This is a genomic window from Enterobacter sp. RIT418 (assembly GCF_003057745.1).
In the GTDB taxonomy this organism is placed as follows: domain Bacteria; phylum Pseudomonadota; class Gammaproteobacteria; order Enterobacterales; family Enterobacteriaceae; genus Enterobacter.
Genome location: NZ_QBJD02000002.1, coordinates 228571 through 330449 on the forward strand (window position 1 = coordinate 228571; position 101879 = coordinate 330449).

Below are 101879 nucleotides of genomic sequence, written 5' to 3' on the forward strand. Positions count from 1 at the left end.
GCGGCGTCGCAAGCTGGATGTCCTTTGGCACGATCTGGCCGATCAGTGCGTTTAATGAATCCGCGCCAACCGTTTTCAGCATCTCCTGCTGTTGCTGAGCGTCCGGCCCGATGTGACGTTCAATGAAGGCGCCACGGTTTTCAAGCTGGCTTAAAGTCTGTGTCATGAGCGATGGTTCCTGAAACGTGCAGTGAATGTGTTTTCTCCCTCTCCCTAAGGGAGAGGGATAATGGCTTACTCGTTTTCTAACAGTGCTTCGTACGCGGTCGCATCCAGCAGCGCGGCAACCTGCGCCTCGTCGCTGGCTTTGATCTTAAAGATCCAGCCGCCTTCATACGGCTCGCTGTTCACCAGCTCCGGGGAGTCGCTCAGGGCGTCGTTGACGGCCACAATTTCACCGCTGACCGGCGCGTAGATATCGGAAGCCGCTTTTACGGACTCCGCAACCGCGCAGTCATCGCCCGCGCTCACGGTGGTGCCCACGTCAGGCAGGTCGACAAACACCATGTCGCCCAGCAGCTCCTGCGCGTGCTCGGTGATCCCAACGGTGTAAGTGCCGTCCGCCTCTTTGCGCAGCCACTCGTGTTCTTTGCTGTATTTCAGTTCTGCTGGCACATTGCTCATTGAAGTTCTCCTGATAAAAATGATTAGGCGACCGGCTTACCGGCGCGAACAAAAATCGGTTTGGTTACGTTGACCGGCATTTCACGGTTGCGGATCTGCACCACCGCCGTTTCGCCAATGCCCGCCGGGACGCGCGCCAGGGCGATACTGTAGCCGAGCGTCGGGGAGAAGGTGCCGCTGGTGATCACGCCTTCGCGGTGATTGCCGTCGGCATCGGTGAAGCGCACCGGCAGCTCGCCGCGCAGGACGCCTTTTTCCTTCATCACCAGGCCAACCAGCTGTTCGGTCCCTTTTTCACGCTGCATTTCCAGCGCTTCGCGCCCGATGAAGTCACGGTCGGCCGGTTCCCAGGCAATGGTCCAGCCCATGTTGGCGGCCAGCGGAGAGACGCCTTCGTCCATCTCCTGGCCGTAGAGGTTCATTCCCGCTTCGAGGCGCAGCGTATCGCGCGCGCCCAGGCCCGCCGGCTTCACGCCCGCTTCGACCAGCGCGCGCCAGAAATCGGCGGCCTTCTCGTTCGGCATCGCAATTTCATAGCCCGCTTCGCCGGTGTAGCCGGTGGTCGCAATAAACAGGTCGCCCGCCTGCACCCCGAAGAACGGCTTCATGCCTTCGGTGGCTTTGCGCTGCTCGTCGCTGAACAGAGAGGCGGCTTTCGCCTGCGCGTTTGGCCCCTGCACGGCGATCAGCGACAGATCGTCACGGACCGTGATGTCGATAGCATAAGGTTCGGCGTGTTGGGTGATCCAGGAGAGGTCTTTTTCGCGGGTGGCGGAGTTGACAACGAGGCGGAAGAAATCTTCAGTGAAGTAATAGACGATAAGGTCATCAATCACGCCGCCGGAGGCATTTAGCATACCGGTATAAAGCGCTTTACCCGGCGTCTTTAGCTTCGCAACGTCGTTTGCCAGCAGATAACGCAGAAACTCCCGGGTGCGGCTACCGCGCAGATCGACAATCGTCATGTGGGATACGTCGAACATACCGGCATCGGTGCGCACCGCGTGGTGCTCATCAATCTGCGAGCCGTAGTGCAGCGGCATCATCCAGCCGTGGAAGTCCACCATGCGGGCGCCGCATAACACGTGCTGTTCGTACAAAGGAGTCTGTTGAGCCATCTTTTCCTCGTTGAAAAATTCCACCGTGAAACCCGGTATCGGCCCCGTATATGGCGCCGACGCAAACGTTCTCTTTTACCTGAACTTACCACCGAAGCCGGCGGTAAACCATAAGCTAAAGAAGGTCATCACATTAGCTTATGACTAAAAAACGCTAAAAAGCCTACAGAGTTATTCACTGGAAAAATGCGATTAAGCCCGCACAAAATTAACATTGATCTAACAGTATTCAGCACAGGGTGATATTTCGTGCGGAAAAATGGGCCAGATTTTCGTCATGAAAAAAAGGCGAGATTAGATTATCTAATGCGAAAAAACGCGTGAAATTAGATTATTTCAAATGAGGTTATTTCCCCGGCGCGGAGGCCGGGAAAAGAAAGTGTGACGGGGGTCAATACTATTGGAGCCAGTCGGGAAGATCGTTAAGGCCCATTGCCTGACGGAGAAGCTGCGGCTTAACGCCGGGAAGGGTGTCGGCAAGCTTAAGGCCGATATCGCGCAGCAGTTTTTTCGCCGGATTGCCCCCGGCAAACAGCTCGCGGAAGCCCTGCATGCCGGCCAGCATCATCGCCGCGCTGTGCTTGCGGCTGCGCTCGTAGCGCCGCAGGTATAAATGCTGGCCGATGTCTTTCCCTTCGCGGTGCAGGCGACGCAGCTCTTCAACCAGCTCGGCCGCATCCATAAAGCCGAGATTCACGCCCTGCCCGGCCAGCGGATGAATGGTATGCGCCGCATCGCCGACCAGCGCCAGGCGGTGCGCCGCAAACTGGCGCGCGTAGCGGCCGGTCAGCGGGAAGACCAGACGCTCGCTCTCAAGCGTGCACAGGCCAAGGCGGTTATCAAACGCCACGCACACCGCCTGGTTAAAGGCTTCCGGCGTGGCGTCCTGCATCTGCTGCGCTTTTTCCGGCACCAGCGACCAGACGATCGAGCACAGGTGCGGATCGCTGAGCGGCAGGAAGGCCAGAATGCCGTCGTTGTGGAAAATCTGGCGCGCGACGCCGCCGTGCGGCTCTTCGGTGCGGATGGTCGCCACCATCGCGTGATGGCGGTAGTCCCAGAAGGTCAGCGGGATATCGGCCTTGTTACGCAGCCAGGAGTTGGCGCCGTCAGCGCCCACCACCAGACGCGCGGTGAGCATATCGCCGCTTTGCAGGGTAATAAACGCCTCGTTTTCGCCCCAGGCCACCTGCTGGATCTGCGCGGGTGCCATCAGCGTCACGTCGCTACAGGCCTGCGCTTTTTGCCACAGCGCGTGGTGAATCACCGCGTTTTCGATGATGTGCCCCAGGTGGCTGTACCCCATGCTTTCGTCATCAAACGCGATGTGGCCGAAGCTGTCTTTATCCCACACTTCCATACCGTGATAGCAGCTGGCGCGCTGGGCCACGATATCTGACCAGACGCCAAGCCGCGTCAGCAGCTTTTCGCTGGCCGCGTTAATCGCCGATACGCGAAGCGCCGGCGGCGCATCCGGCGCGACGGGCTGAGGCAGCTTTTGCTCCAGCACGGCCACGCGCAGGCCGCTGCCCTGTAATCCGCAGGCCAGCGCCAGCCCGACCATTCCGCCGCCTACAATGGCGACATCAACATTTTGCACGGTGATAACTCCTTAACGCGCGACCCAACCAAGGGTCCGCTGCGCCAGCACGTCACGTGCCGGAATGAATAATTCCATCGCCACCAGCCCGAGGTTGCGGCCTGCCACCAGCGGCGCCCAGCGGTTGGCAAACAGATGGACTAAACCATCGGTCACGCCGATCGTCGCCTCTTTGTCGGCCTGACGGCGCTTCTGATAATGACTCAGGACCGCATACTCGCCGCAGTCTTTTTGCTCGCGCCACGCCTGCGCCAGCGTTTCCGCAAGGCTCATGACGTCGCGCAGGCCAAGGTTGAAGCCCTGCCCGGCAATCGGATGCAGGGTCTGCGCCGCATTGCCGACCAGCGCCACGCGATGGGAGATAGACTGCGATGCGGTAGTCAGCGACAGCGGATAGACCGCGCGTTTGCCCGCATGGGTGATACGTCCGAGCCGCCAGCCGAAGGCCCGCTGCAGCTCGGCACAAAAACGTTCGTCGGACCAGGACTGCACCTCGTCGGCCTTATCCAGCGGATGGCACCAGACCAGCGAGCAGCGCCCGTCCGACATCGGCAGCATCGCCAGCGGGCCGTGCTGCGTGAAGCGCTCGAAGGCCCTGCCGCCATGGGCCTGGGACGTCGAAACGTTGGCAATGACGGCAACCTGCCCGTACGGCTGCTGCTGCCACGCTATGCCGCACCGCGTGCCGATGGCAGAACGCGAACCGTCCGCGGCAACCAAAAGCTGGCCCTCAAGAACGGTGCCATTTTCCAGCGTCACGCTGACCGCGCCTTCGCTGCGGCTAAAGCCGGCAACGCGCGTCGGGCAGTGCAGCGTAACGCCCGGGGCATCCTGCAGCAGTCGGAACAGGCGCAGACCGACGTCGTGCAGCTCAACAACCTGCCCCAGCGCGTCAATGCGGTAGTCATGGGCATTCAGCGTGACAAACCCCGCGTGCCCGCGGTCGCTGACGTGGACGGTATTAATCGCCGTTGCGCGATCCGCAATCGCCTGCCAGATGCCAATGCGCGCGAGGTGCTGGCAGGTTCCCTGCGCCAGGGCGATGGCGCGGGCGTCAAAGCCTGGGTGATCGGCGGCCTGAGGCGCAACGGCCTCCACCAGATGCACCGGAAGCTGGCCGTTCGTCAGCTGCGATATTGCCAGCGCCAGCGTGGCGCCGGTCATGCCGCCGCCAACAATGATCACGCTCATACGCGCGCCGCCGCCATCAGCGCCTCGATATCGTCCGCTTTCTTGACGACGCTCGCGGTCAGGTTTTCGTTACCCGATTCGGTGATCACAATGTCGTCTTCAATGCGAATGCCAATGCCGCGGTACTCCGGCGGGACGTCTGCATCCGGCGCAATGTACAGCCCCGGCTCGACGGTCAACACCATGCCCGGCTCCAGCACGCGCGAACGTTCGGGGCCATAGGCGCCCACGTCGTGCACGTCCAGCCCAAGCCAGTGGCTCAGGCCATGCATAAAGTACGGGCGGTGGGCATTCTCGGTAATCAGCGTATCCACGTCGCCCTTCAGGATGCCGAGCTTCACCAGGCCGGTAATCATGATGCGCACGACTTCACCGGTCACTTCCTGAATGGACGTACCCGGACGGTAAAGCGTCAGCGCCGTTTCCAGCGATTCGAGCACGATGTCATACACCGCGCGCTGTGCCGGGGTGAATTTGCCGTTCACCGGGAAGGTACGGGTAATGTCACCCGCGTAGCCCTGGAATTCGCAACCGGCGTCGATCAAGACCAGGTCGCCATCGCGCAGCGCGCTTTCGTTCTCGGTGTAATGCAGAATGCAGCCGTTTTCACCGCCGCCAACGATGGTGTTGTAGGAAGGGAAACGCGCGCCGTGGCGGTTAAACTCATGATGAATTTCGCCTTCGAGCTGATACTCGAACATGCCCGGGCGGCACTTTTCCATCGCGCGGGTATGCGCCAGGGCGCTGATTTCACCCGCCCGGCGTAGCACGTTGAGCTCTTCTTCGGATTTGAACAGGCGCATCTCATGCACCATCGGACGCCAGTCCGTCAGCGTGGCCGGGGCGGATAGATTCTGCCGCGAGCCTTTACGCAGCTTGTCGAGCGCGTTGAAGACGATCTCATCGGCGTAGGCGTACTCGCCCTGAGCGTGGTAAAGCACGTCCAGACCGTTAAGCAGCTGATAGAGCTGCTGATTGATTTCGCTGAACGCCAGCGCGCGGTCCACGCCAAGCTTCGCTGGCGCCGCCTCTTGCCCGAGGCGGCGGCCAAACCAGATTTCAGCCGTCAGGTCGCGCACGCGGTTGAAGATAACGCTGTGGTTGTGGGTGTCGTTGCTCTTAATCAGGACCAGTACCGCTTCCGGCTCGTTGAAGCCGGTGAAATACCAGAAATCGCTGCTCTGGCGATAGGGGTATTCGCTGTCGGCGCTGCGCGTGACTTCCGGCGCGGCAAAAATCAGCGCGGCGCTGCCCGGCTGCATTTGCGCCAGCAGCGCCTGACGACGGCGCGAATACTCGTGATTTGAGATAACCATGACACCCTCCTGTGCGTTCTTGTTCTTAATGTAAGGTCGGCTTGCGGACTTCAGGCGCGGTTGGCTGCGCGCGCGTAAAGTTGTCGTGGCACAGCAGAGAGGCCACGCGAACGTACTCGATGATCTCTTCGAGCGACATCTCCAGCTCTTCCTGATCTTCGTCTTCGTCGTAGCCAAGCTGCGCGATGTTGCGCAGGTCGTCGATCGCCTCGCCCGCTTCGCCGGTTACCTTATCAAGCTTAGGCTGAGTAACGCCCAGGCCAAGCAGATAGTGGTTTACCCAGCCCGCGAGCGCATCGGCGCGATCGAAGACGCTCACGTCGTCTCCATCAGGCAGATAAAGCTGAAAAAGGAAGCCATCGTCTTCCAGTGAATCGCTGATTGCCGCGTGCATTTTTCTCAGTGCTTCCGCCAGCTCGTGACCAAACGCCAGCCCCTCGTTGGTGAGGTCGTGGATCAGCGGCTGCCAGGAGCTATCGCCGTTTCCACCGCACAGCATGCCACTGATCAGACCGTGCATTTCAGCGGGGGTTAAACCGACTCCCTGCTGGTTCAGTAACTGGTTTAAATCCTTGTAACCAGGCATTTCGTTCTGTATAGACATGAGCATTCGTCATCAAAGGGGGAAGATTCATGATATGCTACCACTTTGGACCCTGGTGATACCAGAAAAGGGCTTGTATCTTCACATCAGGGTAGCTATAGTGTCGCCCCTTCGCAGCCCCCGGGGCAGTAAGCGAAGGCCGCGCAGTCAATCAGCAGGAAGGTGGCATGTCTGCACAACCCGTCGATCTCCAGATTTTTGGCCGTTCACTGCGAGTGAATTGTCCGCCTGAACAAAGGGATGCCCTGAATCAGGCTGCGGACGATTTGAATCAGCGGTTGCAAGATCTAAAAGAACGCACTAGAGTCACAAATACTGAGCAGCTGGTTTTCATCGCCGCGTTGAACATCAGCTATGAACTGACTCAGGAAAAAACGAAGACCCGCGACTACGCGGCAAGCATGGAGCAGCGCATTAAAATGCTCCAGCAGACCATTGAACAGGCGTTGCTTGATCAAGGTCGCAATCCCGAAAGACCGGGACCAAAGTTTGAATAACACTTCGCAGTTGTCTATGGTAGAGTAACTGTGAAGACAAAATTTCTCTGAGATGTTTGCAAGCGGGCCAGTCCCCTGAGCCGATATTTCATACCACAAGAATGTGGCGCTCCATGGTTGGTGAGCATGCTCGGTTCGTCCGAGAAGCCTTAAAACTATGACGACACATTCACCTTGAACCAAGGGTTCAAGGGTTACAGCCTGCGGCGGCATCTCGGAGATTCCCCTCTTTCTTCTCTACCAACGACCATGACTCAACTCCCGGAAGTTTCTCCCTCACGCCAGGAAATTCGCCAGCTTATTCGTCAGCGCCGTCGCGCGTTAACCGCGGAACAGCAAACCCAATTTGCCCAACAGGCCGCCGCCCGCATGATGGCGTATCCGCCCGTTGTGATGGCCCATACGGTTGCCCTCTTTCTCTCCTTTGACGGCGAACTGGACACCCAGCCGCTTATCGAGCAGCTGTGGCGGGCGGGGAAAAAAGTCTGTCTTCCCGTATTGCATCCGTTTAGCGCGGGGAATTTGCTGTTTCTGCACTACCACCCGCACAGCGAGCTGGTGGTGAATCGTCTTAAAATCACCGAGCCGAAGCTCGACGTGCGCGACGTACTGCCGCTTTGCGAACTGGACGTGCTGATTACGCCGCTGGTGGCGTTTGACGAGCAGGGCCAGCGCCTGGGAATGGGCGGGGGTTTCTATGACCGAACGCTGCAAAACTGGCAGCAGTATGGGTTACATCCGGTAGGTTACGCGCACGATTGTCAGGGCGTGGAGGCGTTACCGGTTGAGGAGTGGGATGTGCCGCTGCCTGCGGTAGTGACGCCATCGACGTTGTGGGAGTGGTGAAACAGGCGTGCAGCCTGATGCCCTCACCCTGCCCTCTCGCATAGGAAAAGGGAGAAACATACAAAACGGTAACTATTGTTACCGTTTTGCATTTACCTCGCACTATCAGTAAAGCAGACGCGCGCGGATCGTTCCCGGAATCGCCTTCATGCTCTGCAGCGCCTTCTCGGCGACATCCTCATCCGCTTCGATATCGATCACCACGTAGCCCATCTGGGCGTTGGTTTGCAGATACTGCGCGGCAATGTTCACGCTCTGCTCGGCAAAGATCTGGTTGATGGCGGTCAGCACGCCCGGGCGGTTTTCGTGGATGTGCAGCAGACGACGCCCGCCGTGCAGCGGCAGCGAAACCTCCGGGAAGTTCACCGCGGAGAGCGTAGACCCGTTATCCGAGTATTTGCTCAGCTTGCCCGCCACTTCCAGCCCGATGTTCTCCTGCGCTTCCTGCGTCGAGCCGCCGATGTGCGGCGTCAGGATCACGTTATCAAACTCGCACAGCGGAGAGGTAAACGGATCGCTGTTGGTTGCGGGCTCCGTCGGGAAGACGTCGATAGCCGCGCCGGCCAGATGCTTGCGCTTCAGCGCGTCGCACAGGGCAGGAATATCGACAACCGTCCCGCGCGCGGCGTTGATTAGCAGCGATCCCGGCTTCATAAGGGCAAGCTCTTCGGCCCCCATCATGTTTTTGGTGGACACGTTCTCCGGCACGTGCAGGCTCACCACGTCGCTCATGTTCAGGAGATCGGAAAGATGCTGAACCTGCGTGGCGTTCCCCAGCGGCAGCTTGCTTTCAATATCGTAGAAGAAGACGTGCATTCCCAGCGATTCAGCCAGAATGCCCAGCTGCGTGCCGATATGGCCGTAGCCGATGATCCCAAGCTTCTTGCCGCGCGCTTCGAATGAACCGGACGCCAGCTTGTTCCACACGCCGCGGTGCGCTTTGGCGTTGGCTTCAGGAATGCCGCGCAGCAGCAGCAGCAGTTCACCAATCACCAATTCCGCCACGGAACGGGTGTTTGAGAACGGGGCGTTGAAGACGGGAATACCGCGTTTGGCGGCAGCATTCAGGTCAACCTGGTTGGTGCCGATGCAGAAACAGCCGATAGCCACCAGCTTTTCCGCCGCGGCAATGACCTCTTCAGTCAGATGAGTACGGGATCGCAGTCCGATAAAATGGGCATCACGGATGGACGCTTTCAGCTCTTCGGTATCCAGCGCCCCTTTGTGAAATTCGATGTTGGTGTAACCTGCCGCGCGAAGGCTATCAATCGCTTTCTGATGCACGCCTTCTACTAGCAGGAATTTAATCTTGTCTTTCTCCAGTGATACCTTTGCCATTTACCCGACCCTGTTTTTTTATCTGAACTGATGTTGTGCTGGATTGAAATCCGCTCTAGCCAACATATCAAAAAAAACTATTGCAGCAATATGAACGTTTGCGTCGGCACTCTGAAGAAAAGTCATACAGGGCAAAATGACAGAGGAAAATGCTGTGGAAATTTACGAAAGCGGCAGGATCGGCAAAGCAGGCGTAAAAACGTGACACAAGTCACCGAATTTGGCGGTTCAAAATTTTTTTAGCGGGAGGAGGGCTCCCCCCGTCAGATCATTTTACGATGGTTTTAACGCCGTCGGCCGTGCCGATCAGCGCCACGTCCGCGCCGCGGTTGGCGAATAACCCCACGGTCACGACGCCTGGAATGCCGTTGATCGCATTTTCCAGCGCGACCGCGTCCAGAATCTCAAGGCCGTGAACGTCGAGGATCACGTTACCGTTGTCCGTCACTACGCCCTGGCGGTATTCCGGACGTCCGCCCAGCTTCACCAGCTGGCGGGCAACCGCGCTGCGCGCCATGGGGATCACTTCGACCGGCAGCGGGAAGTTCCCCAGAATGTCGACCTGCTTGGAGGCGTCAGCGATGCAGATAAATTTGTCTGCAACGGAAGCGATGATCTTTTCACGCGTCAGCGCCGCGCCGCCGCCCTTGATCATCTGCATGTGGCCGTTGATCTCGTCCGCGCCATCAACGTAAATGCCAAGACGGTCAACTTCGTTCAGATCGAAAACGGTAATACCAAGGCTTTTCAGCTTTTCCGTGGAAGCATCAGAGCTGGAAACCGCACCCTCAATTTGCCCCTTCATCGTGCCCAGGGCATCGATAAAGTGCGCCGCCGTCGACCCGGTGCCAACACCGACAATCGTTCCCGGCTGCACGTACTGGAGAGCGGCCCATCCTACTGCTTTTTTCAGTTCATCCTGCGTCATGATCGTTCTGCCTGTGGTGTGAAAACTCAGGGCGCATTATAGAACACCGGGGGTGGATTTCGTCTGTCACGAAGGGAAAATTGTGTCATAGTGCAGAATAAGTAAATTTCAGGAGTATTGACCCGCAATGAAACGTCCGGATTACAGAACATTACAGGCCCTTGATGCCGTTATTCGCGAACGCGGTTTTGAACGCGCGGCGCAGAAGCTGTGCATCACCCAATCCGCCGTATCACAGCGTATTAAGCAACTGGAAAACATGTTTGGGCAGCCGCTTCTGGTTCGCACCGTTCCGCCTCGCCCAACGGAGCAGGGCCAAAAGCTTCTCGCTCTGCTGCGCCAGGTTGAACTGCTTGAAGATGAATGGCTCGGCGATGAGCAAACCGGCTCCACGCCGCTGCTGCTGTCGCTGGCGGTGAACGCCGACAGCCTGGCAACCTGGCTGCTGCCCGCGCTTGCGCCGGTGCTGGTCGACTCCCCTATTCGCCTGAACCTGCAGGTTGAAGACGAAACCCGCACCCAGGAGCGCCTGCGCCGGGGGGAAGTGGTTGGAGCGGTGAGTATTCAGCCGCAGGCGCTGCCAAGCTGCCTGGTGGATCAGCTGGGCGCGCTGGACTATCTCTTCGTCGGCTCAAAGGCCTTTGCCGAACGCTACTTCCCGAACGGCGTAACCCGCGCCGCGCTGCTGAAAGCCCCTGCCGTGGCGTTTGACCATCTTGACGATATGCATCAGGCTTTCCTGCAGCAAAACTTCGACCTGCCGCCGGGCAGCGTGCCGTGCCACATCGTTAACTCCTCAGAAGCATTCGTGCAGCTTGCGCGCCAGGGCACTACCTGCTGCATGATCCCGCATCTGCAGATTGAGAAAGAGTTGAAAAGCGGCGAGCTGATTGACTTAACGCCTGGGCTTTACCAGCGCCGGATGCTGTACTGGCACCGCTTTGCGCCGGAAAGCCGCATGATGCGCAACGTTACCGACGCGCTGCTGGCATTTGGTCACAAGGTGTTGAGGCAGGATTAATCGCTTGAATTCCCTCTCCCTGTGGGAGAGGGTTAGTGTGAGGGCAAATTACTGCGCCTTAGCCGCCTCAGTTTGCTGAGTTTGAGTTGGCTCCAGCTGGAACACCACGTCAACCTGGTCGTCGAACTGAATGGTTGGCTGCTCGTAAGTTTCCTGAGCGGATACCGGCGCCGCGTCGGCCTTCATCATGCGAACCATCGGGCTTGGCTGGTAGTTAGAGACGTGGTAACGCACGCTGTAAACCGGGCCGAGCTTGCTCTTAAAGCCGGATGCCAGCTGTTCTGCCTGGTGAATAGCGTCGTTAATCGCCGCTTTACGCGCTTCGTCTTTGTATTTCTCCGGTTGCGCAACGCCCAGCGAGACGGAACGAATTTCGTTCAGCCCTGCCTTCAGCGCCGCGTCCAGCAGCGAGTTCAGCTTATCGAGCTGGCGCAAGGTCACTTCAACGGTACGCACCGCGCGATAGCCTTTCAGAATGCTTTTACCGTTCTGGTAATCGTAATCCGGCTGGGTGCGCAGGTTCGCAGAGTTAATGTCTTTTTTCGCTACGCCGTTCTGCTCCAGGAAAGAGAGATATTGCGCAACGCGATCGTCAGCCTGCTTCTTCGCTGAGGCAGCATCTTTCGCGGCAACGTTAACTTCAATTGCCAGGGTTGCCACGTCCGGAACCGCATCCACGCTCGCCGTGCCTGAAGTGACAATGTGCGGGCCGTCAGGCAGTTCGCTCGCCTGAACCGACATTGCACCAAAACCGACTAATGCCGCCAGGGCCATCACTTTAAACTTCACTGTCATTCCTCCATGTTGCGAAGAGTGCCCACAAACAGGGCGCATGCCAGCAAGATTAGCGCGTCCTGCGCGGTTGTCCATCGGATAACGCTTAGTTGAACAATCCCTGAACATGCTGGACCCCGTCTTTGGCCAGCTGAAAAGCAATGAACCACATCACCAGCCCCACCAGCGTATTGATGATCCGCTGCGCTTTCGCGGTGCGCAGCCGCGGGGCCAGCCAGGCCGCCAGAATCGCCAGACCGAAAAACCACAGGAACGACGCGCTGACGGTGCCTAACGCAAACCAGCGTTTCGGCTCAACGTCCAGCTGCCCGCCCAGGCTCCCCAGCACCACAAACGTATCAAGATAAACGTGCGGATTAAGCCACGTGACCGCGAGCATAGTGACGATGATTTTCCAGCGCCCCTGCTTCATCACCTCGGCGTTTGCCAGCTCGAGGTTATTGCTCATCGCCGTTTTCAGCGCGCCGAAGCCGTACCAAAGCAGAAACGCGACGCCGCCCCAGGTGACGATCGCCAGCAGCCACGGAGACTGCATCAGCAGCGCGCTGCCGCCGAAAATGCCGGCGCAAATCAGCAGCAGATCGCTTACCGCGCACAGCAGCGCAATCATCAGGTGATACTGGCGGCGAATGCCCTGGTTCATCACGAACGCATTTTGCGGGCCAAGGGGAAGGATCATGGCTGCCCCTAAGGCAAGCCCTTGAAAGTAATAAGAGAACATGACGTAAGTCTCGCAGAATTGTCTTTGGAGCAGACTATACGTGGAGAATTACATTAGAGGAAATGGATAATATTAATCGGGGATTAGCAGGGCTTATGAAGAAAAAGCCCGGCGGCGCTGAGGCTTACCGGGCCTGTGCGAAAGCGAATTATTCGGCTACTTTCTCGCGCTTGAGATTAACGTCCATCTGCGGGTACGGGAAGCTGATGCCGTTGGCGTCAAAATCACGCTTGATGCGTTCCAGCACGTCCCAGTAAACGTTTTGCAAATCACTGCTTTTGCTCCAGATACGCACCACAAAGTTAATGGACGACGCGCCCAGTTCGTTAAGACGCACGGTCTGCTCGCGATCTTTCAGAATACGATCGTCAGAGGCAATGATATTGGCAATCAGGGATTTCACCTGATCGATGTCCGAATCATACGCCACGCTAATAATCAGCTCGTTACGACGCACCGGCTCGCGGGAGAAGTTAATGATGTTTCCGGCGATAATTTTGCCGTTAGGGATCACAACGATACGGCCGTCAACGGTGCGCATGGTGGTGGAGAAAATCTGCACCTGAAGCACGGTCCCGGCGATGCCGCCGAGGTCAACGTATTCACCGGAGCGGAACGGACGGAAGGTCACCAGCAGTACGCCAGCGGCGAGGTTCGAAAGTGAGCCCTGCAGCGCCAGGCCAATAGCCAGACCTGCCGCACCGAGTACCGCAATGACGGATGCCGTTTGCACGCCGACGCGACCAAGCGCCGCAATCAGGGTAAAGGCGATGATACCGTAGCGCACCAGCGCGGAGAGGAAGTCCGCGACCGTCGCGTCGATGTGTCGCGCGACCATAACCCGGTTAACGGTATTCGAGACGATGCGCGCCACGATCATACCGACGATGATAATCGCGATTGCCGCGACGATATTTACCGCATAACTCAGCAGCAGCGCCTGGTTGCGCACCAGCCAGGTCCCCGCATTGTTGATGCCATCTACTACACCGAGATCGTCCATTCATTTATCCTTATGCTAAATCAAACCACAAAAATCTATCCCTCATGGAGACGGGCAGGTTAGTAAAGGGTAAACAAAAAGAGCAAGTATTGCCAAACAGATCACAAAATCAGATGTTGCAGCATGTTGAAAAACCATAAAAAAAGGCCCGCATATGCGGGCCTTCTGATGCTGTCAGCAGCGCAAATTACAGAACGTCAACCGCGTTCAGCTCTTTGAATGCCTGCTCCAGACGAGTAATCATGGAAGACTGGGCAGCACGCAGCCATACGCGTGGATCGTAGTATTTCTTGTTCGGCTGGTCTTCGCCTTTCGGGTTGCCCAGCTGGCCCTGCAGGTAAGCTTCGTTGGTTTTGTAGTATTGCAGGATACCGTCCCAGGTTGCCCACTGGGTGTCGGTATCGATGTTCATTTTCACTACGCCGTAGCTTACGGAATCTTTGATTTCCTGAGCAGAAGAACCGGAACCGCCGTGGAAGACGAAGTTCAGGCTGTTGTGCGGCAGGTTGTGTTTCTTAGAAACGTATTCCTGAGAATCACGCAGGATGGTTGGGGTCAGAACCACGTTACCTGGCTTGTACACGCCGTGCACGTTACCGAAGGACGCCGCGATGGTGAAGCGTGGGCTGATTTTGCTCAGCTCGGTGTACGCGTAATCAACGTCTTCTGGCTGGGTGTACAGGGCAGAAGCGTCCATGTGGCTGTTGTCCACGCCGTCTTCTTCACCGCCGGTGCAGCCCAGTTCGATTTCCAGGGTCATGCCGATTTTGGCCATGCGCGCCAGGTACTTAGAGCAGATTTCGATGTTTTCGTGCAGTGACTCTTCAGACAGGTCGATCATGTGAGAAGAGAACAGTGGCTTACCGGTTGCCGCGAAGTGTTTTTCACCCGCGTCCAGCAGACCGTCGATCCACGGCAGCAGTTTCTTCGCGCAGTGGTCGGTGTGCAGGATAACTGGGACACCGTAGTGCTCTGCCATCTGGTGTACGTGGTGCGCACCAGAGATCGCGCCCAGGATTGCCGCGCCCTGTGGAACGTCAGTTTTCACGCCTTTACCCGCGATGAACGCCGCGCCGCCGTTAGAGAACTGAACGATAACCGGTGCTTTTACTTTTGCAGCGGTTTCCAGTACGGCGTTGATGGAGTCGGTACCCACGCAGTTAACTGCTGGCAGAGCGAAGTTGTTTTCTTTAGCTACCTGGAACACTTTCTGTACGTCATCACCAGTGATCACGCCAGGTTTTACGAAATCAAAAATTTTAGACATGTTGCTTAGTCCTGTATCTTCGGCCGTTAGAAAAGGTGCGAGCTCTTAAAAGCGCGCTGAAAATTGGGCAGGTTTCCCTGCCCTTGAATGGCTTACTTCTTAGCGCGCTCTTCGAGCATTGCTACTGCTGGCAGAACTTTGCCTTCCACGAATTCGAGGAATGCGCCGCCACCAGTGGAGATGTAGGAGATCTTGTCAGCAATACCGAACAGGTCGATAGCTGCCAGGGTGTCACCACCGCCTGCGATAGAGAACGCTTCGCTGTCTGCGATTGCGTTAGCAACGATTTCGGTGCCTTTACGGAAGTTAGGGAATTCAAACACGCCAACCGGGCCGTTCCACAGAATCGTTTTCGCGTTTTTCAGGATTTCAGCCAGTTTCTCTGCAGAAACGTCGCCCAGGTCCAGAATCTGCTCTTCATCTTTAATGTCGTTAACAGATTTCAGGGTCGCGGTTGCGGTTTCGGAGAACTCGGTCGCTACGCGAACGTCAGTCGGAACAGGAATATCGCAGGTGCTCAGCAGGCGTTTCGCTTCGTCAACCAGGTCTGCTTCGTACAGGGATTTACCGACGTTGTGGCCTTGAGCAGCAACGAAGGTGTTCGCGATACCACCGCCAACGATCAGCTGGTCAGCGATTTTAGACAGGGAATCCAGAACGGTCAGTTTGGTAGACACTTTAGAACCACCAACGATAGCGACCATTGGACGAGCAGGTTCTTTCAGGGCTTTGCCCAGCGCTTCCAGTTCGTCAGCCAGCAGTGGACCTGCACAGGCTACGTCGGCAAATTTACCGATACCGTGGGTGGAAGCCTGCGCGCGGTGTGCAGTACCGAAAGCATCCATTACGAACACATCGCACAGTGCCGCGTATTTTTTGGACAGAGTTTCGTCGTCTTTCTTCTCGCCTTTGTTGAAGCGAACGTTTTCCAGAACAACCAGCTCACCGGCAGCCACTTCAACGCCGTCCAGGTAATCTTTAACCAGACGAACCGGGTTAGACAGTTTGTCTTTCAGGTAATTAACAACCGGCAGCAGGGAGAACTCTTCGTTGTACTCACCTTCGGTTGGACGGCCCAGGTGGGAGGTTACCATCACTTTAGCACCCTGCTTCAGCGCCAGTTCAATGGTTGGCAGAGAAGCACGAATACGCGCGTCGCTGGTCACTTTGCCATCTTTAACCGGTACGTTCAGATCGGCACGGATGAAAACGCGTTTACCTGCCAGATCCAGATCGGTCATCTTAATTACAGACATGGTGAATCCTCTCGTTGATTCTTGATAAAGTCTTGAAGACGCACGCTGCGTCTTACCTGAAACCTTTCGCGGCCATTGCTAACGTAGTGTCAAGCATTCGGTTAGCAAAGCCCCATTCGTTATCACACCAGACCAGCGTCTTGATAAGGTGTGCACCACTCACGCGCGTTTGCGTGCCATCAACAATGGCGCTGTGCGGGTCGTGGTTAAAATCTACTGAGACCAACGGTAATTCCGTATAGTCAACTATACCATGAAATGCTCCCTGTGCCGCTTTTTGCAGCAACAGGTTGACTTCACAGGCTTTTACCGGTTTTTTCACGGTCACGCTCAGGTCGATTGCGGTGACGTTAATCGTGGGAACGCGCACGGCAATCGCTTCAAAGCGGTCGTTAAACTGCGGGAAAATACGGGTGATCCCCGCAGCGAGTTTGGTATCAACCGGAATGATGGACTGGCTCGCTGCGCGAGTGCGTCGCAGGTCCGGGTGATAGGCGTCGATCACCTGCTGATCGTGCATGGCGGAGTGGATCGTGGTTACGGTGCCGGACTCTATGCCATACGCATCGTCTAACAGTTTAATGACCGGAATAATGCAGTTGGTGGTGCAGGAAGCGTTAGAGACGATGCGGTGGTCAGCCTGAAGCTCAAGGTGGTTTACGCCGTAAACGACGGTGGCGTCGAGGTCGTTACTGCCGGGATGGGAGAACAGCACTTTTTTCGCCCCCGCGGTCAGATGCGCTTCACCGTGTTCGCGGGTGCCGTACACGCCGGTACAGTCAAGCACTACGTCTACGCCCAGCTCTCGCCACGGCAGCCCTTCTATGCTGGGCTCATGCAGCACGCGAATGACATCATCACCGACGAAAAGCAGGTCTCTTTCCTGGCGAACGTCCCAGGCAAAGCGCCCATGGCTGGTGTCATATTTCAACAAATGCGCCATGCCCGTAGCATCCGCCAGTTCATTGATTGCCACCACGGTGATTTCCGCACGACGCCCGGATTCATACAAAGCACGAACCACGTTGCGCCCGATGCGGCCGAAGCCATTAATCGCTACGCGTACGGTCATAGATCTCCTGCAACGCTTTCCCTGAGTGTGAGGTGGCTGAAAGAGTAATCCAGCGACGCCCGAAGGGGAATGCTGCCTGTCACAAACTGCGATTGATTGGTCATTTGTCGAACACATCATCGACTGAAACGCTTCAGCAAGAATAAGCGAATCGGTGAATAAAAGGAATGTCTGTCCAGACCAATAAGCCAGCTATATGACTTGCGTCACATTTTGGGTGGAATAAATTACAGTGCCGTTACAGGAACCAGGAATAGCAGATACAAAAAAGCCGGGTGGCGCTGACGCTTACCCGGCCTGCATTTTATGCCATTTGTAGGCCCGGTAGCGTCAGCGCCACCGGGCAAAACCGCAATTACAGCAGTTCTTTCGCCTTAGCGACAACGTTCTCTACGGTGAAGCCGAACTCTTCGAACAGCTGCTCTGCCGGAGCCGATTCACCGAAGGTGGTCATACCGACGATAGCGCCGTTCAGGCCCACGTATTTGAACCAGTAGTCAGCGATACCCGCTTCAACCGCCACGCGAGCGGAAACCGCTTTAGGCAGAACGGATTCACGGTAGGCTGCATCCTGCTTGTCGAACGCATCGGTAGACGGCATGGAGACCACGCGCGCCTTCACGCCTTCGGCAGTCAGTTTTTCCCATGCAGCCACGGCCAGCTCAACTTCAGAACCGGTAGCGATGAAGATCAGCTCTGGCTGACCTGCGCAGTCTTTCAGCACGTAGCCGCCGCGAGCGATGTTCGCCAGCTGCTCTGGAGTACGCTCCTGCTGCGCCAGGTTCTGGCGGGAGAGGATCAGCGCGGTTGGACCGTCGTGACGCTCAACGCCATATTTCCACGCTACCGCGGATTCCACCTGGTCACATGGACGCCAGGTAGACATGTTCGGGGTTACGCGCAGAGAAGCCACCTGCTCTACCGGCTGGTGGGTTGGACCATCTTCGCCCAGACCGATGGAGTCGTGGGTGTAGACCATCACCTGACGCTGCTTCATCAGCGCAGCCATACGCACGGCGTTACGCGCGTATTCAACGAACATCAGGAAGGTAGAGGTGTACGGCAGGAAACCGCCGTGCAGGGAGATACCGTTAGCAATGGCGGTCATACCAAATTCACGCACGCCGTAGTGGATATAGTTACCCGCGGTGTCTTCGTTGATTGGCTTAGAACCGGACCACAGGGTCAGGTTAGACGGCGCCAGGTCAGCTGAGCCGCCGAGGAATTCAGGCAGCAGAGGACCGAACGCTTCAATCGCATTCTGCGACGCTTTACGGCTGGCGATCTTAGACGGATTTGCCTGCAGTTTAGCGATGAACTCGTTCGCTTTCGCGTCGAAATCAGACGGCATTTCGCCCTTCATACGACGAGTAAATTCTGCCGCTTCCTGAGGGAACGCCTTCGCGTAGGCAGCGAACTTCTCGTTCCACGCAGACTCTTTCGCCTGGCCCACTTCTTTCGCATCCCACTGGGCGTAGATTTCAGAAGGGATTTCGAAAGCAGGATATTTCCAGCCCAGCGCTTCACGGGTCAGCGCAATTTCAGCGTCGCCCAGCGGCGCGCCGTGGGAGTCGTGCGTACCCGCTTTGTTCGGGGAACCGAAGCCAATGATGGTTTTGCACATCAGCAGGGACGGTTTGTCAGTGACTGCACGTGCTTCTTCTACCGCACGTTTAATCGAGTCAGCATCGTGGCCGTCAACGCCGCGCACAACGTGCCAGCCGTAGGCTTCAAAGCGAGCCGCGGTGTCGTCCGTAAACCAGCCTTCAACGTGGCCGTCGATGGAGATACCGTTGTCGTCGTAGAACGCGACCAGCTTGCCGAGCTTCAGGGTACCGGCCAGGGAGCACACTTCGTGAGAAATGCCTTCCATCATGCAGCCGTCGCCCATGAACGCGTAGGTGAAGTGGTCAACGATGTCGTGACCAGGACGGTTGAACTGTGCCGCAAGGGTCTTCTCGGCAATCGCCATACCGACTGCGTTAGCAATACCCTGACCCAGCGGGCCGGTGGTGGTTTCAACGCCCGCGGTGTAACCCACTTCCGGGTGACCTGGAGTTTTGGAGTGCAGCTGACGGAAGTTTTTCAGCTCGTCGATAGGCAGATCGTAGCCGGTGAGGTGCAGCAGGCTATAGATGAGCATAGAGCCGTGGCCGTTGGACAGCACGAAGCGGTCGCGGTCAGCCCATGCCGGGTTCTGCGGGTTGTGGTTCATGAAATCACGCCACAGGACTTCGGCGATATCAGCCATGCCCATAGGGGCGCCCGGGTGACCGGATTTGGCTTTTTGTACTGCGTCCATGCTCAGCGCACGAATAGCATTTGCAAGCTCTTTACGTGAGGACATTTTAACTCCAGATCGGACTGTTAAAGGCCATGCCCTTGACGACAGCGCGTTTTGGGCTACGCCGGAAAAAAGTGCCAACAATGTAACCCAAGCCGCAGGGCATGTACATGGACCATTCTTTTGCCGCTTAAGAAATCTCTGGATCATGCTCGCATGTTGCGCAATCTGCTCGCCCGCCCGTGTCGATATTCTTTATACTTAGCGCAGCACCGGCTTCGCTTACGGTGATTTTCGGATTTTTTTTAGTTTAACGGGTACGGAAGCAACTACATGAAAATGCGTGCAATTGTGCTGGCTCTGGGAACCACTCTCCTGCTGAGCGGCTGCCAGAATATGGATTCTAACGGCCTGATGTCCTCAGGCGCGGAAGCTTTTCAGGCCTACTCCCTGAGCGACGCACAGGTCATCGCGCTGAGCGATCAGGCCTGTAAAGATATGGACGCGAAAGCCACACTCGCGCCGGCTAACAGTACCTACACGCAGCGTCTGAATAAGATTGCTTCCGCACTCGGGGACAACATCAACGGCCAGCCGGTGAACTACAAGGTTTACGTCGCCAAAGACGTGAACGCCTTTGCGATGGCGAACGGCTGCATCCGCGTTTACAGCGGGCTCATGGACATGATGACCGACAACGAAGTCGAAGCGGTGATCGGCCATGAGATGGGCCACGTCGCCCTGGGCCACGTGAAGAAAGGCATGCAGGTTGCACTGGGCACCAACGCCGTTCGCGCGGCGGCGGCCTCTGCGGGCGGCATCGTCGGAAGCCTGTCTCAATCACAGATTGGCGACATGGGCGAGAAGCTGGTCAATTCCCAGTTCTCTCAGCGCCAGGAATCCGAGGCCGATGACTACTCCTACGATCTGTTGCGCAAACGCGGCATTAATCCATCCGGTTTAGCCACCAGCTTTGAAAAGCTGGCGAAGCTGGAAGAAGGCCGCCAAAGCTCCATGTTTGACGATCACCCGGCCTCCGTTGAGCGCGCGCAGCATATTCGCGACCGCATGGCCGCAGACGGAATTAAATAATGTTGGAAGGAGGCATATTTGCCTCCTTTTTATTTCGCATGATTTGTTAATTAAACCGCACGTATCGGTAATTATCACCGAGATATTAATTCGTCCGCTTGAGAGCGCGTGCAGCAAGGGTTCGCGCACAGAAACGTCTGATTACATAATTATTGCATTCATTACCCTTTCAGGTAATTATCGCGATGCAGCAACCCACTTTAATATAATCCAGACAGAGACGTTCCCTCCGTGAAAAAAGAATTATCGTTAATTGCATTAGGCTTATTTTCCGCATTACCCGCCGTTGCCAGCCAGCAGTCAGACAGCCAGGGTTTTATTGGCGACAGCCATTTAGATCTGTTTTTACGCAATGCGTATATCAGCCGTGATTACCATCAGGGCCAGCAGGATAAAGCCGAATGGGGCCAGGGTATCGTCGCGACCTTTGAATCCGGCTATACCGAAGGGCTAATCGGTTTTGGCGTGGACGGCATTGCCCAGTACGGCGTGCGCCTTGACGGGGGCCGCGGCAAAAGCGGCGCGGGCGGCATCGACTTCTTTAAGCAGGAAGACGACGGACGCGCAAAATCGGACCTCGCAAAGTTAGGCGCAACGGCCAAAATGCGTATCTCCAACACCGTGCTGAGCTACGGCAACCAGCGCCCCGCGCTGCCGATTGTGACGGCCGACAGCTCGCGCCTGCTGTATGAAAGCTACACCGGCACGCTGCTGACGTCGAAAGAGATCGACGGCCTGGAGGTTAACGCCGGCTACTTTACGGACGAGCAGCGAAAAAGCGACGACCGCCACGACAGCGGGCTAAAAAGCCTGACCTTCGGCGGGGCGAGCTACCAGTTCAACGACCAGTTCAGCGGCGCGCTGTATGCCTCTCACAACGAAGAGGTCATGAACAAGCAGTACCTGGGCCTGAACTTCAAACAGCCGTTTAGCACCGGTCAGCAGCTGATCCTTGACTTCAACGGCTATAACTCCCGCCTGGATCAGGGCTACGCAGACAGCCTCGATACCGGGCGCAGCAACACTATCTGGAGCCTGGCCGCCAGCTACATCTGGGACATTCACACCTTTAAGGTGGCGTATCAGCAGAGCAGCGGCAGCACCGGCTACAGCTACGGCGGCTATCGCGATCGCGGCGGCGTCGGTGACGGCGGCAACACCATCTGGCTGGCGAACTCCTACTGGTCAGATTTTAACGCGGAAGACGAACGCTCATGGCAGGCGTCCTACGGCCTCGACTTCGGTGGCCTCGGCCTGCCGGGCCTGAGCTGGACCACCGCCTACGTGCGCGGCGACAACATCAAGACCGCTGAAACCAGCAACGGCAAAGAGCACGAGTGGTTTAACCAGATCCAGTACAAGGTGCAGAACGGCCCGGCGAAAGACCTGACGCTGCGCCTGCGCTACTCGGTGCTGCGCGTCTCCAGCAACGCCAGCGATTACAACGTGGGTGGGGATGAGATCCGCGCCTACGTGGAATACCCGTTTAACGTGTTCTGAGTTTGTCCCCTCACCCCAGCCCTCTCCCCAAAGGGGAGAGGGTGTTTTAAGTCCCCTCGCCCCTTTGGGGAGAGGGTTAGGGTGAGGGGAACAATCCGCACCTCAGTAAAGCGATTTCTGCGGCGGCCCGGCGAACTTCAGCGCGCCAATCTGCCCCATCCGCACTTCTACCACCGACGGCCCCGGCATCGCCAGCGCTTCGGTCATCACGGCGTCAAAATCCTCCGCCCGCTCAACGCTCCAGGCCTGCAGGCCTATCGCCTGCGCCAGCAGCGTAAAGTCCGGCGTGTGAAGTTCGTTAAAATACTGGCGACCGCCGAAATACTTATCCTGAATACCGCGCATCACGCCGTAGCCCCCGTCGTTCATGACCAGTAGCGTCACGTTGGCTTTCTCCTGGGCAAGCGTTGCCAGCTCGCCCAGGTTCAGGCTCAGGCCGCCGTCGCCCACCAGCCCCACCACCTTACGCTGCGGGTTAGCAATCGCGGTGCCGATTGCCATCGGCAGCCCCATGCCAATCGCTCCCGCCAGGGAATGGATATTCATCAGCGGGCCGTTGGCGCGGAACAGGCGGCTGCCCCACAGGCTGCCGGACACGGTGATATCGCGCACCAGCAGGCCATCCTTCGGCAGCGCCTTTTCAATCGCATCGTTGAGCTTCGCATACGCTCCGCACTGTTCGCGCAGCCCCTGCTCGGCTTGCTCAACCGCCTGCTGAACCTGCGCGTCCCACCGGGCGCTGCCCCACTCGCGCCCCTGAGCTTTTTCTGCCAGCGCGGTCAGCAGCGCGGAACAGTCGGCAATGAGCGTATCGTCCATCAAATAGTTACGGCTTGCCGCCGCCGGATCGATATCAATCTGCACGCGCGGGTGCGGCAGTTCGAGCGTCCAGGAGCGGGTTTCGTTGCTGCGCAGGCGCGAGCCCGCGACCAGCGTGAAGTCGCATTTTGCGATAAGCGCTTCGACGGACGGCGAGTTGTGGAACGCCCGCAGGCTGGCGCGATGGGCGTCCGGCAGCACGCCGCGCGCGTGGGTGCTGGAAATCACCGTTACGCCCGCGTCCGCCAGCCGTTTCACCGCGTCAGCGCTTCCCAGCGCCCCGCCGCCGAGCCACAGCAGCGGCTGTTTCGCCTGCTTCAGCTGCGCCCACAGCGCGTCGACGGCGCCAGCATCAGCGGGTGAAGCCGCGGGCGCTTTCACCGCCGCCGTCACCAGCGATGCAGGGATTTTTGCCCCCTGAATATCAATCGGGATCTCCACCGACACCGGGCCACACGGCGGCGTCTGCGCCTCCTGTATCGCCTTGTGCAGGATCGCGATCGCCTGATTCGCGCTGCTGATGCGGTACGCCCGCTTTGAGCTGGCCTTGAGGAAGGTCAGCTGATCGCGGGTTTCATGAATAAACCCGGTGTCGGCGTCCAGCCACGCCTTTTCAACCTGGCCGGTCAGGTGCAGCAGCGGCGTGCAGGCGTTCATTGCCTCAACCAGCGCGCCGACGGCGTTACCCGCGCCCGCGCCGGTGCTGGTCAGCGCCACGCCGAGGCCCGAAAACCGCCCGTGCGCGTCGGCCATGGTGACGGAACCCGCTTCGCCGCGCGCGGGCACAAAGCGAATGTTGCCGCGCTGTCCTACCGCATCCGCGATCGGCAAATTGTGAATGGAGATGACGCCGTAGATGGCCTCAACCTGGTACTGCTCCAGCGTTCTGGCGATGGCGTCGCCGACGGTTATCATTTCGCTCATTGCTTACCCTTTCTCAGTCGCACCAGTGGTTGACGCTATTACCCGTCGCCAGATAAATGCTCTTTTGCTGCATCCAGGCTTTTAATCCCTGAATGCCCTTTTCGCGGCCCAGACCGCTCTCTTTAAAGCCCCCGAACGGGGTCGAAATCGCAAACACTTTGTAGGTGTTGATCCACACCGTGCCCGCTTCCAGCTGCTCGCTCAGGCGCAGCGCGCGCCCGGTATCGCGCGTCCAGATGCCCGCCGCCAGCCCGTATACCGAGTCGTTGGCCTCGCGGATAAGCGTGGCTTCATCGCTAAACGGCATCGCCACCAGCACCGGGCCGAAGATCTCCTCCCGGCAGGCGCGGGCGGCGTTGGTCAGCCCATCGATAATCGTCGGCTGGAAGAAGCTGCCGTTCGCCAGAGACGGGTCGGCCGGGATCTCCCCGCCGCACAGCACGCGGCCCCCTTCGCGTTTTGCCAGCGCAACGTACTCCATGACGCTCTGGCGGTGCTTCTCGTTAATCAGCGGCCCGACGTGAACGCCATCGGTAAACGGATGCCCAACGCGCAGGCCGCGGGTGAGTTCCAGCAGGCGCGCCATCAGCGGCGCGTAAAGGCTCTGGTGGATGAACAGGCGCGATCCGGCGATGCACGCCTGCCCCGCCGAGCTGAAAATGCCATAGCAAATGCCCCGCGCGGCCTGCTCGACGTCCGCATCCTCCAGCACGATGGTCGGGGATTTCCCGCCCAGCTCGAGCGATGCCGGGATCAGCTTTTCCGCCGCCACGTGCGCCAGATGGCGACCGGTGGTCGTGCCGCCGGTAAAGGAAATTTTCCGCACGCGAGGGTGGCGCGCCAGCGCGTCGCCAATCACCGAGCCTTTGCCCGGCAGCACGCTCAGCAGCCCGGCGGGCAGGCCCGCCTGCTCAAAAATACGCGCCAGCTCCAGCGCCATCAGCGGCGTGGCCTCTGCGGGCTTGAGGATCACCGCGTTACCCGCGGCAATCGCCGGGGCGACCTTCTGCATTTCGCTGGCGATCGGCGAGTTCCACGGCGTGATGGCCGCCACCACGCCGAGCGGCTCGTAGCGGCTCAGCGTCAGCAGGTCGGGCTGGCGCGGCGTGGGCAGTTCGCCTTCCAGCAGCTCGCAGGCGGCGGCGAAGTAGCGGGCCGTGCCCGCCGCGCTCATCACCAGCCCGCGCGCTTCCGCCAGCGGCTTGCCGTTATCGCGGCTCTGCATCTGCGCCAGCGCGTCAACGCGGGATTCAATCAGATCGGCAACCTTATGCAGGATCTTCGCGCGCACGTGCGGCAGCGCGTTGCGCCAGGCCGGATCGCGCCACGCGCGTTCGCCGGCTTCAATGGCGTCTTCCAGATCGTCCAGGCCAGCCGCGTTCAGCGTCGCGTTGAGCGATCCGTCGGCGGGGAAATGGCTCTGCATCGCGCTGCCGCTGCCGCGTCGCCACTGCCCGCCGATAAAAATCTGTTGCTCGTCCATATCAGGTCCTCAGCGCAGGGCCAGCTCGCGGCAGGCGCGTACCGCGCTCAGTGCCGCAAGGGTGGAGGTTTTAGGGTTAGACGCCAGCGGCAGCCCGCTCAGCTCAAGGTGAAATTCGCCAAACAGCCCCTCGACGTGCAGCGTGTGGGTATTTCGCTTTGTGGCCGGATCGACCATCAGCTGCACGCGGGTGTCGTCCATTCCGACGCCGCCGAGCGCCACGGTCGCCGCCACGTTGGCGTTGGCCGGAAAGAGTCGCGCCGCCTCGCGGGCGCTGCCCTCGAAGAAGACCTTCGCTTCCGACACCGCATTGAGGTCGATAAGCTGCTCGGCGTAGCTGCCGCGCCAGCTGGCCGGGCTTTTGCGTGACCGGTAGGTGACGCGCTCAAGGCCGCCCTCCTTTGCCGCCGCCAGCCCGTCGATGCCCGCCACCGCGCCGGAGAGCAGCGTCAGCTTTCCGCCCGCCTTCAGCAGGCGCGCTTCCAGTTCGCTGTCGGCCAGCGCCCCGGTTGAGATTACCGCAAGGTGCCAGCCGCGGCGGAGAATCGCTTCGCCATACTCGACGACCGCCTGCTGGCTGGCGCATTCCAGCACCAGATCCGGCGACTCGGCGCAGTCCATCGGCGAGGCCAGGGCCGCCACCGCACCGCCGAGCTGCGCGTGAATCGCCGCATGGTGAGGCTCGCGTGCCACAATCCAGCCGATAGCCACCCCCGCGGGCAGGCGCTCAATTACCGCCTGCGCCATCGCGCCAAAACCAATTAACATGACTTTTTTCATGATGCGTCCTTACAGATGGCGGCAGAAGCCGCCGGAAACGTCCAGCGCCGCGCCGGTGGTGAACGACGCCAGCGGCGAGGCGAGGAACAGCAGCGCCCGCGCGGGCTCCTGCGGCTTGCCGAGGCGCGCCATCGGAATGCCCCGCCGGCGCGCGATATCGCCGGTCCATTCCGGCCAGCTCTGGCTTTTATCGCTGCGGCTTTCAAAGCGGCGCTGCCACTGGCCGGACTCCACCATGCCGAGCAGGATCGAGTTCACGCGAATGCCTTTGCCCACCAGCTCTTTTGAGAGCGTCAGCGTCATGTTGAGCAGCGCCGCGCGGGCGGCGGAGGTGGCAATCATGTGCTCCTCCGGCTGGAGCGCCAGCAGGGAGTTTACGCAGGTGATCGAGGCAATATCGGACTGCTCCAGCAGCGGCTGAAACGCCTGCACCGGGTTGATGACGCCAAACAGCTTAAGCTCGGCCTCGTGCAGCCACGCCTCGCGCGGGGTGTCGCTGAAGTGGGCCACGTAGCCCTGCCCGGCGTTGTTGATCAGCATGTCCGCCGCGCCAAAGCGGGATTTCACCGCCTGCGCGAAGGCGTGCACCTCTTCGGCCTTCAGCACGTCGCAGCGGTAAGAGAAAATGTCCCCGTCGGGATATTCGTTTTGCAGCGCCGCGTGGGCGCTGGCGAGGCGGTCCGGATCGCGGCCGCAGAAGGCGACCTTTGCCCCTTCGCCGAGCAGCAGGCGCAGCGTTTCGAAACCAATGCCCGAAGACCCGCCGGTAACGACCGCCACGCGCCCGTCAATGTGTGCATTCATCGCGCACCTCTTCTTTAATGCGTAAAAGCCGTTGGTTAAAAAACGCGTCGTTATCGAGATAGCTGGCGTGCCCGGCCTGGGGAATCGCGGTAAACGGCATGCCGTAGCGCAGCGCCAGCCCCTGCACCAGCTCCGGCTGGGTAATGGCGTCCTGCTCGCCGCACCAGACCTCAAACGTGCCGGAATAACGCTTCAGCCAGCCGTGAATATCGTCGTGCGCCAGCATCCACGCGGCGGCCAGGTAGCCCTCCGCCCGCAGGCTGCGCATACCAGACGCGACGGTGGCGATATCTTCCCCACGCGCGCCGGGGCGCAGCAGCTTCGCCGCGCGGGTCTGGGCAAGAATTTCACCGCCCAGCGCCATCTGCTGCTCGCGGTTGCGCCAGACCTGCTCGCGCTGCTCCGGCGCGGCCTGGCCGTAGCCCTGCGCGGCATCCGCCAGCACCAGGTGCAGCACGCGCGCCGGGAACTTCGCCGCAAACGCCGAGGCCACCAGCGCCCCCAGCGAATGGCCCACCAGCACCGCCTGCCAGACGCCCGCGCGGTCGAGCATCGCTGCCAGCGCGTCGGCATAGTCGCCCGCGCTGGCGCGCTCCACCGCCAGCATCGGGCTGTCGCCGTAACCGGGCATGTCCCACGCCAGCACGCGAAAGCCGCTCAGCGCCATCTGCTTATGCCAGGAAGCCGCGCCGGAGCTGATGCCGTGAAGCAGCATCAGCGGGATGCCGCTTCCCTGTTCACGAAAGCCCGTCATCACGCCCCCTGGTTCCGCTTCACTTTTGACAGCGGATGATCGGCCGGATAGGTCGGGATTTCCGGCCTGTTGGTGCCCAGCATCACGCACATCAGCGCCTCTTCTTCGCCGTGGTTAAACAGACCGCGATAGATGCCCGCCGGAACGGAGATCAGGTCGCGCTCGCGCAGCACGGTTTCGGTGTAGCTGTCGCCGTCCTGGATCATCAGCGTGATCTGCCCCTTCAGCATGAAGAACACCTCTTCCACGTCGTCGTGCAGGTGCAGCGGCCCTTCGCACTTCGATGGCAGCACCATGGTAGAGAAGGTAAAATGTTCCGCCTGGACGGTGTTGGTGTCGCTCGCCACGCCCGTCGCGCCGGTGCCGATGTAGCGCATCTGCGCCCGGCGGTATTTCGGGTCGAAGTCGGCCTGAAACTTCAGCGCGTTCCAGTCGTACTTGCGGCCTTCAAAGCGCGCAATCCGCGACTCGACCCACTCTTCCATGGTCAGGTTTTCAGGTTTGATGCCGGTTTTACGGGTTACGGTTGAATCACTCATGACGCTCTCCTCAGTAACGTTTCAGCAGCGGCAGTAACAGGACGCAGCCTACTGCCGCCATTACCGCCAGAAAAATCAGCCCGGAATCCATGCTGTGGGTGAAGGCGATTAGCGCGCCCATCACCGCAGGCGACAGCGCGCCCGCAAAGTTTCCCAGACCGTTGAAAATGCCGCCCGCGGTGGCGCTCACCCGCGGGTGGGTGGCCTTCGCCAGCAGGGCGAAAATGTTCGGCGCGCCGGTGCCCCACATAAAGGTGCTGAAGCTCATCGCCGCGATGATGGCGAGCGGGGTGTCGAGGTGCATGACCGCCGCCAGCCCGACGGCCGCACCGGCCATGGAGATAAAGCAGGCCGCCGCGCGCTTATCGACGCGGTCAGAGAGCCACGCGCCAATCACTTCCCCCGCCAGCATGGCGATGAACGGCATCGACGACAGCCAGCCCGCGTGCTCCAGATGAATGCCCTTGCCTTTGATCAGGTAGCCCGGCAGCCAGCCGTTGATGCCCCACAGGTAGGTGAGAAAGGCGATGTTGAAAACGCAGATGATCCAGAAGTGCGGGCTGACAAACAGTTCACGGCGGGCGGCGCGCCGCTCTTCCTGCGACGTTTGCGTGCTGGTCGGTTTCGCCTCCAGGCGAATACCGCGCAGGCCAATGCGCACGAAGATCAGCACCGGAACGGTCAGCATCGCCATCACAAAGAAGGTGCTCTGCCAGCCGAAGGTGTTCAGCAGCCAGAGGGAGAGCGGGAAGCCGATTGCCGCGCCCACCGGCGTGCCGAGCAGCCACAGCATGGTGGCCCGCGCCTGCAGGTGCTGCGGGAAGTTGTGCCGCACGATGGCGAAGGCCAGCGGGAACAGCGGCCCTTCCGCCACGCCGAGCAGGATGCGCAGAACGATCATTAGCGTGTAGTTATGGGTAAAGCCCATCGCCACCATCAGCACGCACCACACCGCCATCATGCCGGTGAGCAGGCGCAGCGGGGGGATTTTGTCTCCCAGGCCGCTTAAAAAGACCGACGAAAAGCCGTAGCTCAGCAGGAACGCGCTCATCAGAATGCCGAGGCGCGTGGTGTCAAAATCGATGCCCATAGCCTGCTGGAAATGGCCGTCGGAAAACAGCGCCGCAATGCTGATTTTGTCGAAAAACGCCAGCAGCACGCAGGCCAGCAGCGACAGCGGGATCGCCCAGCGAACCGCCTTTTCGGGCGTACGGATGCCCTCGCCGCTCGCCTGTTCCGGCGCGGCGTTGGTGTCTAATGTGGTCATCTCTCCCCCTACGGGTGCGCGTTTGCTATCGCAGTGACATCAGTGAAAAGGCCGGGTCGGCGAGCGGCACGTCGGACAGATCTCGTCCAGCCGCCATCCACCGCTTTGCCAGCTTGACGGTGCGCGGGTCGTTAAACGCCACCAGCTGCGTCAGGCGTCCGTTCTCGTCCAGCGAGAAAAAGAGCGCGCCGTCGCGAACGAGCGTTTTGCTTCCCGCCTGCGGAATGCCGAGGATCTGAATATTGTGCTGGTATTGATCCGACCACAGCCACGGCGCCTCGTCGTAGCCGGGCGCGTCCGCGCTGAGCATCGCTTTCGCCGTCGCCACCGCCTGGTTCTGGGCAAAGGCCCAGGACTGAATGCACAGGCCGTAGCGGTGGTGCTGCGCCACGTCGCCCGCGGCGAAGATCGCCGGATCGGACGTGCGGCCCTGCGCGTCCACCACGATCCCGCGGTCGGTTTTCAGCCCGGCGTCGCGCGCCAGCTCCAGGTTGAGATCGACGCCGATCCCGACGACAACCGCATCGAACGTTTCCCGCCTGCCGTCGCAGTGAATGACCGGCAGACCGTCACTATCCTCCAGCTCCAGCGCGCCGCAGCCGGTGCGGATATCGACGCCCTGCTCGCGGTGGATCGCCGCCAGCCGCTGCGATACGTCGGCGCTCACCGACCGCATGCACAGCGCGGGCTGCTGTTCGAACAGGGTGACCGCCACGCCGCTTTTGCGCGCGGAGGCGGCAATCTCCAGCCCGATCCAGCCGCCGCCGACAATTGCCAGAGTTTTACTTTCCGCCAGACGCCCCTTCAGGCGCTGCGCGTCCTGCCAGTGGCGCAGGGTGTACACCTGAGGATGATTCATCCACGCCTCGCCCGGCAGGCGCGCCCGCCCTCCGGTCGCGATTAAAAGTATGTTGTAACTAAGGCGTTCGCCGCTGCTTAAAAGCACCGTTTTGGCGACGCGGTCGATCTGCTCCGCGCGCAGCGGGCGATACCACGTCAGGTTCAGCGCCCGCTGAGCGTCTTCCGAAAACAGGCGCGGCAGGGCGGCATTGGCGTCCAGCAGAGAGGCTTTCGACAGCGGCGGACGTTCGTAGAAATCCCACTCCTCTTCCGCTACCACGCAAATCTCGCCGTCAAAGCCCTCGTCGCGCAGGGTTTTCGCCGCCCAGCCGCCCGCCTGGCCGCCGCCGATAATGACAATGCGCGACGTCATACCGCCTCCGGCTTTTTCTGCTGGCGGCGGGTGTCGTGATCAATCCCGCCTTCCACCGCCCATTCGGTAAAGGAGACCAGGGAGTGCTCCAGCTCGCGCGGCTGCCAGTTTTCGGTCAGGTAGTCGTCGTTGGTGTAATACTCAAACGCGCCGCCGGTCGGGCTGTTGACGTACCAAAAGTACGCCGACGACACCGGATGGCGGCCCGGCCCGATAAAGGTGCTCCAGTCGTTTTTGTTCATCGCGATCCCGCCGCCGATCACCTCGTGGATGTCGCGCACGGTAAAGGCGACGTGGTTCAGGCCGCGCTTGCGGTTCGGCAGCTGTAACAGGAACAGGTTGTGGTGGCCGCCGCGCGGGCCGCAGCGCAGGAATACGGCGCGGTTGATGTAGCGGTCAGAAACCTGGAAGCCGAGCACCTCGCGGTAGAATGTCTCCACCGCGGCCAGCTCCTCAACGAAAAACACCACGTGGCCGACGTTGATCGGCTGGGCGCGGTCGTACACCGGGCTTGGCGTGTCGATGCGGCGCATGTCGCCCCACTGGTTAATTGGCTCGACGTTCAGCTCGACGTCGGTCTGCTGGCTGACCTGTACCCGCAGGGTCATGCCGTTCGGATCGCGGCATTCCAGCGCGTCGCCCACTTCGCGAAAGCCCGGCTGCTGCGCGAGCCTCGGGCGCAGCGCGTCCAGCTCCTGCGCTGTGCCTACGCCCCAGGTCATGCGGCGCAGGGTGTTGCCTGCTTCAAACGCGGGCGGCAGGTTCGGGCTATCAATAGGATTCAGCTCGACGCGCGCGCCGCTCAGGGTGGTAAAACGCTGCCCGCTGGCATCGCCCGTCAGGCCAAAGTCCTGCATAAATTTGGCGCAGTGCGTCAGATCATCGACGCCAAATTCCAGCTTTTCAATTCCGATTACGCTCATCGTTGTTGCCTCATGTTGCCCGAACTGGGCGTAAAACATGCCCGACGCAGTCAAGCGCCTGACGCTAACTCACTGATTTAACTGGCCTGTGATAAATACCCTAAGAAGCCAGAAATTTTATCCGCCGCGAGGCTGACCTCGCTTTGCAGGCGCTCGCGGTCGGATTGCGGGATCTCTTCCGACGGCACCAGAATGCTGACCACCGCCGCCACGCGCCCGCTTCGGTCATACACCGGATAGACGATGGAGGAGATGCCGTGGCGGAAGAAGGATTCACCGATGACAAACCCGCGGGCTTTATCCTGCTGCACCATCTGCCACAGGGCTTCACGCTCGTGAAGCTGCCCCGGCGTGTTGCCCGGCAGCCGCTCGTGCGGGAACAGCTGTTCAAACTCCGCGCGGGAAATATCGGTCAGCAGCATGCGGCCAAGCGAGGTGCAGTGCACCGGCAGGCGGGTGCCAATGCTGACCTGGTTGATGCGCGAGCCGGCGGCGCTGACGCGGGCGATGTAAATGATGTCGCGCCCGTCGCGGATCGCCAGGTGGCTGCTGCACTGGCTGACGTCGCGCAGCTGCTCGATAACCGGCTGCCCGACCTGCGCCACGTCCAGCGAGGCGATGTACTCAAAGCCCAGGCGCAGCACGTTCATGCCGAGCGAAAAGGTGTTGGTGCGCGCGTTGCGCTCGAGAAAGCCCATGTATTCCAGGGTCTGCACCACGCGGTAGGCGGTGGCTTTCGGCATATCCACCAGCCGGTGCAGCTCGGCAAAGGTCAGATCGCGATGCTGCTCGCCGAAGGCCAGCAGCAGCTGCAGGCCGCGTTCAAGCCCCGGCACCAGATACTTCACTTCCTGATCGTTTGCCATTTCGTTTACCCGTTAGTTGAAAACAAAGCCGCCGTTCACCGGGATCAGCTGGCCGGTAATAAAGCGCGACAGATCGCTGAGCAGCCACACCACGCTGCCGGTGACATCGTCCGGCTGCTGCGCGCCCGCCAGCGCGCGCCCGTTTTCGTACAGCTGATGACGCTCGGCGGGCACATATTCGGTTGCCTCGACGCGGGTCAGGCCCGGCGCAATCGCGTTGATGCGAATACGTTTTTCGCCCAGCTCGCGCGCCATCGAGCGCGTCATGGCGATCACTGCGCCTTTGCTTGCCACGTAGGCCATCAGGCGCGGTGCGCCCCACAGCGCGGTGTCGGACGCCACGTTGACAATCCCCGCCCCGTCGCGCAGCAGCGGGACGGCCGCGCGCGTCACCAGCCAGGTGCCTTTAACGTTGACGTTCATCACCCGATCCCAGAGATCCGGATCGTAATCAAGCATGTTTTTACCGCCGACGCCGGTGGCCATCGCCGCGTTGTTGACCAGCCCGTCAATCTGCCCCTGCTCGCCGACGGCGCTGAACGCATGTTCTATGGAATGCGGATCGGCCAGATCGATAGCGTGGGATTCGATCGCATATCCCTGCTCGCGCAGCCCGTGCGCGCTCTCGGCCAGTTCGCCTTCGAGGATGTCGCACATCACCACCGCCGCGCCCTGCTCCGCGCAGGCTTTGGCAAAGTGGTAGCCCAGGCCGCGCGCGGCGCCGGTGACCACGATGCGTTTTCCGCTCAGCAGGCCGTTCATCAGGCGGCACCCTGCTGTGCTTCACGCGCGGCAAGCTGCTCTTTCGCCGCCTTTTGCATCATGCGGCGCAGGCGGGAGAGGCCGACGTCGTGCTGGTAAAGGTACTCGTGCTCGCGCGCGTTCGGCGCCAGGCTTTCCAGCACCACGCGATCCTGCTCCAGCACCTCCCAGTGCAGTTTTTCCAGGCGGTTGCGGTACATAAAGCGCCACATGTCGCGCTGCCAGCCCTGCACGCGGCGGATGCGCCAGAAGAAGACGCGGCAGTTGTCGTTATCCTCCGGCACCACCATGCCGACGATGAAGAAGTGGCCGCCCGGCCCGAAGCGCTTCTTATAGGGAATGGAGAGACGCATCCAGCAGGTGCCGCTGTTGCCCAGCTCGACCCAGTCGAAGTTGACGCCGCTCTGCCCCTTCTTCTCGAAGATGAAGCCGGTTTGGGTCGGCTGCAGGACCATGTCCGCCTTGCGATCCCCTTCCGCCATCGAGTGGGACGACGAATGGAGATAGGTGCCGTGCATCGGATCCATCACGTTTTCCAGCGCGTACTGGTAGTTGCATTTCCACGCGGCGGTGCAGAGGAAGTTGCTGAAATTTTCCGTGTCGGCGAGTTCGTCCGGGAAGCTCAGTTCCTCCGGCTGCTGTTCAGCGGTGACGCCAAACCACAGGAAAATCGCGCCGTGCGCCTCCTGCACGTTATAGCTGCGCACGCACTGCTGGCCCACCAGCGGGCATTTGTCCACGGCGGGCACGTCTTTTACCTCGCCGTTGCCCGCCACTTCCACGCCGTGGTACCAGCAGGCGATGCGGTCGCCGAGGTTCCAGCCCATCGACAGGCGCGCGCCGCGGTGCGGACAGCGGTCCTCCAGCGCCTGCACCTGACCGTCTTTGTTGCGCCAGACCACGATCTGCTCGCCGAGGCGGGTAATGCCCACCGGCGCGGACTGCACTTCCCAGCTCGCCAGTACCGGATACCACAGGCCGCGCAGGCCTTTATCGAGATAGTTTTGTACGGTAGTCGTCATCGCCTTGCCCTCAGTAGCCGTTAACCTGTAAGAATGCCTGGAAGCTGGCGGTGCTCCACGGCTCCCCCTGCTGGTCGTGCATGTGCACCGCGTTTAGCCCGTTCACCAGCTCCGGCAGCGTTTCAACGCCCTGCTCAAAGAGTTCTTCCAGCGTGGCAATCAGGTTTACTTCCCAGCTTTCCGGCTCGCGGCTGCGGGTTTGCCAGATCAGGTTCGTGTATTCACCCGGCTTGTGGATCGCGCCGTTGCCGCCCTCGGCGGGAGGGGCAAACTGGCGGCTTTCCGGCAGCGCCGGGTTGAAGTTCAGGGTGTCGCTCATGCCACGGTCTCCTCGACGAAGGTAATCTGGATTTGATTTTCAAAGACCCGAACCGGGTAGCGGTTGAGGTTGCGGCCGCCGGGGCCGTGCAGGCACTGGCCGGTTTTGACGTCGAAGACCGCCTCGTGCAGCGGGCACTCCACTTTGCCATCTTCCACAAAGCCCTGGCTCAGCAGCGCATAGGCATGAGGGCATACGTCCTCCAGCGCGTAATAGTCGCCGTCAATCAGGTAAACGCCGATCTCTTTACCCTCGACGTTGCCGCTAAAAGGGAAATCTTCCTGTACTTGTTCTGCGTCACATACGCCTATCCAGCTCATCACGATCCTCCAGGCTTTTGTTTCATATATGAAACTCTGTTTCTTATTTAATACGGTCAATATAAAAGCGATGAATGTTTCGTCAAGCGTCAATGTGACGAATTTGTTAAATGAATGGTATTTAATGAGCTAAGTGTGCAAACGATCACGAAAAAATACAGCGATATGAAATTTTCATTATTCAGGCGTGAATGAATACCTTTTTATGATGACCGATAATTTTCATAAAAGCCTATTGACTTCTTTTCTTTTTATTCTTTAAAAATTAATAACCCGTGCCTTAACGCAGTTTCACAGGTGAAACTCATTTTATTTTTAACCTTAATAATCAATGAGTTTCACCTGTGAACCATTTTAGGTGCGTGACAATCACATTCCTGAAAAATAAAACAACACAATACGGTTAAGGCAAATTCGATGACGGCAAAATGGCAAGGCACGATTGCACTTCTGTTACTTATTATTATTTCCTACGTCGACCGGGTAAATATCTCGGTAATGATTTTAAACCCGGAGTTTGCCGAACATTTTCAGCTAAATGAAAACAGAATGTTACAAGGAATGCTAATGACCTGCTTTCTTCTGGGTTATGGCTTTTCCGCACTGCTCCTGACGCCGGTTATCGAAAGCAAGTTCCACTACCGCCACGGATTGTTAAGCAGCATTGTCGTTTGGGCCGCGGTTTGTGCCGTGTCCCCACTGCTGGGCTCGCTGATGGGAATGCTGATAGCACGCGTCATTCTGGGCGTTGCCGAAGGCCCGCTGTTTTCGCTTAAGACGCGCTATATCAGCGATAACTTTTCTCCCGCAGAGATCGGCAAACCTAACGCCGTTACCGCGCTGGGCGTCTCGCTGGGGCTTGCCGTCGGCTTTCCCTTCGTGACGTGGCTGATGTCACATCTGGGCTGGGCGGGCTCCTTTTACGCGCTGGCGCTGATCAATCTCGTGCTCGGCGGCGGCTTAGTCTGTCGCTTTCTGCCCGCGCCCCGCAGCGTGGAAAAAACGCGAAAACCGGGATTCATGCAGACGTTTTCGCTTGCGTGGCAAACGCCCCTGCTCGGCTGGATCTTGCTGGTTGAGATCGCCACCCTCAGCTACCTGTGGGGCAGCAGCGCCTGGCTCCCGGCATGGCTGCGCGATGAGCACCATTTCTCGCTGCACGCCACCGGCCTGCTTGCCGCCGTGCCGTTCCTCCTCAGCCTGGGGTCGAAGTTTCTCGGCGGGGTGCTGCTGGATAAAATGCGCCCGGAGCAAGCGCCCGTGCTGTTTGTGGTGGGCGGCCTGCTGACGGCGCTCTCGGTGATTGCGCTGATGCTGAGCCACCAGCCCGTCTGGCTGGCGCTGTTTATGCTGAGCGCCAACGTGTTCTGGGGGCTTCAGGGCGCGGCCATTCCGGCGGTCATCCAGCATCACGCCGCGCGCGAGGCGGTGGGCAGCGCGTATGGGATCGTTAACGGGATAGGGAATCTCTGCGCGGCCTTTATTCCGCTGCTGATGGGGATGGTGATGAAGTCGGTCGGGTCGGTCAGTTCGGGATTTTCGGTGCTGGTTGCCTCGCAGGCTATCACGCTGGTGGCGGGCGGAATGCTGCTGCTGCGCATGCGTCGCGCAGCAGCAGTGAGCGCGTAAGGCTTACTCGCCTTTTTTCGCGGCCTGTATATAGAGCATCTCGAGCGCCAGGGTCGCCGCGGCCAGCGCGGTGATCTCGGACTGGTCGTAGGCTGGAGCGACTTCAACAACGTCCATACCGACAATATTCAGGTCTTTGAGGCCGCGCACCAGCTTGATCGCGCGATCGGAGGTCAGGCCGCCGATGACCGGGGTGCCGGTCCCTGGCGCAAAGGCCGGGTCCAGGCAGTCGATATCGAAGGTCAGGTAAACCGGCATATCGCCCACGATCTGCTTCACCTGCGCAATGATGTCGTCCACGCCGCGATCGTTCACCTGGCAGGCGTCCAGCACGGTGAAGCCATTGTCTTTGTCGAACTCGGTGCGGATGCCGATCTGTACGGAGTGGTTAGGGTCGATCAGGCCTTCTTTCGGCGCCGTGAAGAACATGGTGCCGTGGTCAAACTCGCAGCCGTTCGCGTAGGTATCGGTGTGCGCATCAAAGTGCACCAGCGCCATCTTGCCGAAATGCTTCGCGTGGGCGCGCAGCAGCGGCAGGGTCACGAAGTGGTCGCCCCCGAAGGAGAGCATACGCTTACCGGCAGCCAGCAGCTTCTCGGCGTGGGCCTGCAGCTTTTCGCTCATTTCGCGCGCGTCGCCAAACGCGTACACCAGGTCACCGCAGTCGACCACGTTCAGACGCTCGCGCATGTCGAAGTTCCACGGGAAGCGGTTGTGCTCCCACGCCAGGTTAGTCGAGACCTGGCGGATGGCCGCGGGCCCGTGGCGGCCACCGGCACGACCTGAGGTCGCCATATCAAACGGCACGCCGGTGATCACCCAGTCGGCATCGCTGTCGTACGGCTGGAAGTTCATTGGCAGGCGTAAAAACCCAAACGCGTTAGAAACCAGTGAGTTATCGTATTGATGGCCTAAAGTGCTCATGTCCTGACCTCATGTAGAGTCGATACGGTATAAAAGATGAAAAAAAATCCCCTCCGCGTCGTTAAACCCGACGAGGAAGGGATTGATGTGCTTACTGCTTTGGGTCTAATGCTAGCGCCTGAGGCCCTAAGATTCAAGTTAACAGTCAATATGATAAATCAACTCCGTATTCTGACTAATTTGCAGATGCGCATTCATACCCATAATATTATTTATACAAAATATTCTTTTATAAAAATACCATACAATTAGCAGGCTATATATCGAAATCAACCCGCGATTAAGAAAGCAACCCATAAAATAATTATATACATCACTTTAAAATTAAGAATTTATTTAGGGCTATCTGATAGCCGTGCCGCTGTTGAAATCTATACAATCCCTCCCCCGAAATATTATATGGATATTGTTATGAATAAGTTTTCTAAATTTGCATTACTGGTCGTTCTCTCGACGGGAGGCAGTGCAGCAGCGGCTGAAGATGGCGTCATCACGTTTGATGGCACTATTAGCGATGCAACCTGTACGATTACCGGCGGCGATGCGACCGGTGAATCCGCATCCCCGGACTTTACCGTTCGCCTGCCATCCGTGAGCGTCTCTGCGCTGTCTGCTAACGGCGAGCGCGCCGGGGATACGCCTTTCCACATTACGCTGAGCGGCGCTAACTGCGCGAACGGCAAAGTTGGAAGCGTTTTCTTCGAGCTGGCACAAAGCAAAAATATCAACGCAACCACCGGTAACCTGGTCAACTCCGTCAGCAAAGCCGACGGCGGTTCTGACAAGGTTGAAATCGGTTTGCTGGATGCTAACAAAGCTATCCTGAACCTGAATACCGCGAACAATACCGCAATTACAAAAACCGTTACCGGCAATACCGCCCGCTTCGATTACTGGGCGCAATATGTCGCTACCGGTGGCGCAGCAACGGCGGGTAAAGTGACCACGGATGTTGTTTATTCAATTAAGTATCAGTAAGTAAACTCAGCGGGTATTAAAGAGTGGAAGACTCTGTCTGTAAAAAGATGGAGGGTTTTTTGACGCTTAAATACCCGCTTCTTCATGCTCTTTATTTTCGTTTCAGGCGCTGCTCCATGTTAAGCAAATTTATTCAATCTTTATGCGTATTAACGTTGTTCGTATGCTCGCAGTCTGACGCCACAATTCAGATACTGGCCACTCGCGTTGTGCTCAATGCTGCAGAAAAAGAGCAAACGGTTCGTATCAATAACGTCGGCAATGAGCCCCAGCTCGTTCAGGTCTGGCTTTCCAGCACCGACAAAACGGATGGCGTGAAAAAAGAGGATCTTCCCTTCTTTATTAATCCGCCGGCAGCCCGTATTAATGCCCAAAAAGGGAAAGTTTTTCGTATTTTCCAGATGGAAGACGCGGCAGCGAAATATCCAAAAGATCGCGAAAGCGTGCTTTGGCTGAATGTGCTGGATATTCCACCGGAAACTGCAGCGGATGCGGATAAAAACCAGGTAAAAATGGCGTTTCGCACGCTGATAAAAATGTTCTATCGCCCTGCCGGATTAAAAGGAACCCCTATGGAAGCGGGCGATAGTTTGACCTGGCAGCTGCGTAAGGCGGCGGTCGGCTACGACGTCGTAGGCACCAACAATTCACCGTTCCACGTCAGCATGACGAGCGTCTGGTTGACCAACGCTCAGGGCAAAGAGGTGGAAGTCACCGGAGAGATGATTGCCCCATACAGCACGATCACCTACCACTTCCCGAAAGTGGCGGCGGTGAGTGGAAACGGTACGTTCAAATATAACTACATCACCGATCTCGGTGCCTACATCAAACGTACTTACAGTTTTTAATTTGCTGATGGATATTAGTCCAGGATGGTAGCATGATTTTTCGGACGCATAAGCACCTCAGGCCAGGTGTAAAAAAACGATTACTCAGTCATCTTATCGCCTTTGCGATATTTTCTCCGCTTATGGCGCAGGCCGCCAGCGAAAAAAAAACCGTGTCGTTTTCGCGCGGTTTTATGAATTTCTATAACAGCGGTATCGACCTTAACCAGTTCGATGGCACCGAGAAGGTGTTGCCCGGGGAATATAAGCTCGAAGTTTACGGTAATAATAAAAAAATCGACTCCTGGCCCGTCAAATTTATTGCAGCGAATAATGAGCAAGGTGTAAACGCGTGCATTACGCCTGAAATGATCATTCGCATGGACGTTGACACTCATAAACTGCCGGAGAACTGGAAAGCCACATCTTGCCTTATTCTGCCAGAGCTGATTTCTGGTGCGACAGTCACTTATGTTCAGGACGAAGAGGTTCTGAACGTCACCATTCCGCAGGCCATGCTGCTGAATACGCCGGATGGCTACATCAGCCCTGAGCTGTGGGACACGGGCGAACCGGCCCTGATGACGGCCTATACTCTGAGCGCCTCGAATATTCATAACCGTACCCTACAGGACTCCACCGATTACGTTTACGGCAATCTCCAAAGCGCCCTGACGATGGGGGCGTGGCGCTTCGTTACCTACGACACTGCGAATATGGGCAGCGGTAATAATAACGAAGGCTTTAAGCACCTGCAGGCTTACGCTGCGCGCGCCATCGGGTCTATCGCGTCTGAAGTCACCATGGGCGATCTCAGCACCAGCGGTGAGTTTTTCGATACCGCTTCGCTGCGCGGCGTGCGCCTGGCAACCGATGACCGCATGCTGCCAGACTCGGTACGCAGCTATGCGCCCGTCGTGCGCGGTGTAGCAAACAGCAATGCCACCGTCACCATCAGGCAGGCGGGCAATACCATCTATGAAAAGGTCGTTCCGCCGGGCGAATTTATCATTAACGACCTCTACGCCACCGGCTATAACGGCGATCTCGACGTCACCGTGAAAGAGACCAACGGCAAGGAAACGACATTTACCGTCCCGTACTCCAGCGTTCCGCAGCTCCTGCGTGAAGGCTTCTCTCGCTATTCGCTGGCCTCCGGAGAGATCCGCGACACCTGGCTTCATGAAGATCCGTGGATGATGGAAGGGACCTTGCAGTACGGCCTGCTCAATAATCTGACGGCCTATGCGGGTGCACAAAGCGCGTTCGAGGGCGATTTTAATGCGCTGATGGCGGGCTTTGCGGTTAATACCTCGCTTGGGGCGCTGGGGATCGACGTCACACGCTCCTTCACCCATTTCGAAAATCAGCCTTCAGTACAGGATTGCGGCACATTCTGCGATATGAGCCTGCGCATTAGCCTTGCGAAGAATCTGCCGAACACGGGCACCAACTTCAGCCTGATTGGCTACCGCTATTCGAGCAAAAACTATTACTCGCTGTCCGATGCCGTTGCCCTGAAACAAGCCTTAGAGGCTGGCGAATCCCGCTATTTCCCTGAACGCTACCGCGAGCGCGTTGAAGCCAACATCAACCAGATGCTCCCTTCCGGCTGGGGAAGCTTCTACGTCAGCGGTTTTGTCGGCAACGTCTGGAACGACGAGCTGGGACGCACGGAAAAATCTAACTTCGTCGTGGGGTACAACAACCAGCTGGGCTCTGCGACGTGGGGCGTATCGTTTGGGCGTACCAACGACGCGGATGGCGGTTATGAAGATACCGTCTACCTGAACGTCTCCATGCCGCTGGGCCCGCGCTATAAGAAGCGCCCTCGCATGGGCGCAAACTTCAGCTATAACAGCGATGAAGCCACGTTCAGAACGTCGCTGAACGGATCGGCCGGTGAACGCTCGCAGTTCGGCTTTGGCGGTTACTTTAGCCAGTCCAGCGCGCCGGAAAGCAATTTTGGTATGAACCTCTCCTACACCGGCGATAGCGCGTCCGGCGGCGTGGCCTATAGCCAAACGCGCGACAGCTTTATGGGAGGCGTGAACCTCAGCGGGGGAATGGTCGCTCACCGGGGCGGGCTCAATTTTGTTCCGATGCTGAGCGACACCATAGGTATCGTCGAAGCCAGGGGTGCGGAAGGCTCTCGCGTCTATCCCGACTCCAACACCGTCATCAAAGACAACGGCTACGGCATCATCAGCTATTTGAACCCGTACAAATACAACGAGGTTTACATCGACCCGAAAGGGACCGCGATGAGCGTAGATGTGGAAGACACGCGCAAAAAAATCGTCCCAACCGCGGGTTCCGCCGTTCTGATCAAAATGGATACCCAGCAAAACAAGCTGACGTTTGTTCAGTTCCTCCAGCGTTCGGCGGAAACCATTCCATTCGGAGCTTCCGTTACCGACGAGAAAGGCAACGATTTGGGCATGGTGGGCCAGAACGGCCTGGCGATGGTTGCGCTAAAAAATGGCGTCAACAGCCTCACGCTCGCCTGGAAACAGCAAAAGGAAACGAAGCGCTGCGTCGCCACCGTCCAGCATGACGCCAGCGTTAACGCCGGCACGTCTAAAGCGGGCAAAGACGCCTTCTCTGCACAAAAAATCATCTGCACAACTCCAGGAGGGAAGCAGTGAGAAAAATAATTATCCCGGCAATGCTGCTGGCGTGTGGGTCTTTACTGTGTCTGGTGAGTACGGGCCTTTACGCAGCCACCTGTAAACTGGATTCCGCACCGTCCGTTTTATCCATCAACGATAGCATTACCCTGAACCCGGCCTCGAGCGGCACCGCGGGTACCGTGCTGTGGTCGAAAACCTATTCAGTTCCAAGCCTTAAATATTCCTGTGATGCCAGCGCGGGCTCACAGTGGTTTTCAGAATACAGCCGCGCCTATCTCACCACCGCCATTGACGATGTTTATGCCACGGAAATCAGCGGAATCGGTATCCGCGTAAAATGGCCTTCAAACGCCAGCGGTGCCTGGCTTCCCGGTGATTCAGGCACGCCCACCTCCTGCGCCAACGGCTGCTCCATCAACAACTCCACCGTGCTGGTGGAGTTCGTGCAAACGGGCAGACTTAGCCAGGGTGAAAACTATATTCCGGCCGGGGAGCTGGCGGCTGCTAACGTCGTCCCCACGACGGATGCCGGTGAAAGGCTGCGTATCATGACCATTAATCTGGGAACGGCAATTAAGGTCGTGACGCGTTCCTGCGCAATCTACCCTTCCAGCAACACTATTGACCTGGGGACATTTAGCCTCGCCTCGTTCACGCTAGACAACGCCTTCCAGGGAGATAAAAAGCCGTTCTCTATTACCATTAACTGCCCGACAACGGAAGATATTGGCATTACCTTTTCTTCGGTAAGTAAAGTTCCTTTTGGCGCGGTATCTGGGGTCATTGGAGCAGAAGAAGGTGAAGGCTATGCAAGTAATTTTAGTATTCGCCTGTTTGAGAAACAGAGACAAATTTCGAACGCCCTCAAGATTAACACGGAATACCCTTATACCGTGACCGGTACAGTCGTTAATAACTACGAGGCGCAAATTTATGTTCCCGCCAGCATCAATCGTGCAAACCAATTAACCGCCGGCAAGGTCGTTGGCGCAGTGCAATACACAATGGTAATTAAATAATATCAAGGAGCGATATATGCATTTCCGTTATTCAAAAATAGCGCTGCTCGTGGTGCCGTTTATTTCTGCTGCACATGCTTCAGGTGTATTGCCCTCACAGCAAAACAAGCAAGAGCTGGATCGCCTGGAAAGGCAAAATAACCAGTACCTGATTGAAGAAGCAAAGCGCACCGAGAAATTCCTGCAGCAGCAGCGCACCCAGCGCGAATCGGAGCCTGGCGTAGGGGTCGGCGCGAGCTCATCGGTCACATTCAAAATCGATAAAATTGAGATTATGAATGACGACCTGTTTGCGTCATCCCCCGAGCGCGAAGCCATTATTGAACGCTACCAGGGCAGAGAGCTCGGTAAAGCAGAGATTTTTATGGTGGTAAAAGAGCTCACCGACTTTTACATCTCACGCGGCTACGTCACAACGCTGCTTGGCATTGAGCCGGGCAATATCAAAAACGGCGTACTGAAGCTGCGCGTGCTGTGGGGAAAAATCAACGATTTCAGAGTCAACGGCCAGGCGCCGACCTTCCGCGAGCGCACTCGCCTGTTTAGCGCCTACCCGTTTGCCCAGAGCAAGATTTTAAATATGCAGGATATCGACCAGGCCGTCGAAAACCTGCTGCGCGTGTCGCATAGCGACAATATTCAGGTTGAACCTTCCGTTTTAGACGGGGCATCCGATCTAAACCTGCTCACGCAACCGCTGTTTCCTTTTGCCGTCAGCGCAGGCGTTAATAACTCGGGCACAGAAGCAGAGGGCTGGCAGCAATATTACGGCAGTATCACGACCAAAAATATTGCCGGCCTCAACGATATTTTCAATGCTTACTATTCAGAGAATAACCTCAAGAATAATAACGACAATCAGCGTGCCTGGTCACTGAGCTATAGCCTGCCGCTGGGGTACTGGGGGTTCGATACCTCCTATTATAAATCAACCTACGATAAAACGATTGGCGGTGATTTCGGTCAGTACGCGTCGGACGGCTCCTCAGAGCGTTCATCCGTGCGCATCAGCCGGATGTTCTCCCGTAACGCCTCCGGCAAAACCAGCGGATGGGTGAAAGTTGAAAAGCGGGATAACGACAACCGTTTTGAAAATACGCAGATCGATGTGAGCTCCAAGCGCTACACCACGCTTTCTTCCGGCCTGACCTACGTTGGCGGACTGATGAACGGCTGGTTCTACGGCGATCTGAGTGCGACCGCGGCGATGCCCTGGTTCGGCGCCGCGTGGAAAGGCGATCGGGATCTCGAGGGCTTCGATCTCAACTACGTAAAATATAACGGCATCGCCAGCTGGACTCGCCCGCTTTTCCAGTCTGGTCGGCTGGGTGGCGTATATGAATTAAGCACGGGGTTCCAGTACACGCCCGATACGCTTGTCAGCGAGGCGAAAATGACGCTCGGCGATGAATTTACGGTTCGCGGCTTCAAAGATAGCTATTTGATGGTCGACAGCGGAGCCTGGATCGCCAATACGCTGCAACTTCCTTTTGATATTAACCTGGCAGGCATAAGCCAGTTCACGCCTTATTTAGGGTATGACTTCGGTTTCTCCAAAGATAACTGTCCGAAAGGCGTTAATACCTGCGACAGCCAGTTCATGATGGGTGCAGCCGTGGGTGCAAAGCTCACGGGAAATTATTTCTCATCAAATTTAACCGCCGGCTGGCCTGTCAAAAAACCGGATTCTATGGATGGAAACACCGTCGATAACACGGTCGTTTATTACAAGCTGGAAGTGAACTTTTAATTAAGGATTGATAATGAAAAATAACAGCGCATCAAAAGGAAAAATAACGGCGGGGACCTTGCATAAGCATTTATGCCCGCTGTATTTGTCATTAGCAGGAATATTATCAGGGACCGCTGAAGCGGCCATCACCCCGGATGCCAGCCAGAAAAACGGTCCATCCATGGGGCAGACGGCAAACGGCACGCCGATGGTTAACATCGCCAACCCGAACGCTAAGGGCGCGTCGCTCAACAAATTTACGCAGTTCGACGTTGATAAACAGGGCATGGTGTTTAACAACAGCAAGAACGACGGCGTGACCAGGATTGGCGGCTATGCCATTAAAAACGCCCAGCTGCAGCAGGAAGCCAGCGCGATTATCAGTGAAGTGACGGGGGCGCGCGCGTCCTATATCAACGGCACCATGGAAGTCTTTGGCAAAAAAGCCGACGTCATTATTGCCAACCAAAACGGGATTTCCGTTAACGGGGCAACCACCGTCAACGCCAACAGCCTGACGCTGAGCACCGGTAAGGTACAAGAAAACAAAGACGGCAGCTACAGGCTGGCCGTTGAAAAGGGCAATGTGACCGTCACTGGCCAGGGCATCTCTACCGAAGGCCTGAGCTACTTCGATATTGTTAGCCGTAGCGCCGTGCTGGAAGGAGAAATTGCAGGCGCAGCTGACCTGAAAGTGGTGGCAGGTAAGAACGACTATAATCTTTCGGATCGTAGCCATACCGTTCGCAGCAAGGGCGACGGCACAGCCCCTGCGGTGGCGATCGACGGCAGCGCGCTCGGCTCAATGTACGGTGGCAAAATTCAGCTGATCAGCACCGAAAGCGGCGCTGGCGTGCGCCATGCAGGCAGTATTATTGCCAGCAGCGACATTGACATCAGCGCTGAAGGCGACGTCAGCCTTACCGCGCTGAAAAGCGGTAATGACCTTAACCTGTCCGGTAAAAACGTCACCCTCGCAAAAGCCGCTGCCAGCGGTACCGAAGCAAAAAATAATATTGTGATTCGCGCGCTGTCGGGCGTTAACATCAGCAACGATGTGATTTCCCGCAACGGCACTATTCGTATTGATGCCAGCAGCTTGTTGCAGAATGCCGCGGCGCTGATCGCTGAAAATAGCAAAACTACCAGCATCCCGGCGATTCAGATTAACGTTGAAGGCAGCTATACCCTCTCTGGAAAATTAAAAGCGCTGGACGCCAGCGGCAACGCGATCAAAAACGGTGTCGTTACGCTGAAAAAAGGCGATTTCGTCGTGCTGGTTGACGGTAAGGAAGTCGCTTTCAGCACGATTATTTCAGACACCGAGCTGGTCAGCCACGGTGGGGATATCCAGATCGCCGCGGGCAGCGTAAACAACAGCGAAGGCGTCATTCTGGCGAAAAAAGGCACGCTTCAGGTAAACCTCAAAGACGGCTTTGAAAATACCGGCTCGGTTAGCGCAACGGGGAATATAGTTATTGCCTCCGGCTCGCTCAAAAATAACGGCATCCTGTATGCGACTGAACAGCAGACGCTGACGGTCGGTAGCCTCGATAATAGCGGCCGTATTTTTGCCGATAAACAGCTGGTAATGCGTGCAAGCGCGCTGAACAACAAGGGCAATATTGGCGTCTCTAACGGTTCTCTGCAGATCGCAACCTCCGGCGACGTGACCAACAGCGGTACCATCAGCAGCGAAGATGGGCTTATCGAACTGGACGCCGACGGCGCAATCAATAACAGCGGTACTCTCGTCAGCAATCAGAACGACGTTGCCGTCACCAGCAGGGGCGCTCTCGTAAAAAATGACGGTCAAATTCAGGCGCGCAATGTTGATGTGACCGTAGCAAAAGGCAAGCTCGACAACCGCGGCGCGGTGAAGGCCAAACAAAACGTTAAGGTTAAATCGTCAGAGCTGAACAATGCCGGTATGCTGAGCGCCCCTGGCGACATGACGCTGGATGTGAGCAAAACGCTCGTCAATACCCAGGGCGGGAACATCCTCTCTGACGGCAGCCTGACGGTGAAGGGCAGCGGCAAGCTGGATGTAGTGAATGAAGGCGCAGGCTGGATCCAGGGCAAATCCCTTGTTGCTGAAGGGCTGGCATCGCTTGCCAACACGGGTGATGCCGTACTGCTGACCACCGGGGATTTGAGTCTTTCTGGCTTAACGTCGCTCACCAACGATAATGCAACCATTCAGGCTGCAAACCTGTCGCTGGGCGACATCGGTACGTTGACCAACACCAACGGCGGCACGCTGTACTCCAGCGAGAATATGCTGCTGTCCAACATCGACACGCTGAACAACAGCAACGGTGCGCTGATCAACGCCGCTGGCGCGTTAACCCTGTCCGTTATCGATAAGCTCAATAACAGCAACGCAGCGACCCTCGTCAGCAAAAATGACGCCTCGCTGTCCCGCATGGGTACGCTGAACAACACCGCCTCCTCGGTTATCCAGGCGGGCGGCACGCTGAGCGTCTCCGATGTCAACACCCTGAACAACACGTCCGAGTCGGCAATTCTTGCCAGCGGTGATATGACGCTGGACGGCGTAAATACGCTGAACAACCAGTCCGCGATTGTGGGTAACAAAACCGTTACCCTTAGCCACGGGGATACGCTGAAAAACGAGGGCGTGATCCAGAGCGGTACGGACCTGATCGTTCGCAACATTCGCAACCTGATCAACCAGGGCAGCGATCACGTGCTGAGCGCCATGCGCAGCCTGACGATTAACGATATCGAAACGCTGCGCAACGCCGACCAGGCCGTTATCTCTGCCGGTATGAACACCGTGCTGAACGCGATTGGCATCGTGGTTAACACCGCAGGCGGCGTGATTCAGGCCGTTGACGGCGCGCTGAGCATTACGGCCGATACGCTGAATAACAGCGGAAGCGCAGCTACCAGCGCTGGCAGAGTCGATTATTCGACCCTCGTCGCCGCGGGCGATGTCTCGATTAACGCCCAAAACGTGACCAACGCAGAAAAGGCCAACATCGTTTCAACCGACAGCAACCTGACGCTGAACGTGGCCAACAGGCTGGACAACCTCGATGGCTCCGTGCTTTTTGGCAGCAACGGCACTACCGTCAACCTGCAAGACGGCACGCTGCGCAACCTCGACGGCTCCCTGATTGCGGGTTACAACGTCAACCTTAGCGCCAAGCATCTGGAAAACACCACCGATGCCAGCGTTATCGCAGACAATAAGCTGACGTTGGATGTAGGAAGCCTGAACAACATTGAAGGCCACCTCGAGGCAGGCCATACCCTGGCGCTGGACGTGGACGACGATCTGACCCTGGATGGGAAAAACAGCAGTATTCACGCGGGTAATCAGCTGAACCTGACCACGCACGGGAACTTCACCAACAACACGCAGGTGGAAGCGATTGGTACGCTTAACGTTAACGCGGATAAAGCGTTCGTTAACAACCAGTCCATAGTGACCGGGGGGGATTTAAACGTCTCTGCGAACAGCATCACCAACAACCGCAGCTCCCTGATGTGGGCGCTGGGTAAAATGGACCTGCAAGCGCGCAACAACATGTTCTATAACAGCATCGGCGGCAACGTGCTGAGCATGGGCGATATGTCGATTATTGCCAAAACCATCTGGAACTACGCGGGCCTTATTCGTTCAGAAAAAAATATCAATCTCGATGCTGAGCTGATTAAAAACCAGAGCACCTACACCGGCGGCGGCATTTCCGACACGCTCACCCAGGACTCGGTAGGCCACTGGAAAACGATTGAAAACGTCACGACCAAGGTCGATATTTCCACCGTGATGCACATGGTTGGCCAAACGTCCGATATCGCGCTGGATAAGCTTGCGGAAATTAGCGCCGGCGGCGACATCAACATTAACCAGCGTAATATTTACGATCAAAAGTCGCTGCAAAACCTCGGCGGCCTGATTCAGGCAGGAAACGATATCAACATTAAGGGGGACGTGCTCAACACCCCGAAATACGTCTCTGAATCGCTTTACGACTACCTGACGATCCCGCTCGATGAACCGATCACCATCACCTACTACTGGCGCGTGGCGATTGATCACTACACCACATGGAAATTTGACTCACTTTACCAGTACCTGGACTTTATGTTCGGCTTTGGTACCGCCGCATCCGTTACGGGTAAAGAGCCTGCGGATAAAGGCTATTTCTTCAATTCGCTGCTGAATACCGCCAATGAATCCCCGCTGCTGAACAGCACGATGATCAAGATTTTCGGCGAAACCTGGAACACCAGCACGCGGGGTGACCTGGTCAAAACCTGGAGCAATCTCTCGAAGGAAGACTATGCCCCGCTGAAAAGCAACATGATTTACTTTGTTCCTCTGGAAAAAGGCGAAATCACCGCGGGCCGCAACTTCAACCATTCAGACGGGCTTCTGGATAACGGTATTGCACGCGCGGGCATCGTGAACACCCGTGCCGACGTGAAAGATATCGACGTGGGCGATTACAGCGTAGACTCCGTGGTGGCAGGCTATGACATTAACGTCAATACCAAAACCATCGATGAGCTGTCCATGGGGATTAGCCCGCTGCCGTCCATCAAGGATATGACCAGCCTGCCGGGCATGTTTGAAGTCTCTGAGGATTTCAAAAAAGCGCAGGATGCGAAAAAGAACGGAACCGAATACGCCCTCCCGTCAAACAACCTCATTCCGGTGTTCGAAACCCGTCCGGAAATGATCGACCAAAGCCAGTATACCGGCGCGGATGACTTCTTCGACGAGGTTGATTACACGCCAGAAGCGCCGATCAACGTTATCGGTGATAACTACTTTATCTCTGAGCTGATCCGCCGCGAGATCAGCAATTCCGTCGGCAGCTTCTTTGCCATCCGTGACGGCCTGGAGGGGGATGCGCTGGTCAAACGCCTGATGGAGAACGCGGGTGAAGCAGCAAAAGACAGCGGGCTGGGCCTCACCGTGGGCGAGGCATTAACCGCCGAGCAGCGTGAAAATCTCGATCGGGACATCGTCTGGTTTGTGACGCAAAACCTGAACGGCGTGGACGTGATGGTTCCGGTGGTTTACCTGAGCCAGCAAACGCAGGCCCAGATAAAATCGGGCGATGTTAACGGCGGCACCGCGACCCTGCACGCGGGTAACGACATGAACATTGACGCGGGCTTCGTCAACAACGTGAACGGGTCCATGTCGGCGAAAGGCGATATTTCCGTAACGTCGGTGGAAGGTCTCAACAACGTCAGCAACGGGATGAACGCGGGTATCAAGGCGGGCGGCGATGTTTCTATCACTGCGACCTATGCCGATATTAATAACAACGGCGCGCAGATCGCTGCGGGTAAAGATGTGAATCTTTCTGCGGCCAATGGCGACATCGTCATGACCGCCAGCGTGGGCCGTGAAGAGAGCGGCAAGCAAACTTATCACGCCTTCAACGACGGCGTGGTCGCGAGCCAGAACGTCACGATGGAAGCGAAAAATATCACCTCCAACGCTTCCGATATTAATGCAGGCTAGGACATCACCCTGAAGGCAACCGAGGGTAACGTCACCTTCAACGACCTCCATGAGATTGACGCCTCTCACTCCATTGATACCACGCTGACCGGCGCCGGGAGCTATATCTCCGTCGATAAGCAAACCGAGAGTGCTGAAGCCGTTGGCGCTAACGTCAGGGCCGCAGGCAATCTGACCATTAACGCCAGCAACGACGTCACCCTGGAAGGCGGCACCTATAACGCAAACACCGGTGAGATCAAAGCGGGCAACAACGTGACGCTGAAGACCTCCGAAGACGTGGCGTTCACCGAAGAGACCACCACCTCCCGCCAGTTTGTTGCCGATGCAAGCGCCAGCGGCGGCGGTAAGACCGTGACGGCCGAATACGGCAAAAATAAAAACACGTTTACCAAAGTGGATTCCGGCGAATACGTCAGCCCGGGCTCTCAGTCCGCAACCTCTGCGATTGGCGCTAAGCCTGGCAAAGCCCCAACCGGCGACACGGCGTCGTTCCGTTTCGGTATGGAAACCATCACCGATACCAAAACCACGAACGAAAAGACCAATACCAACGCAGCGCTTAACTTTGGCGATTCCGGCAAGATTGAAGCAGGTAAAACGGTGGATATTGGCGGTGCCGACCTGAAGGCGGGTAATGATCTCAGCCTGACCGCTGAAGACGTTGCCAGCACAAAATACGTTGATGAATCCAAAACGGAAAGCAGCCGTAAGGAAACCTTCATTGGCGTCTCCGGCGAAGCGCACAGCACGCTGGTCGACAGTGCGGATAAGGTTGGCAACCTGATCGAAAAATCCAAAGAAGGCCAAAGCGTCAACGGCGGAATGACAACCCTGGAAGTGATGGGTGATGCCTCCAACATCCTGCTCAATGACCTGGCCGGCGGCTCCGTCACCATCGGCGGCAAAACGCAGAAAACCACGGAAACGAAAACCGCCACGGCGGAAAACATCACCAACGTCAACGCGGGTAATCTTTCCATCAACACCAGGAAAGACACCACGCTTAACGGCGTTGAGATCAATGCGAACAGCGTTGACATCAACGCGGGCGGCGACGTGTCAATGAACGCCGCAAAAGCGACAACCGCCACCGCCTCTTCAACCGAAACGCACAGCGCGGGGATTACTGCAGGCGTCGGTATGGATCTGACGGGCGTGAGCGGCGGCGTGTCTGTGGATTACAGCGGCAGCATCGACCACGCGAAAGCGGATACCGTTAGCCATACCAACAGCGCAATGAACGCCTCCACCGTGAAGATTAACAGCGGCGGCGACCTGAACATGACCGGCGCAAACATCACGGCTGACACCGCAAAGGTAGACGTGGCGGGAGACATGAACGTTAAGTCCGTTCAGGACATTGACTACTCCGAGGCCGATCGCGCCAACTGGGGCGCTTCCGTTGGCGTGGGGATCTCCTCCGCTGGGGTGACGCCAAGCTTCGCCGCAAACGGCGGCGGCGGTTCGGAAAGCCATGACGGCGCCCAGACGGCGAAACAGTCCGGCATCAATATCACGAACAGCCTTGACGTCACCACGGGCGGCGACCTGAACATGACGGGTGCGCACCTCGTGTCTGAAAACGGCACCGGTTCTGTGAACGTCGGCGGCGATATCAACGCGAAAACGCTCGACGATCGCATCGAGCAGGACGGCGTATACGGCGGTGGCGGCATCGGTATTGGCGGCACGCCGGGCAAATCGGGCGGCACGCCTTCCGCGAACATCTATGTTGATACCGTGGACGAGATCCACTTTAACGAAACCCAGAAGTCGACGATTGCCGTGGGTGAAACCACCAGCAAGTCGGTTAACGGGAACGTGAATACCGACAAAGAGGCGCAGTCAGCCGTAACGCGGGATGAGAAAGAAGCGGGCAACAACATCTCCTTCACGCTGGCCGATCCTGGTCTGCGTAAGAAATCGAGTGATGCCGATGTTGATACCCCGTCAACGCCAGACGTCGATACCCCGGACGATCACCATTCGGGCAACGGCGGCTGCAAGAAGGGCTGTGGTGCAACGCAGATCCAGACCGAATCGGCGAGAACGCTGAAGGTTGACACCGTCAGCACTGAGACCGCGAGAAGCGTTGATGTGCCGAAAGTGACGCCATCTCAGGCGCAAACCCTGAAGCCTAAAGCAGAAGCGGCCAGCACGGTGAAGACAGAAACTGTCAGTACTGAAACCGCGAAAAGCGTTGAGGTACCGAAGGTTACGCCGTCTCAGTCTCAGACTCTGACGCCGAAATCAACCACTACCCTGGTGACTAAACCTGATACGAAGCCAGTGAAAAAGTGGGCGGTACCGGATACCAACTACCCAACGCTGTCGCCAGGTTCCGCGACCGGCAAAACCGGGATGGATGCACCGAAGACGCCAAAACACAAGCAGTGGAACGGCGACATGACCCACGGCGTAACGCCGTCCAGCAGCGCCAACGGCACCGACGTGAAGCTGTCTCCGGGCTCATCCACCGGCCAGACCGGCATGGACATGCCGAAAACGCCTGAGCACAAGCAGTGGAACGGCGACATGACAAACGGCGTGGCGCCGTCCAGCAGCGCCAACGGCACCGACGTGAAGCTTTCTCCGGGCTCATCCACCGGCCAGACCGGCATGGACATGCCGAAAACGCCTGAGCACAAAACGTGGAACGGTAATATGAACAGCGCGATGAATCAGCCCGTTCAGTGGAAACCACTGATGCAGGAAATGCCGATTAACATCTACGCTGCCGTCACTATTGAGTTCCATGAAAGCGCGTTCAGCTAGGCCCTGAACCGAAACGTCTGCCGTTCCGGCAGGCGTTGCGGAAGTAAAAAAAAGGGTCTGACCGCGGTCAGACCCTTTTCTTATTCAGTACGCGAAAGCGTTATTCGTCTTCGAGATAGGTGTATCCGTACAGCCCCGCCTCAAACTCCTCGAGGAACTGCTGCTGCAGCGCATCGTCCAGGCCGGTGTTTTTCACCTGATCGCGGAACTGGGTTAACAGCTTGCCCGGATCGAGCTGAACGTACTCAAGCATATCCGCGACGGTATCCCCTTCATCAGAAAGCTCTACCTCTACGCTGCCGTCAGGGAAGACAAACACGTCAACCGCTTCGGTATCCCCGAACAGGTTATGCATGTTGCCGAGGATCTCCTGGTACGCACCGACCATAAAGAAGCCCAGCATCGGCGGGTTCTCCGGATCGTATTCTGGCATTGGCATCGTCGTTGCAATACCGTCGCCGTCCACGTAGTGGTCGATAGCGCCGTCGGAATCGCAGGTGATGTCCAGCAGTACGGCACGGCGCTCCGGCGCGTGGTTCAGCCCTTCCAGCGGCAGAACCGGGAACAGCTGGTCGATACCCCAGGCATCCGGCATCGACTGGAACAGCGAGAAGTTGACGTAAATCTTATCCGCCATGCGTTCCTGCAGCTCGTCGATAATCGGACGGTGCGCGCGGTTGCTCGGATCGAGCTGCTTTTGCACCTCGTGGCACATGTTCAGATAAAGCTGCTCGGCCCACGCGCGCTCCTGCAGGCTAAAGGTGCCTGAGGAATAGCCGACGTGAATATCGTGCAGATCCATCTGGCTGTCGTGCAGCCACTCGCGCAGGGAGCGGCGCGTGCCCGGCTCGTGCATCTCCTGCCAGGTTTCCCACATGCTTTGCAGGGAGCGAGGCGCATCGTCTGCCGGAGGCGTCGCTTCGGTGGTTTCGCTGCGCTCAACGCCGATAATATTGGACACGAGCACGGTGTGGTGCGCGGTCACCGCGCGGCCGGACTCGGTAATCACCGTCGGGTGCGGCAGGCCGTGCTCTTCGCAGGCGTCGCCGATGGCCCAGATAATGTTGTTGGCGTATTCGTTCAGGCCGTAGTTAACGGAGCAATCGGACTGCGAGCGCGTGCCCTCATAGTCCACGCCCAGGCCGCCGCCGACGTCGAAGCACTGAATGTTAACGCCAAGCTTGTGCAGCTCAACGTAGAAACGCGCCGACTCGCGCACGCCGGTGGCGATATCGCGAATGTTGGCCATCTGCGAGCCGAGGTGGAAGTGCAGCAGCTGAATGCTGTCCAGACGACCGCGCTCGCGCAGAATTTCCACCAGCTGCAGCACCTGGTTCGCCGCGAGGCCGAACTTGGATTTTTCGCCGCCGGAGGACTGCCATTTACCGGAACCCTGCGACGCCAAACGCGCACGCACGCCGAGGCGCGGCACCACGTTCAGACGCTCGGCCTCTTCCAGCACGATGGCGATCTCGGTCATCTTTTCGATCACCAGATAGACCTTGTGGCCCATCTTCTCGCCGATCAGCGCCAGGCGAATGTATTCGCGGTCCTTATAGCCGTTACAGACGATCACCGAACGGGTCATGCCCGCGTGCGCCAGTACGGCCATCAGCTCGGCTTTAGACCCGGCTTCCAGGCCCAGCGGCTCGCCGGAGTGGATCAGGGATTCGATGACGCGGCGGTGCTGGTTTACCTTGATCGGGTACACCAGGAAGTAGTCGCCTTTATAGCCGTAGGATTCGCGCGCGCGCTTGAACGCGGCGTTAATCGAACGCAGGCGGTGTTGCAGGATCTGCGGGAAGCAGAACAGTGCAGGCAAACGCTGGCCCTGCGCTTCGCGGGCTTTCACCAGTTTAGCGAGATCCACGCGCGCGTCAGGGACGTCCGGGTCCGGGCACACGCTGATGTGGCCCAGCTCGTTGACGTCGTAGTAGTTATTGCCCCACCAGGCAATATTGTAAGTGCGCAGCATTTTGCTGGCTTCCTGGGAGCTCATCGCAACCTCCTGCATGGAACGTAGTACACCCTGTTCGCCCGCTGACGAAGGCGAAACGGAAGACATGTCGTCAGACATAGCGAACCTCAACTCGTTGTATTAAGTGTAAAACAGTTGACTACTATCGCAGCGTTATACGGCGATAACAACCCATAAACGGCCCCATTTCCCAGCAGAGTATGCTGAAATCCAGACCGTGCGACCGGTTTCTTATTCATATCATTGTAAAACACGTATCCGAACTGTGTATGGCAAGGTTCGGCGAAACCACGAGATAACTCTTGTATTAACAAGAGCGCCCTTGTTCAGTTTTCACAAAGCGTGACCGGCCCTGGAATCCTGAGAAGCGCCGAGATGGGTATAACATCGGCAGGTTTGCAGACTAGAAATGCGGGTTGCGGGAATCAAATGCGCGCCAGAACGGCTGCGCTGAATTAGCGGAAAACGATGGTTCATTATCTCGTATCACCTCCACGGCCGCTTCTGCTGAAACGGACCACAAGCCAAAGCTAAGAGTTCACTGCTTAACCCGGCTGGAAGTGGCAACACGATGAGGTCATCGAGCGCTTTTTTTTAGAAGCCGCGCGCCGCGTTTTATACCGAGAAGGCCGCTAAAAAGCAAAATAAAAATGCGCGTGTTGCCAGCAGCGTCAGGAAATATTTCCAGCATTGGTTTTAGCACAGTGAGAGCTGAGTCAAAAAAAACTGGAAATCGGTCTAAGAAGTGACCTAAAATAGCCGTCCAGATGTTAATCCATCTATACTGATTAACACTCAGACTGCCAGTGTCATTAACCTTCAGGCCTTGGTAGAATTATCTTCTACGGCTATTCAAGACAGCAGTTCGAGCTAACCAAATTCCTATTAGGTAAAATAAAACATGGCAAAACACCTGTTTACATCCGAGTCCGTATCAGAAGGACATCCTGATAAAATTGCTGACCAAATCTCCGATGCCGTGCTGGATGCGATCCTTGAACAGGATCCTAAAGCGCGCGTAGCGTGTGAAACCTATGTCAAAACCGGCATGGTTCTGGTTGGCGGTGAGATCACCACCAGCGCTTGGGTTGATATCGAAGAGATCACCCGTAACACGGTGCGTGAAATCGGCTATGTGCATTCCGATATGGGCTTTGATGCCAACTCCTGCGCGGTGCTGAGCGCAATTGGCAAGCAATCTCCGGACATCAACCAGGGCGTTGACCGCGCCGATCCGCTGGAACAGGGCGCGGGCGACCAGGGCCTGATGTTCGGCTATGCCACCAACGAAACCGACGTGCTGATGCCAGCGCCTGTCACCTACGCACACCGTCTGGTGCAGCGTCAGGCTGAAGTGCGTAAAAACGGCACCCTGCCGTGGCTGCGCCCGGATGCGAAAAGCCAGGTCACCTTCCAGTACGACGACGGCAAAATCGTCGGCATTGATGCGGTCGTTCTGTCCACCCAGCACGCAGAGGATATCGACCAGAAATCCCTGCAGGAAGCGGTGATGGAAGAGATCATCAAGCCGGTTCTGCCAACCGAGTGGCTGAACAGCGCGACAAAATTCTTCATCAACCCAACCGGACGCTTTGTTATCGGCGGCCCAATGGGCGACTGCGGCCTGACCGGTCGTAAAATTATCGTTGATACCTACGGCGGCATGGCGCGTCACGGTGGCGGCGCGTTCTCCGGTAAAGATCCGTCGAAAGTGGACCGTTCTGCCGCGTACGCCGCGCGTTATGTGGCGAAAAACATCGTTGCCGCAGGCCTGGCCGACCGCTGTGAAATTCAGGTTTCCTACGCGATCGGCGTGGCTGAGCCAACCTCCATCATGGTGGAAACCTTCGGCACCGAGAAAGTGCCTTCTGAACAGCTGACCCTGCTGGTGCGCGAGTTCTTCGACCTGCGCCCATACGGCCTGATTCAGATGCTGGACCTGCTGCACCCGATCTACAAAGAAACCGCCGCGTACGGTCACTTTGGTCGCGAACATTTCCCATGGGAAAAAACCGACAAAGCCGCCCTGCTGCGTGAAGCTGCCGGTCTGAAGTAATCGACTAACAGCGTTAAACAGGCCAGCCTTTGTGCTGGCCTTTTTTATGTCGGGTGGCGGCAGGTAGCCCTCGTTGAAACCGCTTACACCATGCCAAATAACTCGCGCTTTCAGAATAATCCCTTTGTCCGATCGCCTTTCTTCTGCTGTTACATTTCATTTCAGTTAAGTCTGAATTATGCGCAAACGCGATGCGCATCAATGAAATTCCCTCTATATTTTCAAAGCTTTAATTATTTTTACGATGCATGCGCAGTGTAACCGATTACACCATTGTGATTTGTCTCACATATTTTTACGCGCTGCTCACCTACCCTTAACATCGACAAAACTGATAACCCAACTGGAGGGCATAATGCCTGACAATAAAAAACAGGGGCGCACGTCCAATAAGACGATGACCTTTTTCGTCTGCTTCCTCGCAGCCCTGGCAGGATTACTCTTTGGCCTGGATATCGGCGTTATTGCCGGTGCATTACCCTTCATCACCGACGAATTCCAGATCAGCGCACACACGCAGGAATGGGTCGTAAGCTCAATGATGTTCGGTGCCGCCGTGGGCGCCGTGGGCAGCGGATGGCTCTCCTTCAAGCTCGGGCGTAAGAAAAGCCTGATGATCGGGGCGATCCTGTTCGTCGCCGGCTCGCTCTTCTCCGCCGCCGCGCCGAACGTGGAAGTGCTGATTATCTCCCGCGTGCTGCTGGGCCTGGCGGTGGGCGTCGCGTCCTATACCGCGCCGCTTTATCTGTCTGAGATCGCGCCAGAAAAAATTCGCGGCAGCATGATCTCCATGTACCAGCTGATGATCACCATCGGTATTCTCGGCGCCTACCTGTCCGACACCGCGTTCAGCTACAGCGGCGCATGGCGCTGGATGCTTGGCGTGATTATTATCCCGGCCATTCTGCTGCTGATCGGCGTCTTCTTCCTGCCGGACAGCCCGCGCTGGTTCGCCGCCAAGCGCCGCTTCCACGATGCCGAGCGCGTGCTGCTTCGCCTGCGCGATACCAGCGCAGAGGCTAAAAACGAGCTGGAAGAGATCCGCGAAAGCCTGAAGGTCAAACAGTCCGGCTGGGCGCTGTTTAAGGAAAACAGCAACTTCCGCCGCGCGGTATTCCTCGGCGTGCTGCTCCAGGTGATGCAGCAGTTCACCGGGATGAACGTCATCATGTACTACGCGCCAAAAATCTTCGAGCTGGCGGGCTACACCAACACCACCGAGCAGATGTGGGGCACCGTTATCGTTGGCCTGACCAACGTGCTGGCGACCTTCATTGCCATCGGCCTGGTGGACCGCTGGGGCCGTAAGCCAACCCTGACGCTGGGGTTCCTGGTGATGGCGGTGGGTATGGGCGTCCTCGGCACCATGATGCACATGGGCATTCACTCCCCAACCGCGCAGTACGTCGCCGTGGCCATGCTGCTGATGTTCATCATCGGTTTTGCGATGAGCGCCGGACCGCTGATCTGGGTGCTGTGCTCCGAGATCCAGCCGCTGAAAGGGCGCGACTTCGGCATCACCTGCTCCACCGCGACCAACTGGATCGCCAACATGATCGTCGGCGCAACGTTCCTGACCATGCTCAACACCCTGGGCAACGCGAATACCTTCTGGGTCTATTCCGGTCTGAACGTGTTCTTCATCGTGCTGACCCTGTGGCTGGTGCCTGAAACCAAACACGTCTCTCTGGAACATATTGAACGTAACCTGATGAAAGGTCGCCCGCTGCGCGAAATCGGCGCACACGACTAATCTTCCGTCCGGGGAGGTGCCTCTTGCGCCTCCCCGCTCCGCGCTTTATGCTCTGCCCCTATGAAAGCTCCCCGTCTCCCCATCGCCATCCAGCTCGCCGTTATGCGCAGCCTGCGGGAAAAACTCGCCCAGGCGAACCTCAAGCTTGGCCGCAATTACCCCGAACCTAAGCTTGTCTATCAGCAGCGCGGAACGGCCGCGGGCACCGCCTGGCTGGAATCCTATGAGATCCGCCTGAACCCGGTGCTGATGATGGAAAACCAGCAGGCGTTTATCGATGAGGTTGTGCCGCACGAGCTGGCGCACCTTCTGGTGTGGAAGCACTTTGGCCGCGTGGCGCCGCACGGCAAAGAGTGGAAATGGATGATGGAGGCAGTGCTGGGCGTTCCGGCGCGCCGTACACACCAGTTCGAGCTTGAGTCGGTGCGCCGTAATACTTTTCCCTACCGCTGCCAGTGCCAGCAGCACCAGCTTACCGTTCGTCGCCACAATCGCGTGGTGCGTGGGGAAGCGACCTACCGCTGCGTGAAATGCGGCGAACCGCTGGTCGCGGAATAATCATTAGAACGTTCAGGAACTTTCCTGATCTGGCTGATTGCATACAAGAACAACATTCGCTACGTTGCGGGCTCGTTTTGACACGGAGTCTAAGATGTCCCGTAATTTCTCTCTCGCCGTTGCGTTTCTGACGACGGCACTCTCTGGCCACGCGCTGGCCGACGGTATCAACAGCTTTTCCCAGGCCAAGGCGGCCGGCGTTAAGGTCAACGCCGACGTGCCGGGCGATTTCTACTGCGGCTGCAAAATTAACTGGCAGGGCAAAAAAGGCGTCGTGGATCTCGAATCCTGCGGCTATAAGGTGCGTAAAAACGAAAACCGCGCGGGCCGCATCGAATGGGAACACGTTGTTCCGGCCTGGCAGTTTGGCCACCAGCGCCAGTGCTGGCAGGACGGCGGACGCAAGAACTGCTCGAAAGATCCGGTCTACCGCCAGATGGAAAGCGATATGCACAACCTGCAGCCCGCGGTGGGCGAGGTGAACGGCGACCGCGGCAACTTTATGTACAGCCAGTGGAACGGCGGCGATGGGCAGTACGGCCAGTGCGCCATGAAGGTCGATTTTAAAGAAAAAGTGGCCGAGCCCCCTGCCCGCGCGCGCGGCAGCATCGCCCGCACCTACTTCTATATGCGCGACCGTTACGATCTGAATCTTTCCCGCCAGCAGACGCAGCTGTTCAACGCCTGGGACAAGCAATATCCGGTAACGGAGTGGGAATGCCAGCGCGATGAACGCATCGCCAGAGTTCAGGGCAATCACAACCCGTACGTCCAGCGGGCTTGCCAGGCGCAAAAGAGCTAACCTACACTAGCGGCAATCGATCTATACCGCACAAGACACGGAATTTCTGACTATGCGCATTCCCCGCATCTACCATCCTGAACTGATTACCGCAGGCCGTGAAATCGCCCTGTCTGATGACGCCGCCAACCACGTGGGCCGCGTGCTGCGCATGGGCGCAGGCCAGGCGATCCAGCTCTTCGACGGCTCCAACCAGGTGTTCGACGCGGAAATCACGCGCGCCGATAAAAAAAGCGTTCACGTTAACGTCATGCGGGCCGAGGTGGATGACCGCGAATCCCCGCTGCATATCCACCTGGGCCAGGTGATGTCGCGCGGCGAAAAGATGGAGTTCACCATTCAGAAATCCATCGAGCTGGGCGTAAGCCTCATTACGCCACTTTTTTCCGAGCGCTGCGGCGTTAAACTGGATGCAGAACGTCTGAACAAAAAGATCCAGCAGTGGCAGAAAATTGCCATCGCTGCCTGTGAACAGAGCGGCCGCAACCGTATTCCGGAGATCCGCCCGGCGATGGATCTGGAGGACTGGTGCGCAGAGGAGGAAAGCGGCCTGAAGCTGAACCTTCACCCGCGCGCCAGCGCCAGCATCAATACGCTGCCGCTGCCCGTTGAGCGCGTGCGCCTGCTGATAGGCCCGGAAGGCGGCCTCTCGGCTGACGAAATTGCGATGACCGCACGCTACCAGTTTACTGATATCCTGTTGGGACCTCGCGTTCTGCGCACTGAGACAACGGCGCTCACCGCCATCACCGCGCTACAGGTGCGGTTTGGCGATCTGGGTTGAAGCATAAATGGAGAAGAACATGATCAAGCTCGGCATCGTGATGGACCCCATCGCAAAGATTAACATCAAGAAAGACTCCAGCTTCGCTATGCTGCTTGAAGCGCAGCGTCGCGGCTATGAGCTTCACTACATGGAGATGAACGATCTCTACCTGATCAACGGTGAAGCCCGCGCGCGTACCCGCATCGTTAACGTCGAGCAGAACGTCGACAAATGGTACGAATTCGGCAGCGAGCAGGATATTGCCCTCGCCGATCTTAACGTCATCCTGATGCGTAAAGATCCGCCGTTCGACACCGAGTATATTTACTGCACCTACATCCTCGAGCGCGCCGAAGAGAAAGGGACGCTGATCGTCAACAAGCCGCAAAGCCTGCGCGACTGTAACGAGAAGCTCTACACCGCCTGGTTCTCCGACCTGACGCCGGAAACGCTGGTGACCCGCAGCAAAGCGCAGCTGAAAGCCTTCTGGCAGAAGCACGGCGACATCATCATGAAGCCGCTGGACGGCATGGGCGGCGCGTCGATTTTCCGCGTGAAAGAGGGCGACCCGAACATTGGCGTGATTGCCGAAACGCTTACCGAGCTGGAGACGCGCTACTGCATGGCGCAGAACTACCTTCCCGCGATTAAGGACGGCGACAAGCGCGTGCTGATCGTCGACGGCGAGCCGGTACCTTACTGCCTGGCGCGTATTCCGCAGGGCGGTGAAACCCGCGGCAATCTGGCCGCCGGTGGCCGCGGCGAGCCGCGTCCGCTGAGCGAAAGCGACTGGGAAATTGCCCGCCGCGTGGGCCCAACCCTGAAGGCCAAAGGGCTTATCTTCGTCGGGCTGGACATCATCGGCGACCGCCTGACGGAAGTAAACGTCACCAGCCCAACCTGCATCCGCGAAATCGAAGCGGAGTTTCCGGTGTCAATCACCGGCATGCTGATGGACGCCATCGAAAAACGGATACAGAAGTAACCCACCAAAGAGTGACAGCGTTGCCGTTTCTCAGCATACTGGACGCTGTCGCTTTTTAAACCAGGAAACAGACCCTCTGACAATGAATTTACAGCATCACTTTCTTATTGCCATGCCTGCACTCCAGGACCCTATTTTCCGCCGCGCGGTCGTTTATATTTGTGAGTACAACGAAGATGGCGCGATGGGGATTATCATCAATAAGCCGCTGGAAAACCTTCAGGTAGAAGGGATTCTGGATAAGCTGAAAATCACGGCGGACGCGCGTTTACCGGAGATCCGTCTTGATAAACCGGTGATGCTGGGCGGGCCACTCGCAGAAGATCGTGGTTTTATCCTGCATACGCCGCCGGTCTTTTCTTCAAGCATTCGCATCTCTGATAACACCGTGATTACCACCTCCCGGGACGTGCTGGAAACGCTGGGCACCGCGGAACAGCCTTCCGAAGTGCTGGTTGCCCTGGGCTATTCCTCATGGGAAAAGGGCCAGCTTGAGCAGGAAATTCTGGATAACGCCTGGCTGACGGCCCCCGCAGATATGAACATCCTGTTTAAAACGCCTATCGCCGATCGCTGGCGCGACGCGGCGAAGCTGATTGGCATCGATATCCTGACCATGCCCGGCGTGGCGGGACACGCATAATGAGCGGAACCCTCCTCGCCTTTGATTTCGGCACCAAAAGCATCGGCGTTGCCATCGGCCAGCGCATTACCGGCACCGCGCGTCCGCTGACGGCGATAAAAGCGCAGGACGGCACGCCCGACTGGTCGCTGATCGAACGTCTGCTGAAAGAGTGGCAGCCCGATGAGGTAATCGTCGGCCTTCCGCTTAACATGGACGGCACCGAACAGCCGCTCACCGCACGCGCCCGTAAGTTTGCCAACAAGATCCACGGCCGCTTTGGTTCGGTGGTGAAGCTGCACGATGAGCGCCTGAGCACCGTTGAAGCCCGCGCCGGGCTGTTTGAGCACGGTGGTTTCCGCGCGCTCAACAAGGGCAGCGTGGATTCCGCCTCAGCGGTGATCATTCTCGAAAGCTATTTCGAGCAGGGCTACTGACCGCGCGATATCCGCCCCTGCGCGCGGCGCTCGGCAAGGCTTTGCTCAAAATTCTGCATTCCCACCTGCAGTCCGGTCTGAATCACGCCGGGCAGCTGGTGCGTCTTTCCTTCGCGGATGAGATTCGCAACCGCTGAGGTATTGATCAGCAGCTCAAAAATCCCCACTCGTCCGCCCTGCACGTCCGGAAGCAGCTTTTGCGCCAGCACCGCGCGGAGGCTTCCTGCAAGCTGATGACGCACGGGATCTTTTTCCTCGGCGGGAAAGGTATCCACCAGACGCTCAACCGCCTGCGCCGCGCCCCGCGTGTGCAGGGTCGCCAGCACCAGATGTCCGGTTTCCGCCGCCGTGAGGGCCAGGCGTATGGTTTCGCTGTCGCGCAGTTCGCCGAGTAAAATCACGTCCGGATCTTCACGCAGCGCGCCGCGCAGGGCGTCAGAGAAGGAAGGCGCGTGCTGCCCCACCTCCCTCTGCTGGATGAGGCAGCGCTCGCTCTGATAAACAAACTCGACCGGATCTTCCAGCGTCAGGATATGCCCGTCGGTGTGGTGGTTGAGAAAATCGACCATCGCGGCAAGCGTGGTGGACTTCCCGCTGCCGGTCGCTCCAGTGACTAAAATCAGCCCGCTCTCGCTGGATAGCAGCTCGGGCAGCGCCCGCGGTGCGCCAAGCGATGAAAGCTGCGGGCAGGCCAGCGGCAGCAGGCGCAACGCCACCGACGCTCCCTTCATGTGCTTAAACGCGCTGCCGCGCAGGCGCTGAAGGTTGGCAAGCATGACCGAAAAATCGACCTGCCCGTTCGCCCACCAGGCCCCCTGCTGCTCGTCGTTAAGCCAGTTTTTTAATAACGCCTCAACGTCGGGAGGCGGAAACGGCGCGGGTTCAAGCCTGCCGAGCCTGCGCCAGCGCGGCGGCGAATCACTGCACAGGTGTAGATCGGAGACGTTATGCTTTACACTAAGCGCCACCATTTCTTCCAAAACCATACGATCATCCTCTGAAATGAACGACATTGCGCATAACCTGGCACAGGTCCGGGATAAAATCTCAGCCGCTGCAACGCGTTGCGGCCGTGCTTCAGAAGAAATTACGTTACTTGCAGTCAGCAAAACCAAGCCTGCGAGCGCTATCGCAGAAGCGATTGCCGCCGGGCAGCGTGCGTTTGGCGAAAACTATGTGCAGGAAGGCGTGGATAAAATTCTGCACTTTCGTGAGACGGAGAATACCGATCTGGAGTGGCACTTTATTGGCCCGCTGCAGTCGAACAAAAGCCGTCTGGTGGCAGAGCATTTTGACTGGTGCCACACCATTGATCGTCTGAAGATAGCCACTCGTTTGAACGAACAGCGCCCGGCAACAATGCCTGCACTTAACGTGCTGATTCAAATCAACATCAGCGATGAAAACAGCAAGTCCGGCATTGCGCTTGACGAGCTGGATGCGCTGGCCGCCGAGGTGGCTGCGCTGCCGCAGCTAACCCTGCGCGGGCTGATGGCCATCCCCGCACCTGAGTCAAGTTATGAAAGGCAGTTTGCCGTGGCACGGCAAATGGCTGTAGCATTTGAGGCGCTTAAAGCGCGCTATCAAACGGTAGACACGCTTTCTCTGGGCATGTCGGATGATATGGACGCCGCCATCGCGGCAGGCAGCACTATGGTGCGCATCGGTACGGCAATTTTCGGTGCGCGCGACTACTCCAAATAATAAGGAAAACTGAGGAACGCCATGAAGACGTTGACTTTCCTGCTCTCAACGGTCATTGAACTGTACACGATGGCGCTTTTGCTGCGCGTCTGGATGCAGTGGGCCCGCGTTGATTTTTACAACCCATTCTCGCAGTTTGTGGTGAAAATTACCCAGCCAGTGGTTGGGCCGCTGCGCCGCATTATTCCTGCGATGGGGCCCATCGACAGTTCCTCCCTGCTGGTGGCCTTTATCCTTAGCGTGATCAAGGCCATCGTGCTGTTTATGGTCATCACCTTCCAGCCGATCATCTGGATCGCCGCCGTTCTCATTCTGGTGAAAACCGTCGGGCTGCTGATCTTCTGGGTGCTGCTGGTGATGGCGATCATGAGCTGGGTAAGCCAGGGCCGTAGCCCGGTGGAATACGCGCTGATCCAGCTGGCCGAGCCGCTGCTGCGCCCGATCCGTAACCTGCTCCCTTCCATGGGCGGCATTGATTTCTCGCCGATGATCCTTGTCCTGCTGCTGTACGTGGCGAACATGGGGATCGCCGAACTGCTGCAGGCCACGGGCGACATGCTGCTGCCGGGGCTGTGGATGGCGCTATGAGTGCGGTGAGCGCCTGCGCTGACGGGCTGGTTTTACGGCTGTATATTCAGCCGAAGGCCAGCCGCGACAGCATTGTTGGCCTGCATGGCGACGAGCTAAAAGTCGCCATTACCGCCCCGCCGGTGGACGGCCAGGCCAATGCGCACCTGACCAAATATCTGGCAAAACAGTTTCGCGTCGCCAAAAGCAACGTCATCATTGAAAAGGGCGATCTTGGGCGACATAAACAGGTAAAAATCCTTAATCCGCAAGCAATCCCGACGGAAGTCGCGGCTCTGACAGAACAGGACTAACCCATGCAGAACGTTGTTCTCGCTACCGGTAACGCCGGTAAAGTGCGCGAGCTGGCCTCGCTTTTAAATGATTTTGGGCTGGACGTGGTGGCGCAAACCGAGCTTGGCGTTGATTCCGCTGAAGAGACGGGCCTGACGTTTATCGAAAACGCGATCCTGAAGGCTCGCCACGCCGCGCAGATCACGGGCCTGCCCGCGATCGCTGACGACTCCGGCCTGGCCGTAGATTACCTCGGCGGCGCGCCGGGTATTTACTCCGCCCGCTATTCCGGCGAGGACGCGACCGACCAGCAGAATCTTGAAAAGCTGCTGGTTGCCCTGAAGGACGTGCCGGACGAGCAGCGCACCGCGCAGTTTCACTGCGTGCTGGTCTACATGCGCCACGCGGAAGATCCGACGCCGATCGTTTGCCACGGCAGCTGGCCGGGCGTGATTACCCGCGAAGCGGCGGGCAGCGGCGGCTTTGGCTATGATCCGATTTTCTTTGTCCCGACCGAGGGCAAAACCGCTGCGGAGCTGACCCGCGAAGAAAAAAGCGCGATTTCCCACCGCGGGCGCGCGCTGAAACTGTTACTGGAAGCGTTACGTAATGGCTAATTTGCCGCCTTTGAGTCTCTATATTCACATCCCGTGGTGCGTGCAGAAATGCCCGTACTGCGATTTCAACTCGCACGCGCTGAAGGGCGAAGTGCCGCACGATGACTACGTTGCGCATCTGCTGGCCGACCTGGACGCCGATGTACCTTACGCACAGGGACGTGAAGTTAAGACCATCTTTATCGGCGGCGGTACGCCGAGCCTGCTGTCAGGCCCGGCGATGCAAACGCTGCTGGACGGCGTGCGTGCGCGCCTGAACCTGGCAGCGGATGCTGAAATTACGATGGAAGCCAACCCCGGCACCGTTGAGGCCGATCGCTTTGTCGACTATCAGCGCGCGGGCGTGAACCGCATCTCCATCGGCGTGCAGAGCTTTAGCGAGCCGAAGCTGAAGCGCCTGGGTCGCATCCACGGCCCGGAAGAGGCGAAGCGCGCGGCAAATCTGGCGACGGGGCTGGGTCTTCGCAGCTTTAACCTGGATTTGATGCACGGCCTGCCGGACCAGTCTCTGGAAGAGGCGCTGGACGACCTGCGCCAGGCGATTGCGCTGAACCCGCCGCATCTGTCCTGGTATCAGCTGACCATTGAGCCGAACACGCTGTTTGGCTCGCGCCCGCCGGTGCTGCCGGACGACGACGCGCTGTGGGATATCTTCGAGCAGGGCCACCAGCTTCTGACCGCGGCGGGCTACCAGCAGTACGAAACGTCCGCCTACGCGAAGCCGGGCTACCAGTGTCAGCACAACCTGAACTACTGGCGCTTTGGCGACTATCTGGGGATTGGCTGCGGCGCACACGGCAAGGTGACCTTCCCGGACGGACGCATTCTGCGCACCGCCAAGACGCGCCACCCGCGCGGGTATATGGAAGGGCGCTATCTGGAACGCAGCCACGACGTCGAGGCCGCGGATAAGCCGTTTGAGTTCTTTATGAACCGCTTCCGCCTGCTGGAAGCCGCGCCGCGCGCGGAGTTCTCTCTCTACACCGGACTGCCGGAAACGGTGATCCGCCCGCAGATTGACGAAGCGCTAGTGCAGGGGTATCTCACCGAGTGTGATGAATACTGGCAGATCACCGAGCACGGCAAGCTGTTCTTAAACTCCCTTCTCGAGCTGTTCCTCGCCGAAGATCCTGAAAGCTGAATCAGGATTTTGCATCCCGCTCTGCCGGCTGAAGGAAAGGCTGGCAGAGTGTGGGGATGGAAATAATTCGTTCATACGCAAAGCAGCTCAGACGCGAGCTGACACAGGAAGAGAGACGGCTTTGGTATTTACTGCGCAGCCGCCGTTTCGAAAATTATAAGTTTCGCCGACAGCACCCGGTAGGTAACTACATTCTGGATTTCGCCTGCTGCGCGGCTCGGCTGGCCGTTGAGCTGGATGGAGGACAACACGATGAAAATCAGGAATACGATCGCCAAAGGACGATTTGGCTGAATGCCAAAGGCTGGCATGTGATTCGCTTCTGGAACAACGAACTGTGGAATAACGAAGAAGCAGTGTTAGAAAAGATCCTTGAGATGCTTCAAGCGCTGCAACCCTCACCCCGGCCCTCTCCCTGAAAGGGAGAGGGAGTAACCCATTGAAGAAGGTTAAGGTGAGGGAGCAAACCATCCCCTCGCCCCTTTGGGGAGAGGGTTAGGGTGAGGGGCGAAGTGAATTACTTCAGCGTCCCCACCAGCGCCTTCCGGCTGTCTTCCAGCGACACCACGCGCTGGCACACGTCTTTGCCGAACTGCTGGAAATCTGCTTCCTGATTCTTCCACTCGTTCTGAATCGAGGTCTGCAAGCCGCCCAGGCTGCCCAGCACGCCCTGCAGCGGGTTACCGCCGCCTTTCAGCACGGCTTTCGCGCCCATTTCGTTAATGCTGTCCTGCAGGATGCCGCCCATCGCCTGGTTCACCAGGTTTTGCCCGTCGGCGCGAACCTCATCAATCGCCTTGTAGTGGAACGTCAGGCCGTCGGTGCGGTGCTCGATAATGCGGTTCATCTGCTCTTTGAGCTGCTTGTCCAGCTTCGTCAGGCGGGTGCGCATGTTGCTGCTCTCACCCACCTCTTTGGTGATGATCTTATCCAGCGCCACGCGGCTTTTCTCAACGCGGCTTAATGCGCCCTGGTCAATCCACGGCAGCGCGGTGCGCAGTTCGGCCTGGTAATCTTTCGCCTGCTCGCGCTGTGCGGCGGTCAGGTTATACGCTTTGCCGTTAAAGGTCACGCTGCCGTCCGGGGTAATCACCAGATTGCCGTTCTCGCCTTTGACCTGCACGGTTTGCGGGCTTAACACCACGTCGTCACGCGGGGTGACGCTACATTGATAATCCGCATGAGCGGTGGTTCCGATTGCCATTAAAGCAACAGCCAGCAACGTTTTGCGCATCTTAAACACTCCCTCAGACAAAATGGGCCAGCTTATGCTGGCCCCTTACTTGCTTTATTAGTCCCACCAAACGTCGAAAAGTTCGCTGATGCGAACATCTTCCGCCTTGTGGTCTTCAAGCCATTTGCGCACCAGCGCCTGATGTTCTTCGGTGCATTTTCCCACTTCCTGGGTGCAGATCAGCCCTTCCCACGCGAGGTAGCCGCTACCGTCAAAGGCCAGCTTGTTCGGCTCGATCACGTCGTTGATGAACGCATCAACGTCCTGGTCGATCTGCTCAACGCTGGTGCCTTCCGGGAAACGCCACGCAACGGAGAAACCGATTTCCTGGAATTCTTCGATGTGCATTTTTTTACGCAGACGACGGCTACGATTCTTTGCCATTATTTTACCCTCTCGAACATTAAGTCCCATACGCCGTGGCCAAGACGATGGCCACGCTGTTCAAATTTCGTTACCGGACGTGAGTCCGGACGCGGTACATAGTCGTTGCTTGCAGACTGGTTTTTATACCCGTCCAGAGACGACATCACTTCCAGCATGTGCTCTGCATAAGGTTCCCAGTCGGTCGCCATATGGAAAACGCCGCCCAGCTTTAGCTTACTTTTCAGCAGCTCTGCAAACGGCGCCTGAACGATACGGCGTTTATTATGACGCGCTTTGTGCCATGGGTCAGGGAAAAAGAGCTGAACCATGTTCAAAGAATTGTCAGGAATCATTTTGTGCAGCACTTCCACCGCGTCGTGACACATCACGCGCAGGTTCTCAACGCCCTCTTCGTGCGCCGTTGCCAGGCATGCGCCTACGCCCGGCGAGTGCACCTCAATGCCGAGGAAATTCTGCTCCGGGCGCGCTTTCGCCATGGTCACCAGCGAGGTGCCCATGCCAAAGCCGATCTCCAGCGTCACGGGCGCATCGCGGCCAAACAGCTCGGTAAAGTCGAGCGGCTGCTCGCTGAACTCAACGCCCATCACCGGCCAGTAGTTGTCCAGCGCGTGTTGCTGCCCTTTTGTCAGGCGGCCCTGACGGCGGACAAAGCTGCGAATCCGGCGCAGCGGGCGACCGTTTTCATCAAATTCCGGTGAAATGACGTCGTTTTTCATAAAAGAGTTGTCTGCTTGTGAGAGTGTTCGGGAAACGGGCATTATCCAAAGTTAAGGCGTCTATGCAAGCATGGGAAAGATCCGGTTTACAGCGGATGGGCGCTGTGCTGCAATCTGCGTCCCTGAATATGCGAATCGATGACCATGCAAGCCTCTCAATTTTCAGCCCAGGTGCTGGAATGGTACGACAAATACGGCCGTAAAACCCTGCCCTGGCAAATTGAAAAAACGCCCTACAAAGTATGGCTCTCCGAGGTGATGTTGCAACAAACGCAGGTTGCAACGGTGATTCCCTATTTCGAACGCTTTATGGCGCGCTTTCCTACGGTCACGGATCTGGCGAACGCGCCGCTAGACGAGGTGCTGCACCTGTGGACGGGGCTGGGCTACTACGCCCGCGCGCGCAACCTGCACAAGGCGGCGCAGCAGGTGGCGACGCGTCATCACGGCAAATTCCCGGAAACCTTCGACGAAGTGGCTGATTTACCCGGCGTCGGGCGCTCAACCGCGGGCGCCATTCTCTCCCTTTCTTTAGGCAAACATTTCCCGATCCTCGACGGCAACGTGAAGCGCGTGCTCGCCCGCTGCTATGCGGTCGACGGCTGGCCGGGCAAAAAAGAGGTCGAAAAGCGCCTGTGGGAGATTAGCGAAGACGTTACGCCCGCTAAAGGCGTCGAGCGGTTTAACCAGGCGATGATGGATCTCGGCGCGATGGTCTGTACCCGCTCAAAGCCGAAGTGCGAGCTCTGCCCGGTCAATAACCTCTGCGTGGCCTACGCCAATCAGTCATGGGCGCAGTATCCGGGCAAAAAGCCCAAGCAAACGCTGCCGGAGCGCACCGGGTATATGCTGCTGATGCAGCACGGCGATGAAGTCTACCTTGCCCAGCGCCCGCCGAGCGGCCTGTGGGGTGGTCTATACTGCTTCCCACAGTTTGAAGATGAAACAGCATTACGCGCGTGGCTTGAACAGCGCGGAATCGCTGCCGATAACCTCACGCAGCAGACCGCGTTTCGCCACACCTTCAGCCATTTCCATCTGGATATTGTGCCTATGTGGCTTCCCGTGTCTTCATTCACCGCCTGCATGGATGAAGGGAGCGGTCTCTGGTATAACTTAGCGCAACCGCCATCAGTCGGACTGGCGGCTCCCGTGGAGCGCCTGTTACAGCAATTACGTGCTGGTGCAATGGTTTAGCACCGGCAACAAAAGAGGAATGATTATGGCCAGAACCATTTTTTGTACTTTCCTGCAGCGCGACGCTGAAGGCCAGGACTTCCAGCTCTACCCGGGCGACCTGGGAAAGCGCATCTATAACGAGATCTCCAAAGAAGCCTGGGGACAATGGCAGAAAAAGCAGACCATGCTGATCAACGAGAAAAAGCTCAGCATGATGAACCCGGAACACCGCAAGCTGCTGGAGCAGGAGATGGTGAACTACCTGTTTGAAGGCAAAGACGTACACATCGAAGGCTATACGCCGCCGGAAAAATAACTGCGTGCGGGGGAAGCCCCGCCGTTAAAGCAAACACAACACGCACTCCCGGAATGATGAAAAAATTATTAGCGCTCGCTCTAGTTGCGCCGTTGCTTGTCTCGTGTTCCTCAAAAAAAGGCGATGATTACAACGAAGCCTGGGTTAAGGACACCAACGGTTTTGACATCCTGATGGGGCAGTTTGCCCATAACATCGAAAACATTTGGGGATTTAACGAAGTTCTTATTGCCGGACCGAAGGACTACGTTAAGTACACCGACGCCTATCAAACCCGTAGCCACATCAACTTTGATGACGGTACGATTACCATCGAAACCATTTCGGGGACCGAGCCCGCCGCGCACCTGCGCCAGGCGATTATCAAAACCCTGCTGATGGGCGACGATCCCGGCTCGATTGACCTCTATTCCGACGCCGACGACATCACCATTTCCAAAGAGCCGTTCCTGTACGGCCAGGTCGTGGACAATACCGGCCAGCCGATCCGCTGGGAAGGACGCGCCACTAAGTTTGCCGACTACCTGCTGCAAACGCGCATGAAGAGCCGCACAAACGGCCTGAAGATTATCTATAGCGTCACCATTAACCTGGTGCCGAACCACCTCGACAAGCGTGCGCATAAGTACCTCGGCATGGTGCGCCAGGCGTCGCGTAAATACGGCGTGGAAGAGTCGCTGATTCTGGCGATCATGCAGACCGAATCCTCGTTTAACCCGTACGCGGTGAGCCGTTCCGACGCGCTGGGCCTGATGCAGGTGGTGCAGCACAGCGCCGGTAAAGACGTCTTCCGCTCGCAGGGGAAATCGGGCACGCCGAGCCGCAGCTATCTTTTCGATCCGCAGAGCAACATTGATACCGGCACCGCCTATCTGGCGATGCTGAACAACGTGTACCTGGGCGGGATTGATAACCCGACGTCACGCCGCTACGCGGTGATCACCGCCTACAACGGCGGCGCGGGCAGCGTGCTGCGGGTGTTCTCAAACGATAAGGTGCAGGCGGCCAACATCATCAACAGCATGGCGCCGGGCGACGTCTACTCGACGCTGACTACGCGCCATCCGTCGGCGGAATCCCGCCGCTATCTGTACAAAGTGAATACGGCGCAGAAGAGCTATCGCCGCCGCTAGAAAACTAACGCCCCTCACCCTAACCCTCTCCCCAGAGGGGAGAGGGAACTTGAACACCCTCTCCCCTCTGGGGAGAGGGCAGGGTGAGGGGAACAAACCGCACCCACTCCCCCCCATACGAAAACGTTATTTGCATCACAATCCAGTCTGCAAATTAATATGGATTGCATTTTTTTGCGGGAGGTAACAAAACATAACCTCACCTGCTGATAGAATTGCATCAAATAACAACCCTGAATGTTCCTATAACAACATATCTCCCGCTCACTTGTGAGGAAAGTAACATGAACCTTAAGCTGCAGCTTAAAATATTGTCGTTTCTGCAGTTCTGCCTGTGGGGTAGCTGGCTGACTACACTCGGCTCCTATATGTTTGTGACGCTCAAGTTCGACGGTGCGTCCATCGGTGCCGTCTACAGCTCGCTGGGCATCGCGGCGGTCTTTATGCCAACGCTGCTGGGCATCGTGGCGGATAAGTGGCTAAGCGCGAAGTGGCTGTACATGCTTTGCCATCTGGTGGGGGCGGGGACGCTGTTTATGGCGGCCGAAGTGACCACGCCGGGGGCGATGTTCATGGTGATCCTGCTTAACTCGCTGGCCTATATGCCAACGCTTGGGCTGATCAACACCATCTCCTACTACCGCCTGAAGTCTGCCGGACTGGATATCGTGACCGATTTCCCGCCAATCCGCATCTGGGGCACCATCGGCTTTATCATGGCGATGTGGGGCGTGAGCTTCGCGGGCTTTGAGCTGAGCCACATGCAGCTCTACATCGGCGCGGCGCTCTCCGTGCTGCTGGCGCTGTTCACCCTGACGCTGCCCACCATTCCGGTTTCTAACCAGCAGAAAAACCAGAGCTGGAGCACCATGCTCGGCCTGGACGCCTTCGCGCTGTTCAAAAACAAGCGCATGGCGATCTTCTTTATCTTCTCCATGCTGCTGGGCGCGGAGCTGCAAATCACCAACATGTTCGGCAACACCTTCCTGCACAGCTTCGATAACAACCCGCTGTTCAGCGGTAGCTTTATCGTTGAGCACGCGTCGGTGATGATGTCCATCTCGCAGATCTCCGAGACGCTGTTCATCCTGACCATACCGTTCTTCCTGAGCCGCTACGGCATTAAGAACGTGATGCTGATCAGCATCGCGGCGTGGATGCTGCGCTTCGGCCTGTTCGCCTACGGCGACCCAAGCCCGTTCGGCACCGTGCTGCTGGTGCTGTCGATGATTGTCTACGGCTGCGCCTTCGACTTCTTCAACATCTCCGGTTCGGTATTTGTGGAAAAAGAAGTGAAGCCTGAAATTCGCGCCAGCGCGCAGGGCATGTTCCTGATGATGACCAACGGCTTCGGCTGTATTCTGGGCGGCGTGGTGAGCGGTAAAGTGGTTGAGATGTACACCACCAACGGCATCACCGACTGGCAGCCGGTGTGGCTGATTTTCGCCGCATACTCGCTGGTGCTGTTCTTCGCGTTCATCGCGCTGTTCAAGTACAAGCACGTTCGCGTGCCAAACGGTGCGCAGCCGGTAGCGCATTAACTGTTGTGCCCGGTGGCAGCTTCGCTTACCGGGCCTGCAAAACCAGACCGTAGGCCGGGCAAGCGTCAGCGCTACCCGGCTATTTTATTGCAGAGAGCACCCACCCCACCGACAGCAAATCCGCGCTGCCGCCCGGACTCAGGTTCCGTTCAATCAATGCGTTATCCATATCAAGCAGCGCCTGATTATCCCAGCCGTTAGCCAGCAGGTCCCGCGCGTAGCCCTGAACGTAGCGCAGCCCGTCAATGCCGCCGCGCGACACCAGGTTGCTGTCCTGATTGACTGACATCAGGCGCAGCAGCAGCCCGTGAAGCGAGCGTCCGCTCCACGCGTCCAGCGCCCTGCGAGCCGTGGCAAAACCACTTTCCGCCTCGCCGCGCGCGCCGGTCATGCCGTACAGCTGATACTGTCGCTCCCCCGCCGTCGCCTGCCCGCGCCGTGCCGCCAGCTCACGCGCCACCAGCCCGCGGCAAATGTTACTCACCTCACAGCAGAGGCTGTCTGCACAGAGATTTTTCACACGCCCGGCGGCGAAACAGAGCAGGCCGAGCGCGAAAATGCCCCCTTTATGCGTGTTAACGCCTCCCGTTGCCTCCAGCATCGCCTGCTCGCAGGCCATCCCCATCGGGCGGATAATCCGTAGCTGTGCGTCAGCGGGTTTATCGGCATGCGCGTGACCAAGTTCAGCGAAACGTGAAAACCACGGCGCAATCGCCGCAATGCTGCGGACGAACAGCGCGTGGTCCATATCGCGATGGGAACCGTTATTGAGCCTGTCCACCAGCCCCGGCTTCGGCGTCAGCTCCAGCTCCTGCCACAGCGCCGCTTCGGCAAGCGCGGGCACGTCCGCCGGGCGCGGTTTAGTCGCGAGCAAACCAGTCATCGATCGTCTTCTCCACGCGGGCCACGACCTGCTCAACGGGATGCTTGCGCGAGCGCGAGCAGGCGTGGGCGGGCTCGTCGCAGATCAGGCAGCGGCGCAAATTTGCCCCCAGGGACTGACGCCCGACGTGGCCGTTTACAGGGCAGATGACGTCCAGATCCCACAGCCTGCCGAGCGGGTGCGTCTGCTCCAGCGCCGCGCAGTGGGCCTTAATTTCCGCCGCCGGATGGGCAACGCACCACAGCGCTTCCGGCCCGGTCGGCAGCCACAGCACCTGGCGGTCCAGCACCTGCCAGCGCATCTCCCACAGCAGCTGATCGCACATTTGCAGCGCCACGCCCATCGTGTTGCGGTAGCGCAGGCTGTCTTTAACTTCCCCCGGCGTCACCAGCGTGAGCGAGATAACCGGTTGATGATAGTGGGCAAGCCAGTCAGCCTGACGGGCCACGCGGCGCTCTTTCGCCGCCAGCAGCTCGTCCAGGCTGACACCCGCCCGTACGGGTGTCTCTGAAATCATACTTACTCCTTCACCTGCCGCACGGTGTCAATCACGCTGCCGTCGCGGTAGCGGATAACGCCGACGATCTTGTCGGTAAACTCAATGGGCTTTGGCTCGCCGGTCAGCGATATCGCCCGCTCATACAGCGCGGTGATATCCACGACCTGTAGCCCCGCCGCCAGCAGCCGCTCGCGGATCTCCGGGCGCGCCGGGTTCACCGCAATGCCGTGATCGGTGACCAGCACGTCGATGCTCTCGCCCGGCGTCAGGCGGGTAGTGACGCGCTTTACTACCGTCGGAATACGGCTGCGCAGCAGCGGCGCGACGACGATAGTCAGGTTCGCCGCTGCGGCCACGTCGCAGTGGCCGCCGGACGCGCCGCGCATCACGCCGTCGGAGCCGGTGATGACGTTAACGTTAAATTCGACGTCGATTTCCAGCGCGCTGAGGATCACCACGTCGAGCTGGTCGCAGCTTGCCGCCTTGCTGCCGGGGTTGGCGTAAACGTTGGTGGAGATCTCCACGTGGTTCGGATTGCGCGCCAGCGAGGCCGCCGCCTGGCCGTCAAAGCACTGGGTATCGAGCAGCGTTTCGATCAGGCCTTTCTCGTGCAGATCGACAAGGCTGCCGGTGATCCCGCCGAGCGCGAAGCGCGCCTTCACGCCGCTGCGCTCCATCTTCTCTTCCATGAAGCGCGTACAGGCCGTGGCCGCCGCGCCGGAGCCGGTCTGCATCGAGAAGCCCGGTTTGAAGTAGCCGGAGTGTTCAATGACGTCCGCCGCGTAGCGGGCAATCATCAGTTCGCGCGGGTTGCTGGTGACGCGCGCCGCGCCGACGCTGATTTTCGCCGGATCGCCCACGCTCTCGACCTGCACAACGTAGTCCACGCGGTCCTGCACGATGCTGGCGGGCATGTTGGGGAACGGCACCAGCGCTTCGGTCAGCAGCACCACCTTACGGGCAAACTGCGCGTCCACCATGGCGTAGCCCAGGGAACCGCAGCACGATTTGCCGTGCGTGCCGTTGGCGTTGCCAAACTCATCGCTGCACGGCACGCCGAGAAACGCCACGTCGATGTTCAGCTCGCCGTTCTGCAGCAGCTTGACGCGCCCGCCGTGGGAGTGGATTTGCACCGGCTCGTCCATCAGCCCGCGGGAGATGGCCTCCGCGAGTTTGCCGCGCATGCCCGACGTGTAAATCCGGGTGATAACGCCGCTTTCAATGTGCTCGATCAGCGCGTCGTTGCAGGTCATCAGCGAGCTGGAGGCCAGGGTCAGGTTTTTGAAGCCCATTTTCGCCAGCAGCGCCACGACGGAGTTGATCACCCGGTCGCCTTCGCGAAACGCGTGGTGGAAGGAGATGGTCATGCCGTCCTTTAAGCCGCTGCGCGCTACCGCCTCTTCAACGGAGGCGCAGAGCTTGCGGTTGTGCTTCGCGTCGCTATCCGCCAGCCACGGCGTCGCGCTGTGGGCCGTTTCAAAGGGTTTGAGGTCCCGAAGATGGGGAAAATTCACGTGAAGAAGTTCTGTCTGATTCATTATCTCATCCTTACCGACGCACGCCGGAGGCCGCCGCGCGCTCAAGCACCACCTGCGCGTGGTGAATAATCGGCGCATCAACCATTTTGCCGTTGAGCGACACCACGCCCAGGCCGTTGCGCTCGCCCTCTTCCGCGGCTTCAATCACGCGCCTGGCGTGATCCACTTCCTGCTGGGTCGGCGCGTAGGCGTTGTGCAGCAGGTCAATCTGGCGCGGGTTAATCAGCGATTTGCCGTTAAAGCCCATCTTGCGGATCAGATCGACCTCGCGCAGGAATCCGGCCTCGTCGTTCACGTCAGACCACACCACGTCGAACGCGTCGATACCCGCGGCGCGGGCGGCATGCAGGACGGCGCAGCGGGCGTAAAATAGCTCTGTACCGTCGCCGCGCTCGGTCTGCATATCCATCACGTAGTCAAAGGCCGCCAGCGCGATGCCGATCAGGCGCGGCGAGCTGCGGGCAATCGCCACGGCGTTGATCACGCCAATGGCCGATTCAATCGCCGCCATGACGCGGGTGGAGCCGACCTCGCGCCCGCACTCGCGCTCGATGCGCTCAAGGTGGCCTTCAAGTTCATACACGTCTTCGGGCGTATCGGTTTTCGGCAGGCGGATCACGTCCACGCCCGCGTACACGGCGGCCTCCAGATCCCGCAGGCCAAACGGCGTGCTGAGCGGGTTAATGCGCACCACGGTTTCAATATCCTGATACATCGGGTGCTGCAGCGCGTGGAACACCAGCATCCTTGCGGTGTCTTTCTCGCGCAGGGCCACCGCGTCCTCAAGGTCAAACATGATGGAATCCGGGCGGTAGATAAAGGCGGTGGAGAGCATGGCGGCGTTGGCGCCCGGCAGGAACAGCATGCTGCGGCGGAGTTTGCTCATTTCAGCGCCTCCCAGCCGATGGCCTGCTCGTCGGCGGCGCGCAGAAGCGCGCTCTGCAGGCGGGCGCGAATGACGCAGTCCAGCGCCCCTTTGTCTTCGATAATGATTAATCCCTGGCGCACGCTCATGGCGCGCAGGGTGTCGTTAACGACCCGGCGGATCTGTTCGCCAAACTGCTTCATCACTTCACTGTGGATGACAATCTCCAGCTCGCCGTCGGCGGGGGCGATTTTCACCATCAGGTCGCTGGACTCCTGCGTTCCGGCCAGCGCCTCCCTTACAATTTTCATGTTCAATTCCTGGTAGTTATGCAACTTCCGCACGCTCGCGATAGTGCGCTTCGAGGTGCGCGAAGGTGGAGTCCGGGACGATCTCCCGGATCCGGGAAAACCGCTGTGTTTTGAGTAAACGCCGCACTTCCGACGCCGAAATGGCGTTGCCGGCGGCCTTGAGGCGCGGCATCTCCACCACCTCGATGTGCGTGGCGAGCAGGTCGTGCAGCGTCTGGTTGTACTGACGGGTGATATCGCAGAACGGCTCCGAGCCAATAAAGCGGTGGGTGATGCCCAGCGCCGGGGCGATAAAGTCCCGGAAGATCAGCACGTCGATCTCGCTCCACGCCTGCTGCACCTTGCCGCTCTCCTTGAGGAAGTAGGCCGGAAAGGTGGCGCGGGAGATGATGTACTGCGAGCCTTCGTGAACCACCACGTTCGGCAGGTGCGCCACGCCCGCGCGCACCATTTCAATGCGCGCGCGGAACGGAAAGAACGAGGCGTCTTCGCGCACCACGAACAGGTGCAGGGCATCGCACCGACCCGCCGCCTGCTCCACCAGATGGCGGTGGCCGAGGGTGAACGGATTGGCGTTCATCACGATCGCGCCGATCTTCTCCCCGCACTTGCGCTTCGAGCGCAGGGATCGGCAGTAGCGTTCGATCCCCTGCGGCGCGTTCTCCATCAGCACCGCGCTGTTGCCGCTCTGGGCAATCGGCCAGAAGCCGCTGCGGCCAAACCGCTCCCGGTTGCACGGGCGGGTGCAGAGGAAGAGGTGAAAATGGCCGCGCTCCAGCGCCGCGTTCTCCACTTCCGCCAGCAGCCGCGCGCTGAGGTTCTCGCCGCGCAGCTGCTCGTTGACCGCCACGCACTTGATGACGTTGGCGGCCAGCCCGGCGCAGCCCACCAGCTGCGGGCCGGACCAGGCCTCGACGAACAGCTCGATGTCGTTGTCCAGCCCGAGGCCGCTGTCGGCCAGCAGGTAGCGGATCTGGCTCAGGCGCTCCGGGTGCTTCGCCACCAGCGTGTGGCGAAACTCAACGGTGGAATGCGTGTGCATGCTGCCGCCTTTCTCAGTGCGTCGCCGAAAGCGCCTGCTCCGGCGCTTCGACGATCACGTTGCTCAGGTGACCGATGCGCTCGATCTCCACCTCAATGCGATCGCCCTCCTTCATGAACAGCGGCGGGTTACGCTTTTTACCGACGCCGCCCGGCGATCCGGTGATGATCACGTCGCCCGGGCTTAAGCGGGTAAAGGTGCTGATGTATTCGATCAGCTCCGCGACCTTGTGGATCATGCTGCTGGTGTTGTCTTCCTGCACCATGCGGCCGTTCAGCCAGGTGCGGATCGCAAGCTGGTGCGGGTCCGGGATCTCATCCGCCGTCGCCATCCACGGGCCAAACGCCCCGGTCTGCCGCCAGTTTTTGCCGGCGGTGAACCAGGTGTGCTGCCAGTCGCGCGCGGAGCCATCCATGTAGCAGCTGTAGCCCGCCACGTGGCGCAGCGCGTCGTCGCGGCGGATGTTCTCCCCGCCTTTACCGACGATCACCGCCAGCTCGCCCTCATAGTCGAACTCGCTGGAGCAGCGCGGCTTCAGCACCGGCGCGTTGTGCCCGGTCTGGGAGTCCGGGAAGCGGACGAACAGCGTCGGGGCCGGGTTGTGCTGGTCAAACTCCTTGCGCTTGTCGGCGTAGTTCATGCCCACGCAGAGGATTTTTTCCGGGCGTTCAATCACCGGCAGGAAGGTGATGGCGCTCATCGGCACGTCCACCGCATCGTTCAGGTAGCGGGTGGCCTGCGCCAGCCCGTTGCCCTGCAGCAGCGCCTTGAGGTCGCCGTAGCGGTCGCCCAGGCGGCGGCCTAAATCAATCACGCCGTCGGCCTGGACGATGCCGTAACTGCGTTTTCCCTGGTGTAAAAAGCTTGCGAGTTTCATTGTTTTTTCCTGAAAACTTAAACGAGGAAGTTGCCGAGTATCAGCAGCGAGACGGAGACGTTAATCGCGCCGCCGATGCGGGTAGCAATCTGGGCGAAAGGCATCAGGCTCATGCGGTTGCCTGCGGTCAGGATCGCCACGTCGCCGGTGCCGCCCTGCCCGCTCTGGCAGCAGGAGACGATGGCAACGTCAATCGGGTGCATGCCGATCTTTTTACCCACGAAGAAGCCCGTCGCCACCAGCGCCGAAACGGTGCTGACGATCACCAGCAGGTTGCTGACGGTAAAGGCGGCGACCAGCTCGTGCCACGGGGTAATCGCCACGCCAACGGCGAAGAGGATCGGATAGGTGACGGAGGTCTGGAAGAATTTGTAGACCACCTGAGATCCTTCCAGCAGGCGCGGAGAGGCGCCGTTGCACAGCTTCACCAGCACGGCGATAAACAGCATGCCAACCGGTGCGGGCAGGCCGATCAGCTTGTGGCCAAGCATGCCCAGCATGTAGAGCAGCACCGCCAGCAGCGCGCCGGAGGCGATAGTGGTCACGTCCGCCTTGCCGGAGAACGCGGGCTGAGAAACGCCCGCATCGGCATTCGCGCGGTTAGGCATCAGCTGGCCTTCACCGGTGAGGTGCGGGTAGCGCTTGCCGAGCTGGTTCAGGCAGCCGGAGATGATGATTGCCGTCAGGCCGCCGAGCATTACCATCGGCAGCACGCGGCCGAGCGCCACGCCCTGGTCCATGTGCAGCAGGGTGGCATAGCCGATGGAGAGCGGGATCGCCCCTTCCCCGACGCCGCCCGCCATGATCGGCAGAATGATAAAGAAGAAGATCTGGAACGGCTCCAGGCCCAGCGCCATGCCGACGCCCATGCCGACAATCATGCCGACGATTTCACCGCACAGCATCGGGAAGAAGATGCGCAGGAAGCCCTGAATCAGCACCGTGCGGTTCATGCTCATGATGCTGCCGACGATGATGCAGCAGATGTAGAGGTAGAGAATGTTGGTGGATTTGTAGAATTTGGTGGTGGACTCGACCACCACGTTCGGCAGCAGGCCGTAGTAGACCAGCGCGGAAGGGATAAAGGTGGCGCAAATCGCCGCCGCACCCAGCTTGCCGACAATCGGCAGGCGTTTGCCGAACTCGCCGCAGGCAAAGCCGAAGAAGGCCAGCGTGGCGACCATCACCACGATGTCGCTCGGCAGCTTTCCGCCCAGGCAGTCAATCGCGATGAGCGCTCCCGCTAATACAAACAGCGGCAGAGGAATAATCCCGACTTTCCAGGTATCCATAATATGCCACCAGCGCTCCTTGAGCGATGGCCGCTGAATTTCAATCGGGTCGTGGGTAACAGAGAAAGAATCGTCAGTCGTGCTCATAATAAGCCCCTTAGTTATTTTGTACGTTCAGCTTAGGGGTGCAAAGGCTTACTTTATGTGAGGAATGACATATTCAGCGCGAAGTTTTAATGGCAGCTATGGTTTTTATGGTTTCTTTTATTTTATGTGATTTATCGCTTATTTATCGCCGTGGTTTTTATGGTTTCTATTCACGTGCGGATGAGCAAATCGATAAGGTTAATTAATCCTTAAGACAGCGGTTTATTAAGACAAACCTTTTCCAGGTTGCGCTGTGCAAGGGATCACAACTTTTCGGCAAAACCCGCGCCGGTCGGGAAAAAGGTGATATATTGCCCAAATTCAATGATTCCGTGCGTGATAGTGATGAAAGTATCGTTTCAGATAAAGCTGTTTATTTCGCTGGTCGCCTTTTTCTCGGTGCTGTTTGCACTGCTGGGCGGATATTATTATGTCGACGTTGGCCGACAGCTTTATCAGGAAATGAGCGCGCGGGCGAAAATACAGGCCGAAGAAATTGCGCTTATTCCTAATTTACGCCGGGAAGTTGAAGAGAAAGATATCCAGGCCATTCACGACTTCATGCAAAAAATAGCCGCGCACAGCGACGCCAGCTTTATTGTCATTGGCGATAACAAGGGGCTGCATCTTTTCCATTCCGTCTTTGCCGACAGGGTGGGCAAAACGCTGGTCGGCGGGGATAACGACGCGGTGCTCCACGGCCAGAGCATCACCACCATCCGCAAGGGCGGCCTGGGCATTTCGCTGCGCAGCAAAGCGCCCATCTTTAACGATGCGGGGCAGGTGGTGGGGATTGTCTCGGTGGGGTATCTCACCAGCTATCTTGATACCATTACCGTAAATAAAGTGGTGAATATTCTGATTGCCGCCCTGCTGCTGCTGGTCGCGCTGTTTATCTTCTCGTGGTTCTTTACCCGCAGCATTAAGAAGCAGATTTTCTCCCTTGAGCCGCGCGAGATCGGCCTGCTGGTGCGCCAGCAAAAGGCAATGATGGAGTCGATCTACGAAGGGGTTATCGCTATTGACGACGACCTGCGCATCGAGGTGATCAACCAGGCGGCGCGCAAGCTGCTCGGCCTGAGCCAGCCCGCCCGCGCGCTGCGCGGACAGCTGATTGGCCAGGTGATTGCGCCCGTGCCGTTCTTTGCGCCGCAGACCATGCTGGCAAAAGACACCCACGATGAGATCTGCCGCTTTAACGATCTCACCGTGATCGCCAGCCGGGTGCGGATCATGCTCGAAGATTCGCTGCAGGGCTGGGTGATCACCTTCCGCGATCGCAACGAGATCGACTCGCTGAGCGCCCAGCTGAGCCAGGTGAAGCGCTACGTGGATAACCTGCGCATCATGCGCCACGAGCAGCTCAACCGCATGACGACCCTCTCCGGCCTGCTGCATATGGGGCGCTATGAAGAGGCGATTGGCTACATTCAGGCGCAGTCGGAACACGCGCAGGAGCTGCTGGACTTTATCTCGTCGCGCTTTAGCTCGCCCACGCTCTGCGGCCTGCTGCTGGGCAAGGCCGCCCGCGCGCGGGAGAAAGGCGTGGAGCTGAACTTCGACCCGGCGTGCCGGATGGATAAACCGTTCGCGCCGCTGCTGGAGTCCGAGCTGATTTCGATAATCGGCAATTTGCTGGATAACGCCATCGAAGCCACGCAGCGCGCGCCGCTTCCCCACGAGCCGGTTGAGGTGCTGATCAAGCTGAACGAGCACGAGCTGATTATTGAAGTGGCCGACCGCGGCGTGGGCATCAGCCCGGCCCTGCGGGAAAAAATATTTGAACGCGGCATCACCACCAAAACCCGCGGCGATCACGGCATTGGCCTGTACCTGATTGAAAGCTATGTCGCTCAGGCCGGTGGCACCATTGAAGTGGCGGATAACGCGCCGCGCGGGGCCATTTTCTCACTGTTTATTCCCGCCGCGGGAGCCGCCCGGCGTCCCGCCCAGGAACTGGAAGATACCGACTATGCAACATGAACTTATCGACGTACTGATCGTTGAAGACGAACACGAGCTGGCGCAGCTGCACGCGGAGCTTATCGCTAAACATCCGCGCCTGAGGCTGGTCGGCGTGGCGTCATCGCTGGCCGACGCGCATAGTCAGCTGGAAAGCAAGCGGCCGCAGCTGATGCTGCTGGACAACTATCTGCCGGACGGCAAGGGCATTACGCTGATCGGCAACCCAATGCTGGCCCGCGCCAACTGTTCGGTGATTTTTATCACCGCCGCCAGCGATATGGACACATGCAGCCAGGCCATCCGCAACGGCGCGTTCGACTATATTCTCAAGCCCGTCTCCTGGAAGCGGCTGAGCCAGTCTTTGGAGCGCTTCGTGCAGTTCGCGGAGCAGCAGCGCGTGTGGAAGATCGTTGACCAGCAGAACGTTGACTCGCTGTATCAGCTTCAGGCAAAAAACTACCGCCAGGACAACGGCAGCAAGGGCATTGAGGAGAACACGCTGGCGCGGGTACAGGCGCTGTTTAACGACAGGACGACGCACTGTTTTTCCGTGGACGAGGTGGTAAGCGAAACGGGGCTGAGCAAAACCACCACCCGGCGCTACCTGGAGCACTGCGTGGAGGCGGGGTTTCTGAGCGTGGAGATGCTGTACGGGAAGATTGGGCACCCGAGGAGGATGTATAAACGTAGTGCGGTTTGAAGAAAAGTTCCCTCTCCCTGTGGGAGAGGGTTAGGGTGAGGGCAACAGCCCGCACTATCTCAACACATACCCATACAGCCGCTTAATTCCGTCCGCATCTTTTTCGCTGTAAACCCCCTGCAGCTCCGGCGAGAAGCCCGGCAGCAGGTTGACGCCCTCTTCCAGCGCCAGGAAGTAGCGCTGCACCGCGCCGCCCCACACTTCCCCCGGCACCACGCACAGCACGCCCGGCGGGTACGGCAGCGCCCCTTCGGCAGCAATGCGCCCGGCGGCGTTGCGGATGCGCACCAGCTCCACGTTGCCGCGAACGTATTCCCGGTTCGCATCCTGCGGATTCATCGCCACCGCGGGCAGGCTCTCCCGGCGGAACATCGCCTTTTGCAGATCCTTCACGTTAAAGCTGACGTACAGGTCGTGCATCTCCTGACACAGCTGGCGGATCGTGTAGTCGCGGTAGCGCACCGGATACTTCTGATAGATGGTCGGCAGCACGTTCGCCAGCGGCGTGTCGTCTTCAATGTGCTGCTCGAACTGGCCGAGCATCGCCACCAGCTGCGCCATTTTCTCGGCGCTTTCCGCGGGCGTCAGCAGGAACAGGATCGAGTTGAGATCGCACTTCTCCGGCACGATGCCGTTTTCACGCAGGTAGTGGGCGAGGATGGTGGCCGGAATGCCGAACTCCGCGTACTCCCCCGTTTCGGCATCAATTCCCGGCGTGGTCAGCAGCAGCTTGCACGGATCGACAAAGTATTGTTCGTCCGCATAGCCCTCAAAGCCGTGCCACTTCGCGCCCGGCGCAAAGCTGAAGAAGCGCCGCTCGCGGGCAATGGTGTGGGTAGCGTGATCCTGCCACGGCCGCCCCGCCACCGTCGGTGGGATAAAGGGTTTGATCATATGGCAGTTGGCGACGATCGCCTTGCGCGCCTCGATGCCCAGCTCCACGCACTCCGCCCACAGCCTGCGCCCGCTTTCGCCCTCGTGGATTTTGGCGTTGACGTCCAGCGCGGCAAACAGCGGATAAAACGGGCTGGTAGAGGCGTGCAGCATGAAGGCGTTGTTCAGCCGCTTGTGCGGGCAGAAGCGCGCCTGGCCGCGAATGTGGTTGTCCTTTTTATGGATCTGCGACGTTTGCGAAAACCCGGCCTGCTGCTTGTGCACCGACTGGGTGACGAAGATCCCCGGATCGTTCTCGTTCAGCTCCAGCAGCAGCGGCGAGCTGTCGGCCATCATCGGAATAAACTGCTCGTAGCCTACCCACGCCGAGTCGAAGAGGATGTAGTCGCACAGATGGCCGATCCTGTCGATCACCTGACGGGCGTTGTAGATCGTCCCGTCGTACGTGCCAAGCTGGATCACCGCCAGGCGGAACGGCCTCGGCTCATCCGCTTTTTCCGGCGCCACCTCGCGGATCAGATCCCGCAGGTACGCGTCGCTAAAGCAGTGAGCGTCAATGCCGCCGATAAAGCCAAACGGGTTGCGCGCGGCTTCGAGATAGACGGGCGTGGCACCCGCCTGAATCAGCGCGCCGTGGTGGTTTGACTTGTGGTTGTTACGGTCAAACAGCACCAGATCGCCGCGGGTGAGCAGCGCGTTGGTGACGACTTTATTGGCCGCCGAGGTGCCGTTCAGCACGAAGTAGGTTTTATCCGCGTTGAAGACCTTTGCCGCAAACTTCTGCGCGTGCTTGGCGGAACCTTCGTGGATCAGCAGATCGCCAAGCTTAACGTCGGCGTTGCACATATCGGCGCGAAACACGTTCTCGCCAAAGAAATCATAGAACTGCCTTCCCGCCGGGTGCTTTTTGAAGAACGCGCCGTGCTGATGGCCCGGACAGGCAAAGGTGCTGTTCCCCATCGCGACGTACTGGCTCAGGGTGTCAAAAAACGGCGGCAGCAGCGCCGCTTCGTACTGCGCGGCGGCAGACTCCAGTTCCAGAAACTCCTGCGCCTTACCGGAAACGATCGCCGTAACGCCGTCCGGCAGCGCCATCGGCTCCTGCGAGAAGATAAACACCGGCAGCTGAAAGCCCGTGCGCTTCAGCAGAGCAAGGATACCGCTGCCGCTTTCCGCGGCCGTCATGACGACTGCCGCCACGTCGGTAAAGTCAGTGTTGTCCAGCGTCACCTTTTCGCGGTGCGTTGAGACGGCGGACACCAGCTCGCGGCTGACGGCAATTTTCAAAGATTTCATAAGCGCAAATACCCGTTTAAAGGGAGAACGGCCCCGGACAGAATCGGCATTCTGCCGGATAACGCGTCTGAGCGTAATACGTTGTGCTTCTGAGATCGAATCATTATGCATAACCTCATTCAATGCTAACTCACTTGAGCCGCTTTCATGCCATACTCATGCGCTATCAATGATTAAATAACAGGAGCTTACCGTGGTCATCGGGCCTTTCATCAATGCCGGAGCCGTTTTGCTGGGCGGCGCTCTCGGTGCCGTACTGAGCCAGCGCCTGCCGGAGCGTATTCGCTCATCCATGCCCTCTATTTTTGGCCTGGCCTCGTTGGGCATCGGTATCCTTTTAGTGATCAAATGCGCCAATCTGCCGGTGATGGTTTTAGCCACCCTGCTCGGCGCGCTGATCGGCGAGTTTTGCTATCTGGAAAAAGGGATCAACAGCGCGGTCGGTAAGGCCAAAAACCTGATCGCCCGGCCGGGCAAAGCACAAAACGGCTCGCACGAGACGTTTATTCAGAACTACGTCGCAATCGTGATCCTGTTTTGCGCCAGCGGCACGGGGATTTTTGGTTCGATGCAGGAAGGGATGACCGGCGATCCGAGCATACTGATCGCCAAAGCGTTTCTGGATTTCTTTACCGCCACCATTTTCGCCACCACGCTGGGGATTGCCGTGGCCGCAATTAGCGTGCCGATGCTGCTTATCCAGCTCGCGCTTGCCACCTGCGCGACGCTGATCCTGCCGCTCACCACGCCCGCTATGATGGCCGACTTTACCGCCGTCGGCGGGCTGCTGCTGCTGGCAACGGGGCTGCGGATTTGCGGCATCAAGATGTTTGCGGTAGTCAACATGCTGCCCGCGCTGCTGCTCGCCATGCCGCTTTCCGCGCTCTGGACGCACTTTTTTGCCTAAGATTGCGACGAACTGGTGAGAGAGTGTGCAGTCTGTAACGAAAACAACAAATTTCGTTGACGGCGGCAGGTGAATCGGGTTTAATGCGCCCCGTTGCCCGGATAGCTCAGTCGGTAGAGCAGGGGATTGAAAATCCCCGTGTCCTTGGTTCGATTCCGAGTCCGGGCACCAAATTCATATTAACGGACCTCCACGGAGGTCCGTTTTTGCATTCTAAGCCCGCCGAAATCAACGCTTCTACAATCCCTTAACTCCACCCAACTCAATCAACTTCAACCCGCATCAAGTCCCTTGCGAGGGTACAACTGTGGGTATAGTCTGATTCGATAAAATTTATACCCCTTTTACTATCAGGAGACACCGCTAATGGCGCTCACTGACGCTAAAATCCGTGCAGCTAAACCGGATGAAAAACCCTATAAACTTGCCGACAGCGGCAACATGTTTTTACTTGTTCACCCTAACGGTTCCCGCTACTGGCGACTCCGTTATCGGTTTCTGGGCAAAGAGAAAACGCTCGCTCTGGGCGTTTATCCAGAAGTCTCGTTATCAGAAGCAAGGGAAAAACGCGATACGGCGAGGAAGCTGATAGCTGAAGGAACTGATCCGTGCGAACAGAAACGGATCAAAAAGTCGGTACCCGAAACAGCTCAGACATTTGAAGGCATCGCAAGACAGTGGCATAAGAGCAACAAAAAATGGTCAGAGTCACATAGTGAGAAGATACTGAAAAGTCTCGAGACTCATGTTTTCCCCTTTATCGGCTCACGTGATATTACCACCCTCAGAACCCCAGATTTACTGGTCCCCGTTAAGGCTGCCGAAACCAAAGAGATATACGAGATCGCAGCCCGCCTTCAGCAGCGCATCACTGCAATCATGCGCTATGCTGCCCAGTCAGGCATTATCAGCTATAACCCTGCCGTGGATATGGCTGGCGCTTTAACAACGGTGAAACGCCAGCATCGCCCTGCCCTCGCCTTAAATCGCATTTCAGAGCTTCTTGAACGACTTGATGCATACAGAGGACAACCTCTCACCCGGCTGGCAACTAAACTCACCCTGCTTATCTTCATCCGTTCCAGTGAACTACGTTTTGCCAGGTGGTCTGAGATCGACTTTAAGAATGCCATGTGGACCATTCCTCCTGAGCGGAAACCTATTGAGGGGGTCAAATATTCCCATCGTGGCTCAAAAATGCGTACAGAGCATCTGGTACCACTCTCAACGCAGGCACTGGATATTCTGCAGCAGATCCACACCATCAGCGGTGAATATGAGTTGATTTTCACTGGCGACCATAATCCCTGGAAACCCATGAGTGAGAACACGGTTAATAACGCATTACGCCTGATGGGCTACGATACAAAGATCGATGTCTGTGGTCACGGCTTCCGGGCAATGGCCTGCAGTTCGTTGATTGAATCAGGATTATGGTCCAGGGACGCAGTTGAACGCCAGATGAGCCATCAAGAGAGAAATGGGGTACGTGCGGCTTATATCCATAAAGCGGAGTTTCTAGATGAACGCAGTTTGATGCTGCAGTGGTGGGCTGATTTTCTCGATGCAAATAATGAAAATCCGGTCTCACCTTTCGATTACGCCAGGCAACAACACTTATAATCCATTCTCCCGGCATTCCTGCCGGGAGAATGTTTTCTTATTTTTTCTTTTCCCAGTATACCTTTATTCACAGAAGGGGGGAGCAGCTGTGTTTAAAGTTAACGGCTGACTGCTAATCTGCCACCCATTTTTATGGCTCTGTCGCGTTAAAGAATGGAAGATGAAGAAAACTGCGCAGCCTGTTTTTCAGACAGCCAGCAAATCAAATTGTTCTGCCGATGATAATCCGTCTCCGGCTGGGTGATGACATTGTCCCTTAAGTATCATGTGGATTAACTCAATTCCTGCCAGTACCGTCTGCGCACGCCGGAGTGATTTGAATCCCATCATCGAGCGTATCCGGCGTTTGATGTTTCGGTGATCCTGCTCAATCAGGTTATTCAGATACTTGCTTTGCCTTATGGTAATGGCTTCTTTCTCAGGTTTGTCGGCATTCAGCGTGGCCAGAGCCGCAGTATTGGCGCCGCTTTTATCTATCGTCACCACCTTAGGCTCGCCGTGGTTACGGATGGCCTTGCGAAAGAAACGCAGGGCTGCTACAGCGTCCCGTCTGGACGTCAGCAGAAAATCGATGGTCTGCCCCGTGCTGTCGACTGCGCGGTACAGGTATTTCCACTCACCTTTAACTTTTATGTAGGTTTCATCCATTGGCCACCGGCGACCCACTGCACGTTTATGCCTGCGGAACGCCCTGTCCAGAAGCGGCACCAGGCGGATAATCCAGCGATGCAGCGTGGAATGGTCAACGGTAGCGCCGCGCTCTGCCATCATTTCTTCAATATTACGCAGGCTCAGGGCATAAGCCAGATACCAGCGGACACACTGGGCGATAATATCGACGGGATAATGCAGCCGCCTGAAGGCATTTCGGATCAAAGACATTGTCAGGTAACATCATAAAAAAACAGAATATTACCCGACCTCTCCTTAATGCGACAGAACTGGCGCAGTAGATAATTTATTAGATAAATTAAGTAACATTGAAACGCCAGATAAAAAAAGAGAAAGTTAATGTTTTAGTTTCAGGGGCATGTATCGGATCACGTCGAGACTAATAAACCTTAGTCAGTCATCTGCCAGATCCATTGTAACGCGTTCCCGGAAATTCAACATCAAGATTTCCCTTGATAACCGTCCAGCGATCTTCCCAGAATCTCCAACTATAAACGGGTCTCGTAGCGGTAAAAGGGATGTGAACATCCTGCAAATAGCCATTTGGTGCAGCAAGATAACCTACGCGAATATCTAAGTCACGTAACGCAGCCCTGAGCTGCTGAAGATAAGCTCCGGCCCCAACGTTGCAGGAATCCAGCCTTAATACACCGACGTTCTTTAAACCCATAGCAGCCAGTTTTTCCGCCATGACCTTTGCCGTAAACTGAGTTTCTTCTCGGGCTTTAACAGACCTCCCTTGTTCATTTGTTTGATAAAACTCCCTGGCCTCAAAAGGAGAGTTTCGGTTACCATGCACGACTACGTCGAGCCGTGAAAAAACATCAAGACTCGCTAATGAATCAGCTTCAGGGGAGTTAAAAATAGTATTGTTGTGATTATTAGCCATCTCGCCAAAAAAATTATCATAAGGAATATTCCTTTTCTTCACGGTACTTTTTGCGTACTTATCAAATTGTGCTGGGTGTAATCCACCATATTGGCCAATTTGTACAACATAGTGTTTTGCAGGGGTATTAGTCCAGTCGCTACGGCAGCTTTGATTATCTGAATTGCTTTCTTCATATGAAATCTCAGAGGAAACATGTTGCTTCGACATTGTGACTTGATTTTGTACGCATGCTCTTCTCATTATAAAACCTCTTAATTAGTTTAGTTAGATGTAGCATTACCCTTCATCACCTCCATCGGTTTAAAGAATCATCAAATGTGATGGCTACCTATTCCAATATTTATATTTGACGCGTTCTCCATTTTTAACCCTCGCCATTTTGGTGCTCTCTGGTTTTTTGCTTGAACTTATAGTTAATTATCCCATTGGTTTTATCTGGATTGCGCTCGTTAAGTATTTAATCTTTATCTGATGCGTCAGGGGGATTTTTAGTGACATAGCTAAGTTAGCCACCCAAATAGATGTACGCAATAGCCTCTATTTAACACGAAAATAAATAATCTGATATTTGCCCCTGGAAAATCATTAAAATAAAAAATTATAAATTAAAAACTTAGCTTGCCAATTTAATTTAAACAACCGTGTTGCGAATCATTCAATAATGCAAGCATTATTAATATGGATGAGTTATAAGAATTGCATTATCTACAAAAATATTTGTTTTATTTCCATGACGCAAGTTTTTTCTTCTTTCTCAGTGAGTGTGACATAAAATAGCATCAATGGTGTACTGTTACTGCTTTGTCTTACCTGGTAGCTCCCTCTCCCCAGGCTGAACTGTGTTCAGCATACCAATCACTCATGGTAGCCCCAATGTTGAGCACGATACCCTGACTCAAATAAGAAAGTGTCGAGCCTGTCCTGTGAGCCGTACCATATCGCTTCCCCGCCAGCAGTGGGATATCTAAGTGATAAATGCCACTTTAGGGGCTTGACGTTCAATTCCACATAACAACTTATAGTTGGCATCGGTGATGTGCTTTCTTTTGCTGAACGTGGCTGGCTATGAGGCTAACCATGAAAATCATCGATAAAAAGGCCGCAATGGCAATTCAGCGACAACATCCGGATTCCCGTATCTTTCGCTAATGCACAGGCAAATACCAATGGCACGGCAGTGCCAGTCATTACACCGGTCAAGATGTCGCGGAGATTTCCGGCGTGCTGGCGGTTTACGCAGAACGCCGTCGAGACAATCACGGCCCGTATACACGCCTGATGTGCATCACCACCAATTGACACTAAATAAGGAGTCGAAAATGCAAAATTCATGGGGACTGAAGCGCGACATCTCGCCGTGCTTCGATGCGAGGCTTGTGCAGGAAGGTTGTCGCCTGCATTTTATGGCGGACCCTGCAGGCTTTAGTGGAACATTTAACGAAGAGGAGGCCATACGTCTGGACCAAGCGTTTCCGCTAATGATGAAACAACTTGAACTGATGCTGACAACCGGTAAGCTGAATCTGCGTCATCAGCATTGTGTTACGTTGTATCATAACGGACTCACTTGCGAGGCTGACACTCTCGGCTCTCATGGCTATGTTTACATCGTTATTTATCCTCAGGCATCTGCAACCAAGTAAAACCTTCTCATCTTGTATCAGCACCCAACTCATGCACATTTCATCTGTACCGGCCACGGTGCCTATTTCGTCACGCCTGTCGCCCGTACAGGCCTGGCAGCAACTGTTAACGTATCTTCTGGAACATCATTCCGGTCTGGCACTTAACGACACGCCATTTCATGACGACACGGCCATTGAGGAGCATATCGATGCGGGAATAACGCTTGCCGATGCTGTTAATTTCCTAGTCGAAAAGTACGAACTGGTTCGTATCGACCGCAAGGGATTTACATGGCGCGAGCCCCTCCTTCATTACCGCAACGGATATTCTGCGTGCCAAAAAAGCATCGGGCTGTTGCCCAGATCTTTAATTTTTCTAAGTACATGCTGCTTATGTGTTGCTATTTCCGCTACAGTAGCGGAAATAGTGACGGCATCGCATCTGACATTTAAAAAAAAATCAAATAAATATTGATAATATTTCTCATTTTACCATGAGCAAAGATCGAAGCCTTATGAGTCCCTAAGTGCTGCAAACCAATCTCTCATTCCCCACCAAAAGAAAATGGTAAAAATTTCAGGCACCTTCTTAGGCACCATCGAAAAATTGAATTAGACATTAATTTAATACATTCATTGAATTACGAACCCACTTTAGACTCCACCAGCGCTGCGCTTTCTGCGCCGCATCCAGCACCGCCGTCAGCTCAGTATCCTGCTCCCACTGGTGCGTGAACCCTTCTCAGGCGCAGATGAATGTTGAGTGATGGACATAACCTACATCTGGACCCACTCAGGCTGGCTGTAACTGGCCGAGGTTATTGCTCAGTTCTCACGCAACGTTTTCGGCTAGTCAATGCAACCCCGAATTTTACTTCTAAAAAAATTATCTGGCACTGTTACCAGACACTTTTTGTAATGAACGGTTTAAATCACTTGATATTTCCGTCTCCCCCCCCCCAAATACCCTAAGTGGCTATCATAATGGATTATGAATTTATGAATGACACGAGAAAATCGTTCATAATTCAAATATACGCTTAAGAACTCACATTTATTTTAAAATATTTTATTCAGTCAAATATCAACATAGCGATGCTAAATTATAACCCACGGCGTCATTACAGGGCAAACCAAAAGGAATAATTACTTATCAGATGACTACAAGAATCAACACATCTGACAATTATGAGAGTGGTGAAAACAACTGTGCAAACTGGATATTTTATAACTTATCACAAAACACTCACCTATACATCATAATTATGTTGGAAAAATATAATCCTCGCCATTAAAACTATCAATTATAATGTCATCATTTCGATGCACATACTTTAATTTAATGTGTTGGTAGGGAATATCCAGAATTTCAATCTTTGTAACATCCGTTACTTTAAAAACATATCCAGGAGGAATAACACCTTCACGCGCCAGCCTTACATCACGCTGGACATCTTCACCTGCCCTGGAAAGTTCATTTACGATAACATTATATAACCCACCAGCCGGAATAATTTTTTTGATTGGAGCAAACTCGCTATTTTCTATTTCAAAAATAACATTAACCTCATTGGATGCACTGGATGCACTTTCTGAAAAATACCTTGCTACAAATAGTGAATCAGAAAAAAAGGTTAACTGATGTGATTGAATCAACGTACCAGTTTTAAAACGTTTCAGACTTTCCATTGACATAGCATTTCCATGAAAAACTCCTTTACCGCTCCTAAATTTTGCAGCACTTAGTGAATCAATAACGCTTAACATATTAACCACCTTAATCTCATCGATACTTTGCACCTGGCTTCCATGAAGAAAATTATTTTTAATCATATCCTGACGTTCGTTATAAGTACCATCAGAAAGGGATGTTTTTATTTCCCGAACATCCTCAGGAGCTATCCTGTTAATATCGGTTATTAAATAACGCTGGGGAGAATCAAATACCTCAACCCCATTATAAAGCGAGCTTAATAACTCAGGGTTCTGCAGGTCACTTTGAGATTGAGCGTAAATAGTTATAGGATAACCAGCCTGGTTGACTGGCCCATCTGCATTCCAGACAATGTCGTTTTCCAAATTAATCGTTGAGGCCGATGATTTAGCATTGTAGTGCATTTTATTGGTGAGCCATCCATTGTTTATGCCAATTGCCTCCTTATCACCACAATATAACATAGCATGTTTAATTTCCTCAACACCATGAGATGTTTTTTCCACAAAAGCAATACGCGATCCTAAAGGTATATTTGTCAACATTTCTTTAGTTCGGATAACAAGCGGGTCCTTACCAATAAAATCAATGAACTCTAGAGCTCGGGTTGAAGACATCAGCCCCTGCCCCTCTTTTTTCCCTATTTCATGTGCGGCTATCTGGATACTAATGACAAAATTCCAGGAAATGGATGTATCGACTTTCCCAATATTCTTTCCGGCGGCAAAAAACTTCGCAACTTTGGCAGAACATTTCCCCTTGAGAGCAGCCGAATTACTCCGCTTACTTCTACCGCGTAAAGAAGACGTTGGCGCACTACACATCCAATCAGTAATTTCAGGTTCCTCTATGAACATCCCTTCCTCATCACGTCGGTAAAGTGCTCTCTCTTCTGGCTCTACACCCATCATTTCGTCTTTAAGGCTGAGGGTACGGAACCCTTTGTAGTTCTCATCCCATACGCTTCGCACCAGCCGTCCCTCCTCCACGGGAATATAGTATTCACCTGCGATATAATATGCCCCGGCCTTTTCTCCTTCCTGAATACTTTTTCCACTGAACGTTACCATCTTACTCTTTACCTGCTCCTGCGCCTTTTCATAGCGCTCCCTGGCACTTTTACCCGGCCAGAAATCTGCTGCTGCCATCAGCGCCGTTACCGCAATGCTTTCTCCCAGCGCCCACAGTCCCTCATGCCGCGCCGCCGGGTTATCCGCATCGCTGCGATACTGCTCTGCCACTGACCATATCTGCAATCCTGCTGCACCGTAGTTCAGTACCGTACCCGTCAGCTTCACCCCCCCTTCCACCAGGCTCAGCTCCACGCCCTCCAGCGCCAGCAGCTCTAACGCAAAGGGCTCTGCAAACGGGATGACCATTGCCACAAGCCCCGCCACTTCTGCCACCTCCGCCAGCCTGCGCGCAAAATCCGCCTCATCCAGCTCCGCCTGATTGCGAAAATAGTAGTTCCCCGTCTCCTTCGCCTTGTCCTTAAACGCACCGGCCAGCGTGTTTAACGGATTATCTCCCTGCTCTGCCACAAACATTTCGGCACTCAGCTCCAGAACGGGCGTGTCCTGGTTTTCATAGACTGACGTCCCGAAATGAAATGCCGGCAGCGTCCCCGGCGCAAAAAAGGGCGTTATTTTTTCGTAATCCCCTTTTGCCACATACCGTGCGCTTCCGTCTCCGAAATCCAGCGTGCGCAGCTTTATGGTACTCACCGGCGTGCTGCCGCTCAGAGAAACAACAAAATACTCATCAGCTCCCATGCCCGGCAGCAGGATAAGCTGGTCTGCCACCCTTCCCGTTCCTTTGTGTTTCAGGAACAGTGGCCTGGCCATCCCCAGACGCATCGCCCGCGCCCCGGCTTTCAGCTGCGCTTTCTGCGCCGTATCCAGTAACTCCGTCAGCTGCGTATTTCGCCCGTTTATCAGGTCATCCAGCCGGGTATTTAACTGCCACGCCAGTCTGAGCACCAGTACCGCCGTCAGCTCCGGATCCTGCTCCCACTGGTGCGTGAACGCTTCCCAGGCGCTGCGGAACATGACCGGCGTTGGCGCATCCTTAAACAGCTGCCGCAGCCCACTGTTGTTCTCCACATCCGGTGGGTACTGTATATTGCAGCTTTCCACCCTTCCCCCCACCTCCACTTCCGCCTCTGTCTGGCGACCACAGAAGAATGAGGGCGTTTCTCCCTCTGCCACCCGCCCCCTTTTCCAGTGCTGACCAACATCTGCAACGTCACACCGCTCATTCTGCCAGGGGAGCTTACGGGCGGCATACCACAGGCTTTTCGGGTAACTGAAATCATAGCGCTCACGGCCGCTGTCCATCAACGGGCAGATTTCCCTCATCATGGCCTGACCGCTGACGGTGATATTTTTTTGCAGAATATCGGCCGGCGCACCGTAAGCATCGACCAGCCAGCGCCCCGTAAACGCCGTCACATCCGCCACTTCATTGATTTTTTTCGCCGTCAGCAGGGTCTGCAATGTCTGCATCGCGTTCAGTGCCCCGGCTGCCGTCGTCATATTCCCCCCGCCTGAAACCCGTTCATGAGCAGTGATATAAGCCAGCCGCTCCGCCACCGGCGCCGTTTTCATCCAGCGGCTTACATTTGCCGGAAGCCCCGAAGGAAGCCAGCCGTTGACTGCCGCCAGAAGCTGCTTCACCTCATCCAGCACCTTGTCATTATTCAGCTCCGCACGGTAAACATCCGGGGCATCCCCCTCCAGCGTCAGCCGTAATGACTCATGAGGGTGCAGATCTGTATATCTCGCCGTCTGCTGCTGGCTGTCGGCATCACGGACAAGCGCCTGCAGACGGATATCCGTGACGGTCTGTTCAAATGCGCCGCTCAGGTCGTTAGCCACATCCGTCCACTTTGAGATATGCACCAGTGAGAGCAGCGTCAGGGGCGTTTTTCCGGTGTCTGCTGCCAGCCCGGTCAGTGCACGGTGCAGCGCCGGTGCCGACTGCCGGATGTAAACCTGCTCAGCGGAAAGAACCGGTTCGTTTTTGGGAGCTTCTGCGTCATCAAAGTCAAAATCGGGCTCACACAGGTCAGACATAGCTGTCTGGAAATAACCCCGGGGGCAGAGGAATGCCGGAACCGCCAAGCTGGCGTCTGCAACACCCGGCTCAAACGGCAGCCGGGGGGGTAGCCAGTTGTACAGGGCTGCTCCGGCTTCCTGACTCCAGATGATAACCCGGGTCAGCAGGTTGTCCGTCCGGACCATCAGCGCCTCTTCTTCCGCTGATACGCCCCGAGGATCATTGACAGTTTCTGCCCGGTCCTGCTCCGGGAGAGTGGCTGCCTGTAAAGGCTCCCCGGCAAGAAATGTCATCGCCCCGCGCAGTGCTGTATCAGGGATATCCGCCATCCCGGGCTCCCGCTCACCGCGGAGCAGCCTGTCCAGCACCGTTTTTTGTGCTTCCTCCATTCGGGTTGTCCAGCGGAACGCCTGAATCCCTCTTCCGGTGCCCTGTGACAGCCAGCCGGTCAGCGCCACATCCCACACGCTTGTTGTTTCGTCCGGACTAAGCTGGCGCATCAGGCAGTGAACTCCCCGAAAAGCCTCCGGGGCCTTATCTGCCTTATTAAGCTCCCGGGATAAAAACTGACTTACCACCGGGCTTGCCTGCCTCCCCCCCTCTCCCCTCGATAGAAACGGCATTGCCGGGGATGACGGCGACCACATACGAGCGTGCTCAGCCTGTACAGCCTCATAGGCCCTGCCGTGCCCCCTCACCTCCACACCATCAGTTTGCTGCCCCCCAGGAGTCCATCGTTCACGGACAATCTGCAGAACCGGCGTGGCAGGAACAGAAAGTAACTGCGTATTGCCCGGCAATCTGCCGGAAATATCTGCCGGATCAGCATACAGCGATGTAATGGAACCAGGTTGACGGTGCGGAACCGCGGAAAACAGGTTGATGATATTGTGTAGTGAGGTCAGTAGCTCCGGTATACCCACCAGAAACCGACCGACTGCGGTTACCGGCCTGTCAGGCTGAGTACCCGGCGTCAGCAGACGCCAGGCCACCGCCAGCAGCGCCGTTACCGTCAGCAAAACGAGGCTGGCCTGTGTCCACTCAGCTTCAGCCCGGGCCGCATCGCTGAGCAGGCTCAACACCGCTCTCACCGGGCTGCCTTCCGGCATCAGCGAAAGGGTGTGCAGGATAATCGCCATTACCCGCCGGACCCCCAGGCCAAGAATAAAACGCACCGCCCCATCAAAAGCATTCTGTTCAATCAGGGCACTTATCAGACCAAGCGTTGGACTGGCCTGAATAATATGGCTGCATGCCTCTTTAATAATGCCATGCACAAAACCCAGGCTGGTCTGCTTTATCTCCCGCCAGACTTCCGCCCAGCTGAGGTCGGAAAATACCCGCAGCGCCTCTGCTGGTTTTCCGGTTTGAGGAAGCGTCGCTAGATATCGAAGATACCACCGCGCTGCCATCACTTCTGGGGCATCCCCCCTGGCACTCAAAAAAGCGGCAATGGATAGCTCTCCCGCCTCCTCCAGCCACTCCAGATCAGGCGCAGCAGGCAGTACATTGTCTTCGCCAGCAAGCTCAAAAAAATGGCGGCTGAAGCGCTGCTGCCAGTCACTCTCACAGTTGACTATCTGGATGGTATCGCCATGGGCTTGTAGCACATGTCTGACAAACGTGGCCATGCGGGAAAGCCGGGGGGAAGCAGGAGCCTCAGGGAAGGAAATTCCGCCTCCGGCGGCAGGCTGCTGCTCCGGCTTCCGGGATTCATTCTTTTCAGAGGCCGATGGTTTAAATAAATGTTCAGGCATAGCAGAAAAACCTTTAGTAATAAATGGCAGGAAATCTATTGAGGGAAGCTAATGATATACGAGGAAACTCAGCCTGAAATATTTAAAAATAAGCAGACAGGAAGCAACTTGTTAAAAAATAGCTCCTCGCCGAGTTGGCGTAAAAACTGCGCCACAGGAGAAAGCCGCAATGGCTATGGTGTTTCCTCAACAGAAATATTGGTACCTTCATTTACAGAGAAATATTGATGTCGCCTCCCTTCAATATGTACTTCTTTCTTCATGCGACGTTGTTTTTTTGCATATATGATGGCATAAGAGAAATCGTATCCGCGGAGTAGTGTTGACATCGCCCTAAATAAAACCCGGCCTTCAAATATCCAGACCGCGCCAGAAAAATACATTTAGTAGTGACAAGTATTTTAATATTCCAGTGGTATTTCCGGAGTGTTGCGCAAGCGTCTATACTTTATTATCATACAGTTTACGCCCTCATAAATCTTCGCTTGTTTCCATATTCAGAAGGTGCTGTAGCATTGCCCTGAACAACTGTTACTCATTGTTGATCGGTGTTCTTCCTAAGAAACAACTCTCGCTTAATGTAATCTCACGCACCAACTGCTTCACCTCTATTTGTATTCATTACCTCGCCCTTATACCCGATACATCCGCCAATTTCCCCACCAGTTGACGTAAAGGGATCTAAGAAGTCGTATAGGAAAGAGCCATTGCCCAACTCTCATGCTTTAAAAGATATAAGACCAACCTCATTAATCTTAAATTTGTCTTTTAAGGACTGTGCTAACTGAGATGGTGCATATTGTTGCTCGCCCCCTCTTGTAGCAGGGAGCGATTGCCTACCATGCCCAATTATAATGAGCTTATCACTTAAACTAGCGTCCTTAATAAATTTGAAATTTAATAAAGAAAAACCTATGACAGGCTGGTTGAGACTATGTTTTCTACGGGTATATTGTAGCGCCCTATGAAATATTTCGCATTTTCAATGCATTGCCTATCATACCCAAGCATTAATAAATAATAGCTCTTCCGCTTCATATTAATATTATTTGTCAAAGAAAATAAAAAGGTAGGCAATTAAAACATGCTTACGGTTTGCCACTCCATGATCTTTTCAGTTTTTTAACACCTTCCTTAACTCCATTCCAGCATCAAAGGATGCATAATTCAGCCTTACGTAAAGTGATATAACCCATCCCTGGAATTAATATGTTTACCCTAATCCTTTGAATTCATAACCTGCAATTTTACGCATGTTATTGTTTGTATAAAGCACGAATATAAACATCTAACTCCGCAATCTGAGGGCTATCTTTCGCCACGCCGCGATCTGTAAATCAACGTGAAAGTCATCATTAACATCAAGAGATTAATTGAACCTTTATCGTCCATCCATCTTTTTCTTCTGAGAGACAGCCAAAATCGCTATTGTCGCCTGATGATTTAACGTGAAAAAAGTTTGACCTTTCGTGCGATATAGTGATACCATCAACATCTTTATCGCAATCACTATCTTTAATTTTAAACACGCTTTGTGAAATTAATTTCACTCTTCCCTCATCGTCATAACTAATATCATACCGAGGAGGTGAATCCGCCTGGACGACGAAATTAACACCCTTCGAGAAATCAAAATTACGTGCAGCAAAAATGCTTTGATGGCCCTGATGTGCTACCTCAGTTAAATGCCTGGCTTTTGATTCCCCAATAAAATCCGTCACCACCGAATTATTTATATAATCTGAACAGCTAACCCCCTCTTTATTTATCCGTTCAGTTCCACCAGGATAATTAAATATGTATAACGAGCGATGCCAATCTTTTTGAAACGGGATTGAAACCACCTGGTCCGGTGGGATTTCTTCCTCCTTAATTGGTTTAAACTCTGGGCTATCGAGAGTGAAGGTTACAGTATATATCATTTTCCCTTCCTTACGAACAGTGTTTAGTACTATTTTTTCCTCAGGTACATCTACCGGAAAATTCATAACGGCATCCAGCTTTACCAGCGCTGGTTCAACGAGATAGGAAGAATATGTGCTTACCTCACGCTGGGGTACTATCTCATCGCTCCCGGATGTCGCCAGTTGGCTACCATAACCCGCCCCGGAATTAATTAAAGCCTGCGCTGCCGTGGGTGACCGCTTAAAAGCTGATGCCGACACCTCCGCTTCTGGCAATTTCACATCAGAGCTGGCATTTTCCTGACGATTACAAGAAGTACCTTGCGGATTATCTCCATTGGAACCCGTGCTCTTACGTTTATTCATATACATACTTTCACCTTAAGCCTTTGATGATTTAATCCTGCACAATGCGTTACATACCGGTTCCTATCAACATAGTCATAAAAACATAAAAAAACTTCAACTACATTCATCAGGATCAGGTAATGCATTTCAATTTACCACCCAATCTGTTCGTTTAGATACTCATATAAATTACTGCAACTGGATTTATTCCAGAATTACTCTTTCAATACCCAACATAGCTATTACTTTTATCTCTTCATTCGTTAACTGACTAATATCAGACAAATATTGAGGAGTATCTAACTCGGATTGAATTTCCCCATGAATGTCGCGAAGGGTTATAATTATATCATCAAGTGCGGCAGTGAATTTATATGCGGTTGAAATTAACACTTCATCATCAGAATTAGCACCCGCTTTTTCAGCCATGAAATCAGTCACACCTCTCAGATGCGCTCCGAAAGCCCCGCTCATTTTGTCAAGGAAACATCTATCGCTCAATATGTTACTTTCCTTTAGTAAATATTTGAGAATGCTTCGATTGTAGTTTCTTCTGGCAACTGCATCATAAAACATCTCCGGATTCTTTGCATATTGTTGATGCCATGCCTTATCCGTTATATTCAAAAAAGCATTAACAAATTTCAAAATTACTTCCTGACTAACTGTAAATTCATCCTGCGATTTTTTCATGGCAGATTTCAATGCCATTCCAACTTTAACAGGAACCCCAATAATAGGGACGAGCAATGCAGCATCAGCAACACCATGATTGATAGCACTTTCCCCACCTTCTTGTTTATAAGCTCTATAGGTGGAAAGAAAGGGGATGAGACTCAACGCAAATTCTTTGATAAATTTTACTTTATCTTTCGAATGAGTTAACTGAATCGGATTTTCAGCACTCTCCCCGTCGGATGAGATAGAATTCATTGAATTTTCCGAATCTTTATTTTTATTATTGCATTTACCCTTATACACTCTCTATACTCCGCAAATGATTATCTCGTGTTGGCTATGTTGATAATTAGCAAAACAACAATCCCCCCAATGATTAAGTAGTTATCTGGCCTCCTGACCAGCAATCAGTGGCGATGTTCCTCTCTAATCATAGCGCCAGTAAAATCCTGCCCCAGTTATCTGGTAATAATTATTTACTAAAAACTAAGTATTCAGTCATTCTGATCACCTCCCGTATAAGTTAAACATTTTAGATGTTATGTATCTTAATATTAAACCAAAAGCATGACACATAACTTTACTTTAAAACATATTCGTTAAGAAGTGATTACAAAGTCGTTGGATACAATAAATAGTGAAACTAATTGCTTTCATTACCGGATTGTTCAGTTGTATCCTCAAGGCATGCATTTAAGTGAAAGTGCATCCTCGATACTTAAGAGAACAAGCAACTATGACCACCGTTATTTTTAACTCATTGC

At 56.5% G+C, this 101879-nt stretch carries 87 protein-coding genes, 1 tRNA gene, 1 other RNA gene and 3 pseudogenes (1 of these 92 running past the window's edge); 40 read left to right on the forward strand and 52 right to left on the reverse strand.

Translation table 11 applies throughout. The annotated features are described in order from the left end of the window. The 7 genes from gcvP to DBY73_RS03375 form a co-directional block, all read right to left on the reverse strand. Window positions 1-166 carry the beginning of an aminomethyl-transferring glycine dehydrogenase gene (gcvP, locus tag DBY73_RS03345; protein ID WP_112009797.1) on the reverse strand. Its footprint begins 2708 nt before the window's first position, so 166 of the gene's 2874 nt are visible here — the first part of the coding sequence; it begins with the start codon at window positions 164-166; its stop codon lies off the left edge, out of view. Window positions 167-234: 68 nt separating this feature from the next. After that, window positions 235-624, reverse strand: a complete 390-nt coding sequence (gene gcvH / locus DBY73_RS03350; RefSeq protein ID WP_112009798.1) for a glycine cleavage system protein GcvH — start codon at window positions 622-624, stop codon at window positions 235-237. Window positions 625-647: 23 nt separating this feature from the next. Then, a complete protein-coding gene (gcvT, locus tag DBY73_RS03355) occupies window positions 648-1742 on the reverse strand; it encodes a glycine cleavage system aminomethyltransferase GcvT (protein ID WP_017382898.1) in 1095 nt (364 codons plus the stop codon). Window positions 1743-2139: 397 nt separating this feature from the next. Beyond that, window positions 2140-3342, reverse strand: coding sequence for an FAD-dependent 2-octaprenylphenol hydroxylase (gene ubiI, locus DBY73_RS03360; protein ID WP_112009799.1), 1203 nt, complete (start codon window positions 3340-3342; stop codon window positions 2140-2142). A 12-nt stretch (window positions 3343-3354) separates the two neighbouring features. Further along, window positions 3355-4533: a 2-octaprenyl-6-methoxyphenyl hydroxylase gene (ubiH, locus tag DBY73_RS03365; protein ID WP_112009800.1), complete on the reverse strand. Its 1179-nt coding sequence runs from the start codon at window positions 4531-4533 to the stop codon at window positions 3355-3357. Further along, on the reverse strand, window positions 4530-5843 hold the full coding sequence (pepP, locus tag DBY73_RS03370; protein WP_112009881.1) for a Xaa-Pro aminopeptidase: 1314 nt from the start codon (window positions 5841-5843) through the stop codon (window positions 4530-4532). The genes ubiH and pepP overlap by 4 nt, the downstream gene beginning before the upstream one ends. Window positions 5844-5874: 31 nt before the next feature. Then, window positions 5875-6453, reverse strand: a complete 579-nt coding sequence (locus tag DBY73_RS03375; protein ID WP_146745736.1) for a YecA family protein — start codon at window positions 6451-6453, stop codon at window positions 5875-5877. Between the two features lie 167 nt (window positions 6454-6620). On the opposite strand from DBY73_RS03375, the gene zapA reads away from it, so the two are divergent. The 3 genes from zapA to DBY73_RS03395 all read left to right on the forward strand — a co-directional run bounded on the left by zapA (window position 6621) and on the right by DBY73_RS03395 (window position 7796). After that, the gene (gene zapA, locus DBY73_RS03385) at window positions 6621-6950 is read left to right on the forward strand and encodes a cell division protein ZapA (RefSeq protein WP_006178390.1); all 330 of its coding nucleotides are present in this window, start codon (window positions 6621-6623) and stop codon (window positions 6948-6950) included. A gap of 41 nt (window positions 6951-6991) precedes the next feature. After that, window positions 6992-7175: non-coding RNA, 6S RNA (gene ssrS / locus DBY73_RS03390), on the forward strand. 24 nt (window positions 7176-7199) lie between these two features. After that, window positions 7200-7796: a 5-formyltetrahydrofolate cyclo-ligase gene (locus DBY73_RS03395; RefSeq protein WP_112009802.1), complete on the forward strand. Its 597-nt coding sequence runs from the start codon at window positions 7200-7202 to the stop codon at window positions 7794-7796. Window positions 7797-7901: 105 nt separating this feature from the next. On the opposite strand, the gene serA is transcribed toward DBY73_RS03395, so the two are convergent. Together serA and rpiA are read right to left on the reverse strand one after the other, a co-directional pair. Continuing rightward, on the reverse strand, window positions 7902-9134 hold the full coding sequence (gene serA / locus DBY73_RS03400) for a phosphoglycerate dehydrogenase (RefSeq protein ID WP_112009803.1): 1233 nt from the start codon (window positions 9132-9134) through the stop codon (window positions 7902-7904). Between the two features lie 268 nt (window positions 9135-9402). After that, window positions 9403-10062: a ribose-5-phosphate isomerase RpiA gene (gene rpiA, locus DBY73_RS03410; RefSeq protein ID WP_047355196.1), complete on the reverse strand. Its 660-nt coding sequence runs from the start codon at window positions 10060-10062 to the stop codon at window positions 9403-9405. Between the two features lie 127 nt (window positions 10063-10189). On the opposite strand from rpiA, the gene argP reads away from it, so the two are divergent. Continuing rightward, window positions 10190-11083 carry a DNA-binding transcriptional regulator ArgP gene (gene argP, locus DBY73_RS03415; protein ID WP_112009805.1) on the forward strand — a complete coding sequence of 298 codons (894 nt, stop codon included), beginning with the start codon at window positions 10190-10192 and terminating at the stop codon, window positions 11081-11083. 48 nt (window positions 11084-11131) lie between these two features. On the opposite strand, the gene DBY73_RS03420 is transcribed toward argP, so the two are convergent. The 7 genes from DBY73_RS03420 to tkt all read right to left on the reverse strand — a co-directional run bounded on the left by DBY73_RS03420 (window position 11132) and on the right by tkt (window position 19544). Continuing rightward, window positions 11132-11872, reverse strand: coding sequence for an oxidative stress defense protein (locus DBY73_RS03420; protein WP_112009806.1), 741 nt, complete (start codon window positions 11870-11872; stop codon window positions 11132-11134). Window positions 11873-11963: 91 nt separating this feature from the next. Next, a complete protein-coding gene (gene argO, locus DBY73_RS03425) occupies window positions 11964-12599 on the reverse strand; it encodes an arginine exporter ArgO (RefSeq protein WP_112009807.1) in 636 nt (211 codons plus the stop codon). 148 nt (window positions 12600-12747) lie between these two features. After that, entirely contained in the window at window positions 12748-13602 is an 855-nt protein-coding gene (mscS, locus tag DBY73_RS03430) for a small-conductance mechanosensitive channel MscS (protein WP_112009808.1), read from the reverse strand. A 187-nt stretch (window positions 13603-13789) separates the two neighbouring features. Continuing rightward, complete coding sequence (fbaA, locus tag DBY73_RS03435) at window positions 13790-14869, reverse strand: class II fructose-bisphosphate aldolase (protein ID WP_112009809.1); 1080 nt, start codon at window positions 14867-14869, stop codon at window positions 13790-13792. A 92-nt stretch (window positions 14870-14961) separates the two neighbouring features. Next, the gene (gene pgk / locus DBY73_RS03440) at window positions 14962-16125 is read right to left on the reverse strand and encodes a phosphoglycerate kinase (RefSeq protein ID WP_112009810.1); all 1164 of its coding nucleotides are present in this window, start codon (window positions 16123-16125) and stop codon (window positions 14962-14964) included. Window positions 16126-16177: 52 nt separating this feature from the next. Continuing rightward, window positions 16178-17197, reverse strand: coding sequence for an erythrose-4-phosphate dehydrogenase (epd, locus tag DBY73_RS03445; protein ID WP_112009811.1), 1020 nt, complete (start codon window positions 17195-17197; stop codon window positions 16178-16180). Window positions 17198-17552: 355 nt separating this feature from the next. Continuing rightward, window positions 17553-19544 carry a transketolase gene (gene tkt, locus DBY73_RS03450; protein ID WP_112009812.1) on the reverse strand — a complete coding sequence of 664 codons (1992 nt, stop codon included), beginning with the start codon at window positions 19542-19544 and terminating at the stop codon, window positions 17553-17555. A 270-nt stretch (window positions 19545-19814) separates the two neighbouring features. Between tkt and DBY73_RS03455 the strand changes: the two genes are divergently transcribed. After that, window positions 19815-20573 carry a M48 family metallopeptidase gene (locus DBY73_RS03455; protein WP_112009813.1) on the forward strand — a complete coding sequence of 253 codons (759 nt, stop codon included), beginning with the start codon at window positions 19815-19817 and terminating at the stop codon, window positions 20571-20573. A 231-nt stretch (window positions 20574-20804) separates the two neighbouring features. Further along, window positions 20805-22073 (forward strand): OprD family outer membrane porin, encoded by a 1269-nt coding sequence (locus DBY73_RS03460; RefSeq protein ID WP_112009814.1) that lies wholly within the window; start codon window positions 20805-20807, stop codon window positions 22071-22073. Window positions 22074-22175: 102 nt separating this feature from the next. On the opposite strand, the gene DBY73_RS03465 is transcribed toward DBY73_RS03460, so the two are convergent. The 14 genes from DBY73_RS03465 to DBY73_RS03530 all read right to left on the reverse strand — a co-directional run bounded on the left by DBY73_RS03465 (window position 22176) and on the right by DBY73_RS03530 (window position 34868). Then, window positions 22176-23816: a thiamine pyrophosphate-binding protein gene (locus DBY73_RS03465; protein WP_112009815.1), complete on the reverse strand. Its 1641-nt coding sequence runs from the start codon at window positions 23814-23816 to the stop codon at window positions 22176-22178. Between the two features lie 13 nt (window positions 23817-23829). Continuing rightward, window positions 23830-25299, reverse strand: a complete 1470-nt coding sequence (locus tag DBY73_RS03470; protein ID WP_112009816.1) for an aldehyde dehydrogenase — start codon at window positions 25297-25299, stop codon at window positions 23830-23832. Between the two features lie 9 nt (window positions 25300-25308). Then, complete coding sequence (locus DBY73_RS03475; RefSeq protein ID WP_112009817.1) at window positions 25309-26079, reverse strand: aspartate dehydrogenase; 771 nt, start codon at window positions 26077-26079, stop codon at window positions 25309-25311. Window positions 26080-26088: 9 nt separating this feature from the next. Beyond that, the gene (locus DBY73_RS03480; RefSeq protein WP_112009818.1) at window positions 26089-26883 is read right to left on the reverse strand and encodes an SDR family oxidoreductase; all 795 of its coding nucleotides are present in this window, start codon (window positions 26881-26883) and stop codon (window positions 26089-26091) included. Further along, window positions 26867-27637, reverse strand: coding sequence for an alpha/beta hydrolase (locus DBY73_RS03485; protein WP_112009819.1), 771 nt, complete (start codon window positions 27635-27637; stop codon window positions 26867-26869). Before DBY73_RS03485 ends, DBY73_RS03480 begins: the two co-directional genes overlap by 17 nt. Continuing rightward, window positions 27637-28176 (reverse strand): cupin domain-containing protein, encoded by a 540-nt coding sequence (locus DBY73_RS03490; RefSeq protein WP_112009820.1) that lies wholly within the window; start codon window positions 28174-28176, stop codon window positions 27637-27639. Before DBY73_RS03490 ends, DBY73_RS03485 begins: the two co-directional genes overlap by 1 nt. Window positions 28177-28186: 10 nt before the next feature. Then, window positions 28187-29443 (reverse strand): MFS transporter, encoded by a 1257-nt coding sequence (locus DBY73_RS03495; RefSeq protein ID WP_112009821.1) that lies wholly within the window; start codon window positions 29441-29443, stop codon window positions 28187-28189. Window positions 29444-29468: 25 nt separating this feature from the next. After that, a complete protein-coding gene (locus DBY73_RS03500) occupies window positions 29469-30656 on the reverse strand; it encodes an FAD-dependent oxidoreductase (RefSeq protein WP_112009822.1) in 1188 nt (395 codons plus the stop codon). Beyond that, on the reverse strand, window positions 30653-31579 hold the full coding sequence (locus DBY73_RS03505) for a VOC family protein (protein WP_112009823.1): 927 nt from the start codon (window positions 31577-31579) through the stop codon (window positions 30653-30655). The genes DBY73_RS03500 and DBY73_RS03505 overlap by 4 nt, the downstream gene beginning before the upstream one ends. A 77-nt stretch (window positions 31580-31656) precedes the next feature. Beyond that, window positions 31657-32445, reverse strand: a complete 789-nt coding sequence (locus DBY73_RS03510; RefSeq protein WP_112009824.1) for an IclR family transcriptional regulator — start codon at window positions 32443-32445, stop codon at window positions 31657-31659. A gap of 12 nt (window positions 32446-32457) precedes the next feature. Then, complete coding sequence (locus DBY73_RS03515; RefSeq protein WP_112009825.1) at window positions 32458-33207, reverse strand: SDR family oxidoreductase; 750 nt, start codon at window positions 33205-33207, stop codon at window positions 32458-32460. Further along, on the reverse strand, window positions 33207-34229 hold the full coding sequence (locus DBY73_RS03520) for an aromatic ring-hydroxylating dioxygenase subunit alpha (protein WP_112009826.1): 1023 nt from the start codon (window positions 34227-34229) through the stop codon (window positions 33207-33209). Before DBY73_RS03520 ends, DBY73_RS03515 begins: the two co-directional genes overlap by 1 nt. A gap of 10 nt (window positions 34230-34239) precedes the next feature. Then, window positions 34240-34548 (reverse strand): recombinase-like helix-turn-helix domain-containing protein, encoded by a 309-nt coding sequence (locus DBY73_RS03525; protein ID WP_112009827.1) that lies wholly within the window; start codon window positions 34546-34548, stop codon window positions 34240-34242. Beyond that, window positions 34545-34868, reverse strand: a complete 324-nt coding sequence (locus DBY73_RS03530; RefSeq protein ID WP_112009828.1) for a non-heme iron oxygenase ferredoxin subunit — start codon at window positions 34866-34868, stop codon at window positions 34545-34547. Before DBY73_RS03530 ends, DBY73_RS03525 begins: the two co-directional genes overlap by 4 nt. A 417-nt stretch (window positions 34869-35285) precedes the next feature. Here DBY73_RS03530 and DBY73_RS03535 point away from each other — a divergent pair, with 417 nt between their 5' ends. Then, complete coding sequence (locus tag DBY73_RS03535; protein WP_112009829.1) at window positions 35286-36497, forward strand: MFS transporter; 1212 nt, start codon at window positions 35286-35288, stop codon at window positions 36495-36497. A gap of 3 nt (window positions 36498-36500) precedes the next feature. Here DBY73_RS03535 and speB read toward each other — a convergent pair whose 3' ends face one another. Further along, window positions 36501-37421, reverse strand: a complete 921-nt coding sequence (gene speB / locus DBY73_RS03540; protein WP_058608614.1) for an agmatinase — start codon at window positions 37419-37421, stop codon at window positions 36501-36503. Window positions 37422-37832: 411 nt separating this feature from the next. On the opposite strand from speB, the gene DBY73_RS03545 reads away from it, so the two are divergent. The 7 genes from DBY73_RS03545 to DBY73_RS22270 all read left to right on the forward strand — a co-directional run bounded on the left by DBY73_RS03545 (window position 37833) and on the right by DBY73_RS22270 (window position 52903). Continuing rightward, window positions 37833-38399, forward strand: a complete 567-nt coding sequence (locus DBY73_RS03545) for a fimbrial protein (RefSeq protein WP_258458357.1) — start codon at window positions 37833-37835, stop codon at window positions 38397-38399. A 116-nt stretch (window positions 38400-38515) separates the two neighbouring features. Next, the gene (locus DBY73_RS03550) at window positions 38516-39250 is read left to right on the forward strand and encodes a fimbria/pilus periplasmic chaperone (RefSeq protein WP_112009831.1); all 735 of its coding nucleotides are present in this window, start codon (window positions 38516-38518) and stop codon (window positions 39248-39250) included. 122 nt (window positions 39251-39372) lie between these two features. Next, complete coding sequence (locus DBY73_RS03555) at window positions 39373-41877, forward strand: fimbria/pilus outer membrane usher protein (protein WP_112009882.1); 2505 nt, start codon at window positions 39373-39375, stop codon at window positions 41875-41877. Next, the gene (locus DBY73_RS03560; RefSeq protein WP_146745737.1) at window positions 41874-42881 is read left to right on the forward strand and encodes a fimbrial protein; all 1008 of its coding nucleotides are present in this window, start codon (window positions 41874-41876) and stop codon (window positions 42879-42881) included. Before DBY73_RS03555 ends, DBY73_RS03560 begins: the two co-directional genes overlap by 4 nt. A 16-nt stretch (window positions 42882-42897) precedes the next feature. Then, the gene (locus DBY73_RS03565; RefSeq protein ID WP_112009833.1) at window positions 42898-44631 is read left to right on the forward strand and encodes a ShlB/FhaC/HecB family hemolysin secretion/activation protein; all 1734 of its coding nucleotides are present in this window, start codon (window positions 42898-42900) and stop codon (window positions 44629-44631) included. Between the two features lie 13 nt (window positions 44632-44644). Next, window positions 44645-50125: a filamentous hemagglutinin N-terminal domain-containing protein gene (locus DBY73_RS03570; RefSeq protein ID WP_258458358.1), complete on the forward strand. Its 5481-nt coding sequence runs from the start codon at window positions 44645-44647 to the stop codon at window positions 50123-50125. Between the two features lie 105 nt (window positions 50126-50230). After that, the gene (locus DBY73_RS22270; protein ID WP_258458361.1) at window positions 50231-52903 is read left to right on the forward strand and encodes a hemagglutinin repeat-containing protein; all 2673 of its coding nucleotides are present in this window, start codon (window positions 50231-50233) and stop codon (window positions 52901-52903) included. 100 nt (window positions 52904-53003) lie between these two features. On the opposite strand, the gene speA is transcribed toward DBY73_RS22270, so the two are convergent. The 3 genes and pseudogenes from speA to DBY73_RS22370 form a co-directional block, all read right to left on the reverse strand. After that, window positions 53004-54980, reverse strand: a complete 1977-nt coding sequence (gene speA / locus DBY73_RS03575) for a biosynthetic arginine decarboxylase (protein WP_112009834.1) — start codon at window positions 54978-54980, stop codon at window positions 53004-53006. A gap of 8 nt (window positions 54981-54988) precedes the next feature. Next, window positions 54989-55120, reverse strand: a complete 132-nt coding sequence (gene yqgB, locus DBY73_RS03580; RefSeq protein ID WP_146745738.1) for an acid stress response protein YqgB — start codon at window positions 55118-55120, stop codon at window positions 54989-54991. Between the two features lie 94 nt (window positions 55121-55214). After that, window positions 55215-55304: pseudogene (locus DBY73_RS22370) on the reverse strand (hypothetical protein); the annotation flags it as partial. A 478-nt stretch (window positions 55305-55782) separates the two neighbouring features. Here DBY73_RS22370 and metK point away from each other — a divergent pair. From metK to ruvX, 8 genes are all read left to right on the forward strand, one after another. Further along, window positions 55783-56937, forward strand: coding sequence for a methionine adenosyltransferase (metK, locus tag DBY73_RS03590; RefSeq protein WP_100683424.1), 1155 nt, complete (start codon window positions 55783-55785; stop codon window positions 56935-56937). Between the two features lie 355 nt (window positions 56938-57292). Next, entirely contained in the window at window positions 57293-58690 is a 1398-nt protein-coding gene (galP, locus tag DBY73_RS03595; protein WP_112009836.1) for a galactose/proton symporter, read from the forward strand. 60 nt (window positions 58691-58750) lie between these two features. Continuing rightward, on the forward strand, window positions 58751-59248 hold the full coding sequence (locus DBY73_RS03600) for a SprT family zinc-dependent metalloprotease (RefSeq protein WP_112009837.1): 498 nt from the start codon (window positions 58751-58753) through the stop codon (window positions 59246-59248). Window positions 59249-59342: 94 nt separating this feature from the next. Then, window positions 59343-60050 (forward strand): deoxyribonuclease I, encoded by a 708-nt coding sequence (gene endA / locus DBY73_RS03605; RefSeq protein WP_112009838.1) that lies wholly within the window; start codon window positions 59343-59345, stop codon window positions 60048-60050. Between the two features lie 52 nt (window positions 60051-60102). Beyond that, the gene (gene rsmE / locus DBY73_RS03610) at window positions 60103-60834 is read left to right on the forward strand and encodes a 16S rRNA (uracil(1498)-N(3))-methyltransferase (RefSeq protein WP_112009839.1); all 732 of its coding nucleotides are present in this window, start codon (window positions 60103-60105) and stop codon (window positions 60832-60834) included. A gap of 19 nt (window positions 60835-60853) precedes the next feature. Beyond that, complete coding sequence (gene gshB, locus DBY73_RS03615) at window positions 60854-61801, forward strand: glutathione synthase (protein WP_112009840.1); 948 nt, start codon at window positions 60854-60856, stop codon at window positions 61799-61801. An 82-nt stretch (window positions 61802-61883) separates the two neighbouring features. After that, window positions 61884-62444, forward strand: a complete 561-nt coding sequence (locus DBY73_RS03620; protein WP_112009841.1) for a YqgE/AlgH family protein — start codon at window positions 61884-61886, stop codon at window positions 62442-62444. Further along, window positions 62444-62860, forward strand: coding sequence for a Holliday junction resolvase RuvX (gene ruvX, locus DBY73_RS03625; RefSeq protein WP_112009842.1), 417 nt, complete (start codon window positions 62444-62446; stop codon window positions 62858-62860). The genes DBY73_RS03620 and ruvX overlap by 1 nt, the downstream gene beginning before the upstream one ends. Here the strand turns inward: ruvX and DBY73_RS03630 are convergent. Next, window positions 62854-63846: a type IV pilus twitching motility protein PilT gene (locus DBY73_RS03630; protein ID WP_112009884.1), complete on the reverse strand. Its 993-nt coding sequence runs from the start codon at window positions 63844-63846 to the stop codon at window positions 62854-62856. The two genes, ruvX and DBY73_RS03630, sit on opposite strands and share 7 nt — an antisense overlap. Window positions 63847-63862: 16 nt before the next feature. Here DBY73_RS03630 and DBY73_RS03635 point away from each other — a divergent pair, with 16 nt between their 5' ends. The 6 genes from DBY73_RS03635 to DBY73_RS03660 are packed head-to-tail and all read left to right on the forward strand — an operon-like array spanning window position 63863 to window position 67602. After that, entirely contained in the window at window positions 63863-64564 is a 702-nt protein-coding gene (locus DBY73_RS03635; RefSeq protein ID WP_112009843.1) for a YggS family pyridoxal phosphate-dependent enzyme, read from the forward strand. Window positions 64565-64585: 21 nt separating this feature from the next. Beyond that, window positions 64586-65152 carry a YggT family protein gene (locus DBY73_RS03640; RefSeq protein ID WP_112009844.1) on the forward strand — a complete coding sequence of 189 codons (567 nt, stop codon included), beginning with the start codon at window positions 64586-64588 and terminating at the stop codon, window positions 65150-65152. Further along, on the forward strand, window positions 65149-65445 hold the full coding sequence (gene yggU / locus DBY73_RS03645; protein WP_112009845.1) for a DUF167 family protein YggU: 297 nt from the start codon (window positions 65149-65151) through the stop codon (window positions 65443-65445). Before DBY73_RS03640 ends, yggU begins: the two co-directional genes overlap by 4 nt. A gap of 3 nt (window positions 65446-65448) precedes the next feature. Continuing rightward, a complete protein-coding gene (locus tag DBY73_RS03650; protein WP_112009846.1) occupies window positions 65449-66042 on the forward strand; it encodes an XTP/dITP diphosphatase in 594 nt (197 codons plus the stop codon). Further along, window positions 66035-67183: a radical SAM family heme chaperone HemW gene (gene hemW, locus DBY73_RS03655; protein WP_112009847.1), complete on the forward strand. Its 1149-nt coding sequence runs from the start codon at window positions 66035-66037 to the stop codon at window positions 67181-67183. Before DBY73_RS03650 ends, hemW begins: the two co-directional genes overlap by 8 nt. A gap of 56 nt (window positions 67184-67239) precedes the next feature. Beyond that, window positions 67240-67602, forward strand: a complete 363-nt coding sequence (locus tag DBY73_RS03660; protein ID WP_112009848.1) for an endonuclease domain-containing protein — start codon at window positions 67240-67242, stop codon at window positions 67600-67602. Window positions 67603-67700: 98 nt separating this feature from the next. On the opposite strand, the gene DBY73_RS03665 is transcribed toward DBY73_RS03660, so the two are convergent. Genes DBY73_RS03665 through trmB form a run of 3 tightly spaced genes read right to left on the reverse strand, consistent with a single transcriptional unit; the run spans window position 67701 to window position 69520 of the window. Next, on the reverse strand, window positions 67701-68417 hold the full coding sequence (locus tag DBY73_RS03665; RefSeq protein ID WP_112009849.1) for a DUF2884 domain-containing protein: 717 nt from the start codon (window positions 68415-68417) through the stop codon (window positions 67701-67703). 57 nt (window positions 68418-68474) lie between these two features. Further along, window positions 68475-68801 carry a YggL family protein gene (locus tag DBY73_RS03670; RefSeq protein ID WP_112009850.1) on the reverse strand — a complete coding sequence of 109 codons (327 nt, stop codon included), beginning with the start codon at window positions 68799-68801 and terminating at the stop codon, window positions 68475-68477. Then, window positions 68801-69520 (reverse strand): tRNA (guanosine(46)-N7)-methyltransferase TrmB, encoded by a 720-nt coding sequence (gene trmB / locus DBY73_RS03675; protein ID WP_112009851.1) that lies wholly within the window; start codon window positions 69518-69520, stop codon window positions 68801-68803. Before trmB ends, DBY73_RS03670 begins: the two co-directional genes overlap by 1 nt. Window positions 69521-69664: 144 nt before the next feature. Here trmB and mutY point away from each other — a divergent pair, with 144 nt between their 5' ends. The 4 genes from mutY (at window position 69665) to DBY73_RS03695 (ending at window position 73689) form a co-directional block, all read left to right on the forward strand. Then, window positions 69665-70717, forward strand: coding sequence for an A/G-specific adenine glycosylase (gene mutY, locus DBY73_RS03680; RefSeq protein ID WP_181573198.1), 1053 nt, complete (start codon window positions 69665-69667; stop codon window positions 70715-70717). A gap of 25 nt (window positions 70718-70742) precedes the next feature. Further along, on the forward strand, window positions 70743-71015 hold the full coding sequence (locus DBY73_RS03685) for an oxidative damage protection protein (RefSeq protein ID WP_042321942.1): 273 nt from the start codon (window positions 70743-70745) through the stop codon (window positions 71013-71015). Window positions 71016-71071: 56 nt separating this feature from the next. Continuing rightward, window positions 71072-72148, forward strand: a complete 1077-nt coding sequence (gene mltC / locus DBY73_RS03690; RefSeq protein WP_112009853.1) for a membrane-bound lytic murein transglycosylase MltC — start codon at window positions 71072-71074, stop codon at window positions 72146-72148. A 284-nt stretch (window positions 72149-72432) separates the two neighbouring features. Next, a complete protein-coding gene (locus tag DBY73_RS03695; protein ID WP_112009854.1) occupies window positions 72433-73689 on the forward strand; it encodes a nucleoside permease in 1257 nt (418 codons plus the stop codon). A 79-nt stretch (window positions 73690-73768) separates the two neighbouring features. Here the strand turns inward: DBY73_RS03695 and citG are convergent, their stop codons facing one another. From citG to DBY73_RS03735, 8 genes are read right to left on the reverse strand one after another with little or no spacing between them, the layout of a single operon-like run. After that, window positions 73769-74572, reverse strand: coding sequence for a triphosphoribosyl-dephospho-CoA synthase CitG (gene citG, locus DBY73_RS03700; protein ID WP_112009855.1), 804 nt, complete (start codon window positions 74570-74572; stop codon window positions 73769-73771). Further along, window positions 74550-75089 carry a citrate lyase holo-[acyl-carrier protein] synthase gene (citX, locus tag DBY73_RS03705; RefSeq protein ID WP_112009856.1) on the reverse strand — a complete coding sequence of 180 codons (540 nt, stop codon included), beginning with the start codon at window positions 75087-75089 and terminating at the stop codon, window positions 74550-74552. The genes citG and citX overlap by 23 nt, the downstream gene beginning before the upstream one ends. 2 nt (window positions 75090-75091) lie before the next feature. Continuing rightward, window positions 75092-76609 carry a citrate lyase subunit alpha gene (citF, locus tag DBY73_RS03710; protein ID WP_112009857.1) on the reverse strand — a complete coding sequence of 506 codons (1518 nt, stop codon included), beginning with the start codon at window positions 76607-76609 and terminating at the stop codon, window positions 75092-75094. Between the two features lie 10 nt (window positions 76610-76619). After that, window positions 76620-77495 (reverse strand): citrate (pro-3S)-lyase subunit beta, encoded by an 876-nt coding sequence (gene citE / locus DBY73_RS03715; protein WP_112009858.1) that lies wholly within the window; start codon window positions 77493-77495, stop codon window positions 76620-76622. Then, window positions 77492-77785 (reverse strand): citrate lyase acyl carrier protein, encoded by a 294-nt coding sequence (gene citD, locus DBY73_RS03720; protein WP_112009859.1) that lies wholly within the window; start codon window positions 77783-77785, stop codon window positions 77492-77494. Before citD ends, citE begins: the two co-directional genes overlap by 4 nt. Before the next feature lie 16 nt (window positions 77786-77801). Beyond that, the gene (gene citC, locus DBY73_RS03725) at window positions 77802-78827 is read right to left on the reverse strand and encodes a [citrate (pro-3S)-lyase] ligase (RefSeq protein WP_112009860.1); all 1026 of its coding nucleotides are present in this window, start codon (window positions 78825-78827) and stop codon (window positions 77802-77804) included. A 13-nt stretch (window positions 78828-78840) separates the two neighbouring features. Next, window positions 78841-79704 carry a fumarylacetoacetate hydrolase family protein gene (locus DBY73_RS03730; RefSeq protein WP_112009861.1) on the reverse strand — a complete coding sequence of 288 codons (864 nt, stop codon included), beginning with the start codon at window positions 79702-79704 and terminating at the stop codon, window positions 78841-78843. Between the two features lie 17 nt (window positions 79705-79721). Then, entirely contained in the window at window positions 79722-81083 is a 1362-nt protein-coding gene (locus DBY73_RS03735; RefSeq protein ID WP_112009862.1) for a 2-hydroxycarboxylate transporter family protein, read from the reverse strand. A 345-nt stretch (window positions 81084-81428) separates the two neighbouring features. Between DBY73_RS03735 and DBY73_RS03740 the strand changes: the two genes are divergently transcribed. Further along, entirely contained in the window at window positions 81429-83066 is a 1638-nt protein-coding gene (locus tag DBY73_RS03740) for a sensor histidine kinase (protein WP_112009885.1), read from the forward strand. Further along, complete coding sequence (locus DBY73_RS03745; protein WP_112009863.1) at window positions 83056-83748, forward strand: response regulator; 693 nt, start codon at window positions 83056-83058, stop codon at window positions 83746-83748. The genes DBY73_RS03740 and DBY73_RS03745 overlap by 11 nt, the downstream gene beginning before the upstream one ends. Window positions 83749-83802: 54 nt before the next feature. Here DBY73_RS03745 and DBY73_RS03750 read toward each other — a convergent pair whose 3' ends face one another. Beyond that, window positions 83803-85938, reverse strand: coding sequence for an ornithine decarboxylase (locus DBY73_RS03750; RefSeq protein ID WP_112009864.1), 2136 nt, complete (start codon window positions 85936-85938; stop codon window positions 83803-83805). Between the two features lie 193 nt (window positions 85939-86131). Between DBY73_RS03750 and DBY73_RS03755 the strand changes: the two genes are divergently transcribed. From DBY73_RS03755 to DBY73_RS03765, 3 genes are all read left to right on the forward strand, one after another. After that, window positions 86132-86845, forward strand: a complete 714-nt coding sequence (locus tag DBY73_RS03755; protein WP_112009865.1) for a DUF554 domain-containing protein — start codon at window positions 86132-86134, stop codon at window positions 86843-86845. Between the two features lie 95 nt (window positions 86846-86940). After that, a tRNA-Phe gene (locus DBY73_RS03760) sits at window positions 86941-87016 on the forward strand. Window positions 87017-87211: 195 nt separating this feature from the next. Further along, entirely contained in the window at window positions 87212-88468 is a 1257-nt protein-coding gene (locus DBY73_RS03765; RefSeq protein WP_112009866.1) for an integrase arm-type DNA-binding domain-containing protein, read from the forward strand. Window positions 88469-88654: 186 nt separating this feature from the next. On the opposite strand, the gene DBY73_RS03770 is transcribed toward DBY73_RS03765, so the two are convergent. Together DBY73_RS03770 and DBY73_RS03775 are read right to left on the reverse strand one after the other, a co-directional pair. Beyond that, window positions 88655-89350, reverse strand: a complete 696-nt coding sequence (locus DBY73_RS03770; protein WP_112009867.1) for an IS6 family transposase — start codon at window positions 89348-89350, stop codon at window positions 88655-88657. Between the two features lie 187 nt (window positions 89351-89537). Continuing rightward, complete coding sequence (locus tag DBY73_RS03775) at window positions 89538-90239, reverse strand: hypothetical protein (RefSeq protein WP_146745739.1); 702 nt, start codon at window positions 90237-90239, stop codon at window positions 89538-89540. 870 nt (window positions 90240-91109) lie between these two features. Between DBY73_RS03775 and DBY73_RS03780 the strand changes: the two are divergent. From DBY73_RS03780 to DBY73_RS03790, 3 genes and pseudogenes are all read left to right on the forward strand, one after another. Continuing rightward, window positions 91110-91331 (forward strand): annotated as a pseudogene (locus DBY73_RS03780) (DUF987 family protein). 20 nt (window positions 91332-91351) lie between these two features. Then, the gene (locus DBY73_RS03785; protein WP_112009869.1) at window positions 91352-91675 is read left to right on the forward strand and encodes a type IV toxin-antitoxin system YeeU family antitoxin; all 324 of its coding nucleotides are present in this window, start codon (window positions 91352-91354) and stop codon (window positions 91673-91675) included. A gap of 37 nt (window positions 91676-91712) precedes the next feature. Beyond that, a pseudogene (locus DBY73_RS03790) lies at window positions 91713-91958 on the forward strand (TA system toxin CbtA family protein); the annotation flags it as partial. A gap of 962 nt (window positions 91959-92920) precedes the next feature. Here the strand turns inward: DBY73_RS03790 and DBY73_RS03795 are convergent. From DBY73_RS03795 to DBY73_RS03805, 3 genes are all read right to left on the reverse strand, one after another. Beyond that, the gene (locus DBY73_RS03795) at window positions 92921-98185 is read right to left on the reverse strand and encodes a hypothetical protein (protein WP_112009870.1); all 5265 of its coding nucleotides are present in this window, start codon (window positions 98183-98185) and stop codon (window positions 92921-92923) included. A 1361-nt stretch (window positions 98186-99546) separates the two neighbouring features. Beyond that, window positions 99547-100455, reverse strand: coding sequence for a hypothetical protein (locus DBY73_RS03800; protein WP_146745740.1), 909 nt, complete (start codon window positions 100453-100455; stop codon window positions 99547-99549). Between the two features lie 186 nt (window positions 100456-100641). After that, window positions 100642-101418, reverse strand: a complete 777-nt coding sequence (locus DBY73_RS03805) for a hypothetical protein (RefSeq protein WP_146745741.1) — start codon at window positions 101416-101418, stop codon at window positions 100642-100644. Window positions 101419-101879: the final 461 nt, after the last annotated feature.

What these genes read in the sequence shown, in the direction of transcription:
- gcvH (WP_112009798.1), bottom strand. Translation starts at nt 624, where the DNA reads ATGAGCAATGTGCCAGCAGAACTGAAATACAGCAAAGAACACGAGTGG.
- gcvT (WP_017382898.1), bottom strand. Translation starts at nt 1,742, where the DNA reads ATGGCTCAACAGACTCCTTTGTACGAACAGCACGTGTTATGCGGCGCC.
- ubiH (WP_112009800.1), bottom strand. Translation starts at nt 4,533, where the DNA reads ATGAGCGTGATCATTGTTGGCGGCGGCATGACCGGCGCCACGCTGGCG.
- DBY73_RS03375 (WP_146745736.1), bottom strand. Translation starts at nt 6,453, where the DNA reads ATGTCTATACAGAACGAAATGCCTGGTTACAAGGATTTAAACCAGTTA.
- zapA (WP_006178390.1), top strand. Translation starts at nt 6,621, where the DNA reads ATGTCTGCACAACCCGTCGATCTCCAGATTTTTGGCCGTTCACTGCGA.
- DBY73_RS03395 (WP_112009802.1), top strand. Translation starts at nt 7,200, where the DNA reads ATGACTCAACTCCCGGAAGTTTCTCCCTCACGCCAGGAAATTCGCCAG.
- serA (WP_112009803.1), bottom strand. Translation starts at nt 9,134, where the DNA reads ATGGCAAAGGTATCACTGGAGAAAGACAAGATTAAATTCCTGCTAGTA.
- rpiA (WP_047355196.1), bottom strand. Translation starts at nt 10,062, where the DNA reads ATGACGCAGGATGAACTGAAAAAAGCAGTAGGATGGGCCGCTCTCCAG.
- argP (WP_112009805.1), top strand. Translation starts at nt 10,190, where the DNA reads ATGAAACGTCCGGATTACAGAACATTACAGGCCCTTGATGCCGTTATT.
- argO (WP_112009807.1), bottom strand. Translation starts at nt 12,599, where the DNA reads ATGTTCTCTTATTACTTTCAAGGGCTTGCCTTAGGGGCAGCCATGATC.
- mscS (WP_112009808.1), bottom strand. Translation starts at nt 13,602, where the DNA reads ATGGACGATCTCGGTGTAGTAGATGGCATCAACAATGCGGGGACCTGG.
- fbaA (WP_112009809.1), bottom strand. Translation starts at nt 14,869, where the DNA reads ATGTCTAAAATTTTTGATTTCGTAAAACCTGGCGTGATCACTGGTGAT.
- pgk (WP_112009810.1), bottom strand. Translation starts at nt 16,125, where the DNA reads ATGTCTGTAATTAAGATGACCGATCTGGATCTGGCAGGTAAACGCGTT.
- epd (WP_112009811.1), bottom strand. Translation starts at nt 17,197, where the DNA reads ATGACCGTACGCGTAGCGATTAATGGCTTCGGCCGCATCGGGCGCAAC.
- tkt (WP_112009812.1), bottom strand. Translation starts at nt 19,544, where the DNA reads ATGTCCTCACGTAAAGAGCTTGCAAATGCTATTCGTGCGCTGAGCATG.
- DBY73_RS03455 (WP_112009813.1), top strand. Translation starts at nt 19,815, where the DNA reads ATGAAAATGCGTGCAATTGTGCTGGCTCTGGGAACCACTCTCCTGCTG.
- DBY73_RS03465 (WP_112009815.1), bottom strand. Translation starts at nt 23,816, where the DNA reads ATGAGCGAAATGATAACCGTCGGCGACGCCATCGCCAGAACGCTGGAG.
- DBY73_RS03470 (WP_112009816.1), bottom strand. Translation starts at nt 25,299, where the DNA reads ATGGACGAGCAACAGATTTTTATCGGCGGGCAGTGGCGACGCGGCAGC.
- DBY73_RS03475 (WP_112009817.1), bottom strand. Translation starts at nt 26,079, where the DNA reads ATGAAAAAAGTCATGTTAATTGGTTTTGGCGCGATGGCGCAGGCGGTA.
- DBY73_RS03480 (WP_112009818.1), bottom strand. Translation starts at nt 26,883, where the DNA reads ATGAATGCACACATTGACGGGCGCGTGGCGGTCGTTACCGGCGGGTCT.
- DBY73_RS03485 (WP_112009819.1), bottom strand. Translation starts at nt 27,637, where the DNA reads ATGACGGGCTTTCGTGAACAGGGAAGCGGCATCCCGCTGATGCTGCTT.
- DBY73_RS03490 (WP_112009820.1), bottom strand. Translation starts at nt 28,176, where the DNA reads ATGAGTGATTCAACCGTAACCCGTAAAACCGGCATCAAACCTGAAAAC.
- DBY73_RS03495 (WP_112009821.1), bottom strand. Translation starts at nt 29,443, where the DNA reads ATGACCACATTAGACACCAACGCCGCGCCGGAACAGGCGAGCGGCGAG.
- DBY73_RS03500 (WP_112009822.1), bottom strand. Translation starts at nt 30,656, where the DNA reads ATGACGTCGCGCATTGTCATTATCGGCGGCGGCCAGGCGGGCGGCTGG.
- DBY73_RS03505 (WP_112009823.1), bottom strand. Translation starts at nt 31,579, where the DNA reads ATGAGCGTAATCGGAATTGAAAAGCTGGAATTTGGCGTCGATGATCTG.
- DBY73_RS03510 (WP_112009824.1), bottom strand. Translation starts at nt 32,445, where the DNA reads ATGGCAAACGATCAGGAAGTGAAGTATCTGGTGCCGGGGCTTGAACGC.
- DBY73_RS03515 (WP_112009825.1), bottom strand. Translation starts at nt 33,207, where the DNA reads ATGAACGGCCTGCTGAGCGGAAAACGCATCGTGGTCACCGGCGCCGCG.
- DBY73_RS03520 (WP_112009826.1), bottom strand. Translation starts at nt 34,229, where the DNA reads ATGACGACTACCGTACAAAACTATCTCGATAAAGGCCTGCGCGGCCTG.
- DBY73_RS03525 (WP_112009827.1), bottom strand. Translation starts at nt 34,548, where the DNA reads ATGAGCGACACCCTGAACTTCAACCCGGCGCTGCCGGAAAGCCGCCAG.
- DBY73_RS03530 (WP_112009828.1), bottom strand. Translation starts at nt 34,868, where the DNA reads ATGAGCTGGATAGGCGTATGTGACGCAGAACAAGTACAGGAAGATTTC.
- DBY73_RS03535 (WP_112009829.1), top strand. Translation starts at nt 35,286, where the DNA reads ATGACGGCAAAATGGCAAGGCACGATTGCACTTCTGTTACTTATTATT.
- speB (WP_058608614.1), bottom strand. Translation starts at nt 37,421, where the DNA reads ATGAGCACTTTAGGCCATCAATACGATAACTCACTGGTTTCTAACGCG.
- DBY73_RS03545 (WP_258458357.1), top strand. Translation starts at nt 37,833, where the DNA reads ATGAATAAGTTTTCTAAATTTGCATTACTGGTCGTTCTCTCGACGGGA.
- DBY73_RS03550 (WP_112009831.1), top strand. Translation starts at nt 38,516, where the DNA reads ATGTTAAGCAAATTTATTCAATCTTTATGCGTATTAACGTTGTTCGTA.
- DBY73_RS03555 (WP_112009882.1), top strand. Translation starts at nt 39,373, where the DNA reads ATGGCGCAGGCCGCCAGCGAAAAAAAAACCGTGTCGTTTTCGCGCGGT.
- DBY73_RS03565 (WP_112009833.1), top strand. Translation starts at nt 42,898, where the DNA reads ATGCATTTCCGTTATTCAAAAATAGCGCTGCTCGTGGTGCCGTTTATT.
- DBY73_RS03570 (WP_258458358.1), top strand. Translation starts at nt 44,645, where the DNA reads ATGAAAAATAACAGCGCATCAAAAGGAAAAATAACGGCGGGGACCTTG.
- speA (WP_112009834.1), bottom strand. Translation starts at nt 54,980, where the DNA reads ATGTCTGACGACATGTCTTCCGTTTCGCCTTCGTCAGCGGGCGAACAG.
- yqgB (WP_146745738.1), bottom strand. Translation starts at nt 55,120, where the DNA reads ATGAATAAGAAACCGGTCGCACGGTCTGGATTTCAGCATACTCTGCTG.
- metK (WP_100683424.1), top strand. Translation starts at nt 55,783, where the DNA reads ATGGCAAAACACCTGTTTACATCCGAGTCCGTATCAGAAGGACATCCT.
- galP (WP_112009836.1), top strand. Translation starts at nt 57,293, where the DNA reads ATGCCTGACAATAAAAAACAGGGGCGCACGTCCAATAAGACGATGACC.
- DBY73_RS03600 (WP_112009837.1), top strand. Translation starts at nt 58,751, where the DNA reads ATGAAAGCTCCCCGTCTCCCCATCGCCATCCAGCTCGCCGTTATGCGC.
- endA (WP_112009838.1), top strand. Translation starts at nt 59,343, where the DNA reads ATGTCCCGTAATTTCTCTCTCGCCGTTGCGTTTCTGACGACGGCACTC.
- rsmE (WP_112009839.1), top strand. Translation starts at nt 60,103, where the DNA reads ATGCGCATTCCCCGCATCTACCATCCTGAACTGATTACCGCAGGCCGT.
- gshB (WP_112009840.1), top strand. Translation starts at nt 60,854, where the DNA reads ATGATCAAGCTCGGCATCGTGATGGACCCCATCGCAAAGATTAACATC.
- DBY73_RS03620 (WP_112009841.1), top strand. Translation starts at nt 61,884, where the DNA reads ATGAATTTACAGCATCACTTTCTTATTGCCATGCCTGCACTCCAGGAC.
- ruvX (WP_112009842.1), top strand. Translation starts at nt 62,444, where the DNA reads ATGAGCGGAACCCTCCTCGCCTTTGATTTCGGCACCAAAAGCATCGGC.
- DBY73_RS03630 (WP_112009884.1), bottom strand. Translation starts at nt 63,846, where the DNA reads ATGGTTTTGGAAGAAATGGTGGCGCTTAGTGTAAAGCATAACGTCTCC.
- DBY73_RS03635 (WP_112009843.1), top strand. Translation starts at nt 63,863, where the DNA reads ATGAACGACATTGCGCATAACCTGGCACAGGTCCGGGATAAAATCTCA.
- DBY73_RS03640 (WP_112009844.1), top strand. Translation starts at nt 64,586, where the DNA reads ATGAAGACGTTGACTTTCCTGCTCTCAACGGTCATTGAACTGTACACG.
- yggU (WP_112009845.1), top strand. Translation starts at nt 65,149, where the DNA reads ATGAGTGCGGTGAGCGCCTGCGCTGACGGGCTGGTTTTACGGCTGTAT.
- DBY73_RS03650 (WP_112009846.1), top strand. Translation starts at nt 65,449, where the DNA reads ATGCAGAACGTTGTTCTCGCTACCGGTAACGCCGGTAAAGTGCGCGAG.
- hemW (WP_112009847.1), top strand. Translation starts at nt 66,035, where the DNA reads ATGGCTAATTTGCCGCCTTTGAGTCTCTATATTCACATCCCGTGGTGC.
- DBY73_RS03660 (WP_112009848.1), top strand. Translation starts at nt 67,240, where the DNA reads ATGGAAATAATTCGTTCATACGCAAAGCAGCTCAGACGCGAGCTGACA.
- DBY73_RS03665 (WP_112009849.1), bottom strand. Translation starts at nt 68,417, where the DNA reads ATGCGCAAAACGTTGCTGGCTGTTGCTTTAATGGCAATCGGAACCACC.
- DBY73_RS03670 (WP_112009850.1), bottom strand. Translation starts at nt 68,801, where the DNA reads ATGGCAAAGAATCGTAGCCGTCGTCTGCGTAAAAAAATGCACATCGAA.
- trmB (WP_112009851.1), bottom strand. Translation starts at nt 69,520, where the DNA reads ATGAAAAACGACGTCATTTCACCGGAATTTGATGAAAACGGTCGCCCG.
- mutY (WP_181573198.1), top strand. Translation starts at nt 69,665, where the DNA reads ATGCAAGCCTCTCAATTTTCAGCCCAGGTGCTGGAATGGTACGACAAA.
- DBY73_RS03685 (WP_042321942.1), top strand. Translation starts at nt 70,743, where the DNA reads ATGGCCAGAACCATTTTTTGTACTTTCCTGCAGCGCGACGCTGAAGGC.
- mltC (WP_112009853.1), top strand. Translation starts at nt 71,072, where the DNA reads ATGAAAAAATTATTAGCGCTCGCTCTAGTTGCGCCGTTGCTTGTCTCG.
- DBY73_RS03695 (WP_112009854.1), top strand. Translation starts at nt 72,433, where the DNA reads ATGAACCTTAAGCTGCAGCTTAAAATATTGTCGTTTCTGCAGTTCTGC.
- citG (WP_112009855.1), bottom strand. Translation starts at nt 74,572, where the DNA reads ATGACTGGTTTGCTCGCGACTAAACCGCGCCCGGCGGACGTGCCCGCG.
- citX (WP_112009856.1), bottom strand. Translation starts at nt 75,089, where the DNA reads ATGATTTCAGAGACACCCGTACGGGCGGGTGTCAGCCTGGACGAGCTG.
- citF (WP_112009857.1), bottom strand. Translation starts at nt 76,609, where the DNA reads ATGAATCAGACAGAACTTCTTCACGTGAATTTTCCCCATCTTCGGGAC.
- citE (WP_112009858.1), bottom strand. Translation starts at nt 77,495, where the DNA reads ATGAGCAAACTCCGCCGCAGCATGCTGTTCCTGCCGGGCGCCAACGCC.
- citD (WP_112009859.1), bottom strand. Translation starts at nt 77,785, where the DNA reads ATGAAAATTGTAAGGGAGGCGCTGGCCGGAACGCAGGAGTCCAGCGAC.
- citC (WP_112009860.1), bottom strand. Translation starts at nt 78,827, where the DNA reads ATGCACACGCATTCCACCGTTGAGTTTCGCCACACGCTGGTGGCGAAG.
- DBY73_RS03730 (WP_112009861.1), bottom strand. Translation starts at nt 79,704, where the DNA reads ATGAAACTCGCAAGCTTTTTACACCAGGGAAAACGCAGTTACGGCATC.
- DBY73_RS03735 (WP_112009862.1), bottom strand. Translation starts at nt 81,083, where the DNA reads ATGAGCACGACTGACGATTCTTTCTCTGTTACCCACGACCCGATTGAA.
- DBY73_RS03740 (WP_112009885.1), top strand. Translation starts at nt 81,429, where the DNA reads ATGAAAGTATCGTTTCAGATAAAGCTGTTTATTTCGCTGGTCGCCTTT.
- DBY73_RS03745 (WP_112009863.1), top strand. Translation starts at nt 83,056, where the DNA reads ATGCAACATGAACTTATCGACGTACTGATCGTTGAAGACGAACACGAG.
- DBY73_RS03750 (WP_112009864.1), bottom strand. Translation starts at nt 85,938, where the DNA reads ATGAAATCTTTGAAAATTGCCGTCAGCCGCGAGCTGGTGTCCGCCGTC.
- DBY73_RS03765 (WP_112009866.1), top strand. Translation starts at nt 87,212, where the DNA reads ATGGCGCTCACTGACGCTAAAATCCGTGCAGCTAAACCGGATGAAAAA.
- DBY73_RS03770 (WP_112009867.1), bottom strand. Translation starts at nt 89,350, where the DNA reads ATGTCTTTGATCCGAAATGCCTTCAGGCGGCTGCATTATCCCGTCGAT.
- DBY73_RS03775 (WP_146745739.1), bottom strand. Translation starts at nt 90,239, where the DNA reads ATGTCGAAGCAACATGTTTCCTCTGAGATTTCATATGAAGAAAGCAAT.
- DBY73_RS03785 (WP_112009869.1), top strand. Translation starts at nt 91,352, where the DNA reads ATGCAAAATTCATGGGGACTGAAGCGCGACATCTCGCCGTGCTTCGAT.
- DBY73_RS03795 (WP_112009870.1), bottom strand. Translation starts at nt 98,185, where the DNA reads ATGCCTGAACATTTATTTAAACCATCGGCCTCTGAAAAGAATGAATCC.
- DBY73_RS03800 (WP_146745740.1), bottom strand. Translation starts at nt 100,455, where the DNA reads ATGAATAAACGTAAGAGCACGGGTTCCAATGGAGATAATCCGCAAGGT.